We start from the raw sequence: 115,343 nt of genomic DNA on the forward strand, positions 1-115,343 counted from the left end.
CCGTCAGTACGCGACAATTTTATGACTTCGTCACCCCATCGCAATATAAGCAAGTAGCAGAATATTAACTGCTCTACCATCGACTACGCCTTTCGGCTTTGCCTTAGGGTTCGACTAACCCTCAGCTGATTAACATAGCTGAGGAAACCTTGATATTTCGGTGTGCGGATTTTTCAACCGCATTATCGTTACTTATACCTACATTTTCTTTTGTAAAAACTCCACTGTGTTTGACAACACAGCTTCAACGTAATTTACAATGCTCCCCTACCGATCTTTCGATCCCATAGCTTCGGCGATATACTTATGCCCGATTATTATCCACGCTCAGTCACTCAACTAGTGAGCTATTACGCACTCTTTAAATGAATAGCTGCTTCCAAGCTAACATCCTAGCTGTCTAGGCAACTAAACCTCGTTTAGTCAACTTAGTATATACTTAGGGGCCTTAGCTGTTGGTCTAGGTTCTTTCCTTCTCGGACATGGACCTTAGCACCCATGCCCTCACTACTATGCAACATATTATAGTATTCGGAGTTTGTCAGGAATTAGTAGACGGTGAAGCCCCATCATCCAATCAGTAGCTCTACCTCTATAATACTTAACATAATGCTGCACCTAAATGCATTTCGGGGAGTACGAGCTATCTCCGAGTTTGATTAGCCTTTCACCCCTACCGACTGGTCATCTGAAGACTTTTCAACGTCCACCAGTTCGGTCCTCCACTATGGATTAACATAGCTTCAACCTGCCTATCGGTAGATCACTCGGTTTCGCGTCTAATTCCACCGACTATGCGCCCTATTAAGACTCGCTTTCGCTTCGGCTCCACAGCTAAACTGTTTAACCTTGCCAGTAAAATTAACTCGTAGGTTCATTATGCAAAAGGCACGACGTCACTCCACTTAGGAGCTCCGACAGATTGTAAGCAACATGGTTTCAGGTTCTATTTCACCCTTCTATTCGAAGTACTTTTCATCTTTCCCTCACGGTACTAGTTCACTATCGGTCTCTGAGGAGTATTTAGCCTTACCGGAAGGTCCCGGTTAATTCAAACAGGATTCCACGTGTCCCGCTCTACTTAGGATTACTATTAAATTCAATTAAAATTGGATTTCATATACAGGATTATCACCTTCTATGATTGATTTTTCCAAATCATTCTACTATACAATTTTAATCTGTTTTAAACAGATGTATAGTATTCCTATAACCCCAATAAAGCCTAAACTTTATTGGTTTGGGCTGTTCCGATTTCGCTCGCCACTACTAACGGAATCATTTTTATTTTCTTTTCCTCCAGGTACTAAGATGTTTCAGTTCCCTGGGTTCGCCTCATAATGATGTTGTATTTCACAAATATTTGTGAAACAACAGGTTTTCCCATTCGGAAATCTGCAGATCCAATCGTGTTGCCAATACCTGCAGCTTATCGCAGCTTACCACGTCCTTCATCGCCTCTCAGAGCCAAGACATCCACCATGTGCTCTTATTTGTTTATTTCTAAAAGAAAGAAGAAAAAATTTTATTTGTTGGAATCATATGTCAAAGAACTTTTTAAAACGTGGAGAATATCGGAATTGAACCGATGACCTCCTGCGTGCAAAACAGGCGCTCTAGCCAGCTGAGCTAATCCCCCCTTATTTCTAGAGTAGTCTCGCGCGGACTTGAACCGCGGACCTATACATTATCAGTGTAGTGCTCTTACCAGCTAAGCTACGAGACTTCTTAGAATATTAGAAGAAGTTAAAGAGTTGAATATAAATAAAAGCATTATGTTTTCCCCTAAGAAAAAAACTTCTCTGAAAAAGGAGATATTCCAGCCACACCTTCCGGTACGGCTACCTTGTTACGACTTAGCCCTAGTTACCGATTTTACCCTAGGCAGCTCCTTTAACGGTCACTGACTTCAGATACCTCCGACTTCCATGGCTTGACGGGCGGTGTGTACAAGGCCCAGGAACGTATTCACCGCGTCATGGCTGATACGCGATTACTAGCGATTCCAGCTTCATAGAGTCGAGTTGCAGACTCCAATCCGAACTGAGACCGGTTTTAGAGATTCGCTTCTAGTCACCCAGTGGCTTCTCTCTGTACCGGCCATTGTAGCACGTGTGTGGCCCAAGACGTTAGGGCCATGATGATTTGACGTCATCCCCACCTTCCTCTCGATTTGCATCGGCAGTTTTGTTAGAGTTCCCAGCATAATCCGTTGGCAACTAACAATGGGGGTTGCGCTCGTTGCAGGACTTAACCCAACACCTCACGGCACGAGCTGACGACAACCATGCAGCACCTTGTACCCCGTCCGAAAACTAAACTGTTTCCAGCTTATTCGTGGTACATTTAAGCCTTGGTAAGGTTCCTCGCGTATTATCGAATTAAACCACGTGCTCCACCGCTTGTGCGGACCCCCGTCAATTCCTTTGAGTTTCAATCTTGCGATCGTACTCCCCAGGTGGATCACTTACCTCTTTCGATTGGCCACTGAATAAAAAAAACAATCCAACAGCTAGTGATCATCGTTTACAGCGTGGACTACCAGGGTATCTAATCCTGTTTGCTACCCACGCTTTCGTGCCTCAGCGTCAGTAAAGACTTAGCAATCTGCCTTCGCGATCGGTGTTCTGTGTGATATCTATGCATTTCACCGCTACACCACACATTCCAATTGCTCCAATCTTACTCTAGGCTGCTAGTATCAATAGCAATTTTACAGTTGAGCTGTAAGATTTCACTACTGACTTAACAAACCGCCTACGCACCCTTTAAACCCAATAAATCCGGATAACGCTTGTGTCCTCCGTATTACCGCGGCTGCTGGCACGGAGTTAGCCGACACTTATTCGTATAGTACCTTCAAGTTCTTACTAGTAAGAAATTTTATTTCTATACAAAAGCAGTTTACAACCCAGAAGGCCGTCGTCCTGCACGCGGAGTGGCTGGTTCAGAGTTTCCTCCATTGACCAATATTCCTCACTGCTGCCCTCCGTAAAGGTCTGGTCCGTGTCTCAGTACCAGTGTGGAGGATCACCCTCTCAGGCCCCCTACCGATAGCAGTCTTGGTAAGCCATTACCTCACCAACTAACTAATCGGGCGCACGCTCATCCTTTGCTACCAAAGGTTTTAACCCAAGGCTTTAATAAAATATTCAGGCGAAAATTTTATACTATGGGGTATTAATTCGAATTTCTACGAGCTATACCTTGGCAAAGGGTAGATTACGTACGTGTTACGCACCCGTTCGCCGGTCGCCGCCAAATAAGCAAACTTATTTTACGCTGCCCCTCGACTTGCATGTGTTAAGCCCTCCGCTAGCGTTCATCCTGAGCTAGGATCAAACTCTTCATTGTTGTTAATGTTTTAATTTCTCTCAGGGGAAAAACACAATAGCTTTCTACTTTCAATGAACAGTAAATACAAAGGTATAATAAATATTTTCTTTGGCAATAGAAATTATGAAGACTCTAAAAGACCTTATCAAGAAAGATATGAGTCCCGATTAAAAAAATTTAACAGCATAAGTCACACTACTTGGATAACTTTACGAGATTTCTTAATACCCCGACAAAGAAGAAGGGACGCCCATAGCAGTACTGAACAGTACTGAACAGTACAGGACTTCAAATTTATTATGAAATGGGAAAGAAGATATTATAAATTTATGTATAGAGGATATGCGCGGGAGGAACTACAAGACTATGGCAGTAGTATATGATATTATAATGCAAACCTGTAAAATAGAAGCTTATTACGTACTTAAATGCAATAGAAGCTTATTACGTACTTAAATGCAATAGAAGCTTATTACGTACTTAAATGCAATAGAAGCTTATTACGTACTTAAATGCAATAGAAGCTAAAAAAGACGAACAGATTACCGCTAGTTTTATTAGTGCATGTTGTGAAGGAGGAGCATGTTCAATGGGAGCAGATGAAGAGACATGTTTTAAAATTATAGGATTAAAGATGATTTATTTTATTATTCCCAAGATCTTCCATCGTAATAGATTTTAAAGAGAGAAAAAGAACTTTACCATTGATTCATGTTCTTAGTAAAAGTAATTCAAAATATAAAAAATGGATTATAGATTCTATCAAATCCCATAATAATGATACACAAAGAGTGCAAGAAATTTAGGGAGAAATTAAAAAATGAATGAGTTTCGTCAAGAAGCATTAAAACTTTTAGAACAATTTCCTTAAAAAATCGCGTTAAAGACTATGGTGAATTATAACGTAAGTACTGAAAAATCTATGGTAAAAAATTTAATGATTGTAGAATCTCCGACGAAAGTTAAGACTATACAGAATTATCTAGATAAATATAAATCTTTTGAAGTAGTATCAAGTTTTGGCCACATTGTTAATTTACCTGAGAAAAGTCTGGGAATAGACAGACATAATGATTTTGAACCTCTTTATGTAGTACCTAAAGATAAAAAAAAGATAGTTAAAAAACTTCAATCTTTGATTAAGAATCATGATATTATATGGTTGGCGTCTGACGAAGACCGAGAGGGAGAGGCGATCGCTTGGCATATTTATAATCAATTTAAAATCCCAGAAAATCAAATTCGTCGGATTGTGTTCCATGAAATAACGAAAAAATCTATACTACAAGCAATAGAAAAACCTAGACCTATAAATAAGAATTTGGTATATGCACAAAAAGCACGTAGAGTTCTTGACCGTTTAGTAGGTTTTGAGCTTTCTCCAGTGCTTTGGAAAAAAATAAAGAAAGGACTTTCTGCGGGACGTGTACAATCCGTAGCAGTACGTTTAATCGTAGAACGAGAAAAAGAAATCACCAACTTTAAAACTACATCTTTTTATAGAGTCAAATCTTTATTTTTATCAGAAAAGAAAAAATATTTTAAAGCACAACTAGAAAAAACTTTTATCAATAAAGAACTGGCAGAAAAATTCCTAAAAAAATGTATTTATGCTCATTTTTCGATAAATAAAATTGTAAAAAAACCTGTAAAAAAGAGTCCATTATCACCTTTTACAACTTCTAGTCTTCAGCAAGAAGCTTTTAGAAAATTAGGATACTCAGTTGAGTATACTATGCGGATGGTTCAACAGTTATATGAAGAAGGATATACAACTTATATTAGGACAGATAGTTTAAATATTTCAGACGACGCTATTTCTTCAATAAAAGATTTTATAATTAAAAACTTTGGGGAAAAATACCTTCATATTAGAAGAGATACTACCAAAAGTAAATCTGCACAAGAAGCCCATGAAGCCATTCGACCTACAGACGTAAGCAAATTTCATGTTAGCTATGATATAAATAAACAACGTCTTTATGAACTCATATGGCAACGGACTATTTCAGGACAAATGTCCGACGCTTTGTTGGAAAAAACTACTATATACATTAACACGCCAGAGAAGTATAATTTCCTTGCAAAGGGAGAAATAATTGTTTTCGATGGATTTTTAATACTTTATAAAAAGACAAAAGAAACAGATGAAAATTATCTTCCCAAACTTAAAGAGGGTGAAGTACTTAAAAATAAAAGTATTACAGCGATACAACGTTTTACTAAAAATTTTTCTCGTTATAGTGAAGCATCGTTAGTCGATACTTTAGAAACCCTTGGGATTGGTAGACCTTCTACATATGTTCCTACCATATTAACTATTAAAAAACGTAATTATATAAAAATAGAAGATCTAAAAGGAATAGAACAGAATTATGAAGTAATGACCCTTATTGGGAGTAAAATCAATAGTTATAATAAAACAGAATTGAGTGGAGGAAGTAAAAAGAAAATTATACCTACCGATATAGGGATAATAGTTAATGATTTTCTAATAGAAAATTTTAATCAAATTATTAATTACGACTTTACAGCTAAAATCGAAAATCATTTTGATCAAATATCGCAAGGGAACGAGGGATGGAATAACTTGATTAAGTCTTTCTATATAGGATTCCATTCAAAAATAGAATCTATTCTAAAAAATATCGGAAAAAATTATACAGAACGCCTACTTGGGAATGATTCAAAATCAGGAAAAAAAGTTTTTGCTAAAATCGGTCGTTTTGGACCCATGATACAGATGGGAGAAATAAAGGATAAGGAAAAACCGAAATTTTCCCCCTTATTAAAACATCAGCATATTCATCGGATTTCTTTAGAAGAAGCATTAAAACTTTTTGAATTTCCTAAGGTATTAGGAACTTTTGAGGAAAAAGAAATAATAATAAAAATCGGAAGATTTGGACCTTACATTCAATATTATGGAAAATCTATATCAATTCAAGAAGATAGTGGATATTGTGCTGATGAGATTACTTTGGAACAAGTTATTGAACTTATTAAAAAACAACGGAAGGAAAATGCAAAAAAGATTATACAACGTTTTGAAGAAATAAAACCACCTATAGAAATTGTAAATGGACGTTTTAGTCCATACATCCGACAAGGGAAAAATAATTACAAATTACCAAAAAACATACACGTAGAACAATTGAATCTTGAACAATGTAAAAAAATAATTGATGCATTAGTATATACAGCTAGAAAAAGACGTACATAAAATCGTTAACGAATTATCGAGTTGGGGGAAATTTGATCACGGGGCAATGATAGCTATAAAAAACAGAATATAATAAATCCATATCGTAATGGAAATCGTAATGGAAATCGTAATGGAAATCGTAATGGAAATCGTAATGGAAATCGTAATGGAAATCGTATTAGCATAAGAATGTAGACATGATAAGTGACTCCAAAATCAGTACGAATTATAGAAGAAAATGAGAGAATACTAGCAAATATTCCTCGTCAATTTGGAATTAACCTCAGATGTAGGACAAAAGCATAGACTATTATACTAATTAAAGCCCAAGTTTCTTTTGTATACCAACTACAGGATATTCCCCAACTATTATTACTCCTCCAAGGAAAGTTCCTACAGTTAATAATACGATAGTCTGGGACATTTCATTGATAAGATTTTCAATAGTTGGATTTTTTAATAAAGGTCGGAAAAGAATTAAAACAGTTAAACCTAAGAATCCTCCAACATAAAAAAAACCATAACTTGAAGTACATGAATAATTAGCCAATAATATTTAAGTACAGGCACAAGATGTGTAATTTCAGTATTCGTCATGTTAGCTATTCCCAGAAGTGCAGTGGTAGGGGATAAGCACACCAACTAATAAAAACTGCATAACCATTGCTCCATGGAGAATGGCCGTAAATATAGCAACGTAAGGCCAACCCAAAAGCATGAATAAAAAAGACTAAAACAGTAATCATCATTATGATACGTACCACTATTCTAATACTAAACAAGTCAGTAAAAGCTACTATAAGAAATAGTAGACCTAAAAGATTTAAATTTTGGGTTTCCAAGGTCTTAGATCATGACCATATTGATAATTAATGATTTTATACGCTGATTTACAAGAATTATATTTAAAGCTAATTTTTTAGCATATTAAGAGCCGGGGGATTCGTTCGTATCCAGACGGTACAAGTATGATTAACCTCATTAGGAAAAATTACTCTACCTGGAAAAGACCTGATATGAGGCCGAGGTTAAATCTATAATCGCCTTATCATATTGATTTCTTTGTGAAGGACTCTTTGCAGTGACCGGTAGACTTATTAAATTTACAAAGATTCATTAATGATGTATAAGCATTCTTATTAGCTTTGGTAATATTTAACAACTTATTTACTCCTTTAATTCCTACTTTTATAAAAGGTAGGTGGATATCATCCATCGTACAGCTTACCAATATAATCTTTCTTGTCAATTTGCAATTCTAGTGCCATAGTCTGTATAGGTTTAATCCTTCCAGATTGGTCTTGAACCAATAACCGACTGAATTTATGGTAATTGGGGATTGATAAACTCTATAAGAAAAAGGTTTAGCATATATCCCGATAAACATTCCCAAACCTAATAACATATATCATGATTCACTGAAAGATATGTACCCTTAGGATCATAACCGTATTGAAAAAATCGATACCCTTTATAAGAAAGTACATTATTCTATACTTTTTTTTATAATTTCCATCGTTAAGTGTTAATTCACTAGCAAAAGAAGAAGGACTGGAAGAACCAGGATAACGTTGAAATTCAAAACGATCCAAAGAAAAAGGAGTTTCGATAAAAATAGATCCATAACCTATGGAGATTTTAAGTTGATTGATTGGAAACTTCAGCAGTAATAGCAGATGGAAAATTTTCTTCTTGGTCTTTTGGAGATCTTTTATAATTCCATGACGAATTGTATCTGGGACCATCCATTGTAAAGATCCCATTTAATTTAAGTTATGAAGGAACGTTTTTTAGAATAATACCTTAAATTCCAGTTTTCATAATAGTATACTTTCCATTAACAGATGAAAGTAAGTATAGCTGACCCTTCTTCTGTACTATTTTCATTGTAGTAGGTGAGACAAAACTATTTAGTATTACCTGAGAAAAGGTCACATAACCTTTAGCGCCCTTAGAACATAGAGTTAAGGACTACCGTTAAAACGGTCATCTCACGAGCATGCGGTACATAATTAAAAATTGTGAAGATTAGCTAGCAAATAAGGTCTTTCATATACGAGAATGATTTTAAAAGTATTACTTGATATATTTATAGGTGGCACCTTCTCGAATGGACATCATTCAAGAAAAACCTATATATCTTGATATGGCACCACCTATCAAAATAAATACAAAAGCTAAATAAGCAAAGGCAATTTTTCTCGTCTACAAAGACAATATCTACCAATATTTACTATGAAACATAATAATAGAAGTATCATAATGGTTTAGAACCAACTAGATTAACTAGATTGGTAAATCATAGCCTTTGCTGTCGTCTAAGTACCTGTGGCCATGGAAAATGCAAAAACAAGAAGAAGAATGCCCATTAACCTAGTCGAAAATAATAAATTTAAAAGCTGCCGCATGTCTAAATTAGATCGGTTAAAAATGATAAGGAAGAAATGTTTAAAATCTTTTTCTTGAATAAAACTCGCAGACCCTGACACAAAATTATTTATATGCCACGTGATCATGGGGTTGAAGAGAGTACAGTACCTAGAGCGGGAATTGAACCCGCACGGTCACAATGACCACAGGATTTTAAGTCCTGCGTGTCTACCAATTCCACCATCCAGGCCTTATGTGTATTTAGACGATAGACGAGCGAAAAACGGGATTCGAACCCGCTACCCCGACCTTGGCAAGGTCGTGCTCTACCAACTGAGCTATTTTCGCAATAATTGACAAAGTCTTTTTTTTATTTCATTGAGTTTTATAAGGGCTTCTAGAGGAGTCAGCATATTTATATCAATACTAAGAATTTTTTCTAATATAGGATATAGCAACTTATCTGTTGATATTTGTTCAGACTTTAACTTTAATATCTTGATCATATTAAATTTGTCAATATGTTTTAATAATTGTTTAGCACGACTAATAACCATATTTGGCATTCCAGACATATTTGCTACATAAATTCCAAAACTGTGTGTACTATTTCCAGGTAATAGTTTATACATAAAAAGAATTTTGTCATCTAGTTCTTTTACCAAAATAGTATAATTCTTTATTCTTTGGAAATAAACAGACATTTCATTAAGTTCAGGATAATGTGTAGCAAATAATGTTTTAGGACGAGTTGAGTGTTTGTAAAGGTATTCAATTACCGACCAAGCTATAGAAATTCCATCATAATTGCTTGTACCTCTTCCTACTTCATCAAGTATTATCAAACTACGTTTTGAGAGATTATTTAAAATATTAGCTGTTTCATTCATCTCCACCATGAAAGTAGATTCCCCTAACGTTATATTATCATAAGCACCCACTCGGCTGAATATTTTATCCACCAATCCTAATTGTGCCCGTTTTGCAGGAACATAACTTCCAATTTGAGCCATAAGTACAATCAAAGCGGTTTGTCGTAAAAAAGCAGACTTTCCAGACATATTAGGTCCGGTGAGAATCAAAATTTGAGAAGATGCAGAATTTAACGATAAATCATTTGGAATATAAGAGACTCCTATTGGGAGATGTTTTTCTATAACTGGATGTCTTCCTTTCTCTATAAAAATATTTTTACTACTATCCATAATGGGACGAACATAATTGTATTCTTGAGAATTCTTAGTAAAAGATAATATAACATCTAAATATGCTATAAGTTTAGAGGCCTTTTGTAGAGATTCAATATACTCTCCAACAAAAGCAACTAATTCTTTAAATAATTTTTTTTCAAGAGTTAGAATTTTTTCTTCAGCCCCCAAAATCCGCATTTCATATTCATGAAGTTCTTCAGTAATATACCGTTCAGAATTGGATAATGTTTGTTTTCTTATCCAATTTTTTGGAATATTATTTTTATGAATATTTCGTATTTCTATATAAAATCCAAAAATTTTGTTAAAAGAAATTTTTAAACTTTGAATTCCCGTACGAATTCTTTCACGTTTACAAATATGATGTAAATAATCTTTACCAGAAGAAACCAAATAACGGAATTCGTCAAGTTCTTTTGAAAAAAATTCTGCAATAATATTTCCTTTTCCAATTTGTTGAGGAGGATCTTCATGTAAAGCTTTAGATATATGTTTATATAATATTCTAAAATTAGGAACAGATTTTCCTATTTCTTTTAAAAGATTATTCTGAGAAGTAGATAAAATTTTTTTTAGAGTATAAAAACTATCAAGAGATAAACATAAATTCATTAATTCACGAGGATTAATTTTTTCGGTAGAGACTTTTGAGATAAGACGTTCTATATCATTAAGAGAACAAAAAATATCAATAAGTTTATAACTTAAGTAAGGAAAAATTATAAATGTTTCTAATAAATCGTGACGAGACTGAATTGCAGATAATTCTTTAAGAGGGAACATCATCCATCTTTTTAATAATCTGGTCCCCATGGGAGTCAGTGTCCGATTCAGTACATCAAAAAGAGATATTCCATTAGGGTTATTTGAATGAAATATTTCAAGACTTCGAACAGTAAAATCATCCATCCACACGTATTGTTCTTCATCTATTCTACTTATTGATGACAGATGACTAATTTTAGTATTATGTGTGATTTCAAGATAAAATAATGTAGCTCCTGCTGCAATAATAGCATTATTGAGATGTTCTATTCCAAATCCTTTAAGAGAATGAGTTTTAAAGTGCTGAATGAGTTTTTCATAAGCCGAAGAATATTTAAACGCCCATTCTTCCATAGAATAGGTAAAATATTCTTTTTTTATAAATTTTTCAAATTCGTATTTTTTATTTTTTTGATAAATAATTTCACTAGGTGAAAAACGATGAATAATTTGATAAATAGATTGAAGATTATTCTCTGTAACGAGAAATTCTCCAGTAGAAATATCTAGAATTGCTAACCCAGCAGTTTCATTATTAAAATGAATTACAGCTAGAAAATTATTAGAACATTTTGGTAAAATACCATCATTTAAAACTACACCAGGCGTTATCAGACTAATTACTCCTCTTTTTACAAGTTTTTTAGTTGTTTTAGGATCTTCTAATTGATCACAAATTGCTACACGAAACCCAGCTAGTACAAGTTTTGGTAAATAGTTATCTAGTGCATGATAAGGAAATCCAGCAAGTTTTGTTTCAGATGATGAACCCTTAAAACGTTTAGTGAGAACAATATTCAGTGTTTTAGAACACTTAATAGCATCCTCATCAAAAGTTTCATAAAAATCTCCAACACGAAATAATAATAATGCATCTGGATATAATGATTTTATTTCAGTATATTGCCTCATTAGAGGCGTCTTTTTTAATTCTATGGAATTCAATGTATTAAAACTTAATTATGAAGCTTTATAATTATTTAATTTCTTTTCGACCATTTTGCCATCGATTTTTAAAATACTTTTATTTTGTTTTATATCAAACATAAAATCATTGAAAACTTTTTCACAAATTGTTCGTAACCCTCTTGCACCCACCCCAGTACTTAGCGATTGGGTTACAATTTTGTCAATGGCATCTTTAGTCAGAATTAAAGAAACATTATCCATCTCAAAGAGTTTTTTATACTGTTTAAGTAAAGCATTTTTAGGTTCAGTCATAATTCTATAAAGTGCGTGTGTATCCAAAGGATGCATGTAGGTAATCACTGGAAATCTACCAGTGAGTTCAGGAATAAGTCCAAAGTTTCTAACATCTGTAGCACTAATATGTTGGAAAATTTCATTGTGTTCTACACTAGAATGTGTCGTATTTTTATATCCTATAGATGAAAAATTCAATCGACTGGTAATAAGTCTATCAATACCTTCAAAAGATCCTCCTGCAATAAACAAAATATTTTTTGTATCTATTGGGATCATTTTCTGATCAGGATGTTTCCTTCCACCGTGAGGTGGAACATTTACCACGGATCCTTCTAATATTTTTAGAAAAGCTTGCTGCACTCCTTCTCCGGAAACATCTCTGGTAATAGAAGGATTATCTCCCTTTCGAGCAATTTTATCTATTTCATCAATAAATACTATACCCCGTTCAGCTGCTGTAATGTTGTAATCAGCTGCTTGTAGCAATCTCGTCAATATACTTTCCACATCTTCTCCAACATATCCTGCTTCAGTGAGAATTGTTGCATCTACGATAGTAAAAGGGACATTCAAAAAACGTGAAATGCTACGTGCCATAAGAGTTTTACCAGTTCCAGTTTTACCAATAATAAGAACGTTTGATTTTTCTATTTCGATTTCATTATGTTTATCTAATATGTCATGTGTTAACCTTTTATAGTGATTATAAACTGCTACAGAAATAATTTTTTTAGCTTCTTCTTGACAAATAATATATTTATCTAAAAACTTTTTTAGGTCCTTTGGGCTACTAATATTATAGCCTACAGAAGAAATATCTTCTTTTTTTTTATAAATTTTTTTGTTAATTAGATGGTGAGCTTGTTCGATGCAATTAACACATATATTACCATATAATCCGGTTAAAAATAATCCTGTATTGTTTTTTTTACATCCACAGAACATACACTTTTCCATGATATTTAAGTTATGTTGTTTTCAGGTTTTCTATATAAAACTTCATCTATCATTCCATATTTTTCAGCTTCATGAGACGTCATCCAATAATCTCTATTGGAATCATTTTCTACTTTTTCTATAGATTGTCCTGAATGTTGAGAAATAATCTCATAAAGTTCTTTTTTCAGTTTAATAATTTCACGTGTTGCAATTTCTATATCTGATGCATGACCTTGTGTTCCTCCTAATGGCTGATGAATCATAATTCTAGAATGTTTAAGACTTGCACGTTTTCCCTTAGTGCCTGCGCAAAGTAATACCGCTCCCATAGAAGCAGCTAGACCCGTACATACGGTAGCTATATCAGGGTTCAAGATTTGCATCGTATCATAAATTCCTAATCCTGCATAAACAGTTCCACCAGGAGAGTTTATATAAATCTGTATATCCTTATAGGAATCTACTGATTGTAAAAATAAAAGTTGTGCCTGTACTATATTAGCTACTTGATCATCTATAGATGAACCAAGAAAAATTATTCTGTCCATCATTAAACGGGAAAAAACATCCATTTGTGCTACGTTTAATTTTCGTTCTTCTACGATGTAAGGAGTTATGGAACTAATATAATTATCTAATAATATGCTATTTATAGAGCAATGATCAATAGCATATTTTCGAAATTCTTTTTTGTCAAACATCTTTTTTAAGCTACTTATTAAGAAAATATTACCACGAAATTTTTTTAATTGAACGTTCTCTTAAAACCTGTATTAAACTATTACGAAAGAGAAAATTAGACCTTTTGGGATATGAAAAGACGGATGCTTCAATATCTTAAGATTTTTTAATTTATGCGATAATTTCTTTTCAAATAAACGAGATCGTAAATCTTTTTAAAATTGTTCATATTAATTATCTTCTGAACATTTTTGACTTTTAGTATCTTTAATATAACGGGGAATATAACGGGTTAAAAAATTAAATCGAAATGTACTAGTTAAAACAACCGATAAAAAATTTCTCAACTACTTCAGTATAATTTTTTCAGATGTGTTTTTTAAACTTTCTATTAAAAGATTCTAAAGAAGTTACTTTATTTTCTCCAAAGACTGAAAAAAAAATATTTATTCAACGGAGCAGGATGAACTTAAAGAGATTTTCAAAACGTATTGGAAAATGATAAACTACAAATTTTACCAACTATTTTCGTATAAAAAGAGTTCAGAAGTATTTATATCGATAATATTTAGAAATTTGTAAACGGTTTTTTTAGGGAAATTTTTCAAAGCATATTCTAGGAAGATTTTCTCTATTATTAGAATGAATAGCTGTTATTTTACCTTGTATATAAGATGAATTTTTAAACCAAACCGTTGTTGAAACTTCTCTAGATTATGATGTATATCTTCCTCTTTTAATTCTTAAGGAATATGGGGGGATGTAAAATTGTGGAACGAGTCCTAATTCTTCTGCATTTACATAAAGAATATTTTTAGTCAAAATGTTTACGAGAATATGAAGTCCTTCTCTAGAGATCTAATCACTAATAGTGTATTTCTTCGTGAACTAATTTAATTATTTCAACTTGACCTTTTCTAAACCCAGTAAATTGTGCTTTAAAAGCTGATTTATTAAATGATACGGTTAATATTATATTAAGTTCATCCAATTGTTTATAATTAAAAAAACTAATATTTTTGCAACAGTTCTATAATTTTAAAAAGCTGGCGGATAAAATTCTTTGGAAAGAGTATAGCATAGGAATTGTGCTTACTAAGATAATTCATTACAGTTTTATAAAAATTTTGACAAGTGTTATTCTTACTTTCGGTATTGATAACTCTTATAAACATCACGATCAACAGCAACTTTTCTCAAGCAGTCTGATATGGTTGCGTCTGAATGGAGACGAATTATTAACGTCCAAGTATTTGTGCTTTTTTTATAATCTTATGTGTTTTTCCTATGGTGCATCAGATTATAATGCAAATAAATAAACCTGTTATTAAAAATCCCTGGTGTAGTATTTATAGCATGGGGGACCGAAATATTCCTAATTAGGACGCATGTGTGTACACACTATATTAGGTCTTTTAGGAGCTAATTTCTATAACGTTAGAGGACAAAATTATGTCTGAAGAAATTAACCTTAATCATAATGAAGAATATTACATCCGTGTTTTTAGCAAATTTTGGTCCTAGTCAATTAATTGTTATCCTGGCTCTTCTTTTATTTGGAGGAGAACTTCTGAAAGGTCTTGGTACAGGATTGAGAGAATTTAAAAAAGCTGCTCAGGGTGATGACTATGAAGAAAAAAAAAGAAAAGAAGGATACGACGTTATGATTTATAGCTATACATGGAAAATCAATCGGAAAAATCTAAGTATAAACATTCCTTAAGGATTTTTAATTTCGGATATTTTTTTATTAAATAATAAAATTTTTTTTCCCCAGAAGTTCTTTGTTTTTTATGATGTATAATACGAGTTTCAAAACAAAACTGAATATTTTTCAAGATCAATTTATGTATAGATGAAAATTTCATCATTTCTTCTTTTGAAGAAAAATATAAAATTACTAGTGAATCATCAAAAAATTCATATTTTATGGTTCTTATTAGCAAAAAATGATTTAATGTAATAAATTTTTCCCAAGACGTTTTTTCCTTCTCGGTAAGAAGATTCAAAAGTTTGATCATCAATAATTGATTAATTGATTTAATTATCTGCACAGGGATTGTTAGTATCCTTTAGGGAAGATAATTTAATTAAAGAAATTTCTATAGAAAGACGAGGATTCCGACTTAATTTATAATCTATATAAGCAAGGTGACAAATCTGTATTGCTTCTATTAAAAAATCTTTAGAAACGATTGATGCCTGTTGAATATACTTTTCTTTAAGTGATTCAACAACTTCCATTAAGGAAAGTCCATCTGAGTTTTTGGCCAATATAAGATATTTAAAATGTTGAGCCAATCCTTCTATAAAGAATTTTTCATCAAATCCATTCTGGAGTATTTCATGAAAAAGTAATAGAATTCCTGTAATATTATTGGAAAGCATCAAATCCACTGATTTAAAATAATATTCTTGATCAAGAATACCCAATTGATCTCTTATTAAAGTTGTAGTTAATTGCTTTCCTGAAAAGGATATAAGTCTATCAAATATGGATAGTGCATCCCGTAAAGATCCATCAGCATGTTGTGCAATCATATACAAAGACTCTATGTCGGTTTTAATTCCTTCTAACGAAGCAATTTGTTTTAGTTTTTTATAAATATTTTCTAAAGAAATCCTTCTAAAATCGTAAATTTGACACCTAGAAAGAATAGTAGGCAATATTTTATGTTTTTCAGTAGTAGAAAGTATAAAAATTGCATGTTCAGGAGGTTCTTCTAAAGTTTTTAAAAAAGCATTGAAGGCTGCTTGAGATAGCATATGAACTTCATCTATGATATATACTTTATATTTTCCCTGTTGAGGTGGAAAACGTAACTGATCTATTAAATTTCTTATATCATCTACTGAATTGTTAGAAGCAGCATCTAACTCAAAAACATTAAAATTATTTTCTAATATTTCTTTCTTGTGAGAAAGAATATTGACATTTCTAGCCAATATACGAGCGCAAGTAGTCTTTCCCACTCCTTTAGGACCACAAAATAAAAACGCATGAGCTAAACGATTATTCTTTATAGCTCTCTCTAGCGTATCAGTAACGGCTTTTTGTCCTACTACATCTTTAAAATCTTTAGGACGATACTTTATAGCTGAAACAATATAGGCTTGCATAATTAAATTAATATTTCTTTAATTTTAGCAGCAGCTTCTTTCAGTGTAACAACGTAGTGTACGCATAATCCACTATGATCTATCATATTTTTAGCTTCTTTAGCATTAGTTCCTTGTAAACGGACAATCAAAGGGACATGTATTCCTCCTTCTATAATTTTATCGGCAGCTATGATACCTTGGGCAATGGTATCACAACGTACAATACCTCCGAAAATATTAATGAATATAGCTGAAATGGTCTTATCTTTCAATAAAATACAAACAGCTTTTTCTACTCTATGTGCATCGGCGGTTCCTCCAACATCAAGGAAATTAGCGGGACTTCCCCCTGAAAATTTAATAAGATCCATAGTCGCCATAGCTAAACCTGCCCCATTAACAATACAGCCAACATTACTATCAAGTTTGACCAAATTAAAACCCGCTAAAGCAGCCTCTACTTCAGAGGGATCTTCCTCATCTATATCACGCAGAGCTGCATAGTCAGTATGTCTATAAAGAGCATTATCATCTATAACGACTTTAGTATCAACAGCTATAATATTATTATCAGAAGTTTTTAATAATGGATTAATCTCAATCATGGAAGCGTCTGATGCTACATAAGCCTTATAAAGCGTTTTGATAAAAATTATGAATTCTTTGAATACCTGGGTAGGTAATTTCATATTAAAAGCTATCTTTTTCGCTTGAAAGTCAAATATCCCATAGTACGGGTCTATCTCTTCTATAAAAATTTTTTCATGTGATTCTTTAGCTATTTGTTCAATATCTACACCTCCTTCGGTCGAATACATTATTATATTTTTTTCTTTATTTCTGTCTATGAGTATAGATATATAGTATTCTTTAATCTCACTTTTCCCTTTATAATAAACATCTTGTACAATCATTACACGATGTACTAGTTTTCCTTCTTTAGGAGTTTGAGGTGTAATCAAACGCATCCCTATAATTTTTGAGGATATTTCATAGACCTCTTTCAGAGATTTCGCCATTTTTATACCTCCTCCTTTTCCACGTCCTCCAGCATGTATTTGTGCTTTTACTATCCAAATATTGGACCCGGTTTTTTGAGTTATTTTTTTTGCCAGAGTTATGGCTTCATATGGTGTTCGTGCTACCATACCCAATGGAACCTTTATTCCAAAAGAGTGAAGTATGTTCTTTCCTTGATATTCATGTAAATTCATAAGACTTTATTATGAATGATGAGTTATTTTCAATCCGCTATTATAAAATTAAGTAGGGGGCACAGTACCACTACACGCAATTTACTACGTTATAACGAGGATCCGGCCTGATGGGGCGTCAAAAATAATAATTTGTCTCCATATTTTCCTGTTACCTAAACACTTATATATTTATGATAAAAAATTTATGAAAGTTGTCGTTGTTGGAGCTACAGGAATGGTAGGTAAAGTTATACTAAAAGTATTAGAAGAAAGAAAATTCCCGGTAACAGAATTAATCTTAGTTGCTTCAGAAAGATCTCTAGAAAAAGAAATTTGTTTCAAAGGTAAAAAATATAAACTTACTAGTCTAAAAAAAGCGATTAGGATGTTCCCTAACATTGCTTTATTTTCAGCTGGAAGTGAAATTTCAAAAGAATGGGCTCCTAAATTTGCTCAAATAGGAACTACAGTCATCGATAATTCTTCAGCTTGGAGGTTGGATTCTTCAAAAAAACTCGTTGTACCTGAAATTAACGCCCATAAACTAACAGAAAAAGATAAAATTATTGCTAATCCTAATTGTTCCACCATACAGTTAGTAATGGTTCTTAATCCATTGCATAAAAAATACGGAATAGAACGTGTCTTTATTTCTACTTATCAATCAGTCACAGGGACTGGAAAAAAAGCTGTAGATCAATTATTTGCTGAATCGAAAGGAAAATATGGTGAACGTATTTATCCATACCCAATTTACCAAAATGCCATTCCACAGTGCGATTCTTTTGAAGAAAATGGATATACTAAAGAAGAACTTAAATTGATAAGAGAACCAAAGAAAATTATGGGCGTAAAAAATATGGGGGTGAGTGCCACAGCAGTTCGTGTTCCAGTGATCGGAGGACATTCTGAAAGTGTACAGATTTCTTTAAAAAAAGACTTTGAACTAGATGAATTACGAAAAATATTGAAAAATACACCAGGATTAATACTACAAGATAATCCTAAAAATAATTATTATCCCATGCCAATTCATTCCGGAGGAAAAGACGAAGTATTTGTAGGAAGATTGCGGAGGGATTTTTCACAAGAAAATAGCTTATTACTTTGGTTAGTCGCTGATAATTTGCGAAAAGGTGCAGCCACTAACGCAATACAAATTGCAGAGTATTTGATAAATCATAAACTTATACAGTAGAAGATTTCCCTAAACTACCCTTATGAATATTTACAGTAATAAAAATTTTAAAATAAAAAGTCTATTGAGATTACAAAAAAAATCCGGACTTCGTATAGAGCAACATATTATTATTGTAGAAGGCCTAAGAGAAATTGAAAAAGCGTTACAAGGAAATTATCAACCTAAAGAAATTTTTATCTGTAAAGATATTACTGAAAAGATAAATGTTCTACAACATTTTCCTAGAATTATAGAAATTAGCCGTAAAGTTTTTGAACAAATTGCTTATAGAAAAAAAAGCGGAGGATTAATAGGTATTTTTTATCGGCACGCTATTAAATTGGATAATTTTAATATAAGCAAGGCATTATTTTTGCTAATTCTTGATGGTATTGAAAAACCTGGAAATTTAGGCGCTATTTTTAGAAGTGCTGAAGCTATAGATTTAGATGGTATTATACTTTATAAATCTAAAACAGATCTTTTTCATCCCAATGTAATACGAGCAAGCTTAGGAACAGTATTTACCCAAAAAATAATAGAAATAGCACCTTCAAAATTCTTTTTTTGGATAAAAAAAAATAAGGTCCAACTTATAGTTTCTTCACTTAGAAATGATGCGACTAATTTATATAATAGTGATTTAAGATCAAAAATTGCTGTTGTGATAGGATCAGAATCTTTTGGGGCTTCAAAAGAAATAATTAAAGCATCCGATCAAATATTAAAAATTCCTATGCGGGGAAATATTGATTCATTAAATGTAAGTAATGCTGCAGCTGTAATCCTTTTTGAGGCCTTTCGTCAGCGTTTATATGTATTACACTCGTTGTAATACTAAAACAACTACAACTAAATGAAAAATCATTTTATAGAACTTTACAACAATGGCTATTCTGTACAAACGAATGGATTAAAAATTATTTTTCTACAAAAAACAGATCTATTTTTTTTCTACAAAATTTGTGTATATGTTCCGAAAAAATTTATTAAAAGCGCAGTAAAAAGAAATCTAGTTAAACGAAGAATCATAAACGCCTATATCCGAAAGTTTTTAAAAAAAAATGGGCAAACCTCTTATTTAATATTAATTCTTTGGATGAAGAAAGAACTGACGAAAGTTCAGGAAATAGAAATGTATATTAATATAGAAAAAATCTTTTACTTCTTTTTATTAGGAACCCACATGATAAAAACCAAACAATATTAAAAAAATTGAATAGTACTAATAAACGCACCTTGTACTCTCTTTATAGTAATACTATATTTTTTTTTTTCTCTTTTTAAGACGTTTTATATTTTTTGGGCTCAACCGAGTGTTACCATAAGTACCTCTATTAATTTTTCCACGACGTGTTTTTTTATCTCCCTTTCCCATGTTATATGTATTTTTTTTATAGTCTAAATATAACAAAGTTATTCTTAAAATCGTGAACTAAGGTTAAATAAACAACATTTCGCAGGCTTTAGTAAGATACTCACAAAGTTTTTCAGCTTCTTCTATGGTATTATAAACAGCAAAACTAGCTCTAATGGTTCCAATTGTTCCTAAAGCTTTCATAAGTGGTTGGGCACAATGATGACCAGTGCGTACTGCAATTCCCATTCTATCTAGAAGACTACCTATATCAAACGGGTGTACTCCAGATAAATTAAAAGATACGATAGTTGAACGTGGTGCAGTATCTGCATACTGGTAAATACCATTTAATGAATTTAAATGACGACTTACTTCTTTTAGAAGATAATCTTCGTAAGATTTAATCCTGTCCAGACCGATATTTTCTATAAAAAATAATGCGCTTTCCCAAGCAATAATTCCAGCAATATTTGGTGTTCCAGCTTCGAATTTAAAAGGTAATTCAGCATAAATAGTTTGATCAAAATTTACCTCTTTAATCATTTCACCTCCTCCTTGCCAAGGAGAGAATTTTTCAAGCAAATTCTTTTTTCCATATAATACTCCTGTCCCTGTAGGACCATACATTTTATGAGCCGAAAAAGCATAAAAGTCAACATCTAAATCTTGGACATCTATTTGAGTATGTGCAAGTGCTTGAGCTCCATCAATAAAGACCCAAGCACCTTGATTATGTACTTTTTGGATAATTTTTTTTATCGGATTTATTACTCCTAACACATTAGAAATGTGATTTAGAGAAACGATACGCGTTCGTTCAGTTAAAAGTCTATCTAAGACTTCTATACATAAACAACCATTTGGATCTATTGGAATAATATTCAAATGGGCGTTTTTGCGTTGGCATAACATTTGCCATGGTACAATATTAGAGTGATGCTCAAGTTCTGAAAGTATAATATCATCTCCTTCATGTATAAAATCATTCATAGCGTACGCTATTAAATTAATAGATTCAGTTGTACCCTTAGTAAATATTATTTCCTGCACACTAAAAGAATTGATAAATCTGTGTATATGCTCACGACTTCTCTCCATAGCTTCTGTAGCCACTTGACTCATATAGTGAATCCCACGATGCACATTAGAATTCATTGTGCTATAATATTTATTTATAGCACTGATAACTTCCATCGGTTTTTGAGTGGTGGCTGCGTTGTCTAAATATATCCAAGGGTGATCATAGACTTTCTTAGAAAGAATCGGAAAATTTTTTCTGATGTCACGTATTTCTGATGGTGATAACATTCTGAGGTTTATAAATAAAAATTAAGATAGACATTCATTTTTTTACTTATGATTTCATAAATATGTTTCTTTAGTTTTGGAATAGGAATATGTTCTAACACCTCTTGAACAAAAGCAAACATCAATTGTGCACGAGCCTCTTTTTCCGAAATACCACGTGAACGAAAATAAAAAATAGCTTGTTCGTTAAACTTACCAATAGTACAACCGTGTGAGCATAGGACATCGTCGGCAAAAATTTCAAGGTGAGGCTTTGTCTTTACAGAAGTTTTTCTGGAGAGTAAAATATTGTTATTCCGTTGAAAAGCATCAGTTTTTTTTGCTTCTTTACGAACTATTATTTTTCCATTAAAAACACCTTTAGCTTTATCATCAAATATACCTTTGTAGATTTCATTACTTTTACCATTAGGATAAGCATGTTCTATTACAGTATGATGATCCACCAAAATTTTTCCATGAAGAATACTAATACCATTAAGTTTTGAACAGACTTTTGAATCACGTTGATAAATATGTAAATTGTTCCTAACTAGTTTTCCTCCAAAAGAAAAAGTACTTATAGAACACTTGCTTTTAAACTTTTGATAAATAAACGTCTGATCTATTAAAGAAGATTTAGAAATCTCATTCTGTATTTTAAAATATTCTAAATGACTATGAGTATCCGTATATATCTCTGTTACAGAATTGCTTAATGGAATATCTGATCCTAATGTATAATGTTTTTCTATAATTTCTGCGTAAGATCCTTTTCCTAAAATTACCAAGTTTCGAGGAAAAATAAGTGTATAGTGGGAATCTACCCCACTAGAAAAGTATACTAGTTGGATCGGATGTTCTACTCTTAGACCATCTGGTATGTGTATATAGGCCACATCTTGGGCTAAAGCGGTATTCAGAGCATTGAATCCATCTTGCGATGAAGAAAGTTTAGCATAATAAGCTATAATATAAACATATTTTTCTGGAGAAAGTCCATGAGAAAAAACACAAATGTTTTTGTATCGTTGTGTGGGTTTGGAAAACCGTGCACTATACACCCCATTTACGAATACTAATCGGTAACTATCAGTAGTATATAATAAATGAGGCTGTATATCTTTCCATTCTATAGAAGTATTATGAGAAAACATATAATCACGATTTAATAATGGGATGTTCCATGCTTCAATCGTGGTAAATACTTTTTTTTTTAATGTTTTTATAGCGTCAAAACGAAGTGTATGAAAATATTCATGCCAAGGTATTTTCTTCTTGAAATAAGAAGAGATAATCTTTTTTTTTATATCTATCATTAATGAGTTTTTATCCAATCATAACCTTTTTTTTCTAGTTCCATCGTCAGTTTTTTGTCCCCTGATTTAACTATTTGACCTTGGTATAATACATGAACATAATCTGGAACAATATACTGCAAAATCCGATTATAATGCGTAATTATTAAAAGAGCATTTTCCCTATTTTTTAGGCTATTTATTCCATTAGCTACTATTCTGAGTGCATCAATATCCAGTCCGGAGTCTGTTTCATCAAGAATAGCCAATTTAGGTTCTAACATAGCCATTTGAAAAATTTCTGTTAGTTTTTTTTCTCCTCCTGAGAAACCCTCGTTGATAGAACGATAAAGTAAATTTTTGTCTATTCCTAAAAGGGTAGAGTTTTTATGAATTTTCTTTAGCATCTCAGTAGCAGTCATCTCTTCCAATCCCTTAGCTTCCCTAAAGGAGTTTATAGCTGTCCTAATAAAATTTGTTATAGACACTCCTGGTATTTCTATCGGATATTGAAAAGAAAGGAATATACCTAAATGAGCACGCTTTTCTGGGGAATATTTTAACAGATTTTTTCCTTCGAAAAATATGCTTCCATGAGTTACTTCGTAACCTTCTTTTCCAGCAATAATAGAAGATAGCGTACTTTTTCCCGAACCATTAGGTCCCATAATGGCATGAATTTCTCCTTTCTTAATTTTCAAATTTATTCCTCTAAGAATCTTTTTTTCTTTTATCCGAACATGAAGATCAATGATATTTAACATAATTACAGAATCTTACTATACTCTTGATTAGAGAACTATCCGACTGATCCTTCTAAAGAAATTTCTAATAGTTTTTTGGCTTCCACAGAAAATTCCATAGGCAATTTATTAAGTACTTCTTTGCTAAAACCGTTAACGATAAGGGCTATAGCCTTTTCTTTATTTATTCCTCTTTGATTGCAAAAAAAAATCTGATCTTCTCCAATTTTCGATGTGGTAGCTTCATGTTCTATCTTTGCAGAAGGATTGTTCACTTCGATATAAGGGAAGGTGTGGGCTCCGCATTTATTTCCAATAAGTAGTGAATCACATTGAGAAAAATTTCTTGCATTTTCCGCTTGTTGGGAAACCTTTACTAATCCTCGATAACTATTTTGTGATTTTCCGTCAGAAATTCCTTTCGAAATAATGGTACTTTTTGTATTATTCCCAATATGGATCATCTTAGTTCCGGTATCTGCTTGTTGAAAATTTTTTGTCACAGCTACTGAATAAAATTCTCCCATTGAATAATCTCCTTGCAAAATGCAAGATGGATATTTCCACGTTACGGAAGAACCAGTTTCTACTTGCGTCCAGGAAATTTTAGATCGGGTTTCGCAAATTCCCCTTTTCGTGACAAAGTTATAAACTCCTCCCTTTCCGTCTTTATCTCCAGGAAACCAATTTTGCACTGTCGAATATTTAATTTCAGCATCTTCTAACGAAATAAGTTCTACGACGGCAGCATGTAACTGATTTTCCTCTCGTCTTGAAGCAGTACATCCTTCCAAATAACTGACATAAGCCCCTTTACCAGCGATAACTAATGTCCGTTCAAATTGTCCAGTCCCTTCTTCGTTAATACGGAAATAAGTAGAAAGTTCCATTGGACAATGAACTCCATCTGGTATATAACAAAACGAACCATCAGAAAATACTGCAGAATTTAACGCGGCATAGAAATTATCTCTTATTGGTACTACCGTTCCAATGTATTTCCTTACTAATTCAGGATACTTATGTATAGCTTCATTTATTGAACAAAAAATAATACCTTTTTTTGATAAAGTTTTTTTGAAAGTAGTCGTTACAGATATAGAGTCTATTACTACATCTAGAGCAACTCCCGCCATATACTTTTGTTCTGAAAGAGGAATTCCAAGTTTATTAAAAGTTTCTAATAAATAAGAATCCACTTTATCCAAACTATTGACAGTAGTTTTTCTTTTAGGAGCAGAATAATAACTAATATCTTGATAATTAAGTTTTTGATATTTAATCTTAGCCCATTCAGGCTCTTTCATTTCTTTCCATATTTTAAAGGCCTCTAGTCGCCACTGCATCATCCAATTTGGCTCATCTCTTTTTTTTGAAAGAGAAACAATAACCTTTTCGTTGAGACCTTTAGGAAATTTATAAGAATCTAGTTGAGAATAAAAACCATACTTATATTCATATTCGGTAATCTTCTTAAGAAGGTCTTGTTTCATCTTAAGCGGAGAAACTCCTAACGCAACCACAAGTACGTTCAGCATTCGGGTTGTAAAAACCTCTGCAACCTACAGATTTGATTTCTCCTTCCTTAAATACTTTGTCTTTAGATAAACCTTCTTCTGGCATAAATTTTTTTTTATACAGAATAATCACTGTAGTGAGTATCTATATATACTATTTATCATAGAGAACTCAGAGAGAAAGTATAAACATATTGGGATGAAGTTAAATTATTTAGTTGCATCCTTTACACGAGCGTTCTAAGCCCAAGATGGGACTATAGCTTCAGTATAATTAACCTAATACATAAAGATTTGTTACGTTTCCCGGAGACCGCTTTACTATTTTTCCACAATTAGTTTATAGTAAAGCTATATCATTACGATTACTGTAGAATATTTTGGGGCAATCATATTCGTGTGACGTTATATACCTGCGTTTGCGATAGACGTCGAAATTTAGACGTAACTTCTGTATTATCGCTAAGATAGACGTAACTTCTGTATTATCGCTAAGATAGACGTAACTTCTGTATTATCGCTAAGATAGACGTAACTTCTGTATTATCGCTAAGATAGACCATGGAAAGAGCACCTTGGCAGATCGTTTGCTAGAACGAACGGGATGAGAACGAACGGGATGATAAAGAAAAACCAATTTCTTGATGACATGGACCTTGAACGATAACGTGGTATTACCATTAAAAGTCACGCTATTCAAATGAATTATAAAGGAACCGATAACCTTATTGATACTCCTGGACATGTACCTCAGAAGTATCGCGATCCATTACGTGAAGGAGCTTTATTGATAGTGGATGCTGTGCAAAGCATCCAAGCCCAAACTATAAAATAATCCCTATACTTAATCAAATAGATTTCCCAGTATAGAATACTGAAAGAGTTATTGTCATAAATAATTTATGCTAGCGCTAAAAAAAATATAGTAATTGAATACTATATCTCCATTACAAGCGTTGATTTTTGATTCGATCTATACGAGGAGTAGAGGCTTATTTTCGCGTTATGAATGGTGAAAAGGACAGAAGATAAAATTCATGGGAACTTAAAAAATTTGTTCTGTAGATGAAATTGGAATTTTTAAATAAATGGTACTGGAATAAGATAGCCTACATTTCCAGGAATAAAAAATGTTTTAGAAATTAAAGTAGGTGATACTTTTACCTAAATTGATAATACAGCAAAAAATACAATAAAAGGGTTTAAAGAAGTAAAACCTATGGTATTTGCAGGAGTTTATCCAGTAGATAGTAAAGACTATGAAGAGTTGCGTACCTCCATTGAAAAATTACGATGTTTCTCTCACTTTTATTCAAGAATATTCCATAGCTCTTGGTTTTCGATGCGGATTTTTAGGTATATGGAAATAAAACAAGATCGTTTGCATCGTGAAACAATTAAGGCATTTAGAAAATATAGCTAAATGTTACGTAGTAGATATTTCACGAAAAAAAATGCGGAAAATTGAAATACCGCAATTTTATGACCATGCTTAAATTAGAGTATTAAAAAAATAAAGTTGTATATTTATTATTTATTTTAATCCCCTTACCATGTATGTCATTGTAGAGATAGCAGGGTTACAATATAAAGTTTACCAAGACAGATTCGTATATATTCCTCGGTTAAAACAAAAAGAGGGAGAAAATGTAACTTTTAATCGAGTTCTTTTACTAGAGAGGTCTGGGTCTGTTACCATAGGTACTCCATTTATAAAGAAAATACAAGTAATAGGAAAGGTCCTTTCGCATATTAAATCGGATAAAATCATAGTTTTTAAAAAAAAAAGAAGAAAAGGATATAAGATAAAACAGGGTCATAGACAGAAACTTACCAAATTAAAAATTATTTCCATCAATACTCAATAAATATATTCTAATGGCTCATAAAAAAGGAGTAGGAAGTTCAAAAAATGGACGAGACTCAGCAAGTAAACGATTAGGAATAAAAATCTTTGGAGGTCAAAAGGTACAGCCTGGTAATATTATTGTTCGTCAAAGAGGAACTAAACACCGGCCTGGGAATCTAGTTTTTATGGGTAAAGATCATACTTTACACGCTGCAGAATTCGGATTAGTGAAGTTTTATAAAAAAAAAGGAAATTCATACGTGTCTGTCATTAAAATGGATAAATAAAAATCCATCAATTACTGGGTAGCTCAGAAGGATAGAGCAATAGTTTCCTAAACTATTTGTCGCGGGTTAGAATCCCGCCCTGGTTGCAGTTTAAATATTTTTTCCCATTGTTTCACGTAACAAATATACTTAATAATTATATGTTACCAGTATCATTTATACGAGAAAACCGGGAAAAAGTCATTGAAGGACTGAAAACACGGAAATTTTATAACATTTATTTAATTGATAGAATATTATCTCTAGATAAGGAAAAAAGAAAAATACAATTTAAATATAATGAATATCTGGCAGCTTCCAATAATCTCTCTAAAGAGATCGGTAAACTTTTCACAAATGGTAAAGGGACACAATCACTTCGTTCCCAATCTTTAAAATTAAAGTCAGAAATACATGAACTTAATAAAAAACTTTACCAAAAGTCAAAGCTACTAAAGGAAGCTTTGCTTAAAATTCCTAATATTCCTTATAAATTAGTTTCTGAAACAAATGATATTCTTTATAATTGTCATTCTTCCCATTTATTAAATAAAAAGAAGCTTTCTCATTGGGAACTTGCTAATAAATTTCATCTTATCGATTGTCAATTAGGTGCAACCATAAGTCAATCAGGTTTTCCTGTATATATTGGTCAAGGGGCTCGGTTACAACGAGCACTGGTACAATATTTTCTTGATCAAAATATTCGTGCAGGTTATATAGAGTACGCTTTACCGTATCTAGTAAATGAATCTTCGGTACAAGGTACTGGACAATTGCCTGATAAAGAAGAACAAATGTATTATATAACTCGAGACTTTTTGTATCTAATTCCAACTGGAGAGATACCATTAATAAATTGTTTTCGTGATAAAATTTTGCCCGAAAATAAATTACCTATTAAAGCTACTACTTATACACCTTGTTTTCGAAGGGAGGCGGGTTCCTATGGAGCTAATGTTCGAGGACTTAATAGATTACATCAATTCGATAAAGTAGAAATTGTACAGATTTCGACCCCTGATACTTCTTATGATATTTTAGAAGAAATGGTCAAATATGTTCAAGGACTTTTAATGAATTTAAATTTCCCCTTTCGATTGTTACGATTATGTGGTAGAGATATAGGTTTTACGTCGTCTCTTACGTATGATTTAGAAATATATTCAGATATACAGAAACGTTGGTTAGAAGTTAGTTCTATATCTAATTGTACTGATTTTCAAACTAATAGACTTAATATACGATATAAAAATAACGTCGGAAAAATCCTGTTTTGCCATGCTCTGAATGGAAGTGCTTTAGCATTACCAAGAATTTTAGCAGTTCTTTTAGAAGAGAATCAGTATGAAAAAGAAATTCTTATTCCCAATGTCCTCGTTTCCTATACGGGATTTGAAAAAATTACTCTTCCTTTTTGAGGTTTTATGAAAGTCACGGAATACATCGAACGTGCTAAAAACACATTATTATCTTTCGAGCTTCTTCCACCTTTAAAAGGAAGAAGTATTTTAGATGTTTTTGATGTGCTTGATCCTCTGATGGAATTTAATCCTCCTTTTATAAATGTTACTTATCATCGTGATGAATATGGAATAAAGAAAAAATTTTCTAGAAGACCAGGTACCATGGCTATATGTGCAGCTATTATGAATAAGTACGGAGTAGATACCGTTCCCCATATGCTTTGTGGAGGATTTAACAAAAAAATGACCGAAAAGATTTTAATAGATCTATGGTTCTCAGGCATCAGAAATATTTTCGTGCTTAGAGGAGATCCGATGAATTTTGAAAAAAAAAATGTACCGGAACATAATGTACATAACCATTCGGTTGATTTGGTCAAACAAATATACGACCTAAATCAGGGAATATATCTAGATAAAAACTTTATAGGTGTACATCCCACAGATTTCTGTATAGGTGTAACTGGTTATCCAGAAAAACATTTTGAATCTCCTAATCTTAATGAAGATATTTTTCATCTAAGGAAAAAGATTACATCTGGAGCAGACTATATTATTACACAAATGTTTTTTGATAATACAAAATATTTTAATTTCGTATATCGTTGTAGGTTGGAAGGATTAACTGTACCTATTATTCCTGGAATAAAGCCCATTTCTTCCAAATACCAACTTTGGAATATTCCTGCTAATTTTTATATCAATCTACCTCATGAACTTGTTCGTGAAGTGCAACGGGCTAAGAATAATAAATATGTATCTCGTATAGGCATAGAATGGGCTATTCAACAATCCATAGAACTAAAAAAATCCGGTATACCTGTGATACACTATTATACTATGAGTAACCCTCATAACGTTTCTGAAATAGTGAAAAATATTTGTTAATAACATACTATCCAGAAATGTTCTGGATAATAATTGACCTATAAAGTCTTATGGAAGAGGTTCAAAAAATTCTTTCTCTTAGTCATAAAGAAATGGAAAAATCTCTAGAACATATTAAAAAATCTTTTTACAAGATCCGTACTGGAAAAGCTCATCCAAATCTGCTTGACACAATAAAAGTAGAATATTACGGAGTTATTACTGCATTAAATAAAATAGCCAACATTAGTATCATAGATTCTACAACTTTAAGTATTTATCCTTGGGAACGTAGTCTATTGTCTTCTATAGAGAGAGCTATAATTAATGCTAATATAGGATTTACCCCAATGAATAATGGAGAAGCTATTATTATTCATTTACCACCTATGACGGAAGAACGTAGAAAAGAATTAGTGAAAATAGCTAAGGAAGAAGCAGAATTAGGAAAAGTAAGTATTCGAAATGTCAGAAAAGAAACTAACCATCTTTTAAAGAAAAACAAAAATATTTCTGAAGATTTGTTAGAACTTTCTGAAGAGAAAGTGCAAAAAATTACCAATACTTATATTCATCAAATAGATGAACTTCTTGCTGTCAAAGCAAAAGAAATTATGACGATATAATCCTTTAATGAAAGTCTTTTCTATTAAAGAGTTACTGTCTGAAAGTACATCTCTTCTGACAAAAGAAGTTTTTGTCAATGGTTGGGTCAAATCTTTTAGAAGTAGACGTTTTATTGATTTGAATGATGGTTCGACTATAAAAGATTTACAAATAGTAATAGAAGGGTCAAAATTTTCTGAAGATTTTCTAAAAAAAATTACTATAGGCATTGCTTTACGAGTTTTTGGAACTATTGTAATAAGTTTAGGAAAAAAACAATCTATTGAAATTCTGGCTAAAGAAATTAAAATATATAGCGAAATATACCATAATGACTTCCGAGGAACTATTTTACAACCCAAACATCATAGCTTAGAAAAGCTTCGAGAACAAGCTCATCTTCGTTTTAGGACACGATTGTTTAGTGCTATTATGAGGATTAGACATCAATTGGCTTTTTCTATACATAATTTTTTTCATCAACATAATTTCTATTATATACATACTCCCATTATTACGACTTCGGACGCTGAAGGCGCTGGTCAAATGTTCAGAATTACTTCTTTTAAACTGGAAAATATTACGAATCATGTAGATGATTTCTTTGGGTGTTCTACATATCTGACCGTATCTGGACAACTTGCAGGAGAAACTGCTGCTATGGCTTTAGGAAAGATTTATACGTTCGGACCGACTTTTCGTGCAGAAAATTCCAATACTTCACGACATCTATCCGAATTTTGGATGGTAGAACCTGAAATGGCCTTCTATGAATTAGAAGACAATATGGATTTAGCCGAAACTCTTCTCAAGAGTCTCCTAAATGATGTTTTAAATAATTGCGTTGAAGATTTAGATTTTCTTAATTGGTATTTTATTAAAAAAAAATTTTACGGACAAAATATTGTCGAAATTTTATACTTTATAAAGCAACACTCTTTTGCTAGGGTTAGTTACAGCGAAGCTATTGAGATTTTATTATCTAGTAATAAGAAAGGTCAATTTAAATATTCACCCCAATGGGGAATGGATTTACAATCAGAACATGAACGATTTTTGGTCGAAAAATATTTTTGTGTTCCGGTTATTATATTTGATTATCCAGCAGACATTAAGGCTTTTTATATGCGAATAAATGATGATAGTAAGACCGTTAGAGCCATGGATGTACTCTTTCCTAGAATAGGAGAAATTATAGGAGGGTCTCAACGTGAAGAGAGATATGATATTTTATTAAATCGTCTTAAAGCATTTAATATCGATGAAAAAGTCCTTTGGTGGTATTTAGACACCCGTCGATTCGGTTCAGCTCCGCATAGTGGGTTCGGTTTAGGTTTGGAACGTCTTGTGCAATTTACTACAGGTATGAGCAATATTAGAGATGTCATTCCTTATCCTAGAACTCCTAAACATGCAGATTTTTAGAAAATGTTTAAACAAAACTTGCAGCAGAAAGTTCAACAAAAACTTTCGCCGAAACAGATTCAATTCATGAAACTTGTACAGCTTCCTGTTTTAGCTTTCGAAGAGAGACTTCACCAAGAAATTGAAGAAAATCCTGTATTAGAATCTTGTAGAAATGAAGAAGGTGAACATTCTGATGAATTCTCCTCTTTGGAAGAAGAGGAAGATGCTAAAATTATAGATGTCTCTGATGTAAATATTGATGCATATCTCAGTGATGATGATCTTCCAGATTATAGAACCCTAAGTTATTATGATAAAATTATCTCCTTTTCTACGGGAACTATGAATAGTTTTTATGACCATCTTAAACAGCAGTTACATGTTTTTAAATTGAGTGATAAAGATGTTATTATAGTAGATTTTATTTTAGGAAACTTGGATGAAGATGGTTATTTACGTAGAAAACCTGAGGATTTATCCGATGATATCACCTGGACAACAGGAATAAAAGTGGATAAAGAAAAAGTAAACAATTTACTTGGAAATTGCGTTAAAAAATTATATCCTTTAGGAATAGGTGCAAAAGATCTTAAGGAGTGTCTTTTAATTCAAATACAAAAGAAACCTTCAAGTCCATCAATTGATTTAGCAACAAATATTCTACTACTGGATTTTGAGTCTTTTTCTAAAAAACATTATGAAAAGTTGCAGGAACGTTATCATGTAACATATGAAATGCTTCGAAAAGCTCTTTCTCATATAGAACGTTTAGATCCAAAGCCTGGTAAAACATATGCGAACTTGCAGTATGCTACAACACATATAGTTCCTGATTTTTTACTTAATATTGTAAATGGTGAATTAGAAATTTCTTTAACTAAACCTAGTTCATTAGAACTTAGAATATCGCCTTCATATGTAGAGATGTTTCGTTCATATCAGCAAGGTCATAAGTCTTTTTATCATCCCGTCCGTTTTATTAAACAAAAACTTGATGCAGCAAAATGGTTTCTCGATGCGGTTAAACATAGAGAACAAACTTTGTTATTAACAATGAATGCTATTATTGATTATCAAAAGGAATATTTTCTGAGTGGGGACAAGAAAAAAATTCGTCCAATGGTATTGAAAGATATCGCTATCCACATAAACATGGATATTTCCACTATATCGCGAGTGGTAAATAGTAAATATCTTGAAACCCCTTATGGTCTCTTTCTTCTAAAATATTTTTTTTCTGACAAAATGATTAATCAAAAGGGAGAAGAAATTTCAACCATTGAGATAAGAAATATACTATACAATTTTATTACTCAAGAGAATAAAAAATTACCTTTTACCGATGAAAAATTAACTACTTTACTTAGAGAAAAAGGCTATCATATAGCTCGGAGGACTGTATCAAAATATAGAGAGCAGCTTAATATTCCTGTAGCACGATTGCGAAAATTTGTTTTATGTCACCATTGAATATGACTCCTTTATACTATGTGGACATTGAGTAGACCAACGTGTCCTAGATCATCTTATTACACATCTCCATTCCCTCAGGGAGAACTTACTGCAGCTGTAGATGCTTGTACCTTATAATTTATGATTGGCGTTATGAGCAATTTCTACAACGTACTAAGATAGAAAAATAAAATTTGAACTAATTTTGTACTAAAAAATTATTATATTTACAATTGTATTGCGGGGTGGAGCAGTTGGTAGCTCGTCGGGCTCATAATCCGAAGGTCACAGGTTCGAATCCTGTCCCCGCTACTATTGAAATCATTCGTACTCTTCCGTCAAACTGTGCCCAAAGCGGGAGTCGAACCCGCACAATATTTCTACTACTGGATTTTGAGTCCAGCGCGTCTACCCATTCCGCCATTTGGGCGTCCCCGTAAATATATATAATATATTGGGTTTTTTATCCATTCTCCGATACGGAAATTAACATAAGGATTAGTATTCTTACTGTTGTGAATTATAAAAAGAGTCTCTATGAAAAAGATGAGAGTTCGTTTTGCTCCAAGTCCGACAGGACCATTGCATTTAGGTAGTCTCAGGACAGCTCTTTACAATTATTTATTAGCAAAAAAACATCAAGGTGATTTTATTCTTAGAATAGAAGATACTGATCAGGATAGAATTGTTCCAGGATCTGAAGATTATATAATAGAAGCGTTGAATTGGTGTGGATTGACTCCTAATGAAAGTCCCTATAATTTTGGAAATTATGGCCCTTATCGTCAATCAGAACGTAAGCCACTATATGATGTTTATATTCGTCAACTTATCGATAAGGGACATGCTTATTATGCTTTTGACGCTCTAGAAAGAATAAATACTTTGAGGGAAAAAAGAAAAAATAAAGGAGAAGTCTTTTCTTATAATGAAAAAACTAGACTCCAAATGGATAATTCATTGTCTATGACTTCTCAAGAACTATCCCATAGGTTACAACAGGGACAACCGTATGTTATACGGTTCAAAACAAACACTATAAATGAATGTTTCATACTTCATGATGAAGTAAGAGGAAAACTTCAGATTAATACTAAGACCTTGGAGGATAAAATTCTAGTAAAATCTGATGGAATGCCTACCTATCATTTAGCCAATGTTATAGATGATCATCTGATGAAAATAACGCATGTAATTCGTGGAGAAGAATGGTTATCTTCATTACCTCTTCATATACTATTGTATAAAGCACTAGGTTGGGAAATCCCTTGTTTTGCGCATTTACCTCTCATTTTTAAACCTGAAGGAAAGGGCAAACTTAGTAAAAGAGATGGTGAACGTATAGGATTCCCAGTTTTCCCTTTATCTTGGAAAGATCGTTTAGGATGTAGAGAAAAGGGGTATTTTCCTGAAGCATTTATTAATATCATTGCCCTTTTGGGTTGGAATCCTGGCGGAGAACAAGAAATCTTTTCGTTATCTGAGTTAATCGATAAATTTTCTTTACAAAGAGTTAGTAAATCTGGAGCACGTTTTGATAAAGAAAAAGCTAAATGGATTAATCAACAATACTTACGTAAGAAACCTATTGAAGAACTTATTTCATTATTTCATAAAGAACTTGAAAAGCATCAAATTATTTCTACAGATGAATACCTTAGAAAAATTATTGAAGCTGTAAAAGAAAGAGCTAATTTTATTAGTGAAATATGGGACCATTCTTATTATTTTTTTGAATCTACGAATCAATATGATGTTAAGTCTATAAAAAAGGTAGAACCGATGAAGAATATTTTTCTTTTAAAGAAAATAACACAACCACTTTCAAAGTTGCATCATTTTGATGCATCTACACTTAAAAAAACTTTTGAAGATTTGATCCAAAAAAAACAATTGTGTTTTAGTAAAATGATGCTGCAGATGCGTTTAGCATTAGTAGGAACCCTACAAGGTACAGATATATTTTTTATCATGGAAATGATTGGAAAGGAAGAAACTCTAAAAAGAGTGTACCGTTTCATGTTTTTTTTAATACAATAGAAACATTATGTCCACATAACATACTGACGTTTATGTTATGGATCGGCTATAGCAGATGACCAGTCATAGATAATTAATATATCGAGTTGAAGTTCCGTGCGTTATTAGACCTCTATACCTCTGCAGTAAGGTATAGGTGCAGTTACCCTATTCTCCATATATATTTGCATTTCTGTATTTAGCGTGTTTGATCCGGCACCTTCTCCTAGAACAAATCCGTCTAGGAATTCTTTCTTGTAGAAAGAGCATTAAAACCACTTTTGGCCGCTTATGATCCACCAGTTAAAACTGACGATATCTCAATGAGTCCAGCAGTAGTATCAATAATCATTAAAGGATTTCCACTATCACGAACAGCTTCATCAGCACTTCTTATTCCGTAACAAGGATCAATCTTAGTTTTAGTGTTGTGAGTAATAGCCCTTATCTTGTAGCAAGATGTATATAATCTATAGCATTCTGTATGGTAAATATATTTTCTGCGTCCTCATCTTGTATTGAAATGTTAAATTCTTTTTCAAATTCCATAATAAGTTCTACATTGTCTAAAGAATCCGCACCGAGATCTTTAATAAAATTTGCATTAGGCTGGATTTCATTCTCATTTATAGCTAACTTGTCTATAATTATTTTTTTTACTTTTTCTTGAATCTCTTCTTTAAGCATATTGTTAAGGTTTGCTTACTACACTATTTTTTTTTCCCTGAAGTAATCCTCTTTTTATGGTCATAATTATATGAAGGAGCATGTACACTTGATATTTTGTTACTGCATTTTTTCTACCAAGTAAAAAACTTGTTGGATAGTTCATTAAAGGCAACTTCAGGATCTCCAACTAGTTGAATACTGAAATGGTATCTTTAATGTCTACTAATTAAAATTGTTCTGCTACGCGAAAACGTTGCACTTTGTTTATCAACTTCGCTTAGTTCATCCATACCTAATAATGTCTTGAAGTTATTTGGAATATTTTTTTAACTAGTTGTGCACAAGATTCTAAAGGATCTACTAAGTACTGTAGTCGCATAGAAAAATGGAACATATACAGCTTGTACTAACCATTTTTACACGAGGTATATACTGCCGCTTAAGGGAATCGGACGTTACCACTGTAACGATAATATAAAGACGTAAAGGGTCTAGCTACTGTAGGTTCATCAAACTGCCTTTTAAGAGCTTCTCTATCAACTTTGGAAAGACCTGTCGGTACGTAATAATTTCTCGAAGCAAATCATTACGTCTGCTCGCCAACTACAGCAAAGACCGATAAGCTTGTTGCTATATTAGTTACTGAATTATAACAGTTTTTCCTACCTTTTATAAAACTTGGGAGAAGATCGATTATAAAACTTGGGAGAAGATCGATGATTATCCTCTACGTTAATTTATAGGACCTCTTATTTGTACTTGATTATCTATTAAGAATATATTGACTTAAAAAGTCTCCTACTTCTTCTGTACCTAAGGATTTATGCTTACAAATATCTACAGTAGATTTTTTATTATGTATAGAATTCTCCACTGATTTTCTTATTTCTTGAGCTTCATTTGACAATTCTAAATAATCAAGCATCATCGCGGCTGAAAGCACACACCCTAAAGGATTAGCTATATTTTGGCCTTCAGCTTGGGGATAAGAACCGTGTACTGGTTCAAAAAGAGCATTTTTTCTACCAATAGAAGCTGAAGGTAATAACCCAATAGAACCAGTAATTACACTAGATTCATCAGATAAAATATCTCCGAACATATTTTCCGTTAAAATTATATCAAATCTAGAAGAATTCAGAATAATCTGCATACTAGCATTATCTACAAGAAGAAAATCCACTCTGACTTCAGGATAATCTATAGAGATTTTCTTAATAATTTCTCGCCAAAGTCGGGAGGTTTCTAACACATTTGCCTTATCTACTAAAGTAAGTTTTTTTTTTCGTAAAAGCGCTGCTTTAAAAGCGTCTCGTCCAATACGTTCTATTTCATCGTAAGAATAGCAGCAATAGTCATAAGCTTGTTTTCCATCAACAGAACGGCCTTTTTTACCAAAATAAATCCCACTTATGAGCTCACGATAGATGATGAAATCTGTTCCTTTTATATATTCCATTTTTAATGGAGAGGAATTCATTAATAAATCATAAGTAGTTATAGGACGTATATTACAATAAAGATCCATAACTTTCCTAATTTTTAGTAACCCTTGTTCAGGTCTAATTTTATGATCACTATCATAGTTAGTATTTCCAACAGTTCCCAATAATACGGCATCACTCTCCATACAAATTTCTAGTGTTTCTTTAGGCAGAGGATCTCCTGTCTTTTGAATAGCTATAGCGCCAATCAAAGCTTCTTGGTAAACGAAATTATGATTAAACTTCTTAGCTATAGCATTCAATACTTTTATTGATTGTCGCATAATTTCAGGTCCTATACCATCCCCGGATAATATTGCTATATTTTTTTTCATAATAAAAAAATCCTTAAGAAATAAACTCAGAATGCTTTTTCTCAAATGCCTTTATCTTATCTTTAAGACTAATTAGAAAATCTATATCGTCATATCCATTAAGAAAACAAATTTTTTTATAGGAATCTATATCAAAACTTTCAGATTTATTGGTGGTTCCTATTTTTAAAATCTGTTTTTCCAAATCTACACAGAGTAAGGTGTTCTTATTAATTTGCACTGCTTGGAATAGATCTGTTAAAAATTTGTCAGAAACTTCTATTGGCAATAACCCATTATTCAAAGTATTTTCTTTGAAAATATCCGCAAAGGAGCTAGAAATTACTACACGAAATCCGTAATCTAAAAGAGCCCATGCAGCATGTTCTCGGCTTGAGCCACAACCAAAATTTTTTCCAGTTAGCAATATTTCACCAGAATAAGAAGAATTATTAATAATAAAATTTTTTATGGGGATTCCATTATAAGTAAATCTCCAATCTCTAAATAAATTTTCACCAAAATGTTCTCTTGTAGTAGTTTTTAAAAAACGTGCTGGGATAATTTGATCGGTATCTATATTTTCTATTTCTAATGGGACAGCTTTTGAAATAAGGCGGGTGAATTTTTTCATCTGATCTAATTTAAAAGAGAATTTTCTTCTATATAACGATTTATGTTAACGATTTTTCCTTCTATAGCTGTTATAGCTGCTACTAAAGGACTAGCTAACAAAGTTCTTGACCCATGACCTTGTCTACCTTCAAAATTTCTGTTGGAAGTAGAAACACAATAAGACCCCGAAGGGATTTTATCTTCATTCAGACCTAAGCAAGCTGAACATCCAGATTCTCTTAATTCAAATCCAGCCTTTTTAAAGATAATATCTAATCCTTCTTCACGAAGTTTACGAATTATTTTTTGTGATCCTGGGACAATCATTGCTTGAACATTATGAGCTTTTTTCTTATTTTTTACTATTTTCGCTACTAAATAAAGATCTTCTAGGCGAGCATTAGTACAACTACCTATAAAAACATAATCAATAGTCTTCCCTATAAGAGATTCATTGTTTTTTAGTCCCATATACTCCAAAGATTTTTGGTCTGTATGTTTAGGAATTTTTTTACTTATTTTTATCGCCATTCCTGGATTGGTGCCATATGTTATCATGGGTTCTATATCGGAAGCATCGAAAGAATATTTTCTATCAAATAGAGCATCTTCATCCGTATAAAGATTTTTCCAATACTTTATTGCATTTTTGAAAGTGATCCCAGTAGGAGAAAATTTATGACCCTCTAAGTAAGAAAAAGTGGTTTTATCCGGAGCAACAATTCCGCCTTTGGCTCCCATTTCAATACTCATATTACAAATAGTCATACGACCTTCCATGCTCATTTGTCTAAATATACCTCCTGTATATTCTACAAAATGCCCAGTAGCTCCACCGGTTCCAAGTTTGGAAATAATGTATAGTATTACATCTTTGGGAGTCACACCTTTCTTAAGATTACCCTCGACATGGATACGCATTTGTTTCGGTTTTCTCTGTAGAATACATTGGCTAGCCATTACCATGGCTACTTGACTGGTCCCGATACCAAAAGCAATAGATCCGAAAGCACCGTGCGTCGAAGTATGGCTATCTCCGCAAACAATAGTCATTCCAGGGAACGTTAGACCCAGTTCAGGTCCGATTACATGAACTATTCCCTGATATTTATGTCCTAATCCAAAGAGTTTAAGATTATGTTTTTTACAATTACTAGATAAGGTTTCTATTTGATTTCTTGACAGTGGATCTAGAATAGGTAAATGTTGATCCTTAGTAGGCACGTTATGGTCAGCGGTAGCGATCATTTGACGTTTTCTGAATATTGGTAATCCTTTTTTTTCCAATTCTTCAAAAGCTTGTGGACTAGTCACTTCATGAATAAAATGTCGATCTATATAAAGTACTCCGTAACCTCCTGGAATATTCATTACAATATGAGATTCCCAAACTTTATCAAATAAACTTTTTGCCATCAGGTTAAAGATTTGTAATAAAATTCGCAGTCTTTAAAATAATTTTAAGATCTTCATTATGTACTTCTTTTTTTTTATCCGCATGTTCTAAGAAAATAGGATAAATAATATTTAAATCTTTTTTAGAGAAAGTATATCCCATTTTTTGAAATCTATAAGCTAAAGCAGCACGGCCACTACGAGCCGTTAAAACTATAGAAGATTCCTTAACACCTACCTCTTTCGGAGAAAGAATTTCATAAGTTTCACGTTTTTTTATCAATCCATCTTGATGAATTCCTGAAGAATGAGCAAAAGCATTGTCTCCTACTATAGCTTTATTAGCTTGAACATACATCCCAGTCCGTTCAGAAACTAGCCAACTAGTAGGACTAAGTAATTCAGATTTGATATTTGTATATAATCTTAATGAACGATGTTTTTTAACAATCAGAACAATTTCTTCTAGAGAAGTATTTCCAGCACGTTCTCCTAAACCATTTATGGTGCATTCTACTTGCTGAGCACCATGAATAATACCGGATAATGAATTAGCTGTAGCTAAACCTAAATCATTGTGACAATGGGTAGAAAGAACAGCTTTATGAATGCCTTTAACATTTTCTTTTAGATAAAGAATTTTTTTTCCATATTCTTCTGTCAGACAATAACCTGTGGTTTCTGGAATATTCAATACTGTGGCTCCGGCTTTTATCACTGACTCACATACACGAGCAAGAAACTCGTTATCTGTTCTACCAGCATCTTCCGCATAGAATTCGACATCTTCTACAAAACTTTTGGCATATTTCACTGCTGCTATGGCAGTTTCTATAATTTTTTCAGAAGTACTATTAAATTTATATCTTATATGAAATTCTGAGGTGCCTATACCTGTATGAATACGTTGTCTTTTAGCTGATTTAATAGATTCTGCTGCTACTTCAATATCTTTTTTTATTGCTCTTGATAGAGCACATACAATAGGTATGGAAACCGATTGACTGATTTCCTTAACTGATTTAAAATCTCCAGGACTTGAAATAGGAAATCCTGCTTCAATTACATCTACTCCTAATTGTTCAAGTTGTCGTGCAATTTCAATTTTTTCTATAACATTCAACTTGCATCCAGGTACTTGTTCTCCATCTCTTAATGTTGTATCGAAAATTTCGATTTTTTTATTCATAACAACTTTAAACTTATTATTAAAATAATAAAAGGAAACTACATGATAAAGTGACTAAATCCGAGGAATAATGGATATTTTTTTTAGATCGCACGTATTCATTACATAGACATGATTTTTTTCAATAAAAAATTAAAATTAATGAAAGACCTCATACAAGAACTATCCTGGAGAGGATTACTAAAAAATATAACTCCAGGACTTATAGAGAAATCAAAAAAACGACCGATAACTCTATACGTTGGATTTGATCCGACGGCGGATTCTTTACATATCGGGAATTTATTACCTATCTTACTTCTCATTCATTTTGAACGAGCAGGACATCATCCTATAGCTGTTTTAGGAGGAGCTACGGGAATGATTGGTGATCCATCTGGAAAATCTTCAGAACGTAAATTACTAGATAAGGATCTCATTGAACATAATATTCAATGTCTTAAAGAACAATTGTCTCGATTACTATACATTAAATCGAGTAAGATTCGCTTGCTCAACAATTATGATTGGATAAGTCCACTATCTTTTATAGAATTTGTCCGAGATGTAGGGAAACACTTTACTATAAACTATATGCTATCAAAAGATTCTATAAAAAAACGTTTTAACCCCGAATCACCAAAGAAGGGAATGTCTTTTACTGAATTCACTTATCAACTATTGCAAGGATATGATTTTTATCATCTTTATAAAAATGAAAACTGTCTATTACAAATAGGTGGTTCAGATCAATGGGGAAACATCGTTACTGGCATAGAACTTATTAGAAAAAAAACCTCGGGAACAGCATATGGTCTGACCTTCCCATTAGTTACTAAATCCGATGGGACAAAATTCGGGAAAAGCAAGGTGGAAGGAAATATTTGGTTAGATGCTAAACGGACTTCACCCTACATTTTTTTTCAATTTTGGATGAATATTTCAGATGACGAAGCAATACGTTTTATTAAAATGTATACTTTGTTACCTATTGAAGAAATAGATCAGCTTATTGAAGAGCATAAAAAAGCACCTAATAAACGAATTCTACAACAAATACTTGCTAAAGAGATCACTCAATGGATATATAGTACGGAATACTATAATAAATCGGTATATGCTTCAAAATTTTTATTCAATAATAATTTGATAGCCTCTTTAAAAGATTTAGATAAAAAAACATTTATTTCGATTTTTGAGGGCGTTCCCCGCGCTACTATCTTTATGGAAGATTTGCTAAAAGGTGTGTCTATCATAGAGGTACTTACAGAGAAAAGTGGTTTTTTTTCTTCAAAAGGAGAAGCACGTCGTTCTTTGAAAGAAAAATCGATTTCAGTTAATCATCAAAAAGTTGATGAAAATTTTACTTTAAGTAAAATCCATATAATAGCAGAACGTTATATACTTTTGAAAAAAGGAAAAAAGAAATATTTAATTCTAGAAGCAACGGAATCTTAAGAAAGAAAATAACCTAAACGTTTTAGTTTACTTTTATTTGAACGCCAATTTTTATTTATCTTTACATAAAGATGTAAAAAAATTCTTTTTTGAAAGAATCTTTCAAGACTTTTTCTTGAAATTATGCTTAATTTTTTTATAGCTTTTCCCTTGTTTCCTATTAAAATCTCTTTTTGGGAGTTTCTTTCCAAGTGAATAGAACAATACACTTTTAAAAGTGATTCTTTATCTTCGAAACTATCGATAGATACTTCAGATGAATAAGGAATCTCTTTTCTATATAAAAAGAATATCTTCTCACGAAGAATTTCACTAACAAAAAATCTTTCTGAACGGTCTGTAATATCATCTTTGGTATAGTAGGCTTTATGTTCAGGTAATAAATGGATAACCTTTTTTAGTAGTATCTGAATATTTTTTTTTTTTTTTGCTGATATTGGAAGTATTTCAGCTTTTGTAAAAATATTCCCCCAATAATAAATAGTATCCTTAAGGGTCTTTTTATCGATACAATCGATTTTATTAATCAACAATAACATAGGTATAGAATTATTTTTAATTATTTTTAAAATCTTTCTGTTTTTTTGCATTGTTTTCCTTCCCTCCACCATAAGAATAAGTATATCTGCATCTTCAATAGATTTTTTGACAAAACCCATCATTATATTTTGCATTGTATAAGAAGCTTCTAAAATACCAGGAGTATCATAAAAAATAATTTGATAATTATCATTATTTACAATTCCTATAATACGATGTCTAGTTGTCTGAACTTTAGGTGTAACAACAAAAAGACGTTCACCAACTAAAACGTTCATTAGTGTGGATTTTCCTACATTTGGATTACCAATGATGGTAACAAAGCCGGATTTGTGATTAACCATGTTAAGGTATAAAGAATTTTTCTACAAAAAAATCAATTATGATAAACATTCAAAGTACAAGTTTTATATCAAGCAGTACAAAAAAATCTAAATTACCAGAACCTAATTTACCAGAATATGCCTTTGCAGGACGTTCAAATGTCGGAAAATCGAGCTTGATTAATATGCTAACGAATAGAAAAAGACTTGCAAAAACATCATCATTTCCAGGAAAAACACGTTTAATTAATCATTTTTTAATCAATAATAAGTGGTATTTAGCAGATTTACCTGGTTATGGATATGCTGAGATATCTAAAAAGGAAAGAAAAAGAATACAAAAATTAATATACGATTATATAAGTTCTCGTGAAAATCTTTTCTGTTTATTTGTACTTATAGATAGTCGTTTACCGATACAGAAAAATGATCGAAACTTTTTTAAATATATTGGTGAAAAACAAATTCCATTTTGCTTAATTTTTACTAAAACAGATAAATTAAGTTTTAAAAAATGTGAAAGAAATATTTCACTATATAAGAAAACTTTATTAGAAGATTGGGAAGTAATACCCACTTTTTTTAAAAGTTCCTATAATTCAATAGAGGGAAAAATAAAAATTCTTAAATATATAGAAACTCTTAATGAACAATGGGAAACTCATATAGTAAACTCATAATAGCTAGATCATAAGATTTCAGACCAAACCCAAAGATAGAACCTTTACAAACAGCAGAAATTAAGGACCTATGACGAATTTCTTCACGGGAATAAACATTAGTAAGATGTACTTCTACTACAGGTATATGAATAGCACGAATAGCATCGGCTAATGCTAAAGAAGTATGGGTATAAGCACCAGCATTTAATACAATCCCTATAGAGATTGTACTTTTCTTATGTAAAAAATCAATAAGTGTTCCTTCATGATTACTTTGCATATAATCCAATTTACAATTGGATAGAAAATATTTGTTTTTAAGGACAGTAATATATTTTTCCATCGATTCATTACCGTAAAGTTTTGGTTCTCGTTGACCTAGAAGATTTAGATTAGGTCCATTTATTATGGTTATTTCCTTTAACATATATAATTTTTTCTTGGTAAGCCCACTAAACGATATTCTATCAAGATTGACTACGAACTATTCTGTTCCACCCTAGATGTAAAGTCAAGCTTACTATTTTTTTTGTAATTCCCCGTAGATAAGAAATTACATCTATTTTAGCTTCAATTTTTAATCTGATCCACAGCTTATTCATTCACCTGTGGTGGGACAATTATGACACCTAATAATAACAATTTCGTGTTAACTGATCAAGATAATAACGGACTTTATTTATCTTGAGACTAGTATACTTTTATTCAGGATAAAACTTGGTGAGTGGTATCTCCCAGAATCGAACTGGGGACACACGGATTTTCAGTCCGTTGCTCTACCAACTGAGCTAAGATACCCTCACAAATCTAAAAGAATATATAACCTTTATCAAGAGAGATCGAGAATCGTTGTGACCTAAGAGGGATTCGAACCCTCACCTTAGGAACCGGAATCCCACGTTCTATCCGATTTAAACTAAGAGGTCTTTCACTTTTTATTAAAAATATTCATTGTCTTTTGTAGTCCACTCATTACAAAAGAAATAATCGCCTTACCCGCTTCATCTATAGACTTCGATAGTACTAAAAACTCTTCATTTGTCCACTCACTTAAGACGTAATCTTTTTGTTTTCCTCTTGAAAATTTCCCCCCAATACCGATTCTAAAACGAGGATAATGAGAAGTAGTAAGTATCTCTTGTATATTTTTCAACCCTTTATGCCCTCCATAACCCCCCTTATCACGAATCCGGAATGTACCTAACTTAAGATGAAGATCATCTGTAATGATGAGAAGTTTCTCTATAATAATTTGTTCTTTTTCCATACAATATTTTACCGATATTCCGCTTAAATTCATAAAAGTATTAGGTTTTAGTAGTATAAATAGTTTTCCGATTAAAGAAAAATATAAAATATTTCCAAACCTACATGGCGAAAAATTTATACTATAGTTCTTAGCTAAGATATCTAGTACCATAAAACCAATGTTATGACGAGTATGTTGATAACTAAAACCTTTATTCCCTAAACCTACAATCAGATACTTTTCCATTTTAAAATGCTATAAGCTCGAATAGTAACGCCATTTTTTTATAACTTCATTCATTTCTTTGGGTAAAGAAACTTCAAAAGACATCTTTTTATTACTTATAGGATGAATAAAATTTAAAGATTGAGCATGCAAAAATTGACCATGTAAAAAAGAAAAACAATTCTTTACAAATTGTTGATATTCTTTAGAAAATGTTCCTTTTAAAATTTTATTTCCTCCATATTGAATATCATTAAACAAAGGATGACCAATATACTTAAAATGTGCTCGTATTTGATGAGTACGTCCAGTTTCTAAACGACATTTTAACAAAGTAACATAACTGAATTGTTCACTAATTTTGTAATAAGTAACGGCAGGCTTTCCAAAAGAACCATCAGGAAATACTTTCATTATAGTTCTATTACGTAGACTTCTACCTATATTTCCACTAATATTTCCTGATTTTCCTATATTTCCCCAAACTAAAGCAAGATAATATCGTTGTGTGTTTTTACAAAAAAATTGTCTAGACAAATGTTGAAAATTATAATTATCTTTAGCTACTACTATAAGACCACTAGTATCCTTATCAATTCTATGAACTATCCCCAGACGTTGACAGGGATCTTGTTTTTTTAAATAATATTTAAGAGCGTTTAAAAGCGTCCCATCATCATTTCCATTTCCAGGATACATTGCCATAGCTGTTGGCTTATTAATTACTAATAAATATTCATCTTCATATACAATATTTAAAGGAATGTTTTCTGCAATAACGTTAAAAACTGGATCTTTCATTATAAAACTGACATAATCCTTAAATTTTACTATATAATTTTGTTTTACAGGGATATCATTTACTAAAATCTTTCCTGTTTTTATCGCATTTTTTATTTTACTCCTAGTAGGATGTTGTATCATATTAACTAAAAATTGATCAATTCTAATGGTATTTTGTTTTATATACACTTTTAAATAAAAGCGTTTATAACAGAAATTTTTATTATAAAATGTCTCGCATTTACACATCTGAAGATTTTTATTAAAATTTTATTCTTAGTTGTTTTATCCTTGGAATCTTGCTAGGGAAGCTAAATTATTTAAAATTCGCGTCGACAGATTTTTTATCCGTGGTTTTCTAAATTGTATCTACTGTTTATGGATTCTGTAAAAATTAATCAAGAACAAATAACCCGTCCATTCCTATCAAAACCTGCTTGGCAGCGGTTAATTGTCATGCTTAGTGGAGTAATATTCAATGTTCTTTTATCTATATTTTAAGATTCCATTATGGTGAATATTAAATATGGTAGATACTGTAGAACGTAACATATTACATCTCCAACCCAATTACGGATATTTCCTAGACTACCAGCTAGAGTAAAAAATGTTAATCACCAGCTGAAAAAATTTGTGTAAAAAAAGGAGATCAAATTAATTTACACCATACACCATGTATGATTTATTGATCATGTTCTTGAAATTCTTAATAAGTATGATACAATTAGACTGTTTATAAACAGGAATGGAGAACGTTATGAGATGAATATCAAAATATTACGGTCTTTTATCAGGTACTAAAAAAACCTGGGAAAGCTTAACTACACAAATAAATATATTAAAACCCAAGCTTATAAAAAAGTGGGTAGTATTCTATCTAAATCTTTTTGGATCATTACTGCTACTTTTTCTATATGGATAGCCAATGTATTACCTATCCCTTCTCTTGATGGAGGTTATGTCTTTTTTATAGAAATGATCATGGGGAGATATATAAGTGAGAAATTTGTAGAAAAATCCACTATCGTTGGTATTATATTTCTATCCTTATTGATGATTAATTTTGGATATATTAAAGAGGAACGTCCGTCGATCTTATTTTTTTGTTACTTTTATAATCTTTATAGGGCAAGCTTTTGAGGCTTTCTTACTATTTTCATAGTCATGATCATTAGGTGTTTTTAGGGTAAAAAACCCATTTTTTTCCACAGAATGCAATAATACTGATTTACCATCTTTTTTGGACATACTAAAATGAATTGGGGAGAGTTCAGTACAATAATTACACCCAATGCATTTATTTCTTTGTAAGGTAATGATTAACATCGTTCTTTACTAGTTTATAAATTTTATCGGAATTCCTTATCCTGAAGTTTATAGGAATCGTGCATATTTGTCCCTTGTAGGCACATTTCGTATAAAGATTCTCTACCTTAAGAGAATTCACCTGTATTTCCTTAACTCCTGTAGTAGGTCCAATTATCAAAATTTGATCACCTAGATGGATAGCATGAGCTTCTATGATAAATTCTCCAATGGAGGATTTCGTATAATAATGTCTTCCCTTACCTAAATAGACTTTTTTCTGTATAGCTACAGAACCGCTTACTTCAGACCATCCTCCTAATTTTTTCCCTAGATAATAACCACTCCAAAAACCACGATTATATACTGAATTTAGACGTTCCCTCCATTTATACGTATTTTGTACTTCAAAATGATCATTGGCGATAGCATCAATCGCTTCACGATAACAGGCTGTAGTGACTGCTACATATTCCGGAGAACGACCTCTACCTTCGATCTTAAGAATTTTAACTCCTGAAGAAATTATTTTATCTAGAAAATCAATAGTGCAAAGATCCTTAGGAGACATCATGTATTCATTATTTATCGATATGTCAAAACCATTTTCTTGATCAATTACTGTATATTTTTTCCGACAATTTTGTTTACAAGCTCCTCTATTTGCCGAAGAATTTTTAGAATGAAGACTCAGATAACACTTTCCAGAAATCGCCATACATTGAGCTCCATGACAAAAAATTTCAATCTCTACTAACCGGCCAGACGGACCCATAATTTCTTCGAGTTGAATTTGTTTACTTATTTTTTGTATTTGCTTTAGACTAAGTTCTCTACTCAATACCATAACATCAGCAAAAAATGAATAAAATTTCACCGTTTCTATATTCGTTATGTTCAATTGAGTGGAAATATGTACTTCCATTCCTATTTGTCGAGCATAATTAATTATTGCTTGATCCATAACAATTAACGCATCTATACCTATTTTTTTTGCAGTATTAGATACTTTTTTGATAACCGAAAGGTCATGATCATAAATAATAGTATTCATAGCAAGGTACGTACGTACACCTTTCTCTTTACAGAGATTTACAACTTCAGCAAGTTCTTCTATTGTAAAATTTTTCGTAGAAACAGCTCTCATATTGAATTGTTCTACCCCAAAATATACTGAGTCTGCACCATGATCTATAGCTGCTTGTAAGGATGCCCAATCTCCGGCTGGAGACATCAGCTCTATTCTCCCATCTTTTACCATTAAATTCTGTAAATTTTTATTAGTTATACAATAAAAAAAAAATGTATTTGGAAAATATAATTGGACAAGAAGAAGCAAAATTTTTTTTAAAAAAGATGTATAAAAGTCGATGTATTTCACCTACACTATTTTTTTTAGGACCTGCAGGCTATGGAGGTTTACCTTTATCCATAGCTTATGCACGGAAACTGTTATTCAATGAAAAAGATCCATACAATCATTTAAAATTGGATACATTGCAACATCCAGATCTGCATTTTATATTTCCTACTGCTCAAAATGTTATAAGTTCAGATTTTTTTTATAAATGGAGAGAATTCATTAAAAATAATTCCTATGGAAATCTTTTTCAATGGTTAGAGTATATAAAGATTGGAAACAAAACAGGAAAAATTGGTATAGAAGAAACGCAAAAAATTATTAAAAAACTTCAAATGAAAAGCTATGAAGGAGGATATAAGGTACTAATTATGTGGATGCCTGAGCGTCTTAATGTTGTAGCAGCTAACAACCTGTTGAAAATTTTAGAATCCCCACCAGAGAAAACCATTATGCTATTCGTTGGTGAAGAGGAAAGAGGATTATTGCCTACCGTTCTCTCTAGGTTGCTACTTATTCGTCTAAAACCAATTCCTGTAAAGGAGATACAAAAGATTTTGCAACAAAAATATAATTTAATTGAAAAAAAAGCTATTGTAATAGCTCAATGTACTGAAGGTGATTTCGGAAGAACCCAGCAACTTATACAGTGTACTGAAGAGAACGATTTTGGGGAAGTGTTTATACAATGGATCCGAAATATATTTATTTTTATAAAAAAAACTAAAGCTTTAAAAACTCTTATAGAATGGTCTGAAGTATTGCATAATTGGGGAAAAGAACGACATATCCAATTTTTGGATTATTGTTTATATATTTTCCGTCTAGCACTTTTGACCCATTATAACGTTAAAAAATTTAATCCATTACAATGGAAAAAAGTTGATTGGGAGTCTTTTTCGACCTATATTCAGTGGGAAAATATGAAAGGGATTCTGAAAGAGATCAACAAAGCTAGTAGAGAAATTTGTCAAAATGCCCATGCTAATTTAGTTTTTCTCGACTTATCAATTAAAATTGCAAAATATTTACAATCGTAATGTAAAAAATATGGAATATCCTTTTAGAGAGATCGAAAAAAGATGGCAAAAGCGTTGGGAGTTAGATAAAATTTTTAAAGCGGATAATCATTCTAAGAAACCTAAATATTATGTGTTAGACATGTTTCCCTATCCTTCAGGAGCTGGATTACACGTCGGTCATCCTCTTGGGTATATTGCTTCTGATATTTATACAAGATATAAACGTTCTGAAAATTATAATGTACTTCATACAATTGGATTTGATGCGTTTGGACTTCCTTCTGAACAATATGCTATACTAACCGGACAACATCCCTCTCTTACTACCAAAGTAAATATCCAAAGATATAAGAAACAACTGAAACGATTAGGTCTTTCTTTCGATTGGAGTAGAGAAGTATGTACTAGCGATCCTGATTATTATCGATGGACTCAATGGATATTTCTACAGCTTTTCTATTCTTGGTATGACATCTCTCTAAAAATAGCACGGCCTCTCAATGAGTTGATTTCAATTTTTGAAAAAGAAGGAAATCTTGTAATAAGATCTACAGAAGAAAACATAAAAAAATTTCCGGCTAATGAATGGAACTCATTTACCCTCGAGAGGAAAGAAGAAATACTTCAAAAGTATAGATTAGCCTTTCGTTCGGAAACTACAGTCAATTGGTGCCCGAATCTAGGTACTGTACTAGCTAATGATGAAGTCATAGAAGGAAAAAGCGAACGAGGTGGTTATCCAGTATATCAAAAAAAAACTATTCAATGGAGCATTAGGATTACTTCTTATGCTGATCGTCTTTTACAAGGATTAGAAAATATAGACTGGCCAGAATCAATTAAAGAAGCACAAAAACAATGGATTGGGAAATCCTTTGGATTGAATCTGGTTTTTTTTGTAATAGATAATCCAGGAATATATATAGAGATTTTTACTCCAAGACCATATACAATTTTTGGAGTTAGTTTCATAGTATTAGCACCGGAGCATGAATTATGGGAAAAAATTACTATTAAAAAACAACTAAATGAAGTAAAAACCTATGTAGATGAGAGCAAAAACCGCAATGACCGGGAAAGGTTAACCCACGCTAAAAATACATATGGAGTATTTACAGGGGCTTATGTAGCACATCCATTCACAAATGAACGTATCCCAGTGTATATCAGTGATTATGTATTAAATAGTTATGGTACAGGAGCGATTATGGCGGTTCCTGCTCACAACACCCGTGATCATATGTTTGCCAAAAAATATGGATTAAAAATTATAGAAGTAATCAGCGGCGGTAAAGATGTATATCAAAAAGGAGAATGCATCCACTCATATTTTCTTAACGGACTTAGCGCAGAAGAAGCACTTAAAAAGTCTATTGAAAAAATAGAAGAAAAGGGTTTGGGATATAGAACGGTAAATTATCGTTTACGAAATGCAGTTTTCTCTAGACAACGTTATTGGGGTGAACCTATTCCAATCTATTATAAAAAAGGGGTTCCTTTCGGGATCCCTGAAAAAAAACTCCCACTTTTATTACCAATAGTGGATAAATATCTTCCGACTCAAGAAGGTAATCCTCCATTGGGAAGAGCCACACATTGGGCTTGGGATGAAAAAAAACAAAAAATAGTCTCCAATAAACTTATAGACGAAAAAACGATCTTTCCTTTAGACACTAGTACTATGCCTGGATGGGCTGGTTCTAGTTGGTATTTTTTGCGTTATATGAATACTGATAATGATAACTCCCCAATAGATACTACTTCTTCAAGTTATTGGAAAAACGTAGACTTATATATTGGAGGGAAAGAACATTCTACAGGACATCTTATCTATTCCAGATTATGGCAGAAATTTTTGAAAGATTTTGGTTGGGTGAGTACCGAGGAACCATTCAAAAAACTACTTAACCAAGGAATGGTATTAGAACAATCAGCTCTTATAACAAGAATAGAAGGAACACAACGTTTTATATCATCTGGATTAATAAGAAATCAAGAGAAAACACAACAATTTTATGTTGATATTCATCTGTTAAAAAACGGAGATGAACTCGATATTGAAAAATTCAAAAAGTATCATCACGAATTTTCTAAAGCTGAATTTTCCATAGAAAGTGGTAAATTCTTTTGCGAAAGAAAAATAGAAAAAATGTCGAAATCAAAGTTTAATGTTATAAATCCAGATGAGATTTGCGAAAAGTATGGAGCCGATACCTTGCGAATACATGAGATGTTTTTAGGACCTATAAATCAGACGAAACTTTGGAATACTAGAGGGATTAAAGGAGCACATCAGTTTTTAAAGAAATTTTGGAGATTATTTCATTCCAGAGAAAGTTTTTATGTTGAGGAATCGTCTCCCTCTATTAAAGAATTAAAAATATTACATTGCACCATAAAGAAAATAAGAGAAGATATACCTAATTTTTCATTCAATACTTCGATAAGTGCTTTGATGATTGCTACAAATAAATTGAGTGAAATTCAATGTAAAAGGAAAAAAATTTTGGAACCTCTAGTTATTTTACTAGCTCCCTTTGCGCCACATATATCTGAAGAACTTTGGCATCGTTTAAACCATAAAGATTTTATATGCTTTGTTCCTATGCCCAAGTACGATAAACAATATATTACAGATTCTATAATAGAATATCCGATTACGTTCAATGGTAAACTGCGTTTTAAAATGAATTTTCCTATTGGAACTCCTAACACCTTTATTAAAAAAGAGGTTATGAGACATCCAGAAACTAAAAAATATTTACAGGGAAAAAAAATAAAGAATACGATTATTATCCATCAGAAAATAATTAATATTGTAGTCTAAGAGATAGAGAAGTAATGAAAAAGACTGAAAGTGTCGAAAGTAGCAGCGACTAACTACCTTGAAGTAGATCATAGACTACTTGATGTAGTAAAAGCTTGCTATTCTGTATATAGAAGACATTTGACGGGAAAACTTGGAAAAGAAATAAAGGTAATCGAATCCGATCAGGGTAGCATCATAAACTTCCCAGTAAAGGAGTAACAGTCCCGCTGTAAATTAATGGCTCTAGCGGCACTTATGACGTCTAAATGTGCCATAGTCAATGTTCCTTTCGTAGGTGCAAAGGGTGGTTATAGATCCGCAAACTTTTCCTGAAGAATATATTGAAAAAATTCCGCGCCGTTACAATTATCGGTCCAGTACTGGATGTCCCAGCACCTGATTATAAATTAGTTGGATTATCATTAAAGCCTGGGGAAGTGGGGCGTTACCGTATGGACCAACAGAGCTTTGCCAAGCTAGAGAAGAAATAGTATCATCATCCAAGGACTAGGAAATGTAGTATATCACGCTGCAAAGTTTTTTTTACGAAGCTGGTGCTAAAATAATAGCGATAGCTGAGAGAGAGGGGGCAACGAAAATGGATTAGCATATCCACATGGAAAATATATTCAAGATAAAGGCTAAGGCTATTGAATGCGACATTTTAATTACCTCTGCTCTAGAAAATATAGGTAATGCAAAAATTAGGCAGCCAATGGTCCTATGATGCCGATGAGGTTATGAATCAGAGAGGTATTATTATCATTCCGTATGTTTATCTAAATGCTGGTAAAAAATCTAAGTAAGGTGCGCTACGGGAGATTAGAAAAACGGTTTAGCGAAAATATTAATGCAGAAATTATTCGTGAACGTATAAGTGAAAAGAATATTTAAGAGAAAAATCTGTGAAATTTCCCTTATTCGCAGTGGTCTAGAAGATACTATGATCAATGAAATAAAACATATACCTGACTTGCAGACCAGGCATTTGTTCTCGCTATTGGAAATAAACACTTAGGTCTATTTACAGAATATAAAATATTAACGATTAAGATAAATCAGAAGTGCACTAATATCTGCTGGAGAAACTCCACTAATTCTTGAAGCTTGTCCAATGGAACGAGGGTTCCGATAAACCAGTTTCTCTCTTGCTTCGGATGATAGAGCTCCTATGATTCCATAATCAAAATTATCTGGAATACCAATGTTTTCAAGACGTGAAATTTTAGCGGCCATGTTCTTTTCACGTTCGATATAGCCTTTATATTTAATTTGGATAGACACTTGCTCAAGTTCTTCTTCGTTTATAGAATGCAAATTTCTATAATATTGGAAAATAGAAAGATGATAAAAGTCTTTGATGGAAATTTCTGGTCGTGAAAGTAATGAAGATAACCGAATCGGTTGAGAAAGTAGTGTACTTCCTTTTTTTTCTAAAATTATATTTACGACATCAGGATGTAAATTTGTCTCGTAGAGAAAATTCACGCAATCTTTTATCAATTTTAACTTTTTTTTAAGTTTTTTAATCCGATCTTCTTTAGATAATCCTAATTTATACCCTACGGGTGTAAGCCGTTCGTCGGCATTATCTTGCCTTAGCAATATTCGATGCTCAGCCCTAGAAGTAAACATTCTATAAGGTTCTTCAGTACCTTTAGTTACTAAATCATCAATTAATACTCCTATATAAGCTTCATGTCTATGTAAAATAAATGGTTCTTTTTTATTTATTTTTAAATGGGCATTTATCCCAGCTATAATACCTTGTGCTGCTGCTTCTTCATAACCTGTAGTTCCGTTAATTTGTCCAGCAAAGAATAAATTTTTTATCAGTTTCGTTTCGAGAGAATGATTTAATTGTATTGGTGGAAAGTAATCATATTCTATAGCATAACCTAATTTTAATATCTTTACACGTTCAAATCCAGGAATTTTTCTCAATGCTTCGCACTGAATCTCTTGAGGTAGAGAAGTAGAAAACCCATTAACATACATTTCTGTAGTATTCCAACCTTCTGGTTCTACAAATATTTGATGATGATGACGTTCATCAAAACGATAAATTTTATCTTCAATAGAAGGACAATAACGAGGTCCTATTCCGTGGATCGATCTATTGAATATAGGTGAACGTTTAAAACCTGAACGTAATATATCATGAACTATATCAGTGGTCTGAGTGATATAACAACTACGTTGCTTTTTTAAAGCAGGAGTATTGATATAAGAAAAATTTTGAGGGTTTTCATCACCTATTTGTTCAGACATAGTTGAATAATCCAATGACCTTCCATCTACTCTTGGAGAAGTGCCTGTTTTCATTCGTCCGGTTAAAAAACCTAAATATCTTAGTTGTTCAGTAAGTCCTGTAGAAAATTTATCCGAGATACGTCCACCACGATATTGTTTTTCTCCGATATAAATCATCCCGTTAAGGAACGTCCCGCTAGCAAGTATTACTGCCCTACTTGTAATCTCTATTCCTAGTGCTGTTTTAACACCTAGGATCTTTTTTTTTTGGATCAAAAGTTCTGTGACTGAATCTTGAAGAAAGTCTACTTTTGGTAAACTCTCTAATTTGAAACGCCATGTTTCAGAAAAACGCATACGATCTAACTGTGCTCTTGGGCTCCACATAGCAGGACCTTTTGATCGGTTAAGCATTCTGAATTGAATCATGGTTTCGTCTGTAATAATACCAGAATAACCACCTAAGGCATCTATTTCACGAATCATTTGTCCTTTAGCTATACCACCCATTGCAGGATTACAGGATAGATATCCAATGGTTTGGAGATTCATGGTAATCAAAAGAACAGAAGATCCCATTCGGGATGCTGCAGCAGATGCTTCAGCACCAGCATGGCCGCCACCTATTATAATAATATCATAAATAGTGGAAAACACTCTTTGTATAATTAAAACCTATAAGTTGAGTAAATTTAAATAAAAGTCTTCTTTTGCATGAAGAATTAACCTCTCTTTATACAGATTATCTTTGTAACCTAATAAATGCAGAATAGCATGTGCCATTACCCTATAAAGCTCTATATCAAAATATTGCTTCCATTTTAAAGCATTATATTTGACTCTTTCTATACTAATGAATATATCTCCGGATATTTGTTTTTTTTTAACATAATCGAATGTAATAACATCAGTGTCAAAATCTTTATTAAGATAACTTTTATTTATTTTTAATAAATATTGATCATTGCAAAATATAAAATTTAGATTGGAAATATATGCATTTTCCTTTTGGATTATATTTTTTAACCATTTTTTTAATTTTTTTCTATTATAAATCTTAAAATTGGTCTCATAAAAATAATGGATCATCGTAGTATAGCGACTTTACTAATAGAAAGAAAAGTTGGACAGGAGATATAAAGGAGTTAGTATATCGATACCTTATTCGTTAAAAATTCTTCCGTTGGGTGTGGAATATATTCAAGACCAGGCCAGTACTTAGGTATTAACACAAAAAAATAACTACACAAGAGGCTTTGGGTCACACTGCAAATTATGCTGCAGGTCAATAAAGCACTGCAAATTATGCTGCAGGTCAATAAAGCACTGCAAATTATGCTGCAGGTCAATAAAGCACTGCAAATTATGCTGCAGGTCAATAAAGCACTGCAAATTATGCTGCAGGTCTGATATTATCACCTAAAAATTGCTTAGTTTTTTTTTAGATTAACGGGAACGCTTGTTATAGAGGCACAGAGCGGAATCGAACCGCTATAAAAGGTTTTGCAGACCTTTGCCTAGACCATTCGGCCACAGTGCCTACAGTGCCTGGTAAGGATAAGATAACATTATATTTTCCAATGTAAATCTCCACTAAGCAGTATGTCCAGTGACATAGGATGGTTCTTCTGTGCAAGAGAAATTTGATCATGAAATAGCATGTCATAAGTAGTACGTTCTTCTTTATAAAAGACCCCAAAAGGACGAGGAAATTTTTCATCTCCTGGTGTACCAAAGAATCTCGTTAAAATCTCTGCTTTCGGACGATCATTTTCATCATGGATCCAAATATCTGAAAAACTATAAGAACTTTCTTGTAGAGAAATTACCTTAGGATATATACCGTCAAGACGTATGCCATATTGTTTTTCATAACCGAATATCATCAATTCCCCTTGCTTAAGAGAAAGTGTATGATTAACTTTTTTACTTTTTTCAGTAAAATTTTCAAAAACTCCATCATTAAAGACATTGCAATTTTGATATATTTCTAAAAAAGAGGTTCCTCTGTGCTCTTGTGCTCTTAGTAACATATCACGTAAATGTTTAGGATCTCTATCCGTAGTTCTTGCTATAAAGCTAGCTCCAGCTCCTAATACCAAACTCAACGGATTGAATGGATAATCAATGGTACCTAATGGAGAAGATTTTGTCTTAAACCCTAACCTTGAAGTTGGTGAATGTTGTCCCTTAGTTAGACCATAAATCTCATTATTAAATAACAGAATATTTACATCTAAATTCCTCCTAAGTAGATGAATCATGTGATTTCCTCCGATAGAAAGTCCATCACCATCTCCAGTAATAATCCACACATTTAAATCAGGATTTGCGAGTTTAATACCTGTAGCTATAGCTGGAGCTCGTCCATGAATACCATGAAGACCAAAAGTATCCATATAGTATGGAAAACGTGAAGAACAACCTATCCCTGAGACAAAAACTATTTTTTCCTTAGGAAAGCCTATTTCAGGTAAAATAGTTTGGACCTGTTTTAAAATAGAGTAGTTTCCACAGCCTGGACACCATTTAATATCTTGGTCAGAAGAAAAATTTTTATGGGGATATTTTTTTATGATTTGCACGTTACAAGCATTATAACGAACTAGGGCTAAGTTAAGCTAAGCGCGGAGTTGCTCCAGTAAATTATGACTTATCTAGCTAGCTTGTGATTTTGATCATCACAAGATAAATACTACATTTGTAAGAGAGAATTAAGTATCTTCAGTAGCTCAGTTGGTTAGAGCACCTGACTGTTAATCAGGGAGTCGCGGGTTCAAGTCCAGCCTGGAGAGCGATTAGTATCTGTACGGGGTGTAGCTCAGTTTGGGTAGAGTGCATGCCTGGGGGGTGTGTGGTCGCTGGTTCGAATCCAGTCGCCCCGACTTAAGAATAGATTACATTATAAACGCTCTTTATCAAAAAGGTCGGATAAGTATCCTCAGTACCATTGTTTTTGTCGTTTATATCAGCATGGAAAGATCTTCTTTAGCCTTTTTTACTAAATTTTTTAACGAATATTCTTAGAGTTTCTCCCTCAAAATCTACCATGTCTCCTAAGTTATAATCTAAGGATAGAGAGACGGAAAGAGTTTCTTCGCAAATATACTCTCTGTGTAATTTTATAACTTTTTCTAGTTCAGGAGAAGCTGCAATAGATAAAATAATTTGATCAGTTATCCCTAACTCTTTCTTTTTACGTATATTCTGTATTCTATTGATCAATTCTCTAGCTATTCCCTCATAACGTAATACGTTATCTATTTCTAGGTCGAGAACAACAGTTATCTCCTTGTCGGAGGCTATTAACCAATTTTTAGATGTCTTTATTACAATATTCACCTCTTTTATAGTGATCTTTTCTTTAATACCTTCTATTTCTATAATAGAATGGCCATATTTTTCCATATGATCAATTTGCTGTTGAGTAAATTTTTTAAGAATATCAGAAATAATCCGTGTACGTTTACCAAATCTAGGACCTAACATCTTAAAATTAGGCTTTATTTCCCTAATAAAAAATTGACTGTAAGCTTTGTGGGTTAAAAATTTAATTTCCTTAACATTTACTTCCTGTTTAAGAATCTCGTAAAGACTAAAAATCTCTTCTTCAAAAGAAGAAACAAAAATAATTAATTTTCTAAGAGGTTGTCTAACCTTTATGTTCTTTTTTTTTCTAAAAGAGAAAACTATTGAAGTGACGCGTTGTGCCAAATGCATACATTTTTTTATCCGTTTGTCGATAATTTTTTCATAATATTTAGGAAAATAAGCCAAATGTACACTTTCAAAAAAATATTTTTTAGTTGTATATACTAAATTCATGTAAAGTTTATCAGAAAAAAAAGGTGCTATAGGAGAACTCATTATGGATATTGTAAGCAAACAATCGTATAACGTCTGATAAGCAGACACTTTATCTTTAGAATATTTTTCCTTCCAAAATCTCCGACGACAAATCCTAATGTACCAATTACTCAAATCGTCAATTACAAATTGAGAGATAATCCTAGTAGCACGAGTAGTATTATAGGTATCATAATAAATTTCTACCTTCTTAATTAACTGGTGTAATTCTGAAAGAATCCATCTGTCCATCTCAGGACGTTCTACTATAGGAAGAAAATTTTCTTTATAACAAAATCCATCTATATTTGCATACATTGCAAAGAATGCATAAGTATTATAAAGAGTTCCAAAAAATTTTCTACGGACTTCATCAATACCGGATATATCGAATTTCAGATTTTCCCAAGGTTGTACCTTTGAAAGCATATACCAACGGGTCGCATCAGGACCAAACAAGTCTAATACTTCAAAAGGATTCACAGTGTTTCCCTTGCTTTTGGACATTTTATGTCCGTTTTTATCGAGTACTAAACCAATAGCCACTACATTTTTATAAGCTACTGACTTAAAAAGCATAGAAGAAATAGCATGTAAAGTGTAAAACCATCCACGAGTCTGGTCAACCCCTTCCGCTATAAAATTAGCAGGATAAAACTTTCCTTTATCTATTTTTTCATGATTTTCAAAAGGATAATGCCATTGTGCAAATGGCATAGCTCCTGAATCAAACCACACATCAATTAAGTCAGACTCTCTATGCATTGGGGTCCCCCTAGTAGAAACTAAAATAATATCATCCACAAATGGTTTATGCACATCAACTTTTTGGTAATTTTCATTGCTCATATCTCCAGGGACAAAATATTTTAGAGGATTTTCTTTCATGAATCCAGCCTTAATTGATTTTTCTATTTCAAACCTCAATTCTTCAAACGATCCTATAATTCTTTCTTCTTTATGTGTCCGCCATATTGGGAGCGGAACTCCCCAATATCTTGATCGGGAAAGATTCCAATCGTTAAGGTTTTCAAGCCAGTGATTGAAACGACTAGTTCCAGTAGAAGTAGGAACCCAATGAATATTCTTATTGAGGTAAATAAGATCAGATTTAGCGGCAGTAGTTTTAATACACCAAGTATCTAAAGGATAATAAAGTATCGGTTTGTCTGTACGCCAACAATGTGGATAATAGTGTTGATATTTCTCAATTTTAAAAACTTTTCCTTCCCTCTGCAATATGGCAGACAATTCTACGTCCACTGAAAATTCAGTAGATTTTTCCGTATTGTAGTATTCATTGCGAACATATTTTCCAGCAAATGGTTTAGGTAGACGTTGAATAAAACGTCCTTGTACATCTACCAAGGGTAGAGCTTGTTTTTTTACAGAATCCCATACTAACATAGGAGGTATTTCATTTTTCTGAGCTACTTCAGCGTCATCAACCCCAAAAGTTGGTGCAATATGTACAATACCTGTACCGGTATCAGTAGTAACAAAATCTCCGGAAATAACTTTAAAGGCATTTTTTTTCCTTTCGTAGGGAATTACCCAAGGTAATAACTGTTCGTAACGGCTTCCTACAATACTTTTTCCGTAAAAAGTCTTTATTATTTTATAAGGGATTTTATGATCTCCTTTTTGATCTCCTTTTTGATCTCCTTTTTGATCTCCTTTTTGATCTCCTTTTTGATCTCCTTTTTGAAATACTTCTAATGAAACGTTGGATGATACTGGAAAGTATTTATCATAAAGTATTTTACTAATCAAAACCTTGGCTAATATAACATACATCCTTTCAAAGGAATAGGAATTAAATGTATCTATCACTAGATATTCTATATACGGACCAATAGTAAGAGCAGTATTTGAAGGAAGAGTCCAAGGGGTAGTAGTCCATGCTAAGAAATAGACATTTCTTGTTAGTACTTTTAAAAAAGTAGGAAGACTCTCTTTTATAGCTTTAAACTGTACCACAATCGTGGTATCAGTAATTTCTTTATAAGTACCAGGTAGATTAAGTTCATGTGTGCTCAATCCAGTTCCAGCAGCCGGAGAATAGGGTTGTACAGTGTATCCCTTATATAAGAATTTTTTTTTATAGAATTGCTTCAAAATCCACCATAGACTTTCTATATATTTTGAGTGATAAGTCATATACGGAGTTTTATGATCTATCCAATATCCTATTTTATCAGTAAATTTTTTCCATATACTAGTGTAACGCATCACATATATAAGACAAGTCTTATTATATTCTTCTACACTAATTTTTTTACCGATATCTTCTTTTGTAATATTAAGTTCTTTTTCGACGCTAAGTTCTATGGGTAATCCATGTGCGTCCCAACCGGATTTACGGTATACTTTTTCTCCTTTTAAAGTATGATATCTACAAAATACGTCTTTTATAGTACGAACCATTACATGGTGAATACCAGGATATCCGTTTGCTGATGGAGGGCCTTCATAAAATACATAGACATTTCTACCTTCCCGGTAGGTAATGCTTTTCTCAAAAATATTGTTTTTTTTCCAGAAATTGTCTATTTCTGAAGCCCATTGATTAAGATTAAATTTATTATATTCTTTAAATGTTTTAGACATAACAAAAAATCTCATTATTGAAATAATTCTATTAGGGATATTTATAATCTACCGGATTAACTATAGCTAAAACAGAATTTGAGGAGCGTAGTTGTGCAACTTTAGAGTGTTAGTGTTTATTAGCCGGACGAGCAGCTACGTTTCCACATAATACCATGCTTACGGGATCCGCTAAGGTATACGCTACGGGATCCGCTAAGGTATACGCTACGGGATCCGCTAAGGTATACGCTACGGTATCCGCTAAGGTATACGCTACGGTATCCGCTAAGGTATACGCTACGGTATCCGCTAAGGTATACGCTAAGGTCTGTACAATTATTCATTTTTTAACCCGATAGCTATAGACAATCTTATCTTGCTTACTAAAAACAGGTTATTTGATGGCGATTATACTTAATATAGAAACTGCAACTAGAAATTGTTCTGTATCTCTAGTTCAGAATGGCATTTTACAAATTTTAGTTGAAGAAAATTCTAAATATTATTCGCATTCTGAAAATCTCCATAAATTTATGGATTATGTATTTAAAAAGTCTGCTATAAGTATTTATGAACTCAATGCTGTTTCTGTTAGTAAAGGTCCTGGTTCTTATACTGGTCTTAGAACAGGAGTTTCTGCGGCTAAAGGTTTGTGTTATGGTTTAAATATTCCACTAATAGCTATAGATACTTTAACGATTATGGTACATGGGTTCAATGCTAATCAAGGAATATTGATTCCTATGATAGATTCACAAAGAAACGAGGTTTACACTGCAATTTTTAATAAAAAAAAGATGACAACTATTGAGGCGAAAATTCTTGATGAGAACAGCTTTATAGAATATACAAAAAATCAAATTTATATATTTGGAGATGGAGCACAAAAAGCTAAAAAGTTGTTAAAAATATCTGCGTATTATTGGCCAGAATTTTTTCCATCTGCAAAATACATGAGCTCTCTTTCCGAAGAACGTTTTCAGCAACATAAATTTGAGAATATTGAATCTGTTGAACCTTTTTATTTAAAAGATTTTTTGTAAATTAAAATATACTTTTATTCCATACAATTTAAGGATTCTTCTTTGTAAAAAGAGGAATGCAAGCACAACCATGGATAACATCCAGTTTAGTTTTCATTACTTGTAAACGCACATCATGAATAGAAGCAACTTTTCAATTAATGGTGGTTCATTAACGAGGCATGAATATACGTACATCATTAGTGCCTATACCGAACGTCATTTACTAAACTTCACCGATTAGCTCAAAGATTAAGAAATGAACGTGTGAACCTATAGTATGATATCTGGAGTTCCTAAATGGGGAATTACCTCTTGTTATTTTAAGTATTGCATAGAAGGAAAAAATACACAACGTATATATTGCATTGGAGACTGTTATTCTCTGTCAAAATATTCTAGAAAACATATATAAAACATTTTATTTTTTGTACGTTATCATTTATGTCTTTTTATATTAGAAAAATTCTATATGATAATGTCAAACAAATCTATTTTGTTCTCTACAAGAAACAGTAAAGATTTATCTAAAAAAATTTCTTCATTATATGGTGAATCATTAGGAGATATTAATTTTATTGAGTTTGAAGACGGGGAGTATGAGCCATCGTTAGAACAATCAGTTCGGGGAATGCGTGTTTTTCTTATTGGTTCAACGGTTCCTCCGGCAGATAATTTAATGGAACTTCTCTTAATGTGCGATGCCGCTCATCGTGCATTAGCTAAGGAGATTATATTAGTAATTCCTTATTTCGGTTGGGCTCGTCAAGACCGTAAAAACAAATCTCGTTCTCCAATTGGCGCTAAACTCGTTACTAATCTTATAGAAGCCTCCGGAGCTACACGTGTAATAACTATGGATTTACATACCGATCAAATACAGGGTTTTTTTAAAATTCCTATAGATCATTTATATGCCTATAAGATTTTTATGAAATATGTAAAATCTCTTAATTTACAAAATATTACTATAGCTTCCCCAGATATTGGTGGAGCTAATAGAATAAAAAACTATGCGAATGATTTGAATGCTGACAGGGTTATCTGTTATAAGGAAAGAACAAAGTCCAATAAGATTGATAGCATACACCTAATTGGTGAGGTTAAAGGTAGACATGTCATATTAATTGATGATATAGTAGATACGGCAGAAACTATAACTATGGCAGCTGACTTGATAAAAGAACAAGGTGCAAATAGCGTCCGTGCTATAGCTACTCATCCAGTCCTTTCAGGGGATTCTTATGAAAGAATAATCTCTTCTTGTCTTGAAGAGTTAGTAGTTACTGATAGTCTCTCTATTAAGAGAATTTCTTCATGTAAGATAAAAGTTCTATCTAGCGCTGCTCTTTTTGCCGATGCAATATCTTATACACAATAAATAATCTATGAAATCTATAACCATCCTAGTGGAAAAAAGAAACAACGTAGGAAAAAAATTCACTAGATCCTTACGGAAGATTGGGAAGGTTCCTTGTGTTGTGTATAGTAATGGAGAAACTTTTCATTTTTCCACTCCTCTATCCATATTAAAACATATTGTTGATACACCTGAGACATATACAGTAATCATTGAATGGAAAGAGGGAGGAAGAATTGAAACAATTCTGAAGGATGTTCAATTACATCCTATATCCGATATTATCTTACATGCAGATTTTCTTAAACTACAAGAGAACAAACCTATCGTTGTAGAGATCCCAGTAAAAATCATAGGAAGATCTATAGGAATAGCACAAGGTGGACAACTGTATATAACTCTTAGAAAACTTAAGATCAGAACTATTTTAAAAAATTTTCCAGATTATATAGAAATTGACATTACCTCTATAGGTATAGGTGGAAAAATATTGGTGAAAGACCTACTTACAGACAGATATAGTATTCAACATCCTAATGAGACGCTAATATTAGCGATAAAATCCTCACGGGAAGTAGAAAAGATTTCTAAGACTGAGAAATCAAATAATGAATGAGGTGCAGTAGTGGTAAGTAACTAGATTGTACGTTAACCTTGTATAATGTGTGCTGGGGGTGATACTAATGTAGCGATCCATCCTAACCTTTGTTGGTTAGGGAACATTCCGAATGTTCTATTTATATTTTTTGGCTATACAAAATTCTCTGGTTTTACATTATTAAATATCTGTATATGCATCCTATTATTGCTATAGTAGGTCGTCCTAATGTCGGAAAATCTACTCTTTTCAACCGGTTTTTAGGTAGTCGTGACGCCATTATAGATTCTATTAGTGGTGTTACACGAGATAGACATTATGGCATTTTAGAATGGAACGGCCGTCTATTTACTGTTATAGACACGGGTGGTTATATTACTGATTCTAAAAATCAAAATAAATTTTTATCCGAAATCCAAAAACAGGTCGTTATAGCTGTAAAAGAATCTGATATAGTTCTTTTTATGGTAGATGTTAAATCAGGGATTATGGACGAAGATTATCAGGTAGCTAAATTATTACGTGAATATCAGAAACCAATTCTTTTAGTTGTTAATAAAGTAGATAGCGTTAAATATATCCCGAAGACTCTAGAGTTTTATGCTCTTGGATTCGAATGTTATTATTGTATTTCAGCTATTAGTGGTAGTGGTAGTGGTGAACTCTTAGATAAACTTGTGACTATGCTTCAAAAAAGCTATACACAGGAATCCTGTTTGGAAACACTACCAAAAATAGCTATAGTAGGACGACCTAATGTTGGAAAATCGACCTTAATGAATACCTTATTAGGAGAGGAACGTCATGTGGTTACCGATATTTCTGGAACTACACGTGATTCTATACAAGTTCACTATTCCCGTTTTGGGATAAAATGCATATTAATAGATACTGCTGGTATTCGTCAAAAATCTAAAGTTAGAGAAACTATAGAATTTTATTCTGTAATACGAGCGATACGTGCTATAGAAAATTCTGATGTTTGTTTACTGATGATAGATGCTCAAAGAGGATATGAAGTACAGGATTTGAATATTTTTCGTTTTATTGAAAAAAATAAAAAGGGGGTAATTATTCTAGTAAATAAATGGGATATGATCGAAAAAGATCATCATACACACTTAGTGTATGAAAAGATAATTAAAAAAAATATAAGCAATGTAAAAGAGCTGCCTATTTTATTTATTTCATCTATTACAAAACAAAGAATTTCAAAAACTCTTGAAACTGCGTTGAAAGTATATAAGAATCGTTGGAAAAAAATAAAAACCAAATGTTTAAACGAACTAATGTTACCCATCATTCATGCTACGCCCCCCTGTTCCATTCTACATGTAAATATCAAGTATTGTACTCAGTTACCTACTAATACCCCGAAATTTTATTTTTTTACTAATAAACCTAAATATATAAAAGAAAATTATAAACGTTTTATTGAAAACAAATTAAGAAAAAAAATTGATTTTAAAGGAGTTCCTTTGACTATTTATTTTAATAAATAAGTAATACGTCTTTGTGTTACGTTGTTTAGTTAAGTTTCGATTAGTACAAAGGTTTTTAATAATGAATCCTTAAAATCATTATATGATTGAAAAAAAATATAAGCAATGTAAAAGAGCTGTTCTTATCGGTCTGATTACTACAGAACAGGGAAAAAATAAATCTAAAGAATACTTGGATGAACTTAACTTATTAGCACAAACGGCAAATATAGAGGTCTGTGCTACTTTTTTTCAAAGAGTATGTAGATCGTATCCAAAAACATTTATCGGGGATGGAAAATTGCAAGACATCGTTGTATACGTAAAAAAACAGACCATAGATACTATCATTTTTGATGATGAACTCTCTCCGACACAACTAAAAAATATTAGAAAATATATTGAATGTACTATTATCGATCGTACACAACTCATTCTAGATATTTTTTATAATCGTGCAAAGACTTACTATGCTCGTACTCAAGTAGAAATGGCACAATATCAATATATTTTATCTCGGTTAACACGTATGTGGACTCATTTAGAAAGACAGCGTGGTGGTATAGGATTTCGTGGTCCAGGAGAAACTGAACTAGAAACTGATAGGAGAATACTACGTGATCGTATAGGCTACCTTCGTAGAAGACTCCTTAGTATTGACACACAAATGTTTATTCAAAGAAAACATCGGAATAAATTTATTAGGGTTGCTATTATAGGATATACTAATGTTGGAAAATCGACCTTAATGAATATTCTTAGTAAGTCTACTGTTTTCATTGAAAATAAACTTTTTGCCACAGTAGATCCTACTGTAAGAAAAACAGTAATTGGTAATATTCCCCTTTTAATAGCCGATACAGTAGGTTTCATCCGAAAATTACCCACCCTACTTATAAAATCTTTCAAATCTACACTAGATGAAGTCAGAGAATCCGATATTTTACTTCATGTTATAGATATTTCTCATGAGAGTTTCGAAGAACATATCCATATAGTACGAGATACCTTATATGAAATAGGAATAATTGATAAACCAGTTATAATGGTCTTTAACAAGATTGATACTGTAAATAATCTTACATTCCAAGAGTGGAAACATAATTCCTGTCTTAAATATTCTAATAAAACTGTATTTCTTTCTGCTCAGATGGGTATAGGTATTTCAGAATTGAAAAAGATGCTTTTTAATAATCTAAAAATATTGCATAATCTACGCTAGATATTACTACGCTAGATATTACTACGCTAGATATTACTACGCTAGATATTACTACGCTAGATATTACTACGCTAGATATTACTACGCTAGATTTCTCATTAGATAAGAATTTAATGTTATCTAATCGATGTTTTCACTGTAATAAAGAAGTTGTAGAAAAAATAAAAGTTTTCTGTTTTCAGGGGTGTAAAAGCGTAGACGAAATTTTACATAAATACAGATTAATCAGTCTCCAGTAATTTCTCATCAGTAGAAAAATATTTTCTTGATACCCATCAAATTAGTCGATTTTGATCATCAGGACGATTTTTTCTTCAGATTTTTTCTGACGACAATTCATTGTATATGGCTGTTGTAAAATCTAACCAACGTGGTACAATTTCATCCTGATGAAAAGATATTATTCATTCAACAGTAGATTTTTAAATAAAATTAAGTGAATTAGCCAATACTCTCATAGTGTTGAAACTTTTTTTTGCTAACACAATGTTATTAGCTTTTCCAGAATATTTGTGGTAAGACCTTTGGCTTGAAAAAAAGCAGCATTTATTAATGTTCTTTACCGGGAATATTCTATTCAGCTACGGATTTTTTAAAAACTGCCTCTCATGCTGTTGTCCTATATAGATATTCCTTGGGCATACTATCGCTTTTTTTTAGAAGTATTGACAGGTTTTGGTTCGGGATATTTCGACAGTCTTAGTGGACTGGGATATTTCGACAGTCTTAGTGGACTGGGATATTTCGACAGTCTTAGTGGACTGGGATATTTCGACAGTCTTAGTGGACTGGGATTTTTCATGTTGCTAGGACGTGTTTTTAAGATGATAACTTATCGTTATCTAGCTTTTGACAGAGATTATAAATCATTTAAGAATTCTTTCGGTATGTTAGGTTATGGACGTTGGAGAATGCTTCATACTAATACCGTTGTTTTTGCTTTTGTAGTAAATATAATTTTTACAGGCTCTTACTATTCTTTACAACGTTTATTGAAAACAAGAATGTTCAGCGATGGATCAATTTTTATGGATGGCAACTTCTGATTGTACTCACCTGGATTACTTATCTACTGGGAATAAATACCAGTAAAGAATACGCTGAACACGAATGGCCAATAGACATACTAATTGCTATAGTATGGTGTATTTACTACGGAAATATTATTGGTACACTCTTAAGAAGAAGAGTACAACATCTGTCTGTTTCAATATGGTTTTTCCTGGGTAGCTGTTCTCGTATTGCACATTTATTGCGATTCCTATAGCTCTTAACTCACTTAATAGCTATTCTATTTATGCCGTAGTGGTCCAATGGTGGTATGGTCCAATGGTGGTATGGGCACAATGCTGTGGCTTTTATTTTGACCACACCGATACTTGGGTTGATATCCCTAGGTAAAGCCTGTTTTCTCTTATAAATTATCTATTATTCATTTTTGGTCACTAATTTTCGTTTATATCTGGGCAGGTCCTCATCATTTAATGTATACCTCTCTTACCGGTTGGGCACAGATGCTCAATGGTATAAAGTAAGAGAGAATCCAATCCGAAAATTTTTATCAGTGACCTGCTATGGAATGGCTACTTTCGAAGGTCCCATGCTGGCTACTAAGACATTAAATTCCATCGTACATTTTCCCGACTGGATAATTTCACATGTAGGAACTTTGGTATGGAACGTCTTTATGGCATTTGGAGTTATCTATTGGCTAGTTAAGCGATTATATTCTCCAACATTAGCGAATATCCATTTCTGTATGGTAACTATTGGGATAATTTTTTATGTCATTCCGCTTTATTGTGGAGCTGTTATACAAGCTTCGATGTGGAAAGAATTCAATCCGTACGGAACACTTGTGCACAAAAATTTTCTTGATACTGTAACAGCTATAGTTCCTTTTTACAAACTTCGGTTGATAGGTGGTATACTGTATTTTACAGGAGTTGTCATAATATTTATCCGAATCGTCCGATTTATCGCAAATGAACCTGCATAAGCTGTTTCTTTAAGAGATAATTTCAACAACATAAACTTTAAAAATCATCCCTGGATCCCTAACAAAAACCAATTAAGTTTACTATATTATCTATCATTGTAGTATCTATTGGAAGCATAGTAGAAATCATCCCTACGTTAATAATTTAGATCTACAATATCAAGTGTTAAACCTTATAGTCCTCTAGAATTATAGGGGAGAGATCTTTATATCCGTGAAGGTTGTATCACAGACCATTCATAGATGAAGTAGTACGTTATGGTGAATATTCTAAAGCAGGTGAGTTTGTTTCTTTGGGGTTACAAACGTACAGGTCCCGATTTAGTAGATCCCAGTTCTTGGCATTTAAAACATATGTCTAACCCTAGATCTACTTATCCTGGATCTATTATGCCGAGATATCCTGGGTTGATATCCTGGGTTGATATCCTGGGTTGATATCCTGGGTTGATATCCTGGGTTGATATCCTGGGTTGATATCCTGGGTTGATATCCTGGGTTGATTTTCCGTCAGTTAAATACGTAATATACTCTGATCAAACTAGGTGTACCATATACTGTACACAATCGCATAAAAATATGGCTGCACAGGCAGCTAAAATAGTGAAAAATATTTCCAATGAATCTCCTGATATTAAACATAAAATTTTATATGGTCCGTAAGTAAAAATCATACTACGATGAGATATTTCGTAGCCTCTGTAGAGATAAAAATCCAACAAATTGCTAGTTATAAATAAAAACCGTAACAAATCCACTATAGGAAAATCTCCTCAAGGAAAAAAAGTTCTTTGGTAAGAAGACTGATAAAAATTGTAATCATTTATTAACCCAAAATGAAGGTGCAGCTATTTACTGTACACGTTTAGGAATTCACCACGAAAACATTTTTATGTGCGATAGCAAATTCGTTCTGTAAGAAAATATCTTTGGAAAAGGTGCATTACGTGTTTTCTACAAAAATGCTATTGGAGCTACTGTCCGCAGCGATTATCCTAATCAGTAACGTACATGTGCAGGCAAAATCTTCTGTTCCTGAGCCAGTTTGTAACCTAAGCGATTGATTACTTATGTAGCTAAGGCTCTAAGGCTGCTCGTCAAAGAATTGTTGATTGGTAAGCTTATAAAAAACAACTATTCAAGTAAGTAGAGACCAGATATCATCGTCATTTATATTCCCATATAAATTCTATTAATGATTTTTAAAAAAATACTTGAACAAGTTACGATATTATTTTCCGGGAATTCCGGTGATGGTATACAATTCATCGGTAGACAGTTTACTAACACTTCAGCTTTTCTCGGAAATAATCTTAGTACTTTATCAGATTTTCCTGCTGAAATCCGTGCTCCTCGTGATACCATTGCAGGTCTTTCAGGTTTTCAAATCCACTTTGGAAGTGTAGAAATAACATCTCCAGGTGATTTATATGACGTCCTAGTTGTAATGAATGCAGCAGCGTTAAAGAAGAATTTTCCATTTCTTAAAAAAGGGGGAAAAATTATAGCCAATACTATGGGATTTACTTCAAAAAGTCTGCAATTAGCAGGTTATCCCCCAGATGTCGATCCATTGAAAGAATTATATGATTATGATGTATATCCACTTGATCTTATCGTACATAGTCATAAACTACTAAAAAATTTGAACCTCAGTAAGAAAGATAAGGAAGTGGCTAAAAATATGTTTGCATTGGGTTTTATCTATTGGCTCTATAGTCGTCCTTTAGGATATACTGAATATTGTCTTAAACAGATCTTTAAAAAGAATACTCAACTTCTACAAGCTAATTTAAATGTATTTCGGGCGGGTTATAATTTCGGAGAAATAAGTGAAACTTTTACAGAACGTTTTATAGTAAAATCATCTAATCTGCCTTCAGGTATTTATAGAAATGTTACTGGAAACCAATCTCTAACATTAGGATTAGCTACTGCAGCTATACAAGCTGGTCTCAATCTATTTTATGCCGGATATCCTATAACTCCTGCTTCAGATTTGCTTAATTATTTTGCCTCTTACAAAAACTTGGGGATAAAAAGTTTTCAGGCAGAAGATGAGATTTCTGCAATTACTTCAGCTATTGGAGCTTCATATGCAGGTGATTTAGGTGTAACTGGAACTTCAGGTCCTGGAATGGCTTTAAAACAGGAAGGATTAGGTTTAGCATTTATGCTGGAATTACCTTTAGTAATTATCAATGTACAACGTGGTGGTCCATCGACCGGGTTACCTACTAAAACTGAACAATCTGATCTTCTTCAAGCGATTTATGGATGTCATGGTGAAGTCTCTATTCCTGTGTTAGCTCCTTCTTCTCCTTCACGTGCTTTTACAGTAGCTTTTTACGCTGCAAAAATTGCTATAGAACATATGACTCCAGTTATTTTACTTAGCGATGGTTATCTTGCTAATGGTTCAGAACTTTGGCGTTTTCCAAAAAGCTATAAATTGGATACTATATGTCCACCTTTTTTAAAAAATTCAAAAAACTATCGTCCTTACCAACGGTCTGAAATGGGGGTTAGGCGTTGGGTGAAACCTGGGTTGGCAGGATATGAACACAGAATAGGTGGCCTAGAAAAAGAAGATGAAACAGGAAATATATCATATGATCCTAAAAATCATGAAAAAATGGTGAAGTTAAGACAAAAGAAGATTGATTTGATTAAAAAAAAATGGCCTAAACCAAGGATAGATTATGGTAAAAAAACTGGAAAGCTTCTTATATTGAGTTGGGGTTCTACTTCCGGAATTGTTCGTGCTGCAATAAAAATCCTTTTAGATGAAGGAAAATCAGTATCACATACCCATCTAGAATATATTTATCCACTTCCTAATGGACTAGATACTATTTTGCAAAACTTTAAAAAAGTGCTGATTCCTGAACTTAATAATGGTCAACTTATTCATATTATTCGGGATCAATTTTTAATTGATGCTATTCCGTTTTCGAAAATCCAAGGTATTCCATTTACCATTTTTGAAATTGTTGAAAAAGTGCGAGAGATTATATAAGGAGGATATTATTGTTTTACTTTCTTCCAGCTCTCTTTAAGTGTTACAGTTCTATTAAAAATAATTCTTTCTTTATAAGTATCTGGATCTACGCAAAAGTAGCCTAATCTTTGAAATTGAAAAATCTGACCTTTTTTTGCTTCTCTTAAAGAAGGTTCTCCATAGCCTTGAACAACTTTTAAAGAATTTGGATTGATAAAATCAAGAAAATCTCGTTCTTTATTACCATCTGGTAATGGTACAGAAAATAAACGATCATATAATCTGACCTCGACTTTTATTGAATGTTCAGACGATACCCAATGTAACGTTCCTTTTATTTTTCGTAAACTTTCTTTGGTATTGCTACCTGAGAGACTTTTAGAATCATAAAAAGAGTGAACTTCTATAATTTGACCTTCAGAATCTTTTATCACGCTAATTCCTTTAATAATATAAGCGTTTTTAAGACGAACTTCTCCCCCAATACATAACCGAAAGAACTTTTTATACCCTACTTCCATAAAATCCTCTCTCTCAATATAGAGTATTTTTGAAAAAGGAATATTTACAGATTTTGTCGGATAATTTTCAATAACGAGTTTTATAGGATCAAGTATAACCATTACCCGTGTGGCCGTTTTATTAAGTTGTTTGCGGATGCTAAATTCAAGTAAAGAAATGTCAACTACATTATCCCTTTTAGTAACACCTATTTTATTACAAAATTCTCGGATAGCTTCTGGAGAATAACCACGACGACGTAACCCACTGAGAGTTGGCAAGCGAGGATCATTCCATCCTGGAACATATTTTTTTTCTATAATCCGTTGTAATTTACGTTTACTCATAATGGTATAACTAAGATTAAGTCTTGAAAATTCACATTGTCTAGGTTTTATTTTACCGTCTTCATATATCTGATCAAGATACCAATTATATAAAGGGCGATGGTTTTCAAACTCTATTGAACAAAGTGAATGCGATATCTGTTCAATATAATCTGATTGACCATGCGTCCAATCATAAGTAGGGTAAATACACCATTTTTGACCTATACGGTGATGAGATTTTTTTAATATTCTATACATAATAGGATCACGAAGATTCATATTTGGAGAGTTCATATCAATTTTTGCACGTAATACATACTGACCCTCTTCAAATTCTCCGGCTCTCATTCGTTCTAACAACTCTATATTTTCTTTTATAGATCTTCTCCTATAAGGACTTTCTATGCCACCTTCAAAAGGTGTTTTTCTTTGTGCTAGGATGACTTCTTGAGATTGTTCATCTACATAAGCTTTTCCTTTCCATATGAGTTTTTTAGCCCATTGATAAAGTTGTTCAAAATAATCAGATGCATAACATTCTTTATCCCATTTTAAACCCAACCAAAGAATATCTTTTTTTATAGAATTTACATAATTTTGACCTTCTTTAGTTGGATTCGTATCGTCAAACCGTAAATTGATAGACGTCCCGTATTTTCTACTTAGTTCAAAATTTAGACAAATTGCTTTAGCATGACCTATATGTAAATATCCATTAGGTTCAGGTGGAAAACGAAATCGTAAATTCTCTCTAGAAAAATATTTTTTAAGATCATTTTCAATAATTTCTTCAATAAAATGCTCAGGAACATGTTCATTCATATTGAATTTATATTTATAGTTAGAAATATAAACATGGGGATATTTATTGTGGAGTTGGCGGGATTCGAACCCGCGTCCATACAAGTAATTTGTAAGATTTCTACATACTTATCTCCTCTTGTAAACCTACAATAGAAGAGGAGCATTCTATTGAGGAATTATCCTTTTAGTTTTCAAAGGTTTCCTAGCTTTATTTTACGGTACCTCTTAATCATAAATTATAAAGCGGAATTTATGAGAGATATCTTGCTTCGGCAGATTATGCCGACGTGGCTTTAAATTTTTACTTAAGCAGCAAGAGCATAGTTTTCTTCGCCGGTTATATTTTGTGACGCTAGATTTTCGTGTTTACCTCACGTTACACGGTATGCTTACTTACTTATTAAGCTTGCTGTCAAAACCATTTCAACCCCTTATAATATATACTACATTTACTGATGATAAGGAGGCTGGAGTGAAACGTCATTCCACTCTTAACGAGGCAGATCAATGATCCTAACGCTTGGTGAAAGCAGGAGTAGACGTTATTACTTTGTATTGGTAACTATGACTATAAATGCTTATCCCCACAAATTACTGCTATTCTTACGGATAAAGCTATTGCTGCTGGTTATTGCTGCTGGTTCTAATTGTGTTGTATGGAACTTCTTAGGCTGGGTGGGTAGCGTGCCGGTATTATATTACCAGTAATAAAGTCATTCATCGTCCAGCTTCAATAAAGTCATTCATCGTCCAGCTTCAATAAAGTCATTCATCGTCCAGCTTCAATAAAGTCATTCATCGTCCAGCTTCAATAAAGTCATTCATCGTCCAGCTTCTATAGTGAAATTCTATTGCTATCGCTTTTTTACGAGGGAGGAGGTAACGCTTTCTGAATTTTTTTCAGCTCTAACTTTGTAGATACTCCAGAAGAAGTGGTCACTAGATCCATTGGTTATTTGAAGTCGGTCGCTTTATCGCGTTAATCAAATGAGGAAAGTCCGGACATCATAGAGCAACACAAATGGGTAATTCCCTTACACTGCAAGGTGAGGACTAGTGCAACAGAAAGAAAGTACAGTTTGGCTGTAGTGAAATTAGGTAAACTCTGTGCGATGAAATGCTATGTAGACCGGCGTTTAAGATCTGCTCGGTCGTAGTCGGTGGGTAGGCAGTTTGAGATAGATGGTCACATTTATCCTAGATTAATGATAAAGGTTCCTAGGGGGATACAGAATCCGGCTTACAGGCCGACTTAAGTTATGTTCTTCAGCTATACAACCTGTTTTGGTAAAATAATTTCTTCAGATTGTATACTTATATTTGAGCTGCTTACCAAACTAAATGTCCTGTAGCTATACAGAATTCGTAGCTTTTCCATGCCAGTGATGCGTACCACTCATAAAGTCTACACCATAGTAGTGTGTAATATTAAACAGATAGGTTTTATCACGTATTCAAGGACATTAAGGGCATCACTGTTAATCTATAGTAGCATATACGTGTTTATAACCAGCATAAAGCGCTTCAGCGCTGCCTACCAAAAGTTACTATATATTTGCTTGATAGCTACAGACAGACCTTGTACTGATGCTACTAGGTAAACCTTAATGTGTTTAATTTAGACACGTCAGACTGTAAGCTTAGTAATAAAACAGTGCTACAGCTCCTAAGGATGTACAATGATCTCTTATTTTAAATATTCCATTGGTAATTCAACTATACCATGGGGTTCTATTTTAACAATGCGAGTGCAAACCGTTTTAATTAATTCTTGATCTTTAGAAGTAATCAAAATAGTACCTTTAAAACTTTTTAAAGAATTGTTAAGCGAGGTTATAGACTCTAGATCTAAATGGTTGGTAGGTTCATAAAACATCAATACATTAGCTTTAAGTAGCATCATTTTAGAAAACATGCAACGCATCTTCTCACCTCCTGAAAGAACATGGGTTTTTTTTAGCGTTTCATCTCCGCTGAAAAGCATTTTTCCTAAAAATCCTCGGATATATTCCTCACAATTTTCTTCTTCCTTTTCTACATATTGTCGAAGCCAGTCAATAATATTCAGATTATTTTTAAAAAATTCGTCGTAACTACTAGGAAGATATGCTTGTTTTGTGGTAATTCCCCATGAAAAATTTCCACTTTCAGGACGAAGTTTTCCTGCTATGGTTTTATAAAGAATAGATGTAGCTTTGCTATTATCAGAGATCAGAGCAATTTTATCTCCACGATTTACCTTTACTGAAAGGTTTTGAAAAATAATATTCCCTTCAAAGGATTGAGAGAGATTTTTGATCTCTAATATTTTATTTCCAGCTTCACGTTCTTGTTCAAAAATTATAGCCGGATATTTTCTTGATGAAGGTTTAATTTCATTGAAATTTAGTTTATCTAGCATTTTCTTTCGTGCAGTTGCTTGTCTAGCTTTAGCTACATTAGAACTGAATCTTTGGATAAATTCTTGTAATTCTTTACGTTTTTCTTCAGTTTTTTTATTATGTTGCATTTGTTGTTGAATAGCAAGCTGACTCGCTTGATACCAAAATGTATAATTTCCAGTAAATAACTGAATTTTTCCAAAATCCAAATCGCAAATATGAGTACATACTGAATCTAGAAAGTGACGATCATGAGAAACTACAATAACAGTATTTTCATAGTTAGACAAAAAATCTTCTAACCAATTAATAGTATCTACATCTAGATCGTTAGTAGGTTCATCCAATATTAGAATATCAGGATGACCAAAAATAGCTTGAGCCAATAATACACGGACTTTATCTTTCCCATTAAGATGTTTTACTTTTTTAATATGTTCTTCTTCTGTTACACCTAAGCTGGAGAGTAAATGAGCGGCATCTGATTCTGTGTTCCATCCTCCCATTTCCTCGTATAACAATCCTAATTCTCCTGCTTTAATTCCATCTTTTTCTGAAAAATTATCTTTCTTATAAAGAAAATCCATTTCCTGTTTAATGTCAGAAAGTTTTTTATTACCTCTTATCACTGTTTCTAGTACTGTGTAATTATCAAAAACGGAGTGGTCTTGTTTCAATACCGACAGACGTTTTCCAGGTTCAATGTTAATTTTTCCTGAGGTGTAATCTTGTTCACCAGAAAGAATTTTTAAAAAAGTAGATTTTCCTGCACCATTTGCTCCTATAATTCCATAGCAATTTCCTTTAGTAAATTTAATATTTACCTCTTCAAAAAGGATTTTTTTTCCAAATTGTAAAGAAAGATTTGATACTGTAAGCATTACTAAACAAGGATTTTTTTTATAAAAGCTGTTTACAAAGTGATTTACAAAGTGATTTACAAAGTGATTTACAAAGTGATTTACAAAGTGATTTACAAAGTGATTTACAAAGTGATTGAATCAAAATAAATTTTGTTATGAAAACCAAAATTGAAAATAGAAAATCTCGTTTTGAATACGATATTTTAGATGAATATACGTCTGGAATACAGTTATTAGGAACAGAAATAAAATCAATTAGACGGAATAATGTTTCTATTTCTGAGAGTTTCTGTAAAATGAAAAATAAAGAGCTTTACGTTATAAATATGTATATTTCAAAATACGAATGGGGAACGCATATTAATCATGATGTTAGAAGAGAGAGAAAGCTTCTCTTAAAGAGATCAGAGTTAAAAAAACTTGAACGTAAACTCAAGGAGTATAATTTAACTCTAATACCTAAAAGACTTTTTATAAACGATAAAGGACGTGCTAAGCTTAAAATTTTTTTAGCAAAAGGAAGAAAATATTATGATAAACGCAATATTATCATGAAAAGAGAAATGGAGAGACGTAGAGATGATTTTTTTTAAAATATTATAGAGGGAGATTTCATCCAGTAAAATTAAAGGGAGATTTCATCCAGTAAAATTAAAGGGAGATTTCATCCAGTAAAATTAAAGGGAGATTTCATCCAGTAAAATTAAAGGGAGATTTCATCCAGTAAAATTAAAGGGATGGTAGCAATAAACATGCTTATTATATCTGAAGGAGTGATAGCATAATTAAAAAAGCGTGTTTTCAACAATTTTGTAGTAATTAGACCGATTTGGGTTAAAAAAAGTAGGATCTATTACTATAGAAATATAAAAATGTTTTCAGGTAAATAACTTAGACGAAAGCTCTTGCTAAATTGTATCCACAAAATAAAACTAAAGCAGACAATATAATTTCGTTCTTGTTACGAAAGTCCAGGACGTATCAAACTACAAATTTCATCAAAAATCTAAGGAAGAGCTAGGATGATTATAAAACTTCCCCATAAATAAGTATTAAATTGTCCTAAAAGTTTAGTGTTTTGTATCTGTAGATTCAGAGATCTAATCATTGGATTATTTTGATGGATCAAATCATTGGATTATTTTGATGGATAACCCGGACCATTTTATTGAATAGACGATAACTAATAAAATTAGCTGGAGCAAAACCCACAATGATGCTTAGTAAAGCTATAAAAACAGGTTTTCGTAATTCTTCAAGATGTTCCATAAATGGCATCGTAAAATATTCCATGAGACGGTCAGTTGGGAGAATTATTTACTCCGTGGGCTTTATAATCTTGTAAAAAATGACATTAAAAAGAGGAGATGAAAGCATCCTTATAAAAAATTTGTAAGTCTTCAATACCTTCACCTAATTGATCATTCCTCCTTTAAAAACACGTGGATCAGTTTTTTAATCACTTATGTACGGCAGTATATACATAAATCTGCTGACGGCTGCTGCACGAAAAGTATCGTATGCTCCTCCTCACCCCAGGTCGGTAGAAACCGTCTGTATACACGATTAGGGTACATTACTTTTGTTTTTCCTGCTATAAACCGCTTTAGTTTTTTGTAACCCTCTCATTTCTTGTCAAAAAAATCATTTATTTTATTATCTGGAACTATTTTTTCTTCAAAAACATAAGTTCTTGATTTGATTGACTTAATCAGACGTATAACTTTTGTCATTTTTTTATATACATTATTTTGTAACACAGTTTTTTTTGCCATTTTATTTAATTTCTTTATGAATAGTGTATTTTCTTAGAATAGAGTTATATTTTCTTAATTCTATTCTATTAGGCGTATTTTTTTTATTTTTTGTACTAAAATAACGAGAGATCCCTTTTTTTCCACTTTTCTTATGTTCAGTACACTCCAGAATTATTTGGATTCTATTTCCTTTTTTTACCATTTTTTATTTTATTAGTCTTTTTTTCCTCGAACGTTTAAGTGCCTCTTCAATTCCTATAGTATTCACCGTTCTAATTCCAGCTGCAGATATTTTTAACAAAATCCATCTATTTTCTTTAGGAAGAAAGAATCTTTTTTTTATAATATTAATATTAAAACGACGTTTAATTTTATTATTAGCATGAGAAACTTTGTTCCCTATTAGAACTTTTTTACCGGTTATTTTACAAATTTTTGACATTTTAAATCTTTTTTTTATTTCGGATTATTTAAATAACAGCTGCATAAGCTTTTTAATGAATAAATTCCATTATGCAATCCATTATGCAATCCATTATGCAATCCATTATGCAATCCATTATGCAATCCATTATGCAATCCATTATGCAATCCATTATGCAATCTAAAAAAATAGATTATTATTTACTTATAGTGACTATAATTTCAATATTAATAGTCTTTTTTTGTTTCAATGAAATTGGGTAGAAAAATATACAGTTATCAAATAAAAAAACTATTTGATTCTCTCCCAATAAATATGGGGAAACTATTTGAAGAAGAAAATGATATGATTAGTATAAAAATATCTAATCTTGGGGTGGGGGGAATATTAGTGAGATCTTTCTCAAGAAGTATAATACTTCTAACGATAAAATATTACGTTTAGTAAAGACGAAAAGTTTCACTTTTGGTATAAATATGATAACTCTTTCTGGTTTATAGTAATGATCCCCCTAATCTGCAAGAAACTCCCTATCAATACATCTTAACTATGAAAACAATTTTTCATAACGTAGGGGAATTATTCATTCCCGAAAGAAAAATCATATTAGGCAAATTTGTCCATTACTAGTCGAGGTCTTTGTTCTTAATAATGCTATTTTTTTTAATTGTAAACATAAATTAATTGGTTTGGAAAATAATTATACACAAATGTGTTATTCTTATGGAAAGAATAAAAGAATAAAAAAAGAAATTGTCTAGCTAATAAACAACAATTTTGTACTAAAAATCCTTTTAAAACAACGAAAATTCAATAAAAAATACTGACATCACCATTTGATATTAAATGGTGTTCTATGTTTTCTCCATTAGTTTATAATGAACTTAATTGTAAGGCAAAGTGGGATTTTGTTCCATTAAAGTATAATCTTCTTAAGAAGTATGGTGATAATTTTGAAGATCTTATCCCATTTGGTTGGAGTATTTTGATCAAAAACAAAGTTTAATTATTATAGTAAAACTTATATTATTCCCCATTACTTATTGGCAATGTAAATTCATTGCTATAATGAAAATTATACGTTATGATATAGAAGAACTGAATGAAAATTATACGTTATGATATAGAAGAACTGAATGAAAAACTTAAATCTGCAGATAAGCAACAAGCTACTATAGAATTTTATAAAAAAATCGTAATAAATCCAATGTCTGGATTTTTTATGCACTGTTTCAATTTTTTTAAAAAGATTATTAATCTTCGAGGAAAATCATTTCTTTGGGCTTATGATTTAACTTATTACGATTCAGTATTTCATCTTCCTATCCCTATTTATCCCTATTTATCCCTATTTATGGAAATCATGTTAGTTTATTTTATATTGTATACAAAGTTTAGTCATATAAATAATTACGTTCAAGTAAATAATAATAATATTTCATGCCCATAATAATGCTTTTATTTAATTATGCTTCCGTACTTTCATTATATTATATAAAATCTTTTGAATATTATGTTTATATATAAGGGAATAATATTATGAATAAAAACAAATATTTTTTTTTTCTCTCAGGTTTCCTGATTATTTTGGGAATATTTCTTTTTCAATATTTGGTCTTTAAAAGACAACAGATTTCTCCAGATTTTTTTTTTAAAATCCTTTCTGAAAAAAGAGTTCAGAAAATAATTATAACAAATCACTCTAAAGCCATCATATGGGTTTATAAAAAAAATATAAAAAATAAAAAATATCTTTTATATACAGATTTTGATCATTATGAATTAACTATAAATAATTTTCCTTTTTTTTCTAAAAAGATTGAAGAATATAAATATCTCTATAAATTAAATCTCATTCTTCTTTTAAATAATCAAAAAGAATCTAATTTTAGCAAAACTGTCATTGAATCCGTATTCTTTTTTTTCCTCTTTGTAATATTCTGGGGATTCATATTATCTCGTATAAACGTAGGTTCTGGAAAACATATATTTAATATTGGAAAGTCTAAAGCTAAACTTTTTGACGAAAACGATAATGTTAAAATTACTTTCCAAGACGTAGCTGGGTTGGAAGGAGCAAAGGAAGAAATCCAAGAAATTGTTGACTTTCTAAAAAATCCTAATAAATATACTAATTTAGGAGGGAAAATTCCTAAAGGTGCGCTTTTAGTTGGACCTCCAGGAACAGGGAAAACTCTTTTAGCTAAAGCTGTTGCCGGAGAAGCTCAAGTCCCGTTCTTTTCTCTTTCTGGATCTGATTTCGTAGAAATGTTTGTTGGAGTAGGTGCTTCTCGCGTTAGAGATCTTTTTAAACAAGCTAAGGAAAAATCTCCTTCCATTATTTTTATTGATGAAATCGATGCGATAGGACGTTCTAGGGTAAAAAATAATATTAATGGAGCTAATGACGAACGTGAAAATACCCTTAATCAGCTACTTACAGAAATGGATGGTTTTGATACCAATACTAATGTTATAGTGATGTCTGCCACCAATCGTTCAGAGATTCTTGATCAGGCACTTTTACGTCCTGGACGTTTTGATCGTACTCTTTTTATAGATCTTCCAGAACTAAATGAAAGAAAAGAAATTTTTTTAGTACATATTAAAAAATTAAAAATTGCAAAAGATATAGATATTGAATTTTTATCTCGTCAAACTTCTGGGTTTAGTGGTGCTGATATAGCGAATATATGTAATGAATCTGCTATTATAGCAGCTCGTCAAGAAAAATCAAAAATAGAATATCAAGATTTTTTAAGTGCTATAGATAGAATTATTGGAGGATTTGAAAAGAAAAATAAAGTAATAAAGTTAGCAGAAAAAGAAAGAATAGCTTATCATGAAGCAGGTCATGCTGCTATTAGTTGGTTAATTGAACATGCGGCTCCTCTTGTAAAAGTTACTATTGTTCCTAGGGGAAAATCTTTAGGAGCCGCTTGGTATCTTCCAGAAGAACGTCAATTAACTACTTTTGAACAGATGCAAGATGAAATTTGTGCTTTATTAGGAGGACGGGCTGCTGAACAAGTAATATTTAAAACTATTTCTACAGGTGCTTTAAACGATTTAGAACGTGTTACTAAACAAGCACAATCTATGGTAACAATTTTTGGATTAAATAAACGTATTGGTAATATTTCTTATTATGACTCTACAGTTAAAAACGAATCTGCTAAACCCTATAGTGAAAATACTGCCAGAATTATTGATGAAGAAATTTCTAAAATTATTGAAGAACAATATCAACGTGCATATAAATTATTAGCTAATAATCGTGTAAAACTTAAAAAATTAGCTAAGAAATTACTTGATAAAGAAGTTATCTTTAAAGAAGATCTTGAGGAAATTTTTGGAAACAGACCTTTTCCATAAAATATTTTATTTAACTTCTTCAAAATCGACATCTTGAACATTTTTACTCTGAGTATTAGATGCGGAAGTATTTTTACTCTGAGTATTAGATGCGGAAGTATTTTTTTGAGCAGTATACAATTCTTGTGAAATACTGGTCCAAATATCTGTTAAAATTTTTGTAGTCCTGTCTATTTCATAGAAATTTTTTGAAGCCCGAGCATTTTTAAGCTGTTGTAAAATATCTTCTATTTTTTTCTTATTCTCTTTTGATAATTTGTTTTCGGATTCTTTAATCTGTTTTTCAGTTTGAAAAATTAGTCCATCCGTAGCATTTAACTTATCAATTTCTTCTTTATATTTTCTGTCTTTATCAGCATTTTCTTGGGCTTCTCGTTTCATTTTTTCAATTTCTTCTTGACTTAATCCTGAAGAAGCTTCAATACGAATTGATTGTTCTCTATTAGTACCTTTATCTTTAGCTGAAACGTTTAAAATACCATTGGCATCAATATCAAAAGTTACTTCTATTTGAGGTCTTCCTCTAGGAGCTGGTGGTATATTAATTAAATCGAACCGGCCAATTTCTTTATTATCTTTGAAAAGAGATCGTTCACCTTGTCCTACTCGAATAGTTACAGCTGGTTGATTGTCAGAAGCAGTAGAAAATGTTTCTGATTTTTTTGTTGGTATAGTTGTATTAGATTCTATTAATTTAGTAAATATTCCACCTAAAGTTTCTATACCTAAAGAAAGTGGTGTGACATCCAGGAGAAGCACATCTTTAATATCTCCAACAAGAACTCCACCTTGAATAGCTGCTCCTATAGCTACAACTTCGTCAGGATTAACACCTTTTGAAGGTTTTTTTCCAAATAATTTTTCTACTTCAGCTTGAATTTTTGGAATTCGTGTAGAACCACCTACTAAAATTACTTCATCAATATCTTTAATTGCATCTAATCCAGCAGATTCTAATGCTTTTTTGCAAGGTTCCATGGAACGACGAATAAGACCATCTTCAAGTTGTTCAAATTGAGCTCTAGTAATAGTTTGTACTAAATGTTTTGGTCCAGAAGAAGTAGCAGTAATATAAGGTAAATTAATTTCAGTTTTTAGTCCTGAGGAAAGTTCGATTTTTGCTTTTTCAGCTGCTTCTTTTAAACGTTGATGAGCCATAGGATCTTGTCGAAGATCAATACCTTCTTGAGATTGGAAACTCTTTACCAAGAAATTAATAAGAATATCGTCAAAATCATCTCCTCCTAAATTGGTATCTCCATTTGTAGAAAGTACTTCAAATACGCCATCACCTAATTCTAGAATAGAAATATCGAAAGTCCCTCCTCCTAAATCATATACTGCGATTTTTTTATCATGTTTCTTTTTATCTAATCCATAAGCTAATGCTGCTGCAGTAGGTTCATTAATTATGCGTTCTACTTTCAATCCTGCAATTTCTCCAGATTCTTTAGTAGCTTGTCTTTGTGAATCATTAAAATATGCAGGGACAGTGATAACTGCACGGGTAACTTTCTGTCCAAGATAATCTTCAGCAGTTTTCTTCATTTTTTGTAAAATCATTGCTGAAATTTCTTGTGGAGTATAAATTTTTTTATCTATATCGACTCTTGGAGTATTATTAGGACCTTGTATAACCTTATATGGCACCCGATTTATTTCAGTAGAAAGATCCGAAAATGTTGTCCCCATAAACCGTTTTATTGAAAAAATAGTTTTTTTAGAATTAGTAACAGCTTGTCTTTTAGCTGGATCTCCGATTTTTATTTCTCCTTCTTCAACAAAGGCTACCATAGATGGAGTAGTTCTTTTTCCTTCAGAATTAGGAATTACTATAGGATCATTCCCTTCCATTACTGCAACACAGGAATTGGTTGTTCCTAAATCTATACCAATAATTTTATTCATTTTTAAAATTTTTAAAAAGAGAAAACAAGCATTGTGCCATTAATTTTTTTTTATATGATTGTGTGTTTATTTTATAATGTCATTATCAATGACTTTATGTCAACTTTAGAAGATTTTTTTGTAATAATTTTGTAAATTAAAACTAAAATGCTATATATACTCATGCTTTTCTTTGTAAACAATGATTTTATTTTTTAATATACTGTGGACAGTTTAAGCTTTAAAACAAATTCCGTCTCAAAATATGAGATAAGCAAACGTTGGTTACTTATTGATGCAACAGATAAAAGTTTAGGAAGACTTGCTTCTACTATTGCTAAAATAATAATAGGAAAACATAAAATTCTTTTTACACCTAACATAAATTGTGGTGACCATATTATCGTGATTAATGCAGAAAAAATAAGTTTAAAAGGGAATAATTGGAAAAATAGAAAATACATAAGTTATACTGGTTACCCTGGTGGTAAAAAATGTCTAAGCGTTTTTGAACAATTCAATAAAAATCCGATTGTTATTTTAGAAAAAGCTGTTAAAGGAATGTTACCTAAAACAAGGTTAGGGAATCAACTTTATAAAAACCTGCATGTGTATGTAGGTCAAAAACATAAACATGTGTCTCAAACACCTATAGTATTGAATATTAATTAATTTGATATGGAAGTTTTACATATAATAGGAAGAAGAAAAACTTCAATAGCTCGGTTGTATTTATCACCAGGATGTGGTAAAATAGTTATTAATAAAAGAAATTATAAAAAATATTTTCCACAAAAGTTATTAAGATATAAAATTTTACAACCGTTTTCACTTACTAATAATATAGATAAATTCGATTTAAAAATTCGGGTTTTAGGAGGAGGTATAAACGGACAGGCTGAAGCTATTCAGTTAGCTATTTCTCGTGCTCTTTGTAAGATAAATTCAGAAAATCGAAGAATTTTAAAACCTTTAGGATTACTCACCCGTGATCCACGTTCAGTAGAACGTAAAAAATTTGGAAGAAAAAAAGCTAGAAAGAAATCACAGTTCTCTAAACGTTAATTTTCTCGAGAATATTCCGATATATTTATATTATTTTAAATAAATAAATGTAGAATGTCGAAATCGAAAATAAATATAAAAGAATTATTATCTACTGATGTCCATTTTGGACATTCTTCACGTAAATGGTGTGCTCATATGAGTCCATATATATACATGAAAAAAAATGGAATTTATATTATAGATCTTTATAAAACTATAGAAAAGTTACAGGAAGCTTGTAAAGCTATACAGGATATTGTTTATTCAGGTAAAAAAATCCTCTTTGTAGCCACAAAAAAACAAGCTAAAGACATAGTCTCAGAAGTTTCTAGAAAACATAATATGCCTTATATTACAGAACGTTGGTTAGGAGGTTTACTGACAAATTTTATAACTATTCGTAAAACAGTTAAAAAACTTAATCTTATTGACAAAAAAAAGAAAAGTGGTGCTTACGAATCTCTTTCAAAAAAAGAATTATTAATGATAAATCGTTCTCAAAAAAAGCTTGAAAAATATATAGGATCTATATCAGGAATGACGCGATTACCATTCGCCATTTTTATTATAGATATCTCTCGAGAAAAAATAGCTCTTAAAGAAGCTAAGAAACTTAATATTACCACGTTTGCTATGGTAGATACTGATTCTAATCCCAAATTAGTAGATTATTTTATTCCTTCTAATGATGATTCTTCAAAATCTATATCAATTATTTTAAAATATATAAGTGAAGCTATAGCTTTAGGAATTTCTTCTAGACAAAAAGAACGAGAAAACAATGTCTAGAATAACTGCTAATCAAATAAAGAATCTGAGGAAAAAAACTGGTTCTGGAATAATGGATTGCAAAAAAGCGCTTATAGAATCTAAGGGAGATTTTCAAAAAGCTATTGAAATATTACGAATAAATGGAAAAAAAATTGCAATGAGTCTTTCTCATCGCGAGACTAATGAAGGAGTTCTTATTGCAAAAGTAAATAGAGAAGAAACACAAGGAGTAATTATAGGATTAAGTTGTGAAACTGATTTCGTAGCAAAAAATAGTTCTTTTATTAAATTAGCTAATAAATTTGCAGAAATAGCGATTTCATGTAGAAATAAAGATGATTTATTAAATAAATTTATAGGTAATCTTCCGATTAAGGAAAAACTTATAGAACAAACTGGTGTAATAGGAGAAAAAATTGATTTATGTTTTTTTGAAAAACTTTCAGCTTCTTTTGTCTCTTTTTATGTTCATAATGGAAATAAAATAGCTAGTTTAGTCGGATTATCATCTGCACCTAAAGGTGTTCAAGAAGTAGCTAAAAATTTAGCTATGCAAGTAGCTGCTATGAATCCCATAGCTTTAAATAAAAAAAAGTTATCTACTGATATACTTCATAAAGAAAAAGAAATTGCAAAAGAACAATCAAGAAAAGAAGGAAAACCTGAAAATATTATAGAAAAAATTTCTCAAGGAAAATTAAATAAATTTTTTGATGAAAATTTACTTCTTGACCAAAAATTTATAAAAAATAATAAATTATCTGTATTAGAATATGTAAAAAAATTTAATTCGAATATTCAAATTACTGATTATAAAAGATTATCTTTTTAAGGTGGTCAAATATTATTTTGTCCTTCTAATATGTGATATTATCGATTAATCCTTACTCTTCCTCCTAATGTTCGTCCAAAAAATACTCTCTATAATTAAAGAAAGTGCTCAATTGGTTTACAAAACATTAGGAATGTTAACTTCATAAATACAACCAGGTGTAACTACACTTTATTTAGATCACAAGGCCGAAGAATTTAGACGTTATCATGGCGGTATTCCAGCTTTTCTAGTACTTTATAATTTTCCCAATACATTATGCGTATCTACCAATGACATGGTATTCCCAATAAAAAACCTTTATCTGAAGGAGATATTGTGGGGTACTAATGAATGGATATTATGGTGATCATGCTTATACTTTTGCAGTAGGTGAAATATCTGAAGACCGAAAAAAAACTCATAGAGGTTATTCTCTATCCCGTGGTATCTATTCTTGTAGAATAGGGAATTGTACAGGAGATATTGGATACGCTATTCATAACTATGCAGAAAAATATGGTTCCGGTGTAGTTATAGAATACACGGATTAGTAAAAAAATCTAATCCTCTGTTACCCAATTATGGAAAAAGAGGATATGATGGTCCTAGCTATTGAACCCATGATTAATCAGGGAACACCTAAGAGAATTAAAAAATATGATTGGACAATTATTACTAATAAGCCTTCAGTTCATTTTTAACATAATGTAGAAACCCAATTTTACTTTCTACATCTAAAACTATTCATTCTTCTGAAGAGGAACCGACTATTAAACGTATTCTGCTCTTACTCGAGAATAAGTATAAATTCGTCATTTATTTTTAACAAAAATCTTATGCCAACAATCCAACAGTTAATAAGAAAGAAAAGAGAAATTTTTAATAAAAAAAGCAAATCTCCGGCTTTAAATTCTTGTCCTCAACGTCGAGGAGTCTGTATACGAGTTTATACTACTACTCCTAAAAAACCTAATTCGGCAATGCGTAAAGTGGCTAGAGTCCGGTTAACTAATGGAAAAGAGGTTAATGCCTATATTCCTGGTGAGGGTCATAATTTACAAGAACACTCTATCGTTTTAGTTCGTGGTGGAAGAGTTAAAGATTTGCCTGGTGTACGTTATCATATATTACGAGGTGCTATAGATACTGCTGGAGTAAAAGATAGAAAACAAGCACGTAGTAAATATGGAACTAAATATTCCAAAAATGAAAAAAGTAACCCTTAAAAAAAGATCTTTATTACCTGATCCAAAATTTAACGACCCCTTAGTAAGTCGTTTTGTTAATAATTTAATGAAAAATGGGAAGAAAAATCTCGCATATAACATCTTTTATGGTGCTATGAAAATTGTAAAAGAACGTAATGAAAATAAAGATAAAAATGAGCTAGAAATTTGGAAACAAGCACTTACCAATATTATGCCTCATGTAGAAGTTAGGAGTCGTAGAGTAGGAGGATCTACTTTTCAGATTCCTAGACAAATTAGTCCATATAGAAAAATATCAATAGCTATGAAATGGCTTATCTGTTACTCACGAAAAAGAAATGAAAAAAGTATGTCTGATAATCTTGCTGCAGAAATTATTGCCGCATCTAAGGAAGAAGGATTAGCTGTAAAGAAACGTATTGATACTCATAAAATGGCCGAATCTAATAAAGCTTTCTCACATTTTAGGTTCTAATGAAAGATCTTAAATTTACTAGGAATATAGGTATAGCAGCGCATATAGATGCAGGAAAAACTACTACTACAGAACGTATCCTTTTTTATACTGGGATCAACCATAAAATAGGTGAAGTCCATGATGGGGCTTCCACTATGGATTGGATGGCTCAAGAACAAGAGAGAGGTATTACTATTACTTCAGCTGCTACTAGATGTGAATGGAAATATTGTAATAATAAATATGATATAAATATTATAGATACACCAGGTCACGTGGATTTTACCGTAGAAGTAGAACGTTCCTTAAGAGTCTTAGATGGAATGGTTACTATTTTTAGTGCGGTAGATGGAGTAGAACCACAATCCGAAACTGTATGGCGTCAAGCAGAAAAATATAAAGTCCCAAGAATAGGTTTCGTCAATAAGATGGATAGACGAGGTGCAGATTTTTTCAATGTTTGTTCTCAGGTAAAAAAAATATTAGGTGGGAATCCTTTGCCCCTGCAAGTTCCTATTGGGAGCGAAGAAAGTTTTAAAGGTGTTGTGGATCTTATTTATAATAAAGCTATAATCTGGAGTGAAGATGATTATGGTATGACTTATAAAAATATCCCTATTCCCAACAATCTTGAAAAAATAGTAGCTTACTATCGTGGAAAACTTATTGAAGCTATCGCGGAATACGATGATATTTTGATGGAAAAATTTTTTGAAAATCCTAATTCTATTTCAGAAAAGGAGTTGATTGAAGATTTGAGAAAAGCTACTATTCAAATGAAGATTGTTCCTATGCTTTGTGGATCATCATTTAAAAATAAAGGGGTCCAGTCTATTTTAGATGCTGTTTGTCAATATCTTCCATCTCCTCTAGATGTGGAACAGATTATTGGAAATAATATTAAAACAAAATCTTCCGAAAAAATAATTCCAAGTGATAATGAACCATTTACAGCTTTAGCTTTTAAAATTTCTACTGATCCTTTTGTCGGTCGTTTAGCTTTTTTTAGGGTCTATTCTGGAAAGCTTTCTGCAGGTTCTTATGTTTTAAATACTCGTTCCAATAATAGAGAACGTATTTCTCGTCTATATCAAATGCATGCTAATAAGCAAAACCCAATTAATAGTATTAAATCAGGAGATATTGGAGCTGCTGTAGGATTTAAAGATATAAAAACTGGAGATACTCTTTGTGATGAGAATCGGCCGATCCTTTTGGAAAGTATATCTTTTCCTGATCCAGTAATCGGGTTTTCCATAGAACCTAAATATAAAAATGATATTGATAAAATGAGTTTTGCTCTTTCCAGACTCGTTGAAGAAGATCCTACTCTTCAAGTTCGTATAGATAATTCCAGTGGACAAACGATTTTATCAGGAATGGGAGAGCTTCATTTAGAAATCATTATTGATCGTCTTAAAAGGGAATTTCAAGTAGAAGTAAATCAAGGAAAACCTCAAGTAGAGTACAAAGAATCATTTACTACAGAATATAAACATAGAGAGGTTTATAAAAAACAAACTGGAGGTCGGGGGAAATTTGCTGATATTATATTTAAAATTGGTCCTTCTAATAAGAATTCGTTCGAATTTGTTAATTCTGTAAAAGGAGGAAATATTCCTAAGGAGTTTATTCCATCTATAGAAAAAGGTTTTAAAGAAGCTATGAAAACCGGTCCTTTAGCAGGTTATGAAATAGATGCGATGAAAATAACTTTAATAGATGGAACGTATCATCCTGTGGATTCTGATCAATTATCATTTGAACTAGCAGCTAAGATCGGGTTTAAAGAAGCGGCAAAAAAAGCAAATCCAGTTCTATTAGAACCTATTATGAAAATTGAAATAGTTACTTCAGAAGAAAATCTTGGAAATATAGTAAGTGATTTAAACCGACGTCGTGGTATTATGCAAGGTGTAGATGATCGTAACAATTCTAAAATAATTAGAGCACAGGTTCCTTTAACTGAAATGTTTGGATATGTAACTACTTTACGAACACTTTCGTCAGGAAGAGCTACTTCTTCAATGGAATTTTCTCATTACGAATCTGCTCCTAAAAACGTTGCTGAATCTATTATTTTTAGGGTAAAAGGAGATCCTCATAAAAATGAATCATAAAATTAGAATAAAATTAAAATCTTACGATCATAATTTAGTAGTCTGCTGAAAAAATAGTCAAATCTGTGAAACCCACTGGGGCTTTTGTTAACGGACCCATATGTTTGCCAACACAAAAAAAAATTTTTACTATTTTACGTTCACCACATGTTAATAAAAAGTCTCGTGATCAGTACGAATTACGTATTCATAAAAGATTATTAGATATTTATAGTCTTTCTTCTAAAACTATAGATGTGCTAATGAAACTCGAAATTCCTAGTGGTGTAGAAATTGAAATAAAAGGATAATTTATTATGTCAGGTATTATAGGAAAAAAAATTGGAATGACGAGTCTTTTTGATGAAGATGGAAAACATGTTTCTTGCACTGTTATTCAGGCAGGGCCATGTTCAGTTATACAAATTAAAACTTTTGAAAAAGATGGTTATTCATCTGTACAACTAGGTTTCGATAATCAACTAGAAAAAAATGTATCTAAACCTCTGTATGGTCATTTTAAAAAAGCTGGAGTGTATCCTAAAAAAAAAATTATGGAATTTTCTGGCGAATTTGTGAATAATATAAAATTAGGTGATGAAATCAGTATAAATTTATTCTCAGAAGGAGAATTTGTCGATGTCACAGGTTTATCTAAAGGTCGGGGGTTTCAGGGTGTAGTCAAGAGACATAATTTTTCTGGAGTTGGAGAACGAACTCATGGTCAACATAATAGGTTAAGATCTCCAGGTTCTATTGGAGCAGGATCTGATCCTTCTAGAGTCTTTAAAGGAACAAAAATGGGAGGTAGAATGGGATATAAAAATGTTACTGTTAAAAATCTTAAAGTCCTAAAAATAGTTCTTGAACGTCAGATTATTGTTTTAAAAGGGTCTGTTCCTGGTAATAACAATACATATCTAGCAATTAAAAAATGGAAATAGCCGTATTAAATATTAAAGGAGAATCTACCGGTCGTCATATTTTATTAGACCCCTCTATTTTTAAGAGAGATTATAATGATCATTTAATATATTTTGATATTAAAAGTTATTTAGCTTCACAACGTCAAGGAACAAATAAAACTAAGGAGAGGAGCAAATTATCAGGAAGCACTAGAAAACTTCATCGTCAAAAAGGGACAGGTAGTTCAAGAAAGGGAGATATTCATAATCCATTATTTCGTGGTGGGGCTAGAGTCTTTGGACCTCGTCCAAGATCGTTTCATCAAAAATTGAATAAACTTGCAAAAAGTTTAGTTAAAAAATCTATACTTAGTAAAAAAGTAAAAGATAATGCTATTAAAGTAGTAGAAGATTTTTCTTTTGAAAAGCCTAATACTAAAAAATTTTTAAGTCTATTACGTTCTTTTAAATTAGAAAAGAAAAAAATCCTCTTTGTATTAAAAACACCAGATAAAAAATTATATCTGTCGGCAAGAAATTTACAAGGAAAAAAAATTAGAACTGTTAACGAAATAAATAGCTATGATTTACTGAATTCAGTTAAATTAATTTTTTTAGAAAGTGCTTTTTGTCAAATTCAGGAAAATTTAAAAAAAGTAATATAAACATGGATTTTTTATTAAAAAAGCCAATTATTACTGAAAAAACTAGTGCTGCTGTTAAGTTGCACAATGTTTACGTTTTTTTAGTAAATATACGTCATAATAAATATGATATAAAAAAAATAATTGAAAATAGATATTCTGTATCTGTAAAAAATGTCCGGATTATAGTGTGTGCACCTAAACGTTTTAAATATAAAAAAATTAAAAAAGCTCTAGTAGAATTTAAAAAAGGACAATCGATAGATTTTTATAATCTAGATTGTTATCATCAGATTCAGTAATTATGTCAGTGAAAAAATTAAAACCTATAACACCTGGACAGAGATTTAGAATTGTAAATAGTTTTAAGGAAATTACTAAAACTATTCCTAGCAAAATTTTAACTAAAGGAAAATCCTCTACTGGAGGTAGAAATAATACTGGAAAAATGACTGTCCGTTATATTGGACAGGGTCATAAAAGAAAATATAGAATTATCGACTTCAAAAGAGATAAAAGAGAGATATTTGCCGTAGTGAAATCTATAGAATATGATCCTAATCGTTCAGCGTTTATCTCTCTTCTTCATTATGACGATGGAGAAAAGCGGTATATTATTGCCCAAAATGGACTTAAAGTTGGGCAGAAAATTATTTCTGGAAAATCAGTACTTCCTGAAATAGGAAATGCTACTTTTTTAAGTGATATCCCGTTAGGTACGATTATTTCTTGTATTGAAGTTCAACCAGGTAAAGGAGCCAAAATTGCCCGTAGTGCTGGTTCGTATGCGCAAATCTCTGATAGAGATAATAAATATGCTATAATTAAACTACCTTCAGGTAAAACAAAGATACTATTGGCTACTTGTATGGCTACTATAGGTTCAGTATCAAATTCAGATCATCAATTAGAAATATCTGGGAAAGCGGGTAGGAACCGTTGGTTAGGAAGAAGGCCTAGGACCAGAGCAGTTGCTATGAATCCTGTAGATCATGCTATGGGGGGTGGTGAAGGTAAAGCATCCGGTGGTCATCCCAGAAGCCGTAAAGGGATTCTTTCTAAGGGATATAAGACAACCAGAAAGGTCGATAGAATTGATAAAAAATATATGAAATAAATTATGACACGTTCCTTAAAAAAAGGTCCATATATACACTATAAATTATATAAAAAGGTTACAAAAAGGTCTCATTCTATTAAAAATAAAAAACCCGTTATAAAAACTTGGTCTAGAAATTCTGTTATTTCTCCAGATTTTGTTGGAAAAATTATAGCAGTTCATAATGGAAAACAATTTATACCAGTATCTATTACTGAGAATATGGTAGGTCACAAACTAGGAGAATTCTCTCCTACACGGATTTTTAGGGGACATGCTGGTGCGAAGAAAAAAATAAAATAAATTTATGGGATCAAGAAAAAGAATAAGTGCTATATCTAAAAGACGTCCAGTTTTTGCATGTTTAAATAACGTCCCTATTTCAGCTAGAAAAATGAGACTAATAGCTAATTTAATACGTAATCTTTCAACCCAGAAGGCCCTAGAAGTAGTTCAATTTAATAAAAAACATGCATCTATTTATTTTGAAAAGCTTATTCTTTCTGCTATGGCTAACTGGATAAATAATAACACCTCTCTTGGTAAAGAGCATTTATATATTAGTAGAATCTATGTAGATAGTGCTCATATGCTCAAAAGAGTTCGTGCTGCTCCTCAGGGGAGAAGTCATCAAATTAGAAAAAGATCTAACCATGTTAGTATTTTTTTGTATAGTAAAAATAATGGAGAATAATGGGACAAAAAACAAATCCGATTGCTAATCGACTAGGTATTATAAGAGGTTGGGATTCTAACTGGTATGGAGGAAAAAATTACAAAAATAGAATAAAAGAAGATTACCATATACGTAAATATATTGAAGTACACTTTTCAAAGTCTAGTATATCTCATATTTATATAGAAAGTACTTTAAAAATGATCATTCTTACTATTACTACATCTCGTCCTGGTATTATTATTGGAAAAGGAGGAAAAGAAATAGATAAACTAAAAGAGTCATTAAAAAAAATGACTAAGAAAGATGTTAATATTAATATATATGATATACGTAATTCTTCTTTGGATGCTCGTTTGGTCGCCAAAAATTTATCCCAACAAATTTCCAATAGAATTTCTTATAAGAAAGCTATTAAGGTAGCTATTTATGATGCTAAACGTCTGGATGTTGAAGGTATCAAAATCCAGATATCTGGTAGGTTAAATGGTGCAGAAATGTCCCGAACTGAATCTTATAAAGAGGGTCGGATTCCTCTTTCGACCCTTCGTGCTGACATAGATTATGCTATCGATTTTGCTAAGACTTCTTATGGAATAATTGGAATAAAAGTTTGGATTATGAAAGGAGAAATTTATGAAAAAAAAACAGATCTATCTCCATTAATAGGATTGAAAAAACAACAAAGACCCAAATAAAAAAAAGATGTTACAACCTAAAATAACAAAATATAGAAAACAACAGAAAGGTCGCATAAAAGGAAAATCTAGTAGAAATTGTACCCTTTCTTTTGGAATTTTCGGGTTAAAAACATTAGAGTCAAGTTTGATAACAGACCGTCAGATAGAAGCTTCTCGTATAGCAGCTACTCGGTATATGAAAAGAGAAGGAAGATTATGGATTAATATTTTTCCTGATAAACCAATAACTAGGAAACCTCAAGAAGTTAGAATGGGTAAAGGAAAAGGTTCAGTAGAATTTTGGGCAGTGCCTGTAAAATCAGGTTGTATTTTATTGGAAATTAGTGAAGTAACATTATTAATAGCTAGAGAAGCTTTACGGTTGGCAGCAAAAAAGTTACCAGTAAAGACTAAATTTATAGTAGCCAATAATTTTTATGGATTATAAGAATGAAAGCATCTGAAATAATCAATCTCTCTATAAAAGAAATTAGTAACCAAATAAAAAATAAAAAATCAGAGTATGAAATTCTTCATTTTAATAATAAAATATCTACGTTAAAAAATCCTCTAAAATTAAGAATTACTAGAAAAATTATAGCTCGGATGCTGACTATACTTCGGAAAAAAAATACATAAAATTTTTTATGAAAAGGAATTTAAGAAAAGAAAAAATCGGAGTTGTTATTAGTAATAAAATGAATAAAACTATTATTGTAAAAGAAATAAGACGTGTCAAACATCCTTATTATAGAAAAGCTATATCTAGGATAAAAAAATATGCTGCACATGACGAATATAATATTTGCAATGAGGGAGATCTTGTTCAATTAATGGAAACACGTCCACTTAGTAAAAGTAAGCGTTGGAGATTGGTTAGAATAATAGAAGAAGTCAAATAGTTATTAGATGTTACAGCAAGAATCCATACTGAAAGTTGCCGATAATACAGGGGTTAAAGAGGTATTACTTATTCGTATACTTGGCGGTACTAAAAAGCGGTATGCCTCGATAGGAGATAGGATCGTAGTATCTTTTAAAAAAGTTATTTATTCAGGTGATATAAAAAAAGGGCAGGTCTCTAAAGCTGTAGTTGTACGTACAAAAAAACCAGTTCGTCGTGAAGACGGTTCTTATATTTCATTTGATGATAATGCTTGTGTACTTCTCAATACTTCAGGAGAAATTATAGGGACTCGTATTTTTGGACCTATTCCTCGGGAACTACGTGAACATAATAAATATCTGAAAATTATATCATTAGCATCTGAAGTTCTTTAGATTATTATGAAATCAAAAATAAAAAAAGGAGATAAAATCATCGTTTTAAGTGGAAATTATAAAGGGGTTAAAGGAAGAGTAATAGCTGTTTTTCCTAAAAACAAAACCGCTATTGTAAAAGGTGTTAATCTTATAAAACAACATATTAAACCCCATGATAACAATCCCAAAGGGGAGATTATTAAAAGAGAATCTCCTATCTCTTTATCAAAGATTTCTGTAGTTGATCCAGATAGCGTAAAACCGACCCGTATTGGATTTCATCTAAAAGATGGAAAGAAGTTTCGGATAGCAAAGCGTTCTGGAAAAATCTTATGATGTATTTACCTAGAATAAAAAGTTTATATAAAAAGAAAACTTCTCTGATAATGGAAGAATTCAAATATTCTTCGCCGATGCAGGTTCCGATACTTAAAAAAATTATTATAAGCCAAGGAATAGGAGATGCTGTATCCGATAAAAAACTGATAAAGTATGCTATTGACGAAATTAGTGCTATTGCTGGTCAAAAAGCAGTCCCTTGTCTATCAAGAAAAGATGAATCCGGGTTTAAACTCCGTAAGGGAATTCCAGTGGGAATTAAGGTCACTCTTAGAGGAGATAGAATGTTTGAATTTTTAGATAGGTTAATCACTGTAGCTCTTCCTAGAGTACGAGATTTTAATGGAATTAATTTTAAAAGTTTCGATGGTCACGGTAACTACAATATGGGGATATCAGAACAAATTATATTTCCAGAAATTTCTATAGAAAAAATTAACAAAATTTCAGGAATGGATCTTACTTTTGTTACCTCAGCTAAAAGTGATGAAGAGGCGTTTTCATTACTAAGACATCTTGGATTGCCTTTTAAAAAAAAATAAATAAAAATGGCTAAAAAATCTCTTCAATCTAGAGAACGTAATAGATTAAAATTATATAACAAATATGCTGAAAAACGTAATAAGCTAAAAAAATCTGGTAATTATGAGGGGTTGCAAAAACTTCCTCGAAATTCTTCTAGAGTTAGATTGCATAATCGTTGTGAATTTACAGGACGTCCTAAAGGATACATGCGTCTATTTGGAGTATCTAGGATTTTTTTTAGAGAACTTGTAAATATGGGTTTAATTCCAGGGATAAAAAAATCTAGTTGGTAATATGTACACAGATCCTATAGCAGATTTTTTAACACGAATTCGGAATGCTTTAAATGCTGAACATAGTATAGTGGAAATTCCTTCTTCAAAATTAAAAAAAGAGATTACAAAAATCTTATTTGATCAAGGATTAATATTAAGTTATAAATTTGAAGAAAATTCAAATAAGAAAAATATTAAAATTGCTTTAAAATATGACCGTAAAACAAGAAAACCAGTAATTAAGTCTATTAAGCGTTTAAGCAAACCAGGATTAAGAAAATACAGTTCATCTACTAATTTACCTCGTGTATTAAATGGGTTAGGAATTGCAATAATTTCGACCTCTCAAGGCGTCATGACAGATAAACAGGCTCGAGCAAAACATGTTGGAGGAGAAGTTATATGTCATGTATATTAAAAATGTTATTTATGTTAAGAATTCGAAATTTTCCTCTTTCTATACCGAAAGGAGTTTCGGTCGAATTAAAAAACAATAATCTTATAGAAGTATTAGGACAGATCGGAAAATTACAACAAGTATTCTCTTCACGAATTAAAATAGAATATAATGGAGAAAAACTCTTAGTGAAGAGAACTTCAGATAACAAGGAAGATAGAGCAATACATGGTCTTTATTGCTCAATTATTAAAAATATGTTTATTGGAGTCACCATGGGATTTTCTAAGGAATTGGAATTAGTAGGAATAGGATACAGAGCTTTTCATAAAAATCAACGATTAGAATTAAATTTAGGTTTTTCTCACAATATTATAATGGAACTTCCGATAGAAATTAAACTACATACCCAATATGAAAAAGGAAAAAATCCATTAATTATTCTTAAATCCTGTGATAAGCAACTATTAGGTCTTGTTGCTGCTAAAATTTATTCTATTAGAAAACCAGATCCTTATAAGGGAAAAGGAGTAAGATACGTCGGAAAATATATAAGAAGAAAAGCAGGAAAATCCGCTTAAAAATGTCTAAAAAAAAGAATAAAATTTTTGGTACTTCAGAAAGGCCCCGTCTATCAATATATAGAAGTAATAAAGATATTTTTGCTCAAGTCATTGATGATTTTAAAGGTATTACGTTATCTTCAGCAACAAGTAAGGAAAAAAAATTTAAAATAAAAGTAAGTAAAACTAAAAAAGCTACTTTGGTTGGTCAAATCTTAGGAGAAAAAACTCTTAAGTTAGGTATAAGTCGTGTAGTCTTTGATAGAAATGGTTATCTCTATCACGGTAGAGTAAAAGCCTTAGCTGAAGCAGCTCGAAAAGAAGGATTAGAATTTTAACCCAAAATGGAAAAAACAGTTATTAATAAAAAAATTTCTAGACTTGTTGAAGTAGATAGAGTAGTAAAAGTAACCAAAGGAGGAAGAGGATTTAGTTATCGGGCACTTGTAGTAGTGGGGAATGAAACTGGTATAGCCGGATACGGGACTGGAAAATCTAAAGATATTTCTGAAGCTATTTCAAAAGCGGAAGATAATGCTAAAAAAAATATGTTTAAAATTCCTGCTGTTAATGGTAGTATTCCTCATGAACAAGAATCTCGTTATTCAGGGGCTTGTGTTTTTATGAAACCTGCTTCTCAAGGAACAGGACTTATTGCTGGTGGCGCAGTGCGCGCTGTATTAGAAGTAGTTGGGATTAAAAACGTACTGTCAAAATCTAAAGGTTCTACTAATGCACACAATGTAGTAAAAGCAACGTTTAAAGCATTATCAAATATGCGTGATATAAAAAATATTGCTAGAGAAAGAGGTGTCTCTATACAAAAAGTTTTAAAAGGTTAAAACAAATGAATAAAATTAAAATTACGCAAGTCAAAAGTATTATAAAATGCTCTAATAATCAAAAAAAAACTATTAAAGCCTTAGGGTTAAGAAAAATTAATCAGAAGGTAGAGCATCTTTATACTCCTCAAATACTAGGAATGATCCGTAAAGTAAGGCATCTTCTAAAAATAGAAACAAATGAAATTTGTAAAAAATTGTAACCGTCTTGGTAGAGGGCAAGCTTCTGGAAAAGGAGGAACTTCAACACGAGGACATAAAGGAGCAAAATCACGCTCAGGAAATTCTACTAAATTTGGATTTGAAGGTGGTCAAATGCCTCTACAGCGCCGCATCCCTAAATTTGGATTTAAAAATATTCATCGTAAATGTTATGTTGGTATTAATATAGATGTCTTACAAAATTTAGTAGATAAGGGAAAAATTAAAACCGAAGTGAATCCAATAATTTTACAAAAACTCGGTTTAGTATATAAAAATAAATTAGTCAAAATATTGGGTCGTGGAAAATTAACATATAAAATAAATTTTTCAGCTTTAAAATTTAGCAAAAGTGCTATAAAAGCAATCCAAAAGGTTGGAGGTCAAATTTGTTAGTACTCTAAAAAATATTTGTAAAGTAGAAGAATTGCGGAACCGAATTATTGTTACTATTTTTTTTTTATTAGTCTACCGTTTAGTATCTTATGTTCCTTTAGTAGGAATTAATTCTAGAGAGATAGGTTACTTTATAGAAAATCTGAATCCAAGTCCCAAGAACATTATGCAGGTTCTTTCTTCATTTACTGGTGGTGCTTTTACCCATGCTTCTGTATTAGCTCTTGGAATCATGCCTTATATCTCAGCCTCTATTGTTATCCAACTGATGGAAATTATTTTTCCATCTCTAAAAAGAGAAGGAGAAAGTGGGATAAAAAAAATTAATGATCTTACTAAATGGCTTACTATAGGTCTTTGCCTTATTCAGGCCCCAGCATATATTGCAGCACTTACTACTCAATTCTTACCATTTTCTTATATTCCTAAAGCTTATCTATTAGATATAACAAGTTACGAGGTCAAATTTGTTTTCTGGTTAATGTCTATTTTATTACTTACTACAGGAACATTATTTTCTATGTGGCTTGGAGAAAATATTTCCAATAAAGGAATAGGAAATGGTATTTCATTAATTATTATGATAGGTATCATAGTACGTTTTCCAGAATCCATAGTTATGGAAATACGAAATAGAATGGAAGTAGGTAACGTTGGTCTATTTTTATTATTTGTTGAATTTATAATTTGGTTTTTTATCATACTATTTTGTATATTTGTTAGACAATCCGTGAGAAAAATTCCTCTTCAATATGTCAAATCTATTAAAAATTATTCTGTTTCAATAAAACCGTCAATTCGACAATATATTCCGTTAAGTGTTCTAACGGTAGGAGTTCTGCCTATTATATTTGCACATGCCATTATGTTATTGCCAGTAATTTTATTTCCTCATATTAGAAATGAAGAATTAAAAAAAATTGTAGACATTTTCCAAGATATTTATGGAGTTTGGTATAATATAGTATTTGTTTTTCTTATCATATCCTTTACATTTTTTTATACCGCAATTACTATTCCTGTAAATAAAATGGCGGATGATCTTAAAAAAAATGGAGCATATATTCCAGGCGTAAAACCTGGTCAGGATACGATTGATTATATAGATAATATTTTGTATAAAATAACTTTTTTAGGAGCAATTTTCCTGGCAATAATTGCCGTATTGCCTGCTATTGTGGTCAGAATAGGAGTTACTAAGGGATTTTCTTTATTTTACGGAGGTACATCATTATTAATTATTATAGGAGTAGTACTAGATATGTCTCAACAAATAAATGCTTATTTGCTTAATATTCATTATGACGGAATGATGCAAGGAAAAATATCTTATAACAAAAAATAATTTCATGTATAATAAAAAAGAATCTTTTATAGAGCAAGATGCTGAAATTATAGAAGCATTGCCTAATGCAATGTTCCGTGCTCGTTTAGAGAACGGACATATTCTTAAAGTTTATATATCTGGAAAAATGAGAAAGAATTATATAAAAATTCTTCCTGGAGATAAAGTTAGGATGGAAATTTCTCCTTATGACCTTACTAAAGGTCGAGTTATTTATAGATATTAGAATTTATAACATTTGATGCAATGAAAGTGAAAACCTCTTTAAAAAAAAGAAGTGTTGATTCTAAAATAGTAAGACGTAAGGGTGGACGTTTATATGTAATAGATAAAAAAAATCCAAAATTTAAACAAAGACAGGCGTAGTATATGGCAAGACTTTCAGGAGTAGACTTACCTAAAAACAAAAGGGGAGTAATAGGACTAACGTATATCTACGGTATAGGAAAAAGTACAGCGAAAAAAATCCTTTCCCAAGTAGGAGTAAATCATGATAAAAAAATAAAAGATTGGAGTGATGAAGAAATTAATGACATCCGGAAAGTTCTTCTAGAAAGTGTAAAAACTGAAGGAGAACTTAAATCGGAATACCAGATGAACATTAAACGTTTAATGGATATAGGTTGCTATAGAGGGATTCGTCATCGAATTGGTTTGCCATTAAGGGGACAGAAAACTAAAAATAATTCTAGGACCAGAAAAGGTGTAAAAAAAACAGTAGCTAATAAGAAAAAAATTATTAAATAAATGAAAACACATGGCAAAAACAATAGTAAAAAAGTTGAAGTTGATATTATAGGTATAGCACATATAAATTCTTCTTTCAATAACATTATCATTACTTTAACAAATAAAAAAGGAGAGGTTATATGTTCTTGTTCTGCAGGTGAAATAGGATTTAAAGGTTCTAAAAAGAATACACCTTATGCTGCTCAAATAACTGCTGATAAAGTAGCTGAAAAGGGTTTTAATGCTGGACTTAGAAAAGTAGATGTTATTATAAAAGGATGTGGAATTGGTAGAGAATCAGCTATTCGTTCTTTGAATAAGGTAATTTCCGTTGTTAGTATTACAGATAGTACTCCATTGCCTCATAATGGATGTAGACCTCCTAAACGTAGAAGAGCTTAATTATGGCAAAATATATAGGACCTAAAACTAAAATTGCACGGAAATTTTGCGAAAATCTCTTTGGTAAAGACAAAGATTTTGAACGTAAAAAAAATCAACACGTCAGTTATCATAGACGAGTAAAAAAATCTGGATATGCTCTTCAACTTTTAGAAAAACAGAAACTCAAATATATATATGGTGTTTTGGAACGTCAATGTAGAAGAATGTTTAAAAAAGCATTAAGTATGAAAAAAAATACTGGTGAAGTCTTTTTACAGTTATTTGAATCTCGTTTAGATAATGTGGTTTATAGATTAGGTATCTCTCTATCTAGGTCATCCGCACGACAATTAGTATTACATGGACATATAACTGTCAACCAAAAAAAAGTAAATATTCCTTCTTATTTATTAAAACCAGGAGATATTGTAGAAATTATAAACAAATCTAAAAATAATCCAAATATTCAACATGTTTTGAATTCCCATAACTCGGATGGTCAAATAGTTGATTGGTTGGTATGGGATCAAGAAAAAATGCGTGGAACTTTTAAAAGTCTTCCTGAAAGAGAAAATATTCCAGAGAATATTAATGAACGAATAATAGTTGAATGGTATTCCAAATATAAATAAATATGACGATTGTAAATATTATACAACCTGAAAGAGTACTCATAAAGAGTGAAACTTTGTATTCAGGCATTTTCGAAATTAACCCTTTGGAACCTGGTTTTGGAGTTACTATAGGGAATAGCCTAAGACGAATTCTTCTTTCTTCTTTAGAAGGTTTTGCTATTACTTCAGTAAAAATTGAAGGAGTCAATCATGAATTTTCTACAATAAAAGGAGTAATAGAAGATGTTACAGACATTATTCTTAATTGTAAAAAAATCCGATTCCAAAAATCTAGTGATTTAAAAAGCACTAAAGAAGAAGTAACGGTTTGTATAAAAGATAAAGAGAAAATTACAGCGGGAGATTTTGGCACATTTATATCTGGATTTAAAGTATTGAACCCAGATCTTATTATATGCAATAAAAAAAAATCTATTCCTTTTAATATTTTCTTTATTATAGAAAAAGGTCGTGGATATGTACCTGCTGAATCAAATAAAAAATATGAATATCCCATAGGAACTATTGCGATTGATTCTATATTTACACCAATAAAAAATGTAAAATATACTGTGGAAAATTGTCGTTTTGAACCAAAAACATATTATGAAAAACTTTCTATAGAAATTCAAACAGATGGTTCTATCTCTCCTAAAGAGGCTTTGATAGAAGCTTCTAAAATTCTAATAAATCACTTTATGTTATTTAATGAGAATAATATTTCTACCGAGAGTCAAAATATTACAGAACTTTCTGAATATACTGTATACTTGGAGAAATTGTTGAATTCTAATCTTTCCGAACTGGGCTTCTCGGTCAGAGCACAAAACTGCTTAAAATCAGCAGAAATTTTTACGTTAAGACAACTAATAAGTAAAACCGAAAAAGATCTAAAAAAATTGAAACATTTTGGAATAAAAACTTTGAATGAGATAAATATCTTTTTAGAAAAAAAAGGTTTGGGTAGAGTTAAAAAATAATTCAATCTTAGTACGATAAACAGTACGATACAACTCATTCATGTTTTCTCTGGAACTCTGGGAGTAAGGATTGGTAATCCATAAAATTCCGTTATGGAGGTAAAGATTACCTGGTAAAAGGAGTGTTAAGAGAAAATGTGAATAGAATACTTTCTCAAGTTTATCATAGATCTATAGATCTTATTGAAGGTCCCAAAACATTGGTGGCTAATGCATTGCTAGGAATTTCTTTAGTAGGGTTGAACGCTTGTACTCTCACCATAAGCTACCTTTTCACAAGCTCCTCAAGCTCCTCAAGCTCCTCAAGCTCCTCAAGCTGCTGGATATTCACCTTAAGAACAAGTTTAAAGGAAGTGAATATCTTACTGGCGAAAATTATCACTCTATTGAAGACGTAATGGATAAAAATTGCGTAGACCCGACGATTATATCTCATAGTGAACGTCTGGCGAATAAGCTTTTGCGAATTGAAGAAATCCTTGCAGTATATGCCTATTATCCTCAATGGTAAGCTTTCTACTCACCCTACTCACCCTACTCACCATGATACACAGGAAAAAGATAAATCATCTTGGGAGAACGTCATCACATAGAAAAGCTATGTTGTCGAATATGGCCTGTTCTCTTATTCTGAAAAAAAGAATAAGTACCACTTTAGCTAAGGCGAAAGCATTACAACGTTTTATAGAGCCTCTTCTTACCAAGAGCAAAACATCTAGTACACATTCTAGACGCATAGTATTTTCATATTTACAAAATAAGTCCGCTGTTGTCGATATTTTTCTTACAGTGGCTCCTAAAATATTAGAGCGTCCTGGAGGTTATACCAGAATTATTAAAACTGGATTTCGATTGGGTGACGGTTCAGAAATGGCACTAATAGAATTAGTGGATTTTAACCCTAACCCATGGTATACTAAAAACAAATAATAGTACAAGCATTAAATCGCTATCTGGGGTTATAAGAATCGCGGAATTATCCACATTAATATATTCTTTTCTAGTTGTTCCAGAGGACGGCTAAATTTACAAAGCATTATGGAAATATTAACTCGTTACACACCTAAAAATATTGAGAAAAAAATATATCATTTTTGGCTTAAAAAATCTTTTTTTCATTCTATTCCTGATGAAAGGCCTTCTTATACTGTGGTAATTCCTCCACCAAATATTACTGGGATACTTCATATGGGTCACATGTTGAATAACACGTTACAAGATGTACTTGTACGTCGTTCTCGTATGAGAGGTTACAATACTTGTTGGGTTCCAGGAACAGATCATGCTTCCATAGCCACTGAGGCTAAAATAGTATCTCATCTAAAAGAAAAAAAACTTACTAAATCAAAAATAGGTAGAGAAGCTTTTCTAAAATTAGCTTGGGAGTGGACTCATAAACATAGAGAGACCATATTGAATCAACTTAAAAAGCTTGGATGCTCTTGTAATTGGAAATTTACAAGATTTACTATGGATAAATCGCTATCAAATTCTGTTATTCGTTGTTTTATTGATTTATATAGACGCGGATTGATTTATAGGGAATACAGAATGGTACATTGGGATACTGAGGCGAAAACCACTATATCAGATGAAGAGGTAATATATAAAGAATGTAAAGGAATACTTTATTATATAAAGTACCCGATTTTAGGTAAAAAAGAATATTTAATTATTGCCACTACTCGTCCAGAAACCTTGTTGGGTGATACGGCGGTTTGTGTTCATCCATATGATGAACGTTTTTCCCATATAAAAATGGGAGAAAGTATTTTGGTTCCCATTGTTCAACGTATAGTCCCACTCATAAAGGATGAATATGTAGATAGAGAATTTGGAAGTGGCTGTCTTAAAATGACTCCTTCTCACGACGTTAATGACCAAATTTTAGCTAAAAAATATCATCTAGAATTTATAGATATTCTTAATGAGGATGGGACTTTAAATGAACATGCTTTCCACTATCATGGAGAAGACCGTTTTAAAGTGCGTAAAGAGATTGTACAAGAACTAAGAGAAAAGGGTTTTTTGATAAAAGAAGAGTCCTTAATCCATAAGGTAGGCGTCTCTGAACGTACTGGATCTTTGATAGAATCTCGTCGTTCCATGCAATGGTTTCTAAAAACAACAGATATGGCTAAACAAGCGATTGAAGCTGTAAAAAATGGAGAAATTCACTTTCATCCCCCAAAAATAGAAAAGATTTATAAAAATTGGATGGAAAATATCCAAGATTGGAACATTTCACGTCAACTTTGGTGGGGACACCGCATTCCAGTGTACTATTATAATAATAATATAGAAGATTATATAGTGGCTGAAACTAAGGAGGAGGCTCTTAATCTAGCTAGTAAAAAAATAAATGGTATAACATTGGATCTGTTAAAACAAGACGAAGATGTGCTTGATACTTGGTTTTCTTCTTGGCTATGGCCAATTTCTGTATTTGATGGCATATCTCGCCCAAATAATAAAAGTATTCAATATTATTATCCAACTAAAGATTTAGTCACTGGACCTGATATTCTATTTTTTTGGGTAGCACGTATGGTTATGGCTGGTTATACTTTTATAAATAAAAAACCATTTGAGAACGTTTGTTTTACTGGTATTGTTCGTGATAATCATCACAAAAAAATGTCTAAGTCTTTAGGAAATTCTCCTAATCCTATTACCTTGATGAATCAATATGGGACAGATGGAGTAAGAGTAGGACTATTGCTTAATAGTCAAATGGGGAATGATCTGATTTTTAATGAAAAACTTTGTTTACAAGGAAGAAATTTTGCTAATAAAATATGGAATGCTTTCCGGTTGATCAAATCTTGGAAAACTGATTTTAATGCCCCTATTTTAACTTCTGAAAAGTTAGCTATAAAGTGGTTTGAAAACCGATTTGATCAGGTACTTGAACAAATAGACCAGTTATTTGAAAAATATAAAATTTCTGACACGTTAAATATTCTGTATAATTTTTTTTGGGATGATTTTTGTTCGTGGTATTTAGAAATTGTAAAACCCTCTTCAAAAGATTCGGTGTCAGATTTTCTATATTCAAAAACATTTAAATTTTTTGAAAAATTAATGAAATTGCTTCATCCATATATGCCGTTTCTTACAGAAGAAATTTGGCACAAAATTAAAGTCCGTGCAGACAAAGAAGCACTTATTATTAGTTCATGGCCTAAAAAAAAAAAAATTGAGGAAAAAATAATAACAGATTTTTGTCATATTATGCATCTTGTAATAGAGTTACGATCCTTAAGAAAAAGGCAGAGAATTTATGAAAATATTTCATTTTTGTTGTCCACTTGTATTAATGATGAAAAATCTATATTCTATCCCGTGGTTTTAAAATTAGAAAATATTTCGGAGCTTTCTTTTCTGGAAGAGAAACCTATTAATAACAAATTATCTTTTTTAGTTGGTACACAAGAATACTTTGTGTCTTTTGAAGGACAGACTAATCTCTATGAGGAGATTAAAAAATTAAAAAAATCTATAGAATACTATAAAGATTTTCTAGCAGATACAAGGAAAAAATTGTCAAATAAGCATTTTGTATATAATGCTCCTCAAAGAGTAGTTCATTTAGAAATGAAAAAAGAATATGATACCATAAAAAAAATAAAAATGCTACAAGATAGACTTAAAATTATACTAGAAAAGTAAAAGTCCGATCAGTTTATGTTTTCTTTAAATATATTGGATCTATCAAATAGGTTTTTAGTGAAAAGTTCGGCGTAAAATTTTAGTCCAGCTATATTGGCTAATTACATTTATGAACTAGCTAAATCTTTTAACGATTTTGACCAAAACGTAAGTGTAAAAATTATTCCAGATAAAAATCTGTATCAGGCTATTTTCCTACTAAAACTTTCTATTTTGTGTGGAGAAGTTTTAAAATTAGGCCTGAAACTTTTGGTAATCAATATGCCAGAACGTATGTAGAAAAAATACTATGTTTGATACTTTCCAAGATCAATTGGTAAAGATTTTCCATAATATTGAAAGTATTACAGAGAGTAATATTGAAAGTATTCCGTCGGGTTTTACTTAATGCTGATGTGAATTTTAAAGTCGCTAAGGAATTTCCTAAAAAACAAAGCTTTAGGTCAAAAAGTTAAACCCGAACAGGTTATAATAAAGATTGTCCACGATGAACTCGTAGAACTTCTGGGTGGACAGAATACTAGGATTAGGTAAACCCGCAACTATTCTTATTTAAGGTAGTGGTACGGAAAATTATACTTGTCCAGTAAAGAACGTAAACATAATCTAGACCGGTCTGGAACCTCTATAGTAGAATTTCTACTTAAGCAATTAGAACAAAAAATATAATCACTACTCTTTATCTATGACAGACTCTTCTTCTAAGGAAAATCTTATATGTATCAGATTTCCTAACGGTAAATCAAAAAAATTTCCATTTGGAACTTTACCGATAGAAATAGCTCATCATATCAATAAATCATTAGCTAATCGTGTATTATCTGCTAGTATAGATGGAAAACAAATAGAACTGGATACTCCAATAACTCAAGATGTACATATTGAATTTTATACCTGGGAAGATCCGATGGGAAAAAAAGCCTTTTGGCATTCATCCGCACATTTGTTGGCACAAGCTATTTTAAAAATGTATCCCAAATCTCTATTAACTATAGGGTCACCTATTGAGAATGGTTTTTATTATGACGTTGATATGTCTGGAGCTTCTATTTCAGAGAAAGATTTTATTAAGATTGAAACTATTATGATTGAAAATGCTAGAAAATGTTCATCTTTTCATCTGTATAAAGTTTCTAAAGTAGAGGCATTAAATTTTTATAAAAAAAATTCTTATAAAACAGAATTAATCCAAAATTTTGAGTCTATTACTTTTTGTCGTCACGACGATTTTGTTGATCTATGCCAAGGAGGGCATATTACTGGTACTGGTTGTATTAAATACGTAAAAATTCTTAGTCTCTCCGGAGTTTATTGGAATGGTGATAAAAACAACAAGCAAATTACAAGAATTTATGGTATTTCTTTTCCTAATCAAAAAGAACTTTATGATTACTTATTACGTTTTGACGAGTCTAAAAATAGAGATCATCGTAAGCTCGGAAAAGAACTTGGTTTATTTACTTTTTCAGAAAGAGTAGGATCTGGTCTACCACTTTGGCAACCCAAAGGAGCTATTTTACGAAAATGTTTGAAGGATTTTCTACGTAGTACACAACAAAAATATGGTTATGAAATGGTAGTTACACCACACATTGGATATAAATCTCTTTATGAAATTTCAGGCCATTGGGATAAATATGGGAAGGATAGTTTTTGGTCTATATCCTCCCCTAATAAGTCTGAAGAATTTTTATTAAAACCGATGAATTGTCCACACCATTGCGAAATTTACCGGTCACAACAATGGTCTTATCGAGACCTTCCCAAAAGATTCTCTGAATTTGGTACCGTATACCGATATGAACAAAAAGGAGAACTTCATGGTTTAATGCGTGTGAGAGGGTTTACTCAAGATGATGCGCATATTTTTTGTACTACTGATCAGCTTTTAGAAGAATTTAAAAAAGTTATTGAATTGGTGCTCTATAGTTTAGAATATTTTGGGTTTAAAGATTACACGGCTCAGATCTCTCTTAGAGATCATAAAACGCCTAATAAATATATAGGAACAGATGATAATTGGAAAAAATCTGAACATGCTATCATCCAGGCAGCAACATCTAAAAATTTAAAAATAAACATCTCCCATGGAGAAGCAGCTTTCTACGGTCCAAAATTGGATTTTATTGTAAAGGATGCTTTAGGACGTAGTTGGCAGTTAGGTACTATTCAGGTAGACTATAATCTTCCTGAGAGGTTTAATTTACAATACAGAGGAGTAGATAATCAATGGGATCGTCCTGTAATGATACATAGAGCGTCTTTTGGTTCTTTGGAACGTTTTATAGCTATTCTCATAGAGCATACTTATGGTAATTTTCCTTTTTGGCTTGCACCGATTCAAGTTCTGATTCTTCCCATAAGTTATAAACATATACTTTATGCAAAAAAAGTTTTAAATTTGTTATACGAATTTGATATTCGTGTCAATATTGATATTCGTGATGAGAAAATTAGTAAAAAAATCATAGATTCTGAGATGTCTAAAATTCCCTTCATGATATTAGTAGGAGATAAAGAGGTTACTTGCGGTAATCTTTCCGTAAGAGCACATAAAGAAGGAAATCTAGGTGCTTATTCTAAAGAAGAATTTATAGATTTAATAAAATCTAAACTTGTATAATCTATGAAGAATAAGAAGACTAATCATCGTATCAATGATAGTATTACATCTATTGATATACGTTTAGTGGGAGATAATGTAAAAAACGGAATATATTCCTTACGAGATTCCCTAGATATAGCTAAAAATCTTGGATTGGATTTAGTAGAAATTAATCCTAATATGTACCCTCCTGTTTGCAAATTACTAGATTATAATAAATTTCTTTATGAACAGAAGAAAAAGCAAAAAAAACTTAAACATAATCAGGTAAAAGAAATCCGTTTTGGTCCACAAATCTATGAACACGATTATGAATTTAAAAAAAATAATGCGAGAAAATTTCTCCAAGAAGGATCTAAGGTGAGACTCATAGTATTTTTCAAAGGCCGATCTATAATCTATAAAAACCAGGGCGAGGTATTATTATTACGTTTAGCAAGAGACCTTGAAGATTGCTCTAAGACAGAACGTATGCCTTATCTTGAAGGGAAAAGAATGTTCCTAGTTTTAACACCAAAAATAATATAATTGATTTTACAATGTTTAAGTTGAAAACTAAGTCTAGCGCTAAAAAGCGTTTTAAATTGACTTCTAATGGTTTTATCATAAGAAAGCATGCTTTTAAAAATCATATACTAACTAAAAAATCTATTCATAGAAAACGTCGATTAACTTGTTTTTCCATTGTTAGAAAATCGGATGAGAAAAATATCAAAAGACAATTGTTAATAGGTTAAGTTATATGCCAAGATCAGTGAACGCAGTGGCTTCCAAAGCCAGGAGAAAAAAAATACTTAAAACGGCGAAGGGTTATTATGGAGCACGAAGTAAGGTTTTTACCGTTGCTAAAAACGCTGTAGAAAAAGCTCTACTATACGCTTATATAGGACGTAAAAGAAAAAAAAGATCTTTTAGGAGATTATGGATTCAGCGTATTAATGCTGGCTCTAGAGAGTATGGATTATCTTATTCTAAGTTAATGAATAAGCTATCAAAAAATAATATAAGTCTTAATAGAAAAGTCCTCGCCGACTTAGCTATACATCATCCTGATGCTTTTAAAGTCATTGTCGAAAAAGTCCAGTGAATTATTTAATTCTATAAATTTTTTTTATTAAATTTCGTTTTAATGATGGAAGATAGTCTATAAATAATTTTCCATTAAGGTGGTCATACTCATGCTGTACTACCCTAGCTTCTATTCCATGAAGAGTCTCTTTGCATTTTTCCCAATGTTCATTATAATATTCTATTTCTATTTTTTTAGGGCGTTCCACGTTTTCTATAATTTTTGGTATGCTTAAACATCCTTCTTTATATTTCCAAAGATCTCTATGGGCCTTTATTATTTTAGGATTTATGAAAATCTCTTTAAAAGAACTCTCTCTCTCCGAAAGATCTACGATAAAAAGTTGTATACTCAAACCTACTTGAGGTGCAGCTAAACCAATACCATTAGCTTGGTACATGGTCATAAACATATTATTAATAATTTTTTGAATCTTTAAAAAGGAAGTTTCTACTTTTTTACATTTTTTCCTTAAAACGGGATCTCCATATAGAGAGATAGGTAACATCATTTAATTAGATTTTCTCTATCCAAGATAATCTTGTAAAATTAATACAGCGCTTATTTCATCAATTAGTGCTTTATTCTTCCGATATTTTTTTTTTAATTTAATATATGTTATAGAATCTTTAGCTATTTTTGAAGTAAAACGTTCATCTACACGAACTACAGGAATTTCGTAAAAAATTGATAGAAAATTTTTAATAAATGTTTGAATATCCTTTTCTATATCAAAGTATTGATTTTTAGGATCTCCTACAATTAGTGTCTTAACTCTCTCTTTAGAGAGGTACGAATTTAAAAAAATCATTAATTCTGATGTTTTCACAGTTTTTAATCCGAAAGCAATCATTCCAAACGGATCAGTTACTGCCAATCCTGTTCTCTTTTTTCCATAATCTATGGCTAATATTCGTGACACTCTCTATATAAATTTTTGGTATACAAAATTACTCTTTTGTTATAGAAACCCTGAGAATTATGCAAGAAGATCTTAAAAAACAGATAGACATTGCTTGGAAAAACAAAAAAAAACGTTTCACTGATGAAACTAAAAGAATAGTATTTAAGACCATTTCAAAGCTTGATAGTGGAGAGATTAGAGTAGCACAGTCTACAGAAGAAGGATGGAAAATGAACGAATGGATAAAAAAGGCCATCCTCATGTATTTTTCTATAAGAGAGATGAAAACGTATGAATTGGGTCCGTTAGAATTTCATGATAAGATTCCGATTAAATCAGAATATAATAAAAAAGATGTACGTGTAGTTCCACATGCCATTGCTAGATATGGATCTTATCTTTCTAAAGGGGTTATATTGATGCCTTCTTATGTTAATATAGGTGCTTACATCGGTCAGAATACAATGATAGATACTTGGGCAACGGTTGGAAGTTGTGCTCAGATTGGGGCACGTGTTCACGTCAGTGGTGGGGTCGGTATTGGCGGAGTACTAGAACCTTTACAAGCAGTTCCAGTAATCATTGAAGATGATGTTTTTATCGGATCTAGATGTATAGTAGTAGAGGGAGTGCATGTAGAAAAAGAAGCCGTTTTAGGAGCAGGGGTTATTCTCACTGGTTCGACTAAAATTATAGATGTTACAGGGCCATTTTCTCTAGAAATTATAGGCCGTATTACCAGTAGATCAGTGGTTATTCCAGGTACCTATCCGAAGAATTTCCCTGCAGGAATTTACCAGGTTCCTTGCGCACTTATTATAGGAAAACGGAAAGAAAGTACAGATAAAAAAACTTCTTTGAATGAAACTCTTCGTGAATATTCTTTATCTGTTTAGACTATGTATTTGAATAGCGCTATTAAAAATAGAATATTTCGTATTATTAGTCTATCATCTTCAGAAATTCAACAAGATTCATATGTTATAGGAGGGTCTGTTCGTGATGTTCTTCTTAAGAATAGACTGCCTAAATATATTGATATAGTAACAGTGGGAAGTGGTGTTCTTTTGGCCCAGAAAGTTTCTAAACACTTGAATATTTCTTCTAAAATCACCTGTTTTAAAAACTTTGGTACAGCTATTCTAAAATATAGGAATCATGAAATTGAATTCATAGGAGCTCGTAAAGAATCTTACAGAAATGATAGCCGTCAACCCATTGGTTCTATTACATCCTACCAAAAACGTAGGTCTTTTACTATCAATGCTATGGCGATCAGCCTGAATCCGTTTAATTATGGTAAATTAATTGATCCGTTTGATGGACTTTCTGATCTTCAGAGTCACCCCAGGAATCCATGGGTTACTTCTTCTTACGATCCATTGCGAATGTTGCGAGCTATACGATTTTCTAGCCAGCTTGATTTTCTTATTGAAGAGCAGGCGATTTGTCTACAACAAAATAGTATCCATATCGTTTCTATTGAACGAATCATGGAAGAATTTAATAATATTATGCTTTCACGTCAACCTTCTGTTGGGTTAAAACTTTTGCACAAATCTGGATTGTTATCAAAGATTTTACCAGAACTTACTGATCTAGAAGGAGTAGAAGAAAAAGAAGGACATTATCATAAGGATAATTTTTTTCACACTCTTGAGGTAGTAGATAATATAAGTAAAGTATCAGATTCACTTTGGTTACGATGGGCGGCGCTTTTGCATGATATTGGAAAATCTATCACTAAAAAATATGTATACCCTATTGGGTGGACGTTTCATTCTCATGAATTTGTAGGTGCACGTATGATTATAACATTGTTTCAAAGATTGAAATTCCCTCTGGGATCTACTGTGAAATATGTTAAGAAAATTGTTCAATTGAGTTCACGACCTATAGCTTTGGTGAGTAAAGAAGCGACTGATTCAGCATTTCGTCGTTTATTATTTTATGCTGGAAAAGATATTGATGATCTCATGTTGCTATGTAAAGCAGATATTACCACAAAAAATGATGAAAAACGATATCGTTATAAGAATAATTTTGCCTTAGTGGAAAAAAAATTGCTTAAGATTTCAGAAACAGATAGAATCCGTAATTGGCAATCTCCAATTTCAGGAGAAGAAATTATGAAAATTTTTAATTTACGTCCCTCCAAAAAAGTGGGAATTATAAAAAAGTCCATAAAGGAAGCAGTTTTAGAGGGACATATTGCTCACGATCGGGAATCAGTATATTCCTTTATTCTTAAAAAGGGTAAAGAATTAGGTTTGTAATAACATGCTCTTTTTACTGCGGACCCTGGCTGCTTAATGTATGTGTTTATATGCATGATAAGAAGAACGTACCAACGCACCGCTTTCTACATGTCTAAATCCCATTTTTAACCCTATTTCTTCATATTTTTTAAATTGTTTTGGAGTTATAAACTCTTTTACCGGGAAATGTTTTTTTGTCGGTTGTAAATACTGTCCTATAGTGATGATATCTACGCCTGAAGATTTTAAAACTTCCATCAGTTCAAGAACTTCTATTTCAGTTTCTCCCAATCCTAGCATAATTCCACTCTTTATTCTAGGTTGTCCCATTCTTTTTAAATAACGTAATACTTCTAGGCTACGATAAAATTTCGCTTGTATTCTTACCTCTCTACTTAGTCTAGAAATAGTTTCCATATTATGAGAAACAACTTCCGGACGTTCACGAAGGATTTTATCTAAAAAAAATGTATTTCCTTTAAAATCAGGGATAAGAGTTTCTAGTGTGGTGCTTGGATTGAATATCCGAATTTTTCGTATGGTATCTACCCAAATAAACGAACCCATATCCTTTAGATCGTCTCGATTTACCGAAGTAATAACTGCATGTTTTATATGCATTAGTTTTATAGAGATAGCTATCTTTTTAGGCTCTTCCCAGTCAATATTTTCTGGTAGGCCTGTTTTTACGCCACAAAATCTACAAGATCTCGTACAAATATTTCCAAGAATCATAAAAGTAGCTACCCCTCTACCCCAGCACTCTCCTATGTTTGGACAGATTCCACTTTGACAAATGGTATGAAGATTATATTGGTCAACCAACCGACGAATTTTCCTATAATTTTCCCCTGTAGGTAGTTTAACACGAATCCAATTAGGTTTAACAGAATTTTTCTTAGGTGGATCTTTCTTTTCTCTCATAGTTTCAATCTACTGTTTTTTTTTTACAATGATAATACAGTAGTAGATTTTGCTCTTGGGCTACGAGGGATGTGTAATCACCCTTATCACGAAATCCCCAAGGGTATACAGACTTCTTAAGTTTTATTGCATGTATACGGCATTCTCCTCTTCTAGATCATACTAGCCGAATAAGTTACTAAATTTGAGGTTACTCACATAAGAAAATCAGTATGATTAGGAAATTACAAGAAGTTACTGTAGAAAAAAAGCTT

Annotated in this window: 110 protein-coding genes, 12 tRNA genes, 2 rRNA genes, 2 other RNA genes and 4 pseudogenes (2 of these 130 only partly in view); 82 read left to right on the forward strand and 48 right to left on the reverse strand. The window is 31.8% G+C overall.

The window, feature by feature from the left end; all coding sequences use genetic code 11:
• The 4 genes from AAHJ01_RS00705 to AAHJ01_RS00720 all read right to left on the reverse strand — a co-directional run.
• Positions 1-1,503 (reverse strand): 23S ribosomal RNA (locus tag AAHJ01_RS00705) (it extends 1,395 nt beyond the left edge of the window).
• A 62-nt stretch (positions 1,504-1,565) separates the two neighbouring features.
• Positions 1,566-1,639 (reverse strand) — tRNA-Ala (locus AAHJ01_RS00710).
• 13 nt (positions 1,640-1,652) lie between these two features.
• A tRNA-Ile gene (locus AAHJ01_RS00715) sits at positions 1,653-1,726 on the reverse strand.
• Between the two features lie 81 nt (positions 1,727-1,807).
• Positions 1,808-3,354, reverse strand: a 16S ribosomal RNA gene (locus AAHJ01_RS00720).
• The 16S and 23S rRNA genes sit together here with 2 tRNA genes alongside, the layout of an rRNA operon.
• A gap of 871 nt (positions 3,355-4,225) precedes the next feature.
• On the opposite strand from AAHJ01_RS00720, the gene topA reads away from it, so the two are divergent.
• Positions 4,226-6,559: a type I DNA topoisomerase gene (gene topA / locus AAHJ01_RS00725; protein ID WP_342226723.1), complete on the forward strand. Its 2,334-nt coding sequence runs from the start codon at positions 4,226-4,228 to the stop codon at positions 6,557-6,559.
• A 301-nt stretch (positions 6,560-6,860) separates the two neighbouring features.
• Here topA and AAHJ01_RS00730 read toward each other — a convergent pair whose 3' ends face one another.
• From AAHJ01_RS00730 to AAHJ01_RS00765, 8 genes are all read right to left on the reverse strand, one after another.
• Complete coding sequence (locus AAHJ01_RS00730; protein WP_342226724.1) at positions 6,861-7,091, reverse strand: hypothetical protein; 231 nt, start codon at positions 7,089-7,091, stop codon at positions 6,861-6,863.
• An 865-nt stretch (positions 7,092-7,956) separates the two neighbouring features.
• Positions 7,957-8,286: a hypothetical protein gene (locus AAHJ01_RS00735; protein ID WP_342226725.1), complete on the reverse strand. Its 330-nt coding sequence runs from the start codon at positions 8,284-8,286 to the stop codon at positions 7,957-7,959.
• 790 nt (positions 8,287-9,076) lie between these two features.
• A tRNA-Leu gene (locus AAHJ01_RS00740) sits at positions 9,077-9,161 on the reverse strand.
• A 25-nt stretch (positions 9,162-9,186) separates the two neighbouring features.
• Positions 9,187-9,259 (reverse strand) — tRNA-Gly (locus tag AAHJ01_RS00745).
• On the reverse strand, positions 9,250-11,799 hold the full coding sequence (mutS, locus tag AAHJ01_RS00750; RefSeq protein ID WP_342226726.1) for a DNA mismatch repair protein MutS: 2,550 nt from the start codon (positions 11,797-11,799) through the stop codon (positions 9,250-9,252). The genes AAHJ01_RS00745 and mutS overlap by 10 nt, the downstream gene beginning before the upstream one ends.
• Before the next feature lie 48 nt (positions 11,800-11,847).
• A complete protein-coding gene (gene clpX / locus AAHJ01_RS00755; RefSeq protein ID WP_342226727.1) occupies positions 11,848-13,050 on the reverse strand; it encodes an ATP-dependent Clp protease ATP-binding subunit ClpX in 1,203 nt (400 codons plus the stop codon).
• Between the two features lie 5 nt (positions 13,051-13,055).
• A complete protein-coding gene (clpP, locus tag AAHJ01_RS00760) occupies positions 13,056-13,733 on the reverse strand; it encodes an ATP-dependent Clp endopeptidase proteolytic subunit ClpP (RefSeq protein WP_342226728.1) in 678 nt (225 codons plus the stop codon).
• Between the two features lie 990 nt (positions 13,734-14,723).
• A complete protein-coding gene (locus AAHJ01_RS00765) occupies positions 14,724-14,888 on the reverse strand; it encodes a hypothetical protein (RefSeq protein WP_342226729.1) in 165 nt (54 codons plus the stop codon).
• Between the two features lie 305 nt (positions 14,889-15,193).
• On the opposite strand from AAHJ01_RS00765, the gene AAHJ01_RS00770 reads away from it, so the two are divergent.
• Positions 15,194-15,436, forward strand: a complete 243-nt coding sequence (locus tag AAHJ01_RS00770; protein ID WP_342226730.1) for a Sec-independent protein translocase subunit TatA/TatB — start codon at positions 15,194-15,196, stop codon at positions 15,434-15,436.
• 317 nt (positions 15,437-15,753) lie between these two features.
• On the opposite strand, the gene dnaX is transcribed toward AAHJ01_RS00770, so the two are convergent.
• Both dnaX and sucC read right to left on the reverse strand, forming a co-directional pair.
• Entirely contained in the window at positions 15,754-16,833 is a 1,080-nt protein-coding gene (gene dnaX / locus AAHJ01_RS00775) for a DNA polymerase III subunit gamma/tau (RefSeq protein WP_342226731.1), read from the reverse strand.
• A 2-nt stretch (positions 16,834-16,835) separates the two neighbouring features.
• Positions 16,836-18,029, reverse strand: coding sequence for an ADP-forming succinate--CoA ligase subunit beta (gene sucC / locus AAHJ01_RS00780; RefSeq protein WP_342226732.1), 1,194 nt, complete (start codon positions 18,027-18,029; stop codon positions 16,836-16,838).
• 187 nt (positions 18,030-18,216) lie between these two features.
• Here sucC and asd point away from each other — a divergent pair, with 187 nt between their 5' ends.
• Genes asd through AAHJ01_RS00795 form a run of 3 tightly spaced genes read left to right on the forward strand, consistent with a single transcriptional unit; the run spans position 18,217 to position 20,401 of the window.
• The gene (asd, locus tag AAHJ01_RS00785; protein ID WP_342226733.1) at positions 18,217-19,209 is read left to right on the forward strand and encodes an aspartate-semialdehyde dehydrogenase; all 993 of its coding nucleotides are present in this window, start codon (positions 18,217-18,219) and stop codon (positions 19,207-19,209) included.
• A 22-nt stretch (positions 19,210-19,231) separates the two neighbouring features.
• Positions 19,232-20,026: an RNA methyltransferase gene (locus AAHJ01_RS00790; RefSeq protein ID WP_342226734.1), complete on the forward strand. Its 795-nt coding sequence runs from the start codon at positions 19,232-19,234 to the stop codon at positions 20,024-20,026.
• Between the two features lie 21 nt (positions 20,027-20,047).
• Entirely contained in the window at positions 20,048-20,401 is a 354-nt protein-coding gene (locus AAHJ01_RS00795; RefSeq protein ID WP_342226735.1) for a ribonuclease P protein component, read from the forward strand.
• Positions 20,402-20,452: 51 nt separating this feature from the next.
• Here AAHJ01_RS00795 and AAHJ01_RS00800 read toward each other — a convergent pair whose 3' ends face one another.
• The 5 genes from AAHJ01_RS00800 to sufB all read right to left on the reverse strand — a co-directional run bounded on the left by AAHJ01_RS00800 (position 20,453) and on the right by sufB (position 25,372).
• Positions 20,453-20,569 carry a 30S ribosomal protein THX gene (locus tag AAHJ01_RS00800; RefSeq protein WP_342226736.1) on the reverse strand — a complete coding sequence of 39 codons (117 nt, stop codon included), beginning with the start codon at positions 20,567-20,569 and terminating at the stop codon, positions 20,453-20,455.
• A gap of 63 nt (positions 20,570-20,632) precedes the next feature.
• A complete protein-coding gene (locus AAHJ01_RS00805) occupies positions 20,633-21,859 on the reverse strand; it encodes a SufS family cysteine desulfurase (protein WP_342226737.1) in 1,227 nt (408 codons plus the stop codon).
• An 8-nt stretch (positions 21,860-21,867) separates the two neighbouring features.
• Entirely contained in the window at positions 21,868-23,157 is a 1,290-nt protein-coding gene (gene sufD, locus AAHJ01_RS00810; RefSeq protein WP_342226738.1) for a Fe-S cluster assembly protein SufD, read from the reverse strand.
• Positions 23,157-23,900, reverse strand: coding sequence for a Fe-S cluster assembly ATPase SufC (gene sufC, locus AAHJ01_RS00815; RefSeq protein ID WP_342226739.1), 744 nt, complete (start codon positions 23,898-23,900; stop codon positions 23,157-23,159). Before sufC ends, sufD begins: the two co-directional genes overlap by 1 nt.
• 35 nt (positions 23,901-23,935) lie before the next feature.
• Entirely contained in the window at positions 23,936-25,372 is a 1,437-nt protein-coding gene (sufB, locus tag AAHJ01_RS00820; protein WP_342226956.1) for a Fe-S cluster assembly protein SufB, read from the reverse strand.
• A 566-nt stretch (positions 25,373-25,938) separates the two neighbouring features.
• Between sufB and AAHJ01_RS01540 the strand changes: the two are divergent.
• From AAHJ01_RS01540 to AAHJ01_RS00875, 10 genes and pseudogenes are all read left to right on the forward strand, one after another.
• Positions 25,939-26,690 (forward strand): annotated as a pseudogene (locus AAHJ01_RS01540) (GTP-binding protein); the annotation flags it as partial.
• 259 nt (positions 26,691-26,949) lie between these two features.
• Positions 26,950-27,264: a 50S ribosomal protein L21 gene (gene rplU / locus AAHJ01_RS00835; protein WP_342226741.1), complete on the forward strand. Its 315-nt coding sequence runs from the start codon at positions 26,950-26,952 to the stop codon at positions 27,262-27,264.
• Positions 27,265-27,274: 10 nt separating this feature from the next.
• Positions 27,275-27,532 carry a 50S ribosomal protein L27 gene (rpmA, locus tag AAHJ01_RS00840; protein ID WP_342226742.1) on the forward strand — a complete coding sequence of 86 codons (258 nt, stop codon included), beginning with the start codon at positions 27,275-27,277 and terminating at the stop codon, positions 27,530-27,532.
• A 17-nt stretch (positions 27,533-27,549) separates the two neighbouring features.
• Positions 27,550-27,617 (forward strand) — tRNA-Arg (locus tag AAHJ01_RS00845).
• 55 nt (positions 27,618-27,672) lie between these two features.
• Positions 27,673-28,932 carry a serine--tRNA ligase gene (gene serS / locus AAHJ01_RS00850; RefSeq protein WP_342226743.1) on the forward strand — a complete coding sequence of 420 codons (1,260 nt, stop codon included), beginning with the start codon at positions 27,673-27,675 and terminating at the stop codon, positions 28,930-28,932.
• Positions 28,933-28,938: 6 nt separating this feature from the next.
• The gene (locus tag AAHJ01_RS00855; protein ID WP_342226744.1) at positions 28,939-29,865 is read left to right on the forward strand and encodes a methylenetetrahydrofolate reductase; all 927 of its coding nucleotides are present in this window, start codon (positions 28,939-28,941) and stop codon (positions 29,863-29,865) included.
• A gap of 50 nt (positions 29,866-29,915) precedes the next feature.
• Complete coding sequence (frr, locus tag AAHJ01_RS00860) at positions 29,916-30,470, forward strand: ribosome recycling factor (protein WP_342226745.1); 555 nt, start codon at positions 29,916-29,918, stop codon at positions 30,468-30,470.
• 7 nt (positions 30,471-30,477) lie between these two features.
• Positions 30,478-31,875: an asparagine--tRNA ligase gene (gene asnS / locus AAHJ01_RS00865; RefSeq protein WP_342226746.1), complete on the forward strand. Its 1,398-nt coding sequence runs from the start codon at positions 30,478-30,480 to the stop codon at positions 31,873-31,875.
• A 3-nt stretch (positions 31,876-31,878) separates the two neighbouring features.
• The gene (gene rpoN / locus AAHJ01_RS00870) at positions 31,879-33,327 is read left to right on the forward strand and encodes an RNA polymerase factor sigma-54 (RefSeq protein WP_342226747.1); all 1,449 of its coding nucleotides are present in this window, start codon (positions 31,879-31,881) and stop codon (positions 33,325-33,327) included.
• A 221-nt stretch (positions 33,328-33,548) separates the two neighbouring features.
• A tRNA-Met gene (locus tag AAHJ01_RS00875) sits at positions 33,549-33,621 on the forward strand.
• A gap of 34 nt (positions 33,622-33,655) precedes the next feature.
• On the opposite strand, the gene AAHJ01_RS00880 is transcribed toward AAHJ01_RS00875, so the two are convergent.
• Positions 33,656-33,739 (reverse strand) — tRNA-Leu (locus AAHJ01_RS00880).
• Between the two features lie 107 nt (positions 33,740-33,846).
• Here AAHJ01_RS00880 and gltX point away from each other — a divergent pair.
• Complete coding sequence (gene gltX / locus AAHJ01_RS00885) at positions 33,847-35,349, forward strand: glutamate--tRNA ligase (protein ID WP_342226748.1); 1,503 nt, start codon at positions 33,847-33,849, stop codon at positions 35,347-35,349.
• 423 nt (positions 35,350-35,772) lie between these two features.
• On the opposite strand, the gene AAHJ01_RS00890 is transcribed toward gltX, so the two are convergent.
• The 5 genes from AAHJ01_RS00890 to AAHJ01_RS00910 form a co-directional block, all read right to left on the reverse strand.
• On the reverse strand, positions 35,773-36,015 hold the full coding sequence (locus AAHJ01_RS00890; RefSeq protein ID WP_342226749.1) for an acyl carrier protein: 243 nt from the start codon (positions 36,013-36,015) through the stop codon (positions 35,773-35,775).
• 745 nt (positions 36,016-36,760) lie between these two features.
• Entirely contained in the window at positions 36,761-37,816 is a 1,056-nt protein-coding gene (leuB, locus tag AAHJ01_RS00895) for a 3-isopropylmalate dehydrogenase (RefSeq protein ID WP_342226750.1), read from the reverse strand.
• Positions 37,817-37,829: 13 nt separating this feature from the next.
• Positions 37,830-38,429, reverse strand: coding sequence for a 3-isopropylmalate dehydratase small subunit (gene leuD / locus AAHJ01_RS00900; protein ID WP_342226751.1), 600 nt, complete (start codon positions 38,427-38,429; stop codon positions 37,830-37,832).
• A gap of 5 nt (positions 38,430-38,434) precedes the next feature.
• A complete protein-coding gene (gene leuC, locus AAHJ01_RS00905) occupies positions 38,435-39,826 on the reverse strand; it encodes a 3-isopropylmalate dehydratase large subunit (RefSeq protein WP_342226752.1) in 1,392 nt (463 codons plus the stop codon).
• 4 nt (positions 39,827-39,830) lie between these two features.
• Positions 39,831-40,994: a 2-isopropylmalate synthase gene (locus tag AAHJ01_RS00910; protein ID WP_342226753.1), complete on the reverse strand. Its 1,164-nt coding sequence runs from the start codon at positions 40,992-40,994 to the stop codon at positions 39,831-39,833.
• Positions 40,995-41,135: 141 nt separating this feature from the next.
• On the opposite strand from AAHJ01_RS00910, the gene tyrS reads away from it, so the two are divergent.
• Positions 41,136-42,431 (forward strand): tyrosine--tRNA ligase, encoded by a 1,296-nt coding sequence (tyrS, locus tag AAHJ01_RS00915; RefSeq protein WP_342226754.1) that lies wholly within the window; start codon positions 41,136-41,138, stop codon positions 42,429-42,431.
• Here tyrS and era read toward each other — a convergent pair.
• Positions 42,428-43,249 carry a GTPase Era gene (era, locus tag AAHJ01_RS00920; protein ID WP_342226755.1) on the reverse strand — a complete coding sequence of 274 codons (822 nt, stop codon included), beginning with the start codon at positions 43,247-43,249 and terminating at the stop codon, positions 42,428-42,430. The genes tyrS and era overlap by 4 nt on opposite strands.
• 104 nt (positions 43,250-43,353) lie before the next feature.
• Between era and yihA the strand changes: the two genes are divergently transcribed.
• Complete coding sequence (gene yihA / locus AAHJ01_RS00925) at positions 43,354-43,974, forward strand: ribosome biogenesis GTP-binding protein YihA/YsxC (protein ID WP_342226756.1); 621 nt, start codon at positions 43,354-43,356, stop codon at positions 43,972-43,974.
• Here the strand turns inward: yihA and aroQ are convergent.
• The 5 genes from aroQ to AAHJ01_RS00950 all read right to left on the reverse strand — a co-directional run bounded on the left by aroQ (position 43,937) and on the right by AAHJ01_RS00950 (position 46,402).
• Complete coding sequence (aroQ, locus tag AAHJ01_RS00930; protein WP_342226757.1) at positions 43,937-44,383, reverse strand: type II 3-dehydroquinate dehydratase; 447 nt, start codon at positions 44,381-44,383, stop codon at positions 43,937-43,939. The genes yihA and aroQ overlap by 38 nt on opposite strands.
• Positions 44,384-44,681: 298 nt before the next feature.
• A tRNA-Phe gene (locus AAHJ01_RS00935) sits at positions 44,682-44,754 on the reverse strand.
• A gap of 55 nt (positions 44,755-44,809) precedes the next feature.
• A tRNA-Arg gene (locus tag AAHJ01_RS00940) sits at positions 44,810-44,884 on the reverse strand.
• On the reverse strand, positions 44,885-45,451 hold the full coding sequence (gene pth / locus AAHJ01_RS00945; RefSeq protein ID WP_342226758.1) for an aminoacyl-tRNA hydrolase: 567 nt from the start codon (positions 45,449-45,451) through the stop codon (positions 44,885-44,887).
• 9 nt (positions 45,452-45,460) lie between these two features.
• Positions 45,461-46,402, reverse strand: a complete 942-nt coding sequence (locus AAHJ01_RS00950; RefSeq protein ID WP_342226759.1) for an RluA family pseudouridine synthase — start codon at positions 46,400-46,402, stop codon at positions 45,461-45,463.
• 672 nt (positions 46,403-47,074) lie between these two features.
• Between AAHJ01_RS00950 and AAHJ01_RS01545 the strand changes: the two genes are divergently transcribed.
• On the forward strand, positions 47,075-47,353 hold the full coding sequence (locus AAHJ01_RS01545; RefSeq protein WP_425286275.1) for a site-2 protease family protein: 279 nt from the start codon (positions 47,075-47,077) through the stop codon (positions 47,351-47,353).
• On the opposite strand, the gene AAHJ01_RS00955 is transcribed toward AAHJ01_RS01545, so the two are convergent.
• Together AAHJ01_RS00955 and AAHJ01_RS00960 are read right to left on the reverse strand one after the other, a co-directional pair.
• A complete protein-coding gene (locus AAHJ01_RS00955) occupies positions 47,309-47,539 on the reverse strand; it encodes a ferredoxin (RefSeq protein ID WP_342226760.1) in 231 nt (76 codons plus the stop codon). The genes AAHJ01_RS01545 and AAHJ01_RS00955 overlap by 45 nt on opposite strands.
• Positions 47,511-48,779, reverse strand: a complete 1,269-nt coding sequence (locus tag AAHJ01_RS00960; RefSeq protein WP_342226761.1) for a peptidase U32 family protein — start codon at positions 48,777-48,779, stop codon at positions 47,511-47,513. The genes AAHJ01_RS00955 and AAHJ01_RS00960 overlap by 29 nt, the downstream gene beginning before the upstream one ends.
• 47 nt (positions 48,780-48,826) lie before the next feature.
• On the opposite strand from AAHJ01_RS00960, the gene AAHJ01_RS00965 reads away from it, so the two are divergent.
• From AAHJ01_RS00965 to AAHJ01_RS01550, 3 genes are all read left to right on the forward strand, one after another.
• Positions 48,827-49,918: a DNA polymerase III subunit delta' gene (locus tag AAHJ01_RS00965; protein ID WP_342226762.1), complete on the forward strand. Its 1,092-nt coding sequence runs from the start codon at positions 48,827-48,829 to the stop codon at positions 49,916-49,918.
• 10 nt (positions 49,919-49,928) lie between these two features.
• Positions 49,929-52,727 carry a leucine--tRNA ligase gene (leuS, locus tag AAHJ01_RS00970; protein ID WP_342226763.1) on the forward strand — a complete coding sequence of 933 codons (2,799 nt, stop codon included), beginning with the start codon at positions 49,929-49,931 and terminating at the stop codon, positions 52,725-52,727.
• A 237-nt stretch (positions 52,728-52,964) separates the two neighbouring features.
• Positions 52,965-53,042 carry a hypothetical protein gene (locus AAHJ01_RS01550; protein ID WP_425286282.1) on the forward strand — a complete coding sequence of 26 codons (78 nt, stop codon included), beginning with the start codon at positions 52,965-52,967 and terminating at the stop codon, positions 53,040-53,042.
• A 708-nt stretch (positions 53,043-53,750) separates the two neighbouring features.
• On the opposite strand, the gene mnmG is transcribed toward AAHJ01_RS01550, so the two are convergent.
• Together mnmG and ybeY are read right to left on the reverse strand one after the other, a co-directional pair.
• A complete protein-coding gene (gene mnmG / locus AAHJ01_RS00975) occupies positions 53,751-55,619 on the reverse strand; it encodes a tRNA uridine-5-carboxymethylaminomethyl(34) synthesis enzyme MnmG (RefSeq protein ID WP_342226764.1) in 1,869 nt (622 codons plus the stop codon).
• An 18-nt stretch (positions 55,620-55,637) separates the two neighbouring features.
• A complete protein-coding gene (ybeY, locus tag AAHJ01_RS00980) occupies positions 55,638-56,051 on the reverse strand; it encodes an rRNA maturation RNase YbeY (RefSeq protein ID WP_342226765.1) in 414 nt (137 codons plus the stop codon).
• A 186-nt stretch (positions 56,052-56,237) separates the two neighbouring features.
• On the opposite strand from ybeY, the gene AAHJ01_RS00985 reads away from it, so the two are divergent.
• Positions 56,238-56,372, forward strand: coding sequence for a hypothetical protein (locus AAHJ01_RS00985; protein ID WP_342226766.1), 135 nt, complete (start codon positions 56,238-56,240; stop codon positions 56,370-56,372).
• Between the two features lie 58 nt (positions 56,373-56,430).
• Here the strand turns inward: AAHJ01_RS00985 and AAHJ01_RS00990 are convergent.
• A tRNA-Cys gene (locus AAHJ01_RS00990) sits at positions 56,431-56,502 on the reverse strand.
• Between the two features lie 28 nt (positions 56,503-56,530).
• Complete coding sequence (locus AAHJ01_RS00995) at positions 56,531-57,547, reverse strand: 2-oxoacid:ferredoxin oxidoreductase subunit beta (protein WP_342226767.1); 1,017 nt, start codon at positions 57,545-57,547, stop codon at positions 56,531-56,533.
• Positions 57,548-57,683: 136 nt separating this feature from the next.
• Here AAHJ01_RS00995 and AAHJ01_RS01000 point away from each other — a divergent pair.
• Both AAHJ01_RS01000 and AAHJ01_RS01005 read left to right on the forward strand, forming a co-directional pair.
• A tRNA-Asn gene (locus AAHJ01_RS01000) sits at positions 57,684-57,757 on the forward strand.
• Positions 57,758-57,772: 15 nt separating this feature from the next.
• Positions 57,773-57,847 (forward strand) — tRNA-Pro (locus AAHJ01_RS01005).
• Between the two features lie 103 nt (positions 57,848-57,950).
• Here the strand turns inward: AAHJ01_RS01005 and AAHJ01_RS01010 are convergent.
• Positions 57,951-61,418 carry a class I tRNA ligase family protein gene (locus AAHJ01_RS01010; RefSeq protein ID WP_342226768.1) on the reverse strand — a complete coding sequence of 1,156 codons (3,468 nt, stop codon included), beginning with the start codon at positions 61,416-61,418 and terminating at the stop codon, positions 57,951-57,953.
• A gap of 383 nt (positions 61,419-61,801) precedes the next feature.
• Here AAHJ01_RS01010 and tsaB point away from each other — a divergent pair, with 383 nt between their 5' ends.
• The 7 genes and pseudogenes from tsaB (at position 61,802) to AAHJ01_RS01045 (ending at position 72,101) form a co-directional block, all read left to right on the forward strand.
• Entirely contained in the window at positions 61,802-62,443 is a 642-nt protein-coding gene (gene tsaB / locus AAHJ01_RS01015; RefSeq protein ID WP_342226769.1) for a tRNA (adenosine(37)-N6)-threonylcarbamoyltransferase complex dimerization subunit type 1 TsaB, read from the forward strand.
• 457 nt (positions 62,444-62,900) lie between these two features.
• Positions 62,901-63,803 (forward strand): ribose-phosphate pyrophosphokinase, encoded by a 903-nt coding sequence (locus AAHJ01_RS01020; protein ID WP_342226770.1) that lies wholly within the window; start codon positions 62,901-62,903, stop codon positions 63,801-63,803.
• Positions 63,804-63,810: 7 nt separating this feature from the next.
• Positions 63,811-64,398 carry a 50S ribosomal protein L25 gene (locus AAHJ01_RS01025; RefSeq protein ID WP_342226771.1) on the forward strand — a complete coding sequence of 196 codons (588 nt, stop codon included), beginning with the start codon at positions 63,811-63,813 and terminating at the stop codon, positions 64,396-64,398.
• A 176-nt stretch (positions 64,399-64,574) separates the two neighbouring features.
• Complete coding sequence (gene der, locus AAHJ01_RS01030; protein ID WP_342226772.1) at positions 64,575-65,882, forward strand: ribosome biogenesis GTPase Der; 1,308 nt, start codon at positions 64,575-64,577, stop codon at positions 65,880-65,882.
• Positions 65,883-65,964: 82 nt separating this feature from the next.
• Positions 65,965-67,083 carry a GTPase HflX gene (hflX, locus tag AAHJ01_RS01035; RefSeq protein WP_342226773.1) on the forward strand — a complete coding sequence of 373 codons (1,119 nt, stop codon included), beginning with the start codon at positions 65,965-65,967 and terminating at the stop codon, positions 67,081-67,083.
• 872 nt (positions 67,084-67,955) lie between these two features.
• Positions 67,956-69,499 (forward strand): annotated as a pseudogene (locus AAHJ01_RS01040) (cbb3-type cytochrome c oxidase subunit I); the annotation flags it as partial.
• A gap of 778 nt (positions 69,500-70,277) precedes the next feature.
• Complete coding sequence (locus AAHJ01_RS01045; protein ID WP_342226774.1) at positions 70,278-72,101, forward strand: 2-oxoacid:acceptor oxidoreductase subunit alpha; 1,824 nt, start codon at positions 70,278-70,280, stop codon at positions 72,099-72,101.
• An 8-nt stretch (positions 72,102-72,109) separates the two neighbouring features.
• Here the strand turns inward: AAHJ01_RS01045 and AAHJ01_RS01050 are convergent, their stop codons facing one another.
• Both AAHJ01_RS01050 and ssrA read right to left on the reverse strand, forming a co-directional pair.
• Positions 72,110-73,735 carry a glutamine--tRNA ligase/YqeY domain fusion protein gene (locus AAHJ01_RS01050; RefSeq protein ID WP_342226775.1) on the reverse strand — a complete coding sequence of 542 codons (1,626 nt, stop codon included), beginning with the start codon at positions 73,733-73,735 and terminating at the stop codon, positions 72,110-72,112.
• A gap of 46 nt (positions 73,736-73,781) precedes the next feature.
• Positions 73,782-74,148: a transfer-messenger RNA gene (gene ssrA / locus AAHJ01_RS01055) on the reverse strand.
• Positions 74,149-74,675: 527 nt separating this feature from the next.
• Between ssrA and rnpB the strand changes: the two genes are divergently transcribed.
• Positions 74,676-74,976, forward strand: an RNA gene (gene rnpB, locus AAHJ01_RS01060) — RNase P RNA component class A.
• A 428-nt stretch (positions 74,977-75,404) separates the two neighbouring features.
• Here rnpB and AAHJ01_RS01065 read toward each other — a convergent pair.
• Complete coding sequence (locus AAHJ01_RS01065) at positions 75,405-76,979, reverse strand: ABC-F family ATP-binding cassette domain-containing protein (RefSeq protein WP_342226776.1); 1,575 nt, start codon at positions 76,977-76,979, stop codon at positions 75,405-75,407.
• 137 nt (positions 76,980-77,116) lie between these two features.
• Here AAHJ01_RS01065 and smpB point away from each other — a divergent pair, with 137 nt between their 5' ends.
• Positions 77,117-77,554: an SsrA-binding protein SmpB gene (gene smpB, locus AAHJ01_RS01070; protein ID WP_342226777.1), complete on the forward strand. Its 438-nt coding sequence runs from the start codon at positions 77,117-77,119 to the stop codon at positions 77,552-77,554.
• Positions 77,555-78,586: 1,032 nt separating this feature from the next.
• On the opposite strand, the gene AAHJ01_RS01075 is transcribed toward smpB, so the two are convergent.
• The 3 genes from AAHJ01_RS01075 to rpmB are packed head-to-tail and all read right to left on the reverse strand — an operon-like array spanning position 78,587 to position 79,160.
• On the reverse strand, positions 78,587-78,736 hold the full coding sequence (locus AAHJ01_RS01075; protein WP_342226778.1) for a DUF4295 family protein: 150 nt from the start codon (positions 78,734-78,736) through the stop codon (positions 78,587-78,589).
• 1 nt (position 78,737) lies between these two features.
• A complete protein-coding gene (gene rpmG, locus AAHJ01_RS01080) occupies positions 78,738-78,920 on the reverse strand; it encodes a 50S ribosomal protein L33 (protein ID WP_342226779.1) in 183 nt (60 codons plus the stop codon).
• A 3-nt stretch (positions 78,921-78,923) separates the two neighbouring features.
• The gene (gene rpmB, locus AAHJ01_RS01085; RefSeq protein WP_342226780.1) at positions 78,924-79,160 is read right to left on the reverse strand and encodes a 50S ribosomal protein L28; all 237 of its coding nucleotides are present in this window, start codon (positions 79,158-79,160) and stop codon (positions 78,924-78,926) included.
• A 1,084-nt stretch (positions 79,161-80,244) separates the two neighbouring features.
• Here rpmB and AAHJ01_RS01090 point away from each other — a divergent pair.
• Positions 80,245-80,592 carry a hypothetical protein gene (locus AAHJ01_RS01090; RefSeq protein WP_342226781.1) on the forward strand — a complete coding sequence of 116 codons (348 nt, stop codon included), beginning with the start codon at positions 80,245-80,247 and terminating at the stop codon, positions 80,590-80,592.
• Between the two features lie 89 nt (positions 80,593-80,681).
• Positions 80,682-82,517 carry an ATP-dependent zinc metalloprotease FtsH gene (gene ftsH, locus AAHJ01_RS01095; RefSeq protein WP_342226782.1) on the forward strand — a complete coding sequence of 612 codons (1,836 nt, stop codon included), beginning with the start codon at positions 80,682-80,684 and terminating at the stop codon, positions 82,515-82,517.
• Positions 82,518-82,523: 6 nt separating this feature from the next.
• Here ftsH and dnaK read toward each other — a convergent pair whose 3' ends face one another.
• The gene (gene dnaK, locus AAHJ01_RS01100) at positions 82,524-84,425 is read right to left on the reverse strand and encodes a molecular chaperone DnaK (RefSeq protein WP_342226783.1); all 1,902 of its coding nucleotides are present in this window, start codon (positions 84,423-84,425) and stop codon (positions 82,524-82,526) included.
• Positions 84,426-84,629: 204 nt separating this feature from the next.
• On the opposite strand from dnaK, the gene rplM reads away from it, so the two are divergent.
• From rplM to rplT, 43 genes and pseudogenes are all read left to right on the forward strand, one after another.
• Positions 84,630-85,076: a 50S ribosomal protein L13 gene (rplM, locus tag AAHJ01_RS01105; RefSeq protein WP_342226784.1), complete on the forward strand. Its 447-nt coding sequence runs from the start codon at positions 84,630-84,632 to the stop codon at positions 85,074-85,076.
• A gap of 6 nt (positions 85,077-85,082) precedes the next feature.
• Positions 85,083-85,469 carry a 30S ribosomal protein S9 gene (rpsI, locus tag AAHJ01_RS01110; protein WP_342226785.1) on the forward strand — a complete coding sequence of 129 codons (387 nt, stop codon included), beginning with the start codon at positions 85,083-85,085 and terminating at the stop codon, positions 85,467-85,469.
• Positions 85,470-85,523: 54 nt separating this feature from the next.
• Positions 85,524-86,240, forward strand: a complete 717-nt coding sequence (gene rpsB / locus AAHJ01_RS01115; RefSeq protein WP_342226786.1) for a 30S ribosomal protein S2 — start codon at positions 85,524-85,526, stop codon at positions 86,238-86,240.
• Complete coding sequence (gene tsf, locus AAHJ01_RS01120; protein WP_342226787.1) at positions 86,233-87,054, forward strand: translation elongation factor Ts; 822 nt, start codon at positions 86,233-86,235, stop codon at positions 87,052-87,054. Before rpsB ends, tsf begins: the two co-directional genes overlap by 8 nt.
• Before the next feature lie 329 nt (positions 87,055-87,383).
• A complete protein-coding gene (locus tag AAHJ01_RS01125; RefSeq protein WP_342226788.1) occupies positions 87,384-87,587 on the forward strand; it encodes a M24 family metallopeptidase in 204 nt (67 codons plus the stop codon).
• Positions 87,588-87,872: 285 nt separating this feature from the next.
• Positions 87,873-88,262 carry a 30S ribosomal protein S12 gene (rpsL, locus tag AAHJ01_RS01130; RefSeq protein WP_342226789.1) on the forward strand — a complete coding sequence of 130 codons (390 nt, stop codon included), beginning with the start codon at positions 87,873-87,875 and terminating at the stop codon, positions 88,260-88,262.
• Complete coding sequence (gene rpsG / locus AAHJ01_RS01135) at positions 88,243-88,719, forward strand: 30S ribosomal protein S7 (RefSeq protein WP_342226790.1); 477 nt, start codon at positions 88,243-88,245, stop codon at positions 88,717-88,719. Before rpsL ends, rpsG begins: the two co-directional genes overlap by 20 nt.
• Positions 88,719-90,821 carry an elongation factor G gene (gene fusA, locus AAHJ01_RS01140; protein ID WP_342226791.1) on the forward strand — a complete coding sequence of 701 codons (2,103 nt, stop codon included), beginning with the start codon at positions 88,719-88,721 and terminating at the stop codon, positions 90,819-90,821. The genes rpsG and fusA overlap by 1 nt, the downstream gene beginning before the upstream one ends.
• Positions 90,811-91,111: pseudogene (gene rpsJ, locus AAHJ01_RS01145) on the forward strand (30S ribosomal protein S10). Before fusA ends, rpsJ begins: the two are co-directional and overlap by 11 nt.
• A 6-nt stretch (positions 91,112-91,117) precedes the next feature.
• Complete coding sequence (rplC, locus tag AAHJ01_RS01150) at positions 91,118-91,744, forward strand: 50S ribosomal protein L3 (protein ID WP_342226792.1); 627 nt, start codon at positions 91,118-91,120, stop codon at positions 91,742-91,744.
• Positions 91,735-92,370, forward strand: coding sequence for a 50S ribosomal protein L4 (gene rplD, locus AAHJ01_RS01155; protein ID WP_342226793.1), 636 nt, complete (start codon positions 91,735-91,737; stop codon positions 92,368-92,370). Before rplC ends, rplD begins: the two co-directional genes overlap by 10 nt.
• A 2-nt stretch (positions 92,371-92,372) precedes the next feature.
• Entirely contained in the window at positions 92,373-92,651 is a 279-nt protein-coding gene (locus AAHJ01_RS01160) for a 50S ribosomal protein L23 (protein WP_342226794.1), read from the forward strand.
• A 2-nt stretch (positions 92,652-92,653) separates the two neighbouring features.
• Complete coding sequence (gene rplB, locus AAHJ01_RS01165) at positions 92,654-93,466, forward strand: 50S ribosomal protein L2 (RefSeq protein ID WP_342226795.1); 813 nt, start codon at positions 92,654-92,656, stop codon at positions 93,464-93,466.
• 3 nt (positions 93,467-93,469) lie between these two features.
• A complete protein-coding gene (gene rpsS / locus AAHJ01_RS01170) occupies positions 93,470-93,751 on the forward strand; it encodes a 30S ribosomal protein S19 (RefSeq protein ID WP_342226796.1) in 282 nt (93 codons plus the stop codon).
• Between the two features lie 4 nt (positions 93,752-93,755).
• Positions 93,756-94,142: a 50S ribosomal protein L22 gene (rplV, locus tag AAHJ01_RS01175; RefSeq protein ID WP_342226797.1), complete on the forward strand. Its 387-nt coding sequence runs from the start codon at positions 93,756-93,758 to the stop codon at positions 94,140-94,142.
• Positions 94,142-94,822 (forward strand): 30S ribosomal protein S3, encoded by a 681-nt coding sequence (rpsC, locus tag AAHJ01_RS01180; RefSeq protein WP_342226798.1) that lies wholly within the window; start codon positions 94,142-94,144, stop codon positions 94,820-94,822. The genes rplV and rpsC overlap by 1 nt, the downstream gene beginning before the upstream one ends.
• Before the next feature lie 7 nt (positions 94,823-94,829).
• Positions 94,830-95,252, forward strand: coding sequence for a 50S ribosomal protein L16 (rplP, locus tag AAHJ01_RS01185; protein WP_342226799.1), 423 nt, complete (start codon positions 94,830-94,832; stop codon positions 95,250-95,252).
• A 2-nt stretch (positions 95,253-95,254) separates the two neighbouring features.
• Positions 95,255-95,443 (forward strand): 50S ribosomal protein L29, encoded by a 189-nt coding sequence (rpmC, locus tag AAHJ01_RS01190; protein WP_342226800.1) that lies wholly within the window; start codon positions 95,255-95,257, stop codon positions 95,441-95,443.
• 8 nt (positions 95,444-95,451) lie between these two features.
• On the forward strand, positions 95,452-95,706 hold the full coding sequence (gene rpsQ, locus AAHJ01_RS01195) for a 30S ribosomal protein S17 (RefSeq protein ID WP_342226801.1): 255 nt from the start codon (positions 95,452-95,454) through the stop codon (positions 95,704-95,706).
• Positions 95,707-95,713: 7 nt separating this feature from the next.
• A complete protein-coding gene (gene rplN / locus AAHJ01_RS01200) occupies positions 95,714-96,085 on the forward strand; it encodes a 50S ribosomal protein L14 (protein ID WP_342226802.1) in 372 nt (123 codons plus the stop codon).
• Between the two features lie 6 nt (positions 96,086-96,091).
• Positions 96,092-96,403 (forward strand): 50S ribosomal protein L24, encoded by a 312-nt coding sequence (gene rplX / locus AAHJ01_RS01205; protein ID WP_342226803.1) that lies wholly within the window; start codon positions 96,092-96,094, stop codon positions 96,401-96,403.
• Positions 96,400-96,948: a 50S ribosomal protein L5 gene (gene rplE / locus AAHJ01_RS01210; RefSeq protein WP_342226804.1), complete on the forward strand. Its 549-nt coding sequence runs from the start codon at positions 96,400-96,402 to the stop codon at positions 96,946-96,948. Before rplX ends, rplE begins: the two co-directional genes overlap by 4 nt.
• Before the next feature lie 6 nt (positions 96,949-96,954).
• Positions 96,955-97,224 carry a 30S ribosomal protein S14 gene (gene rpsN / locus AAHJ01_RS01215; protein WP_342226805.1) on the forward strand — a complete coding sequence of 90 codons (270 nt, stop codon included), beginning with the start codon at positions 96,955-96,957 and terminating at the stop codon, positions 97,222-97,224.
• 1 nt (position 97,225) lies between these two features.
• Positions 97,226-97,624, forward strand: a complete 399-nt coding sequence (gene rpsH, locus AAHJ01_RS01220; protein ID WP_342226806.1) for a 30S ribosomal protein S8 — start codon at positions 97,226-97,228, stop codon at positions 97,622-97,624.
• An 11-nt stretch (positions 97,625-97,635) separates the two neighbouring features.
• A complete protein-coding gene (gene rplF / locus AAHJ01_RS01225) occupies positions 97,636-98,184 on the forward strand; it encodes a 50S ribosomal protein L6 (RefSeq protein WP_342226807.1) in 549 nt (182 codons plus the stop codon).
• 2 nt (positions 98,185-98,186) lie between these two features.
• Positions 98,187-98,504, forward strand: coding sequence for a 50S ribosomal protein L18 (gene rplR, locus AAHJ01_RS01230; protein WP_342226808.1), 318 nt, complete (start codon positions 98,187-98,189; stop codon positions 98,502-98,504).
• 6 nt (positions 98,505-98,510) lie between these two features.
• A complete protein-coding gene (gene rpsE, locus AAHJ01_RS01235; RefSeq protein WP_342226809.1) occupies positions 98,511-99,008 on the forward strand; it encodes a 30S ribosomal protein S5 in 498 nt (165 codons plus the stop codon).
• A gap of 5 nt (positions 99,009-99,013) precedes the next feature.
• A complete protein-coding gene (gene rpmD, locus AAHJ01_RS01240; RefSeq protein WP_342226810.1) occupies positions 99,014-99,211 on the forward strand; it encodes a 50S ribosomal protein L30 in 198 nt (65 codons plus the stop codon).
• Positions 99,189-99,605: a 50S ribosomal protein L15 gene (rplO, locus tag AAHJ01_RS01245; protein WP_342226811.1), complete on the forward strand. Its 417-nt coding sequence runs from the start codon at positions 99,189-99,191 to the stop codon at positions 99,603-99,605. Before rpmD ends, rplO begins: the two co-directional genes overlap by 23 nt.
• Positions 99,586-100,950: a preprotein translocase subunit SecY gene (gene secY, locus AAHJ01_RS01250; RefSeq protein WP_342226812.1), complete on the forward strand. Its 1,365-nt coding sequence runs from the start codon at positions 99,586-99,588 to the stop codon at positions 100,948-100,950. Before rplO ends, secY begins: the two co-directional genes overlap by 20 nt.
• A 4-nt stretch (positions 100,951-100,954) precedes the next feature.
• The gene (gene infA, locus AAHJ01_RS01255) at positions 100,955-101,176 is read left to right on the forward strand and encodes a translation initiation factor IF-1 (RefSeq protein WP_342226813.1); all 222 of its coding nucleotides are present in this window, start codon (positions 100,955-100,957) and stop codon (positions 101,174-101,176) included.
• 20 nt (positions 101,177-101,196) lie between these two features.
• Positions 101,197-101,316 carry a 50S ribosomal protein L36 gene (rpmJ, locus tag AAHJ01_RS01260; protein ID WP_038436078.1) on the forward strand — a complete coding sequence of 40 codons (120 nt, stop codon included), beginning with the start codon at positions 101,197-101,199 and terminating at the stop codon, positions 101,314-101,316.
• Between the two features lie 3 nt (positions 101,317-101,319).
• Positions 101,320-101,697, forward strand: a complete 378-nt coding sequence (rpsM, locus tag AAHJ01_RS01265) for a 30S ribosomal protein S13 (RefSeq protein WP_342226814.1) — start codon at positions 101,320-101,322, stop codon at positions 101,695-101,697.
• A complete protein-coding gene (rpsK, locus tag AAHJ01_RS01270; protein WP_342226815.1) occupies positions 101,698-102,081 on the forward strand; it encodes a 30S ribosomal protein S11 in 384 nt (127 codons plus the stop codon).
• Between the two features lie 2 nt (positions 102,082-102,083).
• Positions 102,084-102,695 carry a 30S ribosomal protein S4 gene (gene rpsD, locus AAHJ01_RS01275; RefSeq protein WP_342226816.1) on the forward strand — a complete coding sequence of 204 codons (612 nt, stop codon included), beginning with the start codon at positions 102,084-102,086 and terminating at the stop codon, positions 102,693-102,695.
• Between the two features lie 2 nt (positions 102,696-102,697).
• Positions 102,698-103,657 (forward strand): DNA-directed RNA polymerase subunit alpha, encoded by a 960-nt coding sequence (locus AAHJ01_RS01280; RefSeq protein ID WP_342226817.1) that lies wholly within the window; start codon positions 102,698-102,700, stop codon positions 103,655-103,657.
• Positions 103,658-104,200: 543 nt separating this feature from the next.
• Positions 104,201-104,557, forward strand: a pseudogene (rplQ, locus tag AAHJ01_RS01285) (50S ribosomal protein L17); the annotation flags it as partial.
• A 138-nt stretch (positions 104,558-104,695) separates the two neighbouring features.
• Positions 104,696-107,329 carry a valine--tRNA ligase gene (locus AAHJ01_RS01290; RefSeq protein WP_342226818.1) on the forward strand — a complete coding sequence of 878 codons (2,634 nt, stop codon included), beginning with the start codon at positions 104,696-104,698 and terminating at the stop codon, positions 107,327-107,329.
• Between the two features lie 93 nt (positions 107,330-107,422).
• Positions 107,423-107,608, forward strand: a complete 186-nt coding sequence (locus tag AAHJ01_RS01295; RefSeq protein WP_342226819.1) for a DALR anticodon-binding domain-containing protein — start codon at positions 107,423-107,425, stop codon at positions 107,606-107,608.
• 406 nt (positions 107,609-108,014) lie between these two features.
• Positions 108,015-109,952, forward strand: a complete 1,938-nt coding sequence (gene thrS / locus AAHJ01_RS01300; RefSeq protein WP_342226820.1) for a threonine--tRNA ligase — start codon at positions 108,015-108,017, stop codon at positions 109,950-109,952.
• Positions 109,953-109,955: 3 nt separating this feature from the next.
• On the forward strand, positions 109,956-110,462 hold the full coding sequence (infC, locus tag AAHJ01_RS01305; RefSeq protein ID WP_342226821.1) for a translation initiation factor IF-3: 507 nt from the start codon (positions 109,956-109,958) through the stop codon (positions 110,460-110,462).
• An 11-nt stretch (positions 110,463-110,473) separates the two neighbouring features.
• Positions 110,474-110,671: a 50S ribosomal protein L35 gene (gene rpmI / locus AAHJ01_RS01310; protein WP_342226822.1), complete on the forward strand. Its 198-nt coding sequence runs from the start codon at positions 110,474-110,476 to the stop codon at positions 110,669-110,671.
• 5 nt (positions 110,672-110,676) lie between these two features.
• Positions 110,677-111,021, forward strand: a complete 345-nt coding sequence (rplT, locus tag AAHJ01_RS01315) for a 50S ribosomal protein L20 (protein WP_342226823.1) — start codon at positions 110,677-110,679, stop codon at positions 111,019-111,021.
• Between the two features lies 1 nt (position 111,022).
• Here rplT and def read toward each other — a convergent pair whose 3' ends face one another.
• Positions 111,023-111,514 (reverse strand): peptide deformylase, encoded by a 492-nt coding sequence (def, locus tag AAHJ01_RS01320; RefSeq protein ID WP_342226824.1) that lies wholly within the window; start codon positions 111,512-111,514, stop codon positions 111,023-111,025.
• A gap of 15 nt (positions 111,515-111,529) precedes the next feature.
• The gene (gene ruvX / locus AAHJ01_RS01325) at positions 111,530-111,925 is read right to left on the reverse strand and encodes a Holliday junction resolvase RuvX (protein WP_342226825.1); all 396 of its coding nucleotides are present in this window, start codon (positions 111,923-111,925) and stop codon (positions 111,530-111,532) included.
• A 59-nt stretch (positions 111,926-111,984) separates the two neighbouring features.
• On the opposite strand from ruvX, the gene AAHJ01_RS01330 reads away from it, so the two are divergent.
• Both AAHJ01_RS01330 and AAHJ01_RS01335 read left to right on the forward strand, forming a co-directional pair.
• Positions 111,985-112,803 (forward strand): 2,3,4,5-tetrahydropyridine-2,6-dicarboxylate N-succinyltransferase, encoded by an 819-nt coding sequence (locus AAHJ01_RS01330; protein WP_342226826.1) that lies wholly within the window; start codon positions 111,985-111,987, stop codon positions 112,801-112,803.
• Positions 112,804-112,806: 3 nt separating this feature from the next.
• Positions 112,807-114,183: a CCA tRNA nucleotidyltransferase gene (locus tag AAHJ01_RS01335; protein ID WP_342226827.1), complete on the forward strand. Its 1,377-nt coding sequence runs from the start codon at positions 112,807-112,809 to the stop codon at positions 114,181-114,183.
• A gap of 33 nt (positions 114,184-114,216) precedes the next feature.
• On the opposite strand, the gene lipA is transcribed toward AAHJ01_RS01335, so the two are convergent.
• Positions 114,217-115,089: a lipoyl synthase gene (gene lipA, locus AAHJ01_RS01340; protein WP_342226828.1), complete on the reverse strand. Its 873-nt coding sequence runs from the start codon at positions 115,087-115,089 to the stop codon at positions 114,217-114,219.
• A 212-nt stretch (positions 115,090-115,301) separates the two neighbouring features.
• Here lipA and AAHJ01_RS01345 point away from each other — a divergent pair, with 212 nt between their 5' ends.
• Positions 115,302-115,343 carry the beginning of a hypothetical protein gene (locus tag AAHJ01_RS01345; protein ID WP_342226829.1) on the forward strand. 717 nt of this gene lie beyond the right edge of the window, so 42 of the gene's 759 nt are visible here — the first part of the coding sequence; its start codon is at positions 115,302-115,304; the stop codon falls past the right edge of the window.

The organism is Candidatus Walczuchella endosymbiont of Icerya purchasi, assembly GCF_964030875.1.
In the GTDB taxonomy this organism is placed as follows: Bacteria; Bacteroidota; Bacteroidia; order Flavobacteriales; family Blattabacteriaceae; genus Walczuchella.

Excerpts from the sequence above, each read along its gene's own strand:
- topA (WP_342226723.1), top strand. The coding sequence starts at position 4,226 with ATGGTGAATTATAACGTAAGTACTGAAAAATCTATGGTAAAAAATTTA.
- AAHJ01_RS00735 (WP_342226725.1), bottom strand. The coding sequence starts at position 8,286 with ATGGTCCCAGATACAATTCGTCATGGAATTATAAAAGATCTCCAAAAG.
- mutS (WP_342226726.1), bottom strand. The coding sequence starts at position 11,799 with ATGAGGCAATATACTGAAATAAAATCATTATATCCAGATGCATTATTA.
- clpX (WP_342226727.1), bottom strand. The coding sequence starts at position 13,050 with ATGGAAAAGTGTATGTTCTGTGGATGTAAAAAAAACAATACAGGATTA.
- clpP (WP_342226728.1), bottom strand. The coding sequence starts at position 13,733 with ATGTTTGACAAAAAAGAATTTCGAAAATATGCTATTGATCATTGCTCT.
- AAHJ01_RS00765 (WP_342226729.1), bottom strand. The coding sequence starts at position 14,888 with ATGTTTATAAGAGTTATCAATACCGAAAGTAAGAATAACACTTGTCAA.
- AAHJ01_RS00770 (WP_342226730.1), top strand. The coding sequence starts at position 15,194 with ATGAAGAATATTACATCCGTGTTTTTAGCAAATTTTGGTCCTAGTCAA.
- dnaX (WP_342226731.1), bottom strand. The coding sequence starts at position 16,833 with ATGCAAGCCTATATTGTTTCAGCTATAAAGTATCGTCCTAAAGATTTT.
- sucC (WP_342226732.1), bottom strand. The coding sequence starts at position 18,029 with ATGAATTTACATGAATATCAAGGAAAGAACATACTTCACTCTTTTGGA.
- asd (WP_342226733.1), top strand. The coding sequence starts at position 18,217 with ATGAAAGTTGTCGTTGTTGGAGCTACAGGAATGGTAGGTAAAGTTATA.
- AAHJ01_RS00790 (WP_342226734.1), top strand. The coding sequence starts at position 19,232 with ATGAATATTTACAGTAATAAAAATTTTAAAATAAAAAGTCTATTGAGA.
- AAHJ01_RS00795 (WP_342226735.1), top strand. The coding sequence starts at position 20,048 with ATGAAAAATCATTTTATAGAACTTTACAACAATGGCTATTCTGTACAA.
- AAHJ01_RS00800 (WP_342226736.1), bottom strand. The coding sequence starts at position 20,569 with ATGGGAAAGGGAGATAAAAAAACACGTCGTGGAAAAATTAATAGAGGT.
- AAHJ01_RS00805 (WP_342226737.1), bottom strand. The coding sequence starts at position 21,859 with ATGTTATCACCATCAGAAATACGTGACATCAGAAAAAATTTTCCGATT.
- sufD (WP_342226738.1), bottom strand. The coding sequence starts at position 23,157 with ATGATAGATATAAAAAAAAAGATTATCTCTTCTTATTTCAAGAAGAAA.
- sufC (WP_342226739.1), bottom strand. The coding sequence starts at position 23,900 with ATGTTAAATATCATTGATCTTCATGTTCGGATAAAAGAAAAAAAGATT.
- sufB (WP_342226956.1), bottom strand. The coding sequence starts at position 25,372 with ATGAAACAAGACCTTCTTAAGAAGATTACCGAATATGAATATAAGTAT.
- rplU (WP_342226741.1), top strand. The coding sequence starts at position 26,950 with ATGTATGTCATTGTAGAGATAGCAGGGTTACAATATAAAGTTTACCAA.
- rpmA (WP_342226742.1), top strand. The coding sequence starts at position 27,275 with ATGGCTCATAAAAAAGGAGTAGGAAGTTCAAAAAATGGACGAGACTCA.
- serS (WP_342226743.1), top strand. The coding sequence starts at position 27,673 with ATGTTACCAGTATCATTTATACGAGAAAACCGGGAAAAAGTCATTGAA.
- AAHJ01_RS00855 (WP_342226744.1), top strand. The coding sequence starts at position 28,939 with ATGAAAGTCACGGAATACATCGAACGTGCTAAAAACACATTATTATCT.
- frr (WP_342226745.1), top strand. The coding sequence starts at position 29,916 with ATGGAAGAGGTTCAAAAAATTCTTTCTCTTAGTCATAAAGAAATGGAA.
- asnS (WP_342226746.1), top strand. The coding sequence starts at position 30,478 with ATGAAAGTCTTTTCTATTAAAGAGTTACTGTCTGAAAGTACATCTCTT.
- rpoN (WP_342226747.1), top strand. The coding sequence starts at position 31,879 with ATGTTTAAACAAAACTTGCAGCAGAAAGTTCAACAAAAACTTTCGCCG.
- gltX (WP_342226748.1), top strand. The coding sequence starts at position 33,847 with ATGAAAAAGATGAGAGTTCGTTTTGCTCCAAGTCCGACAGGACCATTG.
- AAHJ01_RS00890 (WP_342226749.1), bottom strand. The coding sequence starts at position 36,015 with ATGCTTAAAGAAGAGATTCAAGAAAAAGTAAAAAAAATAATTATAGAC.
- leuB (WP_342226750.1), bottom strand. The coding sequence starts at position 37,816 with ATGAAAAAAAATATAGCAATATTATCCGGGGATGGTATAGGACCTGAA.
- leuD (WP_342226751.1), bottom strand. The coding sequence starts at position 38,429 with ATGAAAAAATTCACCCGCCTTATTTCAAAAGCTGTCCCATTAGAAATA.
- leuC (WP_342226752.1), bottom strand. The coding sequence starts at position 39,826 with ATGGCAAAAAGTTTATTTGATAAAGTTTGGGAATCTCATATTGTAATG.
- AAHJ01_RS00910 (WP_342226753.1), bottom strand. The coding sequence starts at position 40,994 with ATGAATAAAAAAATCGAAATTTTCGATACAACATTAAGAGATGGAGAA.
- tyrS (WP_342226754.1), top strand. The coding sequence starts at position 41,136 with ATGAAAGACCTCATACAAGAACTATCCTGGAGAGGATTACTAAAAAAT.
- era (WP_342226755.1), bottom strand. The coding sequence starts at position 43,249 with ATGAACGTTTTAGTTGGTGAACGTCTTTTTGTTGTTACACCTAAAGTT.
- yihA (WP_342226756.1), top strand. The coding sequence starts at position 43,354 with ATGATAAACATTCAAAGTACAAGTTTTATATCAAGCAGTACAAAAAAA.
- aroQ (WP_342226757.1), bottom strand. The coding sequence starts at position 44,383 with ATGTTAAAGGAAATAACCATAATAAATGGACCTAATCTAAATCTTCTA.
- pth (WP_342226758.1), bottom strand. The coding sequence starts at position 45,451 with ATGGAAAAGTATCTGATTGTAGGTTTAGGGAATAAAGGTTTTAGTTAT.
- AAHJ01_RS00955 (WP_342226760.1), bottom strand. The coding sequence starts at position 47,539 with ATGTTAATCATTACCTTACAAAGAAATAAATGCATTGGGTGTAATTAT.
- AAHJ01_RS00960 (WP_342226761.1), bottom strand. The coding sequence starts at position 48,779 with ATGGTAAAAGATGGGAGAATAGAGCTGATGTCTCCAGCCGGAGATTGG.
- leuS (WP_342226763.1), top strand. The coding sequence starts at position 49,929 with ATGGAATATCCTTTTAGAGAGATCGAAAAAAGATGGCAAAAGCGTTGG.
- AAHJ01_RS01550 (WP_425286282.1), top strand. The coding sequence starts at position 52,965 with ATGACGTCTAAATGTGCCATAGTCAATGTTCCTTTCGTAGGTGCAAAG.
- ybeY (WP_342226765.1), bottom strand. The coding sequence starts at position 56,051 with ATGATCCATTATTTTTATGAGACCAATTTTAAGATTTATAATAGAAAA.
- AAHJ01_RS00985 (WP_342226766.1), top strand. The coding sequence starts at position 56,238 with ATGCTGCAGGTCAATAAAGCACTGCAAATTATGCTGCAGGTCAATAAA.
- AAHJ01_RS01010 (WP_342226768.1), bottom strand. The coding sequence starts at position 61,418 with ATGTCTAAAACATTTAAAGAATATAATAAATTTAATCTTAATCAATGG.
- tsaB (WP_342226769.1), top strand. The coding sequence starts at position 61,802 with ATGGCGATTATACTTAATATAGAAACTGCAACTAGAAATTGTTCTGTA.
- AAHJ01_RS01020 (WP_342226770.1), top strand. The coding sequence starts at position 62,901 with ATGTCAAACAAATCTATTTTGTTCTCTACAAGAAACAGTAAAGATTTA.
- AAHJ01_RS01025 (WP_342226771.1), top strand. The coding sequence starts at position 63,811 with ATGAAATCTATAACCATCCTAGTGGAAAAAAGAAACAACGTAGGAAAA.
- der (WP_342226772.1), top strand. The coding sequence starts at position 64,575 with ATGCATCCTATTATTGCTATAGTAGGTCGTCCTAATGTCGGAAAATCT.
- hflX (WP_342226773.1), top strand. The coding sequence starts at position 65,965 with ATGATTGAAAAAAAATATAAGCAATGTAAAAGAGCTGTTCTTATCGGT.
- AAHJ01_RS01045 (WP_342226774.1), top strand. The coding sequence starts at position 70,278 with ATGATTTTTAAAAAAATACTTGAACAAGTTACGATATTATTTTCCGGG.
- AAHJ01_RS01050 (WP_342226775.1), bottom strand. The coding sequence starts at position 73,735 with ATGAATGAACATGTTCCTGAGCATTTTATTGAAGAAATTATTGAAAAT.
- AAHJ01_RS01065 (WP_342226776.1), bottom strand. The coding sequence starts at position 76,979 with ATGCTTACAGTATCAAATCTTTCTTTACAATTTGGAAAAAAAATCCTT.
- smpB (WP_342226777.1), top strand. The coding sequence starts at position 77,117 with ATGAAAACCAAAATTGAAAATAGAAAATCTCGTTTTGAATACGATATT.
- AAHJ01_RS01075 (WP_342226778.1), bottom strand. The coding sequence starts at position 78,736 with ATGGCAAAAAAAACTGTGTTACAAAATAATGTATATAAAAAAATGACA.
- rpmG (WP_342226779.1), bottom strand. The coding sequence starts at position 78,920 with ATGGTAAAAAAAGGAAATAGAATCCAAATAATTCTGGAGTGTACTGAA.
- rpmB (WP_342226780.1), bottom strand. The coding sequence starts at position 79,160 with ATGTCAAAAATTTGTAAAATAACCGGTAAAAAAGTTCTAATAGGGAAC.
- AAHJ01_RS01090 (WP_342226781.1), top strand. The coding sequence starts at position 80,245 with ATGAAAATTATACGTTATGATATAGAAGAACTGAATGAAAAACTTAAA.
- ftsH (WP_342226782.1), top strand. The coding sequence starts at position 80,682 with ATGAATAAAAACAAATATTTTTTTTTTCTCTCAGGTTTCCTGATTATT.
- dnaK (WP_342226783.1), bottom strand. The coding sequence starts at position 84,425 with ATGAATAAAATTATTGGTATAGATTTAGGAACAACCAATTCCTGTGTT.
- rpsI (WP_342226785.1), top strand. The coding sequence starts at position 85,083 with ATGGAAGTTTTACATATAATAGGAAGAAGAAAAACTTCAATAGCTCGG.
- rpsB (WP_342226786.1), top strand. The coding sequence starts at position 85,524 with ATGTCGAAATCGAAAATAAATATAAAAGAATTATTATCTACTGATGTC.
- tsf (WP_342226787.1), top strand. The coding sequence starts at position 86,233 with ATGTCTAGAATAACTGCTAATCAAATAAAGAATCTGAGGAAAAAAACT.
- AAHJ01_RS01125 (WP_342226788.1), top strand. The coding sequence starts at position 87,384 with ATGAATGGATATTATGGTGATCATGCTTATACTTTTGCAGTAGGTGAA.
- rpsL (WP_342226789.1), top strand. The coding sequence starts at position 87,873 with ATGCCAACAATCCAACAGTTAATAAGAAAGAAAAGAGAAATTTTTAAT.
- rpsG (WP_342226790.1), top strand. The coding sequence starts at position 88,243 with ATGAAAAAAGTAACCCTTAAAAAAAGATCTTTATTACCTGATCCAAAA.
- fusA (WP_342226791.1), top strand. The coding sequence starts at position 88,719 with ATGAAAGATCTTAAATTTACTAGGAATATAGGTATAGCAGCGCATATA.
- rplC (WP_342226792.1), top strand. The coding sequence starts at position 91,118 with ATGTCAGGTATTATAGGAAAAAAAATTGGAATGACGAGTCTTTTTGAT.
- rplD (WP_342226793.1), top strand. The coding sequence starts at position 91,735 with ATGGAAATAGCCGTATTAAATATTAAAGGAGAATCTACCGGTCGTCAT.
- AAHJ01_RS01160 (WP_342226794.1), top strand. The coding sequence starts at position 92,373 with ATGGATTTTTTATTAAAAAAGCCAATTATTACTGAAAAAACTAGTGCT.
- rplB (WP_342226795.1), top strand. The coding sequence starts at position 92,654 with ATGTCAGTGAAAAAATTAAAACCTATAACACCTGGACAGAGATTTAGA.
- rpsS (WP_342226796.1), top strand. The coding sequence starts at position 93,470 with ATGACACGTTCCTTAAAAAAAGGTCCATATATACACTATAAATTATAT.
- rplV (WP_342226797.1), top strand. The coding sequence starts at position 93,756 with ATGGGATCAAGAAAAAGAATAAGTGCTATATCTAAAAGACGTCCAGTT.
- rpsC (WP_342226798.1), top strand. The coding sequence starts at position 94,142 with ATGGGACAAAAAACAAATCCGATTGCTAATCGACTAGGTATTATAAGA.
- rplP (WP_342226799.1), top strand. The coding sequence starts at position 94,830 with ATGTTACAACCTAAAATAACAAAATATAGAAAACAACAGAAAGGTCGC.
- rpmC (WP_342226800.1), top strand. The coding sequence starts at position 95,255 with ATGAAAGCATCTGAAATAATCAATCTCTCTATAAAAGAAATTAGTAAC.
- rpsQ (WP_342226801.1), top strand. The coding sequence starts at position 95,452 with ATGAAAAGGAATTTAAGAAAAGAAAAAATCGGAGTTGTTATTAGTAAT.
- rplN (WP_342226802.1), top strand. The coding sequence starts at position 95,714 with ATGTTACAGCAAGAATCCATACTGAAAGTTGCCGATAATACAGGGGTT.
- rplX (WP_342226803.1), top strand. The coding sequence starts at position 96,092 with ATGAAATCAAAAATAAAAAAAGGAGATAAAATCATCGTTTTAAGTGGA.
- rplE (WP_342226804.1), top strand. The coding sequence starts at position 96,400 with ATGATGTATTTACCTAGAATAAAAAGTTTATATAAAAAGAAAACTTCT.
- rpsN (WP_342226805.1), top strand. The coding sequence starts at position 96,955 with ATGGCTAAAAAATCTCTTCAATCTAGAGAACGTAATAGATTAAAATTA.
- rpsH (WP_342226806.1), top strand. The coding sequence starts at position 97,226 with ATGTACACAGATCCTATAGCAGATTTTTTAACACGAATTCGGAATGCT.
- rplF (WP_342226807.1), top strand. The coding sequence starts at position 97,636 with ATGTTAAGAATTCGAAATTTTCCTCTTTCTATACCGAAAGGAGTTTCG.
- rplR (WP_342226808.1), top strand. The coding sequence starts at position 98,187 with ATGTCTAAAAAAAAGAATAAAATTTTTGGTACTTCAGAAAGGCCCCGT.
- rpsE (WP_342226809.1), top strand. The coding sequence starts at position 98,511 with ATGGAAAAAACAGTTATTAATAAAAAAATTTCTAGACTTGTTGAAGTA.
- rpmD (WP_342226810.1), top strand. The coding sequence starts at position 99,014 with ATGAATAAAATTAAAATTACGCAAGTCAAAAGTATTATAAAATGCTCT.
- rplO (WP_342226811.1), top strand. The coding sequence starts at position 99,189 with ATGAAATTTGTAAAAAATTGTAACCGTCTTGGTAGAGGGCAAGCTTCT.
- infA (WP_342226813.1), top strand. The coding sequence starts at position 100,955 with ATGTATAATAAAAAAGAATCTTTTATAGAGCAAGATGCTGAAATTATA.
- rpmJ (WP_038436078.1), top strand. The coding sequence starts at position 101,197 with ATGAAAGTGAAAACCTCTTTAAAAAAAAGAAGTGTTGATTCTAAAATA.
- rpsM (WP_342226814.1), top strand. The coding sequence starts at position 101,320 with ATGGCAAGACTTTCAGGAGTAGACTTACCTAAAAACAAAAGGGGAGTA.
- rpsK (WP_342226815.1), top strand. The coding sequence starts at position 101,698 with ATGAAAACACATGGCAAAAACAATAGTAAAAAAGTTGAAGTTGATATT.
- rpsD (WP_342226816.1), top strand. The coding sequence starts at position 102,084 with ATGGCAAAATATATAGGACCTAAAACTAAAATTGCACGGAAATTTTGC.
- AAHJ01_RS01280 (WP_342226817.1), top strand. The coding sequence starts at position 102,698 with ATGACGATTGTAAATATTATACAACCTGAAAGAGTACTCATAAAGAGT.
- AAHJ01_RS01290 (WP_342226818.1), top strand. The coding sequence starts at position 104,696 with ATGGAAATATTAACTCGTTACACACCTAAAAATATTGAGAAAAAAATA.
- thrS (WP_342226820.1), top strand. The coding sequence starts at position 108,015 with ATGACAGACTCTTCTTCTAAGGAAAATCTTATATGTATCAGATTTCCT.
- infC (WP_342226821.1), top strand. The coding sequence starts at position 109,956 with ATGAAGAATAAGAAGACTAATCATCGTATCAATGATAGTATTACATCT.
- rpmI (WP_342226822.1), top strand. The coding sequence starts at position 110,474 with ATGTTTAAGTTGAAAACTAAGTCTAGCGCTAAAAAGCGTTTTAAATTG.
- rplT (WP_342226823.1), top strand. The coding sequence starts at position 110,677 with ATGCCAAGATCAGTGAACGCAGTGGCTTCCAAAGCCAGGAGAAAAAAA.
- def (WP_342226824.1), bottom strand. The coding sequence starts at position 111,514 with ATGATGTTACCTATCTCTCTATATGGAGATCCCGTTTTAAGGAAAAAA.
- AAHJ01_RS01330 (WP_342226826.1), top strand. The coding sequence starts at position 111,985 with ATGCAAGAAGATCTTAAAAAACAGATAGACATTGCTTGGAAAAACAAA.
- AAHJ01_RS01335 (WP_342226827.1), top strand. The coding sequence starts at position 112,807 with ATGTATTTGAATAGCGCTATTAAAAATAGAATATTTCGTATTATTAGT.
- lipA (WP_342226828.1), bottom strand. The coding sequence starts at position 115,089 with ATGAGAGAAAAGAAAGATCCACCTAAGAAAAATTCTGTTAAACCTAAT.